The organism is Listeria valentina, assembly GCF_011800755.1.
Classification (GTDB): domain Bacteria; phylum Bacillota; class Bacilli; order Lactobacillales; family Listeriaceae; genus Listeria; species Listeria valentina.
The window spans coordinates 1-114818 of the sequence record NZ_JAATJW010000002.1; the positions used below are offsets into that span (position 1 = coordinate 1).

Consider the following 114818-nt stretch of genomic DNA (forward strand, 5'->3'; position numbering starts at 1 on the left):
CCATACAGTAGCATATTTCTCCTTAAAGTTATTTTTCTGATTTTAAATTAATTTTATCATTTTTGAAGGATTTAGACAAATTAAATTAGAAGAATTATTAATAATATTATCTTTAGAAATTAGCTTTTAGATTAATGATTGGTTCAAAGCGACTACTCAAAATAAAAAAACAACCGTGATCCCTCTGATTTCAAAGGTTTCACGGTTTCTTTATTATTCCCACTCCACAGTAGCAGGCGGCTTGCTCGTCACGTCATAAACAACGCGGTTGACGTTCTGCACTTCATTCACAATCCGCACAGAAATCTTCTCAAGTACATCCCACGGAATTCGCGCCCAGTCAGCTGTCATGCCGTCGATACTCGTCACCGCACGAATCACAATTGTGTGATCGTAAGTCCGACCGTCACCCATGACACCCACACTACGAATGTTCGGAAGTGCCGTAAAGTATTGCCAAATCTCGCGGTCAAGCCCAGCTTCTTTGATTTCTTCGCGTAAAATATAGTCCGAGTCCCGCACAATTTCCAGTTTTTCCTCTGTCACTTCGCCTAGCACACGTATTCCAAGTCCAGGACCTGGGAACGGTTGCCGCCAAACAATCGCATCTGGCATGCCAAGTTCAGTTCCAAGTGCACGTACCTCGTCTTTAAATAGCGTATTTAACGGTTCAATGAGTTTAAAACTCATGTCTTCTGGAAGTCCACCAACGTTATGGTGTGACTTGATCGTTTGCGCTGTCGCTGTTCCACTTTCGATGATGTCTGTATAAAGTGTTCCTTGTGCTAGGAACTCAACGCCATCAAGCTTCCCTGCTTCATCATCAAAGACATAAATAAATTCGTTTCCGATAATTTTACGTTTTTGTTCAGGATCAGAAACTCCTTTTAATTTCGATAAGAAGCGTTCCTTCGCATCTACTTTGATGATATTCATATTGAATTCACCTTGAAGAGTCTCCATAACTTGATCTGCTTCTCCTTTACGAAGCAAACCGTGATCGACAAAAATACATGTCAATTGATCGCCAATCGCTTTGTGGATCAAAACGCCAACAACAGAAGAGTCTACACCGCCTGAAAGCGCAAGTAGCACTTTTTTGTCGCCAACGGTTTCACGGATTTTGTCAATTTCAACTTCGATAAAGTTTTCCATCGACCAGTCCCCTTTGCAACCACAAATGTTAAGCGCAAAGTTTTTCAAAAGATCATTGCCGTATTCTGAATGGCGAACTTCTGGGTGGAACTGCACGCCGTACATTTTACGATTTTCATCTGCAATAGCTGCAATCGGGCAAGATTTACTCGTTCCAATGACTTCGAAATCCTTTGGTGCAGTTACAACAAGGTCTCCGTGACTCATCCAAACAGTTTGATCTGTCGGGATGCCTGCAAATAAATGGTTTGGAATTTCTAGATGAACGTTTGCTTTACCGTATTCGCGATCTTTCGCGGGTTCTACTTTTCCATCAAAATGAAGCGTCATCAACTGCATGCCATAGCAAATTCCAAGAATCGGAATCCCCATTTCAAACAGTCCTTCATCACAGCGGAATGCCCCTTCATCATATACGCTGTTTGGTCCGCCAGAGAAGATGATTCCCTTCGGATTTAGGGCCTTCATTTCTTCTACCGTAATTGTGTGAGGATGAAGTTCACTATAAACACCAAATTCACGAATGCGTCGTGTAATCAATTGGTTGTACTGGCTTCCAAAATCCAGAACGATAATTTTTTCTTGTTCGGCAAATTCTTTCATCGTTTTTTCCAAAACCACCTTATCTATAAAATTAAGCCGAATAAAATCGGCTCGCTCACTAACAAAGAAAAGGACAATCGCTTGCCCTTTTCAATCTTCTTTCATTTTAACGTCAAGTATCAAATCTTGCAACCCCGTTTGTGAATTTTCCTCGTCTTAAAGCCCTTTTCCACCTAAAAGATCCAGTTCTTTATTGCGCTCAACTTCACGAATTAACGGTGCTCCACGTTCAATCACTGCTTTTACGTCCGGGTTATCGAGCGAAGCATGATGGCGTCCTTCATCCGTCCACATTTCAACTACAAAAACAGTATCTTCATCTTGTTCAGAAGTTCCAACGATGTATTCAAGACAAGCTGGGATGTCTTCCATGACAGCTGCTCCTTCTAGCAAAATTTCGGCTAATTCCTTTTGCTGCCCTGCATGCGCATGGAATGTTGTAATTAATCCATAACCTACCTTCATTTCGTTTCCTCCTCCTATTTCCAAAAATCATCAAAAATCGTAATCGGCATGTGGCGTTTGTGCAGTGATTTCAAATACCAGCTTTCAATTTTGGCTGCTGCTTCACCCGAAACAGGCTTACCTTCTAAGTAATCATCAATTTCATCATAAGTTACACCAAGCGCCACTTCGTCAGGTAATGCCGGTTTATCCTCTTCCAAATCCGCAGTCGGTTTTTTCAAGTATAAATGCTCTGGACACCCTAATGCTTTAAGCAACATTTTTCCTTGGCGTTTATTTAAACGGAAAATCGGATTGATGTCCGTTCCTCCGTCGCCATATTTCGTATAAAAGCCCGTCACCGCTTCCGCCGAGTGATCCGTTCCAACCACCACACCTTGGTGCATTGCCGCAACTGAATACTGGGCTTTCATCCGTTCCCGCGCTTTTTCATTTCCCTTCGCAAAATCAGTTAGCAAAATACCAGCTTCTTTCAACGTTTGCGCGCTAGCGTCGACCGCAGCCTTAATATTAATCACAACCGTTTGATCAGGCGCAATAAATTCCAAGGCATCTTGCCGGTCCGCCTCATCTAACTGCTCGCCATAAGGAAGACTCACCGCAAGAAACTGGTAGTCCCCTCCCGTCTCTTCGCGAAGCTCAGAAATAGCGATTTGAGTCAGCTTACCAACTAAAGTGGAGTCTTGCCCACCTGAAATCCCCAAAACAAGGCTTCTCAAAAATGAATTTTTCTTCAAATAGTCTTTGAGCAACTCGACACTTTTCCGAATTTCTTCTTGAGGATCAATTTCAGCTTTGACCTTCATTTCTGCTAAAATTTGTTCTCTAATATCCATTCAATGGGCCTCCTATCCGTTTCACTTACAAAGGAAAATCAAGATCAACTGGCGAATGAAGCTGTACGCTTTTTCGCACTTTCTCGATATTTTTCATTTTATTCTTCCAACATTTGACACTTAAGTCAACTGGATACTGCTCTGGTCGAACAGTTCGTTTGTACTCACCCCAAAGAAGCGCAAGGTTTTTTTCTTTGTACGCTTTAATCTCTTCAAGTGACGGCAAGTCATACACGCGTTTCCCGCTTTCAAAAACCGGTATAAGCAGTTCTTTCGCTTGGAAATTTTTCACTGTTTTTGTGATATAAGTGTGCACTGGGTGGAACATCGTCAGCTCTTTCACGTCATCAAGCGATTCATCTGCCATCGCAATATAATCGCCTTCCGCTTTCGGACGCTTGCTTTCGGAAATAATCCGATAAACTCGTTTTTCCCCAGGCGTTGACACTTTTTCCGTGTTGCTTGAAAGTTTTATCGAGTCTTGCAAAACATCATTTTCATCCGCAATCGCCGCCATTTTATAGACTGCTCCAAGTGCTGGTTGATCGTAGGCTGTAATCAGCTTGGTTCCAACACCCCAAGAATCGATTTTTGCTTTTTGCGCTTTAAGCGACAAAATCGTATGCTCATCCAAATCACTTGAAGCAAAAATTTTCGCATCCGTAAACCCTGCTTCATCAAGCATTTGCCGTGCTTTCTTAGAAAGAAACGCCATATCTCCGCTATCTAGCCGAATCCCGATAAAATTGATTTCATCGCCAAGCTCTTGCGCTACTCGGATGGCATTCGGAACGCCCGATTTAAGCGTATCATAAGTATCCACTAAGAAAATAGAATTTTTGTGCGTCCTCGCATAGCTTTTAAACGCCTCATATTCATCCCGGTACGCCTGAACCATCGCATGCGCCATCGTTCCAGAAACCGGAATCCCAAAAATTTTGCCGGCACGCACGTTACTTGTCGAATCACAGCCGCCAATGTAAGCTGCACGCGTGCCCCAAATTGCCGCATCCATTTCCTGCGCACGACGCGTGCCGAACTCTGCTAAGCTATCATCATCCACTACAGAACGAATCCGAGCGGCCTTTGTTGCGATCAGCGTTTGGAAGTTCACAATATTTAATAGCGCCGTTTCGATCAACTGGGCTTCCGCAAGGTTCGCTTCCACTTGTATAATGGGTTCAGTTTTAAACACAAATTCCCCTTCGCGAGCTGAACGAATCGTTCCACTAAACTTAAAGTTTTTTAAGTAGTCTAAAAAGGGACCATCAAATCCCAGTTCATCATGCACATATTGAATATCGCTTTCTGTGAAACGTAAATTTTCAATGTACGAAACAATGCGCTCAAGCCCTGCAAAAACCACATAGCCAGAATTAAACGGCATTTCACGGAAGAAAACTTCAAAAATACTTCTTCGTTCATGAATTCCGTCATCAAAATAAGCTTTCATCATATTTAACTGATACAAATCAGTGTGTAAAGTTAAACTATCATCTTGATATAAGTTTGTCATGGTTTTTCTCCCATCCTTGTTCTAGCCTCATCTGGCTGAAATCACACTTACAAACATCATAGCATAATTTTTTACATCTGAAAATTTTCTTGCGCTCTGCCCAAAAAGCCAACTCAGCGCAAATCCTCTTTAATTTGTGTAGTCGAAATCCCGTCGGTTCTCGGTAAATAAACCACTTCACAGTAAGGCTTTAAAAAATCAAACTCGCCTTTCCAGTCATCGCCCATGACAAATACGTCCACATCATGAGTTTTAATGTCCGATACCTTTTGATCCCAGTTTTCTTCCGGAATCACTTCGTCCACATAACGAATCGCTTCTAAAATCAACTTGCGATGTGAGTAGCTGTGATAGGCTTCTTTATGTTTGATTCGGTTAAATGAATCGGTTGACAAGGCCACGATGAGATAATCGCCCATTTCTTTTGCACGTCGCAAAAGCTCGATATGCCCCCAGTGTAACAAATCAAATGTGCCGTAAGTAATCACCTTTTTCATGTTTCCACTCTCTTTCAAAGTTTTTTCTGGATAAAATCGACGAGATTTGCAGCGGAATGCCCTTTTGAATATTGATTCCAAGTTGTGCTGAAGCGCGCAATTTCCTCTAGATCCGCCTCATCATTTAGGATACCATGAGCAAGCGATTCTGTCGTGAGATAGGGCTTCCCAGGGATCAGTGCTGAAAACCCTGTAACAAGGCCGCGCTCCCGGTCGTATTGCTCAATATCTGGCGTGAAGAAATAAATAGGACGGCCAAGTAAAGCAAATTCAAATGGTGAGGAAGAATAATCCGTCACAAGCACATCTGAGCCTGCTAAGGCTTCGCGCATCGATTCGTTCTTGTGAAAAAGCTTCACGAACTCATCTTCCGGAATGTCTGCGTCCGCTTGGATCGAAGGATGGAGCTTCAGCAAGAGCACAAACTTGTCCGCAAGAAGAGCGCGCATTTTTTCAAGATCAAGCAAGAGCTGCGCCTGATTTAGCTCCTTATCCCGGAACGTCGGTGCGTACAAAATCGTTTTTTTGTGGTATTTCTCCTGATAACTAGCCCGAATCCGGTTGATTTCTTCTTGGTCAAAAAAGTAATCTGTACTTGGCACACCTGTTTTTAGTAACAGGTCCTCACTTTCAAGTAAAAAAGAGCGCTTGAAAATTTCTCCCATCGCATCAGAACCCACGACCACCTTGTGAAAACGAGCATAAACGGCTTTAAAACGATTTTGTTCACTTTTTGTACGTAAAGCTGTAGCCTTGTCTTCCCAAGCAAACTTCTTGAGTGCTCCGTTCGCATGCCAAATTTGAATACAGCACGCGTCCTTTTTAAAGTTTATTGCCGCAAGCTCAGGGAAATAATTATCCACGATCACCACTTTCGCCCGGCTCATATGATACAGTCGCTTGAAAACAGAAGCAAAAGTTAGCGGAATCGTTCGGACAAAATTGTAAGAAAGCTTCGATTCATCAACGCGCGGGTCATAAAAAACGATCGTCTCCGGGGAAACGCGCAAGTCAGCCATTTTTTTTAAAATTTGCTCGGGATTATCTTGAAAAGTTACGAGCATGACCACTTTAGTTTGCAACTTAAGCGGTCGAAAAATTGCGGCGATCCCACGCAAAATGAGCATGTAAATTTGTGCCAGAATTCGTTTCATTTCAGGTCCACTCCTCCTAATATGTAGCAAGAGGTGCCGCAATCCTGCGGCACCTCTCTTTTCAATCTTTGAAAGTTAAATATTCCACGCCATAACGGTTTTGCCCCATGGACTGCGCAAATCGGCTTCGAAAGCTTCAATTACATCTTGAATGCTTCTTACGTCATGCACTTCGCCAACGAGGTTGGAAAGGTATTCCACAGCACGTCGATTACTGCTTAGAAAATCAACAGTTGCTTGGAAATCCACTCGCCCGCTTCGGCTACTTCCATAAAGTGTTAACCCTTTTTCAAGCACCATACGCGTATCCACTTCAATTGGATACTCAGATACGCCGAGTAAGGAAATCGTTCCTTCTGGTTTGATCAAATCAATAATTTGATCCACTGCATACTGACTTCCCTTCCCACCAGCGCATTCAAACGCTTGATCAATCTCTAAATCTTCTGGAATCGCATCAATGCTATAAGCCGCATCTACAAACGAGAAGAAATCAAGTTTATAAGGTGTTTTCCCGAAAATATATACTTTTGCATCTGGGAACATATTTTTTAGTAGCAAACAAGTGATGAAACCAAGATTGCCATCACCCCAAACCCCAAACGAAGAACGATTGGCATCTGCGCGAGAATCAAAACGACGCACAGCATGAACAGCAACTGAAATCAGTTCAGAAAAAGCTGCCACGGTCATATCTAAATCTTCAGGTAAAGCAATCAGTCGGTCGCGACGCATGAACACATTGTCTTGCATCAAACCATCAAATCCACTTGAGCGAAACTTGCTGCTTCGCAAATAGTTTTCCGCGATCACAGGATCTTTTTCAAAAGGTGTATTCGGGATCATCACGACTTTTGTCCCGATTGGAAATTCTTTTTTGGCATCATAAACAACTTCGCCAACGCCTTCATGAATTAAAGCCATCGGTAGTTTCTTAGCTAAAATTTCTTTGCCGCGTGACCCCGTATAATAACGCTGGTCAGCTGCACAAATTGAGAGATACGTTGGGCGAACAACGACAGCATCTTCAGTCAGCGTTTCATCAATATTGGCAACTTCAAATTGTCTTTCCGAAACAAGCCGGTATACTTGATTAATCATGGCTAATCCGCTCCTGTATAATCGCATTGGCTACTTGCATATCATAAGGTGTAGTAATCTTAATGTTAAAAATTTCACCTTTCACGAGACTCACTTTTTCTCCGGCAAGCAGACAAATTTTGCAGGCATCCGTTAAAATTTGTTTTTGCTCATCAGAAAGAGCATGATAATGATCACTAAGACGCTTCATGTTAAAGCTTTGCGGCGTTTGCCCTTGGTACATTACGTCACGTACCGGAATATCTGTAATAAATTCATGGTTGGTCGATTCAACAATTGTATCCGTAGCTGTGATCACCGTATCCACTGCCCCGTATTCAAGTGCAGCATTAATATTTTCTTCGATAATTCGATGTGTTAGAAATGGACGAACGGCATCATGTGTAATTAAAACATCTTCTTCAGTTAACCCGTAGTTTTGTTCAACATGACGAATCCCACTCATAATCGTTTCATTGCGATCAGCTCCGCCTTCAATAACAATCACACGTTCATCTTGAATATACTTTTTCAAAACATCTTCGGTATGATTGATCCATTCTTTTGGCGAAGCCACAAGAATTTTATCGAAACGAGCATTTAAGATAAATTTCTCAACCGTATGAACGATAACAGGTTTGCCGTTTAGTGGCAGATACTGCTTGGGCATACTTACATTTCCCATTCGTGTACCTTTACCCCCAGCAAGAATTTCAGCATAGATCATTTTTTATAGTCTCCTTTATCTCTAAAGATTGAAAGCTAACATAACACATGTATTATAACACAAGAAAAGAAAAAGAAGGGAAAAACTCTTCTTTTTCTTAAGCAAGTCAGTCTGTCTTATTTTTGAGCGAAGTAAAGTTCATTACATTTACGTAGCGGCTTTTCTGAATTTGCACGAACCGCTTTATAAAGCGCATTGGTTGCTTGTCGGTAAAATCTCAAGTAATAGCTTCTTGAGTTAAAATGCAATTGACTAAATAAGAATGTCCCAAATTCCAAATAGAGTTTCATAAATTCAGAGTCCCCGTGGATTTTTTCATAATATTCAACAGGAATTTGTACAAAGTAATAGCCGAGTGAAACCAGTCCCGAAACGACTGTTTTTTCAAGTTGTTTGAGCTCTTGGAACAGTTTAGCTAAAATTTCGCGTGCAGCTGAAGAGTTTCCTTGTTCCACTTCTGTTTGAAAAGCAGGCCCTACTCGCGTATTGATTAAATAATTGAGAAAGTTGATTTCAAATTCTTGATTTAATAAAGGAATTTGACAGTTTTCTCGTTGACGCCTTACCCACTTAACGAATAATGCAGCTGTTTTATCTAAATCGAGCTCATCTGAATTTTTGACTTTTGGTTCCTTCCAAGTTTCAAGAATCCGTTCTTTAACGATAGAATCTGTCGATCGAAGTAGTTGATATATCAATACTTCAAATGGCAGATTTTCTTGTAGCATTGCTATTTTTTCAAGTAAAGCGGTTCTTCTAAACATTAAATAGCTGTAGTTTTCAGGCAAAACCAGAAACGGATCTTTTTCAATATATGTCGGAATACTAATTTTAATTTCATCGATAAATTGAAATCCATCCTTTTCAAGAAAAAGTTCTTTGTTTTCCTGTTTTTTCAAGAACTGCGTGTAAACGGGATTGGCAAGGAAATAAAAAATGTCTTGCGAAACAAACTCGGCTTGATACTTTTCAAAGAAACGCAACATTTGCTTTTCTGCTTTTTCATCTTTTACGGTTTGGAAAACAATAAAAGTAGCATCAAGTGGTGTAAGTAGTTCTGCGATATCTTTAGCCGTTAAATTTTGATCCGCTTCTATGGGTAAAAATTTCATTTTCCTTCCTCCTTACCCAGATACGTTTCAATGAATCGTTCTGTCGAATGTCCATCAACGCTATCCATAAATTTCGTTCGGAAAGCTGCGAGTTTATCGTAATCATACTCACCTGTTTTGATCGCATCAATGAGTGTTTCCGTCGTTTTATAAATCTTCCCTGGAATCATGTCTTCATAGCTAAAATAAAAGCCTCGTTCATCAAAGTAGCTTTCAACATCATAAGCAAAGAATAACATCGGCCGGTTCATAATGCTATATTCAAAAATTACGGAAGAATAGTCTGTGATTAAAATGTCACTAAGGAACATTAAATCATTCACGTCGCTTCCCCCGCCCATCATCAAAATAAAAGGATCCTCTTCGCTTAAATCCATGGAAATATTTTTAATCATCGGGTGAAATTTCAAAATCAAGACATATTCGTCTTGCAAAGCTTCTTTCATTTTTTTCAAATCAAGTACTACGCTGTAATTTTTCCGCTCATCTGGCCCTCCCCGGAAAGTAGGCGCATATAAAATTGCTTTTTTCTTGCGTAAGATCGGGTAATTTTTTCGGTAAACTTCATTCACATAGTTTTTATAATCTTGATCAAAAAATTTATCCGTCCGCGGGACACCGAGTGGCTTAATTTGTTCTGCTTTTTTATGGAAAGCTTCCGCATATTGTGGAATGATCGCTTTCGAGCTCACAAGTACATCCGAATAAGGTGAGTGCGCTTTGGATTCAAATTCTTCCGTATTTGAATCGCCAGACTCAAGTGCACTAAATCCGAATTTCTTAAAAGCACCCGTTGCATGCCAAGTCTGAATCACATGTGCTCGCTTACTAAACTTAAGCCCATAAATTTTATTATAGTAGTCATCCAAGCAAATCGTTTTTGCTCGTCCAAGTACATAATACATTTGTAAAACTTCAATCCAGCTTCTTTGCTTCCGCAAAAATACATAGATCCGTTCTTTGCGATCATTTAAAAACATATAATCATAAATCGATAATAAGTTTCCTTCTAAAACTGTACTACGTTCCGTTGCAAGCACCAAGAGGTCTTTCTTCGGCAAAAGATTAGCCACTTTAAAAAGAATTCTGCGTGCAAATCCGTTCACAAGACGTGGCGTTTTTAATTTAGTCCGAATAATAAAGACACGTGAAATTTTCTTTGCTTTTTTCCAGTTATTCTCTTCAATAATCGCAAGTGAAGCTCGACTATGAACTGGATAAGATTTCATAAAAGCTTGCTTGGATTCTTTTGTTTGGCGCTCATAAAGATGCGTAATCAAAGTTCGGTAAGCGTTTCTTGCAGATTTTTGGATGTAGTTTGCCCGCTCAATAACGCTATACCACAAGTAATACCGAAATGAAGGAATAACGTTCAAGAAATCGTCAGGTTTCGATTTAAACCAATTCAAAATCATTTCAAATCCATTTTTTTGAATCGTACCATCTTTACTTTCAACAATTGCTTTTAAAGAAGCCCAAAACTCAATATCCGAAACTCGCTTGTAATACGCAAGCGCCACTTCTTGCTCCGTATGGCTGCGAGCAATTTCTCGCTCCCCAAAATCAAACACATCAAAAACAGATTGTAAGATCCTCATTGGGTCTTTGTTTACTGATTGGGTAAGAGATTGTTCTTCCCCGTCTCGTAACCGGTAGTAATAAACCACTTTCTCCACAGTGAAGATTTTTTCAGCATTTAACAATGTGTGTAGCACAAAAGGTTGATCTTCCCCGTAACGAATGCTTTCAGGGAAAAACTCACCTTCAACAAGCTTATGATGGTACAGCTTGGCACAAGGACCAATCGAGTAAAACAATTCGGGGTTTTCCGTAATTGTTTTTTCACCTGGTTTCGCAATGTTATATCGTAAATGCGAAGGAATGAACCACTCTTTTTCAGAATTAAAGCGCTTCGTTGCTCCCGTTACAAGCTCTGCTTGATGTGAAATAGCTGCTTGATACATCAGTGAAAGAGCAAATTCAGGAATTAAATCGTCACTATCGACAAATAAAATGTATTCGCCTTCTGCGAGACGCAAGCCGTGATTTCTCGCCGCAGCAGGACCTGCATTTTCTTGCTCAATGAGTTTGAATTTCGGTTTATCTTTAGTAAAAGTCTTTACTATTTCGACAGTATCATCGCTTGATCCATCGTCAATTAGTAACACTTCATAGTCCGAAAAATCTTGTTCGTCGAGACTTTTTAGCGTATCATCAATAATTTCGGCAACATTATATAATGGCACAATGACGCTTACTTTGTACGCCTTTTTTTCTTCTAAAGAATTATTCATATTTTTAAATTCTCCTTACACGATTCCATATCAAATTTCATTTTAGCGATAAACACATGTGCTGTCAATGAAGTTGTGGGATAAAAGTCTACAGAACTCCCTTCTTTATTGCGCTTAAGGCAAATGATTTACTTGCTAATCTGATAGCCGTTCACGTATAATTAGGGAGAATATAAATGTTTCTATCGGAGGTTTTTAATTATGAAAGTCAAAAAAGCAGTCATCCCAGCAGCGGGACTGGGAACACGCTTTCTTCCTGCTACAAAAGCAATGCCAAAAGAAATCCTACCTATTGTAGATAAGCCAACCATCCAATTTATTGTAGAAGAAGCTATGGCTTCTGGCATTGAAGATATACTCATCGTAACAGGAAAAGGAAAACGAGCAATCGAAGACCACTTCGACTCTGTTCCTGAATTAGAAGCTAATTTAAAATCAAAAAACAAAATGGAACTCCTTCACCTTGTTGAAGAAACAACAAATATCAATCTACATTTTATTCGGCAATCTAAGCCGAAAGGTCTTGGCGATGCCATTCTTCAAGCTAAAGGGTTTGTCGGAAACGAGCCGTTCGTTGTCATGCTTGGCGACGATATCGTGCGTTCCAAAATTCCTTGTGCCAAACAATTGATTAATCAATACGAACGCACGCACAGCTCTGTAATCGGCGTTCAATCTGTTCCTCATGAAGAAACTTATCGCTACGGTATCATTGACCCAGCAGATAAAATGAGCGATCGCCTCTACAATGTAAAAGGTTTTGTTGAAAAGCCAGATCCAGAAAATGCACCATCTAACCTTGCAATTTTAGGCCGTTACTTATTAACACCACAAATTTTTGATTATCTTTCCACGCAAGAACCTGGTGCTGGTGGCGAAATTCAACTAACCGATGCCATTAATCGCTTAAATGAAATCCAACGCGTTTTCGCTTATGATTTTGAAGGAACACGCTATGATGTTGGTGACAAATATGGATTTATTGAAACAACTATGAAGTTTGCTCTTGAACATCCCGAAATTAAAAATGATGTTCGACACTTAATCGACGAACTTTATCAACAAATCCATCAAAATGACAAAAAAACAAAATAAAAAAAGGAACAAAGGTGATTTTTCTCCTTTGTTCCTTTTTCTTTTGATTAACCAATTAGGAGTTTTCTTCCATGACTTTTTCTTCAAACAAGTTTTCTTCAATTGTATATCTCGGACGTCCCTTCACTTCTTTAAAAATTTTACCCACATATTCACCAAGCACGCCGATAGCTAGCAATTGAATTCCTCCAACAACCCACAGCGAGATCATTAGCGATGTCCATCCTGATTCAACGTGTCCAACAAACTTTTGAATGAGCGCATAAATCCCAATTCCAACTCCGATACAGAACATGATGATGCCAAGTGAAAATAGCATTCGAATTGGCACAATACTAAAAGAAGTAATCCCATCAATCGCAAAAGAAATCATTTTCTTAAGCGGATATTTCGATTCGCCAGCAAATCGTTCATTGCGATCATAATATACTTTTGTTGAAGGAAAGCCAAGTAATGGCACAATGCCTCGAATAAACATGTTTTCTTCTTTATAATTTAAAAATTCTTTCAGCGCTCGCTTGCTTAGTAAACGAAAGTCCGCATGATTGGGAACAAGTTTCACACCAATTTTGTCCATAAAGCGATAAAATCCAAGTGCTGTATTTCGTTTAAAGAAGGTATCTGTATCTCTTTTCCCTCTTACGCCATACACGACATCATAGCCTTCATGAAATTTTTCAACAAATGGAATGATTGCATTCACATCATCTTGTAAATCAGCATCAATTGAAACCACACAATCTGATTTTTCATACGCAGTATTTAGTCCCGCTAAAAGCGCCCCTTGGTGACCAAAATTACGACTCAACTTTACACCTGATATATACGGGTTTTCGGCTGTTTTCTCATCAATTAGTTGCCACGTTCGGTCTTTGCTCCCGTCATCCACATAAACCACCTTGCTTTTTGGATCAATCAATTCTCGCTCAACTAGCGTTATTAATACTTTCGTTAACTGTTTCGTTGTTTCATTTAACACTTCTTCTTCATTGTAGCAAGGTACTACGATTGATAAAAACGGTTTTTCCATCTTAAAAAGCACTCCTCATTCTAAACAATACTTTATTAGCATAGCTTATTTTCACCAAGTGTTCAAATTTCAGACATAAATTATACAAAATTTCACCAGACGAGAATAAAATTACTATTAAAGAGACTCTTTTATAAGGATTGATTAGATAATTTCCCTTCCAAGCCAAATTGTATTTCAGTTTTAAGCGCTTATTTTTATAATGATAAAAAGTGCAAGAAAATGCCTAACATCATGATAATTGATGTTAGGCATTTTACTTATTTAACGTTTGTGAAAACTCGTTTGTCAAGCCAACCAATTGTTTTACCATCTAATTGGAATTGATAGTAGGTTGAGCGTGCTGTTTTCGCCTCACGAATAATTGTCACTTGCTTGTTTTGATAAACAGTCGCTTGATTAATCAGTTTTGTTCCAAGCGCTTTATAAGGCTCTGTCCAAGCAGCATTTCCAACTACATTTGTAACCGTTCCTGTTAAATGAACAGCTTTGTTATATTCGATATCATCATAAAGATCAAATGCACGTTGATCCATCCAACCGATCGTATTACCATTAATACTAAATTGGTAATACGTCCCACGATCAGTGACCGCTTTTTTTAGCAAACGCACTTGTTTATTTTGATAAACAGAAGCCGCATTTACACGGGTTGTCCCAACCACTTCATACGGTTTGCTCCAAGCAGCATGACCCGCGACAGTTGCCACTACTGCAGGGCGATTTACAGTAACTTCACTGTTAATCGTGCTGTAAAACTTAAATGCCTTTTTATCCAACCAACCAATTGTTTTACCATCGATTTGAACTTGGTAATAAGTGCCTCGAACCGTTTTGGCTTCGCGAAGTAACTTCACATCTTTCCCAGCATACGTAGAAGCACTTGTTACTAGTTTCGAACCAGTAGAGAAATAAGGTTCCGTCCAAAATGCATTTCCTGTTGGGTTGACAATTTTAGCATCTAAATTAACAGCTTTATTATATTGAACAGCATCATATAATTTAAATGCACGGGTATCTAGCCACCCAGTCGATTTGCCATTGACAGCAAAATGATAGTAAGTACCATGTTGTGTTTTACGTTTTTGATCAATCGTCACATCTTTGTTTTGATAATTCGACGCAGGTCCGATTTTTGTTAAACCTTGTAGTTTATAAGCGTTCGACCAAGCAGTGTGACCAGCAGTTTGACTAACTTGAGCTGATAAGTTTACCTTTTGATCACTAATAATGCTATCAAATTCGTAAACAGTAAATGCGCGCTTATCAAGCCAACCAACCACTTTATCATTGATGCTAAATTGATAATACGTCCCGTGAGCTGTTTTCGCTTCACGTTCAATTTTCACTTCTTTATTGGCATAACCATCTGCTCTTGCTACTTGCGTACGTCCATATACATTATACGGTTTTGTCCAGATCGTGTGTCCAGAAGTTGACGTGATCTTTGCTCTTGAAACAAAAGCTTTATTTGATGTTTCATTGTCATAGAAAGTAAGTGCCTTCCCATCGATCCATCCCACAGTGGTTCCATTTATTTTGAACTGATAATAAGTCCCACGCTTAGTAGTAGCTTTTCTCACAATTTGGATGTCTTTATTTTGATAGTTAGAAGCAGCACCAACAAGCGAAGTTCCTTTTACCTTATAAGGCTTCGTCCAAACCGCATTTCCACTTACATTTGTAACTTTAGCATAAGCCGAGTACGCCGATTCAGAAATAATCGAATCATACAATACATCATACTGATCAAGCTTATACGTTTCGACCAAGTTAATGAGTTTCGTAGCGTAGCCAGGGTCTGTCGCATAGCCAGCATTTTGAAGTTCTTGAGCAGCTACTTTATAGTTTGGCGCATCAAGTACTTTTTTGTACCTATTCTTATCCCATGAAACACCATTTACAAACAATAAGCTATGGTCATGAACCGATTGTTGCCAGTTCGCATATTTACGAAATTCAGCATTAATCGTAATCCATTTTCCATTGACATATTCAAGCGTTGGCATTAATACGTAGTTTCCATTATATCTGCCCTTCATTCCAAAAAGGTTATTCCCTTTTTTAGTCAGTTCAGATTTTCCCCAGCCTGATTCTAAAATCCCTTGCGCTAAGGTAATACTTGATAAGACACCGTACTTTTCTTGACTAGCTTGCGCAAGAGGTGCAAGCGTATTGATGAATGTCTGATTAGCATTTGTTGCCGCTATTGCAACATTTTCTTCTCCTAGAGGTGCGACAGCCGGAATCATTGTAAGACTGCTCGTCAAAATCAAGCCAGTCATGGCAATTTTCATTGCCTTTTTTTTCGTCATTTCTTTTAACCACTCCCTAATACTTGTGTTCTACTATTTATTGTATCAAATTGTACCAAGCGATTTTGTTACAATTCGGTGACATTGTAAAAATGAAACTTTCAGATTAGAACCATGCTAAATAACCTACATAAATAAAGAAACCGCCCTCCAAAAGAGCTAGTGATTTTTAATCATGCTTGTGAATATACTGCACAATTAGACGGTTTATGCTACAATAATGGCAGAGTTTTATTACATAGACTAACATTAAAAGCAAGGAGAATTTTTATGAAAATTTTAGCAAACAAAATTTATACCGATTCTGCTAAACAAGAGTGGACGATTTCTGTTCCTAAAGAAATCGTAATAGATGAATTTTTCGCCTTCTTTAAGAAAGAAAATGAAACCGAAGAAATCACTTATCCAGCTCTGAACTATAAACTTTTATTTCGCGAAGAAGAAAACCACTATCTTATCACCGTTCCGCATGAGCTAATCGCACAAAATTCGATCAGTGGAGCTACGACTTCTTGGCACTTTGGGGGAAAAGCAAAAGAACAGTTTGTTTCTATCCATACAGACGGGCCTTTGCAATTTAAGACCCTTCCACTACCCAAAGACTTGTACAATTACCGCTTTGAATTCCCAGAAGCCGTTCTTACACTCGTTGCTGAGCCCAAGAAATTTAGTGTTTCGCTAACAGACCTTGTGATGGATGAAGAAATGGCGAAATTCAAATTAAAAGTGGAGTCTGACTTTGAACTGAGCGAACTGGATGCAGAACTCATTTTTGCTCGTCGCGCTAACCCGCATCTTTATCTTTATTTTGAACAAGAGCAAGCCTTCCCGGTGACCGTTTCTTCAAAAGACGGGAAAATAGAATATTCGCTTCGCCTTGCTGACTTAGATACAGATTTTCTAGTGGACAATTCCAATAATATGGACGCCCTGCTTTGTTTTAAAAACGACTGGCATGTTTCAAAAAGAGAATTTGTCCAAGCTAGCCAAGCGCAGAAAAAGCAAATTGATAAGAAAATATTCTTAAAAGAAAAGCCATTTACTTCGCTAGATGCTTATGTAACGGGTTCTAATCGACTTTCTTTTTATTTCCGAAAAGAACTACAAAAAGAAGCACAGCTTGCCGAGTTTCAAGAAACGCCTGAAAGCTTTCAATTTCGCTTCTTTTTCAAGAATCACTTGGAAGCTCCTCGGCTCGTTTTCAAGCGGCGAAATAAGAAATTCCGCACTTCCGAGTATACGTTAAAAACCGAGTTTGCCATTAAGAAAAAATTTCAAAGTTATAGCCTAGATCTTTCTAAAGAACATCTTTATCCGCTTCAAACTTATCAACCAAACGAAGACTGGGATGCCTTTATTCGATCAGAAGGAATGCCTGATTTCCCATTATTCGTTCCGAATCAAGTCACATTAAAATCCGATTATCATTCGATTGATGGTGGAAAATACTTGGTGCTCCCGCAAAAAACAGCTTTGAATAACTTCAGCTTCCAGTTCCGCAAAGCTCCAAGCAAACTAGGAACTGCGAAAAAACTTGTTATATTGGGTTCCGTAAGTGAAGCTCCTTTCCGGACAGAGCCTTATTTCAACCCAGATGCGCATTCCTTTTTCGAAGTGGCTTTCGTCCAAAAAGATACTTCGTTCATCTCTCTTATGACCGAAAAATATCCGGCAAGAACCACGCTGTTTTCTTCCGCAGATTTTACTGGGATTGATCCAACTGATCGGGAGAATGCTGAACGAGATGCAGAAAAGAACTTCTTTTTAAAACTTCGCTTAGCTGAGCCTGATTACATTTTGCTAGATGCCTTCACGGATGTGACTCGCCCTGTTCTTTGGCTCAATCAGCATGCTGCACTTACGTATTCGAAAACAATCGAAGCAAGCCACTTAGCCGATAGAATCATGTTTGAGCGTTTGCTCACGCACGAAAATGCCGAAGCCTTTTTCGAAGAATGGCGAAAATATGCCAAGGAATTTCTAGAACAGTTAAAAGAATTTGTTCCAGAAGAGCGAATCATATTAAATAAAGGTGGAACCACACTGAATTATGTCGATGCAAATGGAAAAGTCGTTCCCTATAAGAATAAAATGGGGATTGAAATGAAACAATATTTCTGGGATCGCCTCAATAATTTTATTCTTTCAGTGATTCCAAATGCACGTGTGATTGATTTTGATGCTAAAAACTATACAGGTAGCAGTAAGAATCCACTTGGTCATTCTTACGCTACCTTTGAAGAAGCTTACTATAAAGACTTCCTCAAAGAAATGGTTTACCTATCTGAAACACCAAAACATTAAAAAAAGAATGGCCGCAAATTTGCGGCCATTCTTTTTTCGCTTAAAACAATCCAAGGAATGATTTTCCAAGTGAAATAAGCGTTCCAAATAGTCCCGTTCCAACGACCAGTCCAGCTAAAATGACTTTATCTAGCCCATTCAATTTGTACTTATCCAAATTTGGATTCGGGAAGCGTGATTTTGGCGGATTCTTCTGTTTCGCCTTTTTTTCTAGTTGATATTCTTTTTTAAAAGGTCTTGGTTGATTATTGAACCACTTAACAAACTCGTCGTATAAAACAGCCACTTCAGCAGACGGGCCTACTTCACGAACTTCTCCGTAGTGCATCCAAATAATCCGATCACACAAACTTTTCACTTGCCCGAGTGAGTGACTCACGAAAACGATCGTCTTCCCTCTTGCTTTAAATTCTTCAATTTTATCGACACACTTTTGGTAAAACGTTTGGTCCCCAACCGAGAGCGCTTCATCAATGACGAGAATATCTGGATCAATGTGCGCCGAAACGGCAAAACCTAAACGAGAACGCATCCCGCTAGAATAATTTTTCACGGGTTGATTGATAAAATCACCGATATCAGCAAAATCAATAATATCTGGAATTAGTCGTTCAATTTCACTATTTTTTAGTCCATGCATCAAGCATTTCAACCGAATGTTTTCAATTCCTGTTAGCGGCGCCTTAAAACCCACATTAATGGCAATAAGCGACGCTTCCCCGTTTACTTCTACTTCACCATCAGTAGCCGGAATAACACCAGAAATCAAATTGGAAATGGTGGATTTACCTGAACCATTGATTCCGATCAGTCCAACTGATTCTCCTTCATAAATTTTAAAGTTCACATCTTTTAGCGCCCAAAACGAATCAAATTGTTTTTTGGGTTGAAACAACGCTTTGATATGATCCGATTTATTTTGAAACAAATCAAATTGCTTGGAAACATGATTGAAAGCGATTTTTACTTTTTTACTCATCCGATACGTCTCCTTTTAAATAAAGTCTACAAATCTTTCACGGAATTTCATGTATAAGGTGGAACCGACAACCAAGAAGAAGCCAGTCAAACACCAGAAGTAAAGCGTATAAGATGGCATTTCAAAGAACCACTTGTTCATAAGGAACGAATCCCTAAAGCCATTTACGAGATACATGAATGGGTTAAGCTGCAAGAGATTTGCTGCCCAGCCCGGAAGAAGCGATGGAATATTCCAAACGATCCCCGTTAAGTAAAAGAGTACACGCATAACGCTTTGCAAAGCTAAATTGTAGTCACGGATTAGAATCGTAACCGTTGCATTGAAAAGTGAAAATGCGAATAAAAAGAAAATCATCGCGACAAAATAATAAATAAATTGGAACCAATAAATCGTAATTGGAGTTCCTTTTAACAAGAAAATGATTAGCATGATCACAAGCATAACTGCAAAACTCATTAAGTTGGACACAATCGTAATGCTTGGCAAAATGCTCATCGGAAAATTCATTTTAGAAACCATATTAATTTTATTAAAAATACTATTTGTTCCTTGAAGCACGACGCTATTGATAAAAAACCATGGTACAATCCCCGCAAGCATCCATTCAAGGAAGCTAACGTTTCCGGCAATCATCTGTGAACCACGGAACCCGTAGCCGAACACAAGAAAATAAATAGCAACTTGTATCAGTGGATTTAAAACTTCCCACAAAATCCCGAGATAGTGACTCTGGTAGCTTGCTCTGTCTTCATAACGTGCAATCCGGAACATCATAGGCGTATGTTTCACTTGTTCTTTTAAAACTTCAAACACTTGTTTCACAAAAACACTTCTTTCTGAGATTAGTCAAAACAAAGATCTTTAATTCATTGCTATAAGCATCTCTCCTTAACTGAACTTACCCGTTTCCGATGCTTTTGGTTTGTTAAATCACGTATGTCAATTCTTCCACTGCGTGCAAGTTACAAGATTTTGGGTAGTGCTTTTTACGAAAACACTACCCTATGTAAAGTTACCCTAAAAACATGATTTTGTAAAGCGTTATTCCAAACTTTCATTCAAAAAAACAGGCGCGAGGAACCCCTCGCACCTGCCTGTGTTACTCGCTTAAATTCGGCTAACTTCCATCAGTAGATCGCCAGATTCAATCGTATCTCCATCCGAAACGTAAATCGTGTTCACTTCCCCATCAAATGGTGCTTGAATCGTTGTTTCCATTTTCATTGCTTCTGTAATCAGAAGGGAATCACCTTTTTTCACGCGTTGGCCTTTTTTCGCCACTACTTGGATAACAGACCCAGTAAGTGTCGCACCCACGTGTTCTGGGTTCGTCGAGTCGATCTTACGTCTTGCGATCACCGTCGATTGAACGTTGAAGTCTTGGATATTAATCTCACGAGGCTGTCCATTTAATTCAAAGTAAATCACACGCGTTCCGTCTGCGATAGGTTCCCCGATAGAATTCAGCTTGATCAGTAAAATTTTTCCTTTCTCAAGCTCCACTTGAATCGTTTCCCCAAGTCGCATTCCTTTATAGAACGTTGGCGTATCAAGCACAGTCACGTCACCATATTTATTAATCATTTCTTGATAGTCAAGGAATACTTTGGGATAAAGAATGTACGCAAGAACGTCTTTCTCAGAAGGTTCATAGCCAATCTTCTCCTGTAATTCTTCCTTCACTGCCGCAAAATCAACAGGATCCATATTTGCTCCTGGACGATCGCTTAGCGGTTTTTGTCCTTTTAAAATAATTTTTTGCAGCTTCTCAGGGAATCCGCCATATGGCTGCCCGATTTCGCCTTTGAAGAATTCGATAACAGAATCAGGGAAATCAAGTGATTCGCCTTTTTCGTAAATCAAGTCTTCCGTCAAATCATTTTGGACCATGAAGAGTGCCATGTCACCTACTACTTTTGAAGAAGGTGTTACTTTGACAATATCTCCAAACATTCGGTTAACCGTCGTATACATTTGTTTGACTTCATCCCAGCGGTCACCAAGACCAACTGCTTTGGCTTGTTGCTGCAAGTTCGTATACTGTCCGCCCGGCATTTCATGAATATAAACTTCTGTTTGCGGCGAATTGAGCGCATTATCAAAGTCTTTATAGTACTTCCGAACATCTTCCCAGTAGTGGTTGATGATCTGCGAGTTATGCGCATCTAAATTCGTTTGACGTTTCCCATTTTCAAGACCATAGTAAAGCCCTGTCATACTTGGCTGACTCGTTGCCCCACTCATGGCACTGGATGCCACATCTACAATATCTACGCCCGCACTAACAGCAGCGGCATACGTATAAATGCCGTTTCCGCTCGTATCATGAGTATGCAAATGGATGGGCACATCTACCGTATCTTTCAGTTCATTAATCAAACGATAAGCTGCTTGTGGTTTCAGTAAGCCTGCCATATCCTTAATGCCTAGAATATGTGTTCCTTGCGCCACTAACTCTTTCGCCATGTCTTTATAGTAATCAATTGTATATTTTGTCCGAGTTTCATCGTCAATATCCCCTGTGTAACAAATTGCAGCTTCTACCATCTTGCCAGAATCACGAACAGCTTCAATCGAAACTTCCATGCCTTTAATCCAGTTCAAGCTGTCAAACACGCGGAACACATCAATCCCAGAATCCGCTGAAAGCTTCACAAATTCGCGAATCACATTATCCGGATAGTTTTTATAGCCAACCGCATTTGCCCCGCGAAGAAGCATCTGGAACATCACATTTGGAATTTGCTTCCGAAGCGTTTCAAGTCGAACCCATGGATCTTCATTCAAGAACCGATAAGCCACATCAAAAGTGGCCCCGCCCCACATTTCAAACGAAAACATGTTAGGTAGCAAATGCGCCATCGCATCGGCAATTCGGAAGATATCTTTGGAACGAACGCGCGTTGCAAGCAAGGACTGATGCGCATCCCGAAGTGTCGTATCTGTCAGTAGCACTTCATTTTGCTGTTTGACCCAATCGACCACACCAGCTGGTCCTTTTGCATCCAAAATTTGTTTCGTTCCATCTGGAATTGGCTCGTTATAAGGAATTTTTGGCACACGTGGTTCACCAGAAACAGGTTTTTCTTCTTGCTTAATGCCCGGGAAGCCATTTACAGTCACATTACTGATATAACGCAACGTTTTCGTTCCACGGTCACGTACATGTGGGAATTTGAAAAGTTCCGGTGTTGAATCAATAAAGGACGTATTATAATTTCCGCTAATAAAATCCGGATGACGTACTACATTTAATAAGAATGGTACGTTTGTTTTCACACCACGAATCCGGAATTCAATCAAGTTCCGAACCATTTTACGAACGGATTGTTCAAAAGTCATTCCCCATGTGGAAAGTTTTACAAGTAGCGAATCATAAAATGGCGTTACAACTGTTCCTTGGAAGCCATTCCCAGCGTCAAGACGCACGCCAAATCCACCTGTTGAACGATAAGTATTAATTCGCCCTGTATCCGGCATGAAATTGTTAAGCGGATCTTCAGTTGTAATCCGGCACTGAATCGCAGAACCATTAATCCTAATTTCTTCTTGTTTAGGAATTGCAACAAGTTGATCGTGCATGGAATAGCCATCCGCAATATAAAGCTGACTTTGCACAATATCAATTCCTGTGATCATTTCTGTAATTGTATGTTCCACTTGAACTCGTGGGTTTACTTCGATGAAATAGAAATCTTCTCCTTCAACTAGGAATTCGACTGTCCCGGCATTCAAGTAAGAAACATTTTTCATCAATTTAACGGCTGCATCACAAATTCTGCCGCGAAGTTCAGATGTAATAGCGTTACATGGTGCAACTTCCACTACTTTTTGATGACGACGTTGAACTGAGCAATCCCGTTCAAACAAGTGAACAATGTTCCCATGTGAATCCCCTAAAATTTGCACTTCAATATGCTTTGGATTCATCACGCATTTTTCCACATACACTTCATCATTTCCAAAAGCAGCTTTTGCTTCAGAAGACGCCCGATTAAAGGCTTCTTCTACATTTTCTTCTGCTTCGACAACGCGCATGCCACGTCCGCCACCACCAAGGGAAGCTTTAATCATTAGTGGGTACCCATTTTGTTTCCCAAATTGAATGACTTCTTCAATACCAGAAACAGGGCCGTCGCTCCCTGGAATAACTGGAATATCTGCTAAAAGTGCTTGTTCTTTGGCTTTAATCTTATCGCCAAACATATCTAAGTGTTTCGATTTTGGTCCAACAAAAATGATGCCTTCTTCTTCGCATCGTTTTGCAAATTCAATATTCTCCGAAAGAAAACCATATCCAGGATGAATCGCATCAACAGAAGCTTCTTTGGCAATCTCTATAATGTTTTCAATATCCAAATAAGCATCAATCGGTTTTTTTCCTTCCCCGACTAAATAAGCTTCATCCGCTTTATATCTGTGGAAAGCTGCAGTATCTTCTTGTGAGTAAATTGCTACTGTCTTGATTTTGAGTTCAGTGCAAGCACGCAAAACCCGAATGGCAATCTCACCACGGTTTGCAACAAGCACTTTTTTAATTTGATTCATACTTTTCCTCCTAACCAACACTCCGCCTTTTTAAGCGTATAAGCCAAAACACCCGAAAGAGTTTTCAGTGGCTTTGCTTTTTTAAATTTGCGTATCTTCTGCTTATTTCGTTCTCTCGAAAAACGCCAGCAATAGGATGTAAGATATACTCCTAATTATAGTATTAAAAGGTACTAAAAGTAAATTGTTTTCTTCTGACATTAGAAAATCCCTTCAAAAAACACATACATTCTAACCTATACACTTGTTAAACATTCGGAAAAAAAGAAAACACTTTTTCACTAAAAAAAGTGTTTTCTTTGGCTATTTCTGCTTGCCATATTTCCGCTTATAGTTAGAAAGCATCCCCACGTTAAGTACAATTCCCATCAAAATCGAAAGCACCATGAGAGATGAACCTCCGTAACTGATAAATGGAAGGGTAACCCCCGTAATCGGAATCGTCCCAGAAGCTCCACCTAAATTGATAAAAGCTTGGATTCCGATCAATCCAGCTGTCCCGTAGCAAATTAACGCGCCAAATGGGTTGTCTGTGCGAAGTCCAGTGACAATGGTTTTAAAGATAATGAAAAACAAACCGAGAAGCACAAACAATACGCCAAAAACGCCTAATTCTTCAGCGATCACCGCAATGATAAAATCGGTATGGGCTTCTGGTAGATAACCAAGCTTTTGAACACTTTGTCCGAGCCCTTGGCCAAAGAAGCCACCAGAACCGATCGCGTAGTAAGAGTTTACAAGTTGATGCCCAGTTGTCCCCTGGTCGCGAAACGGATTCATAAAACCAGTAAAACGACCAAGCCGTGTCGGGGAAATAATTTGTGACTGGATGTGATCTGGTAAAAGTAAGACGATGATCGTTAATACGACTAAAATACCAACACCCAGTCCAATTAATTTCAGCATGCTTTTAAGCCGCATTCCCGAACACAAAATTATACAACAACCTGTAAGGAAAATGATCATTGCCGTGCCAAGATCGGGCTGTATCGCAATTAAAAAGCAAACAAACGCTAGGAAAAAGACAGGTGGTAATACCCCTTTGTTAAAATCATCTATGTAACTTTGTTTTTTAGCATAGATTGCGGCCAAATAAATAATTACCGAGATTTTCACAAATTCACCTGGTTGAAGAGAAGCTGCTCCTAAGCGAAACCAACTTTGAGCGTTGTTCGCGGCATGTCCTACAAAAAAGATCATCAGTAAAAGAAAGACCGATCCAAACATCATAGGAATCAAAAACTTATTTTTTTGAAAAACATGATACGGAAAAAGAGCAAATCCAATAAAGAAAATCAGACTGATAATCAAATTTTTCACTTGACGCACATAATAAAAATCAGCCGGCAATTCATGACGATAAGCAAGTGACCAACTTGCACTATACACCATGACAAGACCGAACAAACAAAGTAAAATATAAACAACAATTAGTGAATAGTCATATGACTTTAAGATTCTTTTTAACATATCCCTCTTCCAATCCTAGCTGTTCCTGCAAAGCCTATTTTTTTCATTATAATGAAAAAAACGTCTCATGAAAAGCAATCTCCTCTAAATAAAGTATTTTGATAATAAAAAAGCGTCCGCAAAAAACGCAGACCCTTTTTTGGTTAATGTTTATTCATCGAGAGTTCATGTAAAGTTGATAACTCTTTTTCAAGCGTTGCTAAAAGTTTCTTGCCTTCTTCTGCTTCGAGCAATCCTAAACGAATGGCAAAATTAATTTCCCGTGACAAACCGTACATTTGCGTATCTAACACTTCTTCATACGCTGGGCACTGCGGCAATGTTAAATTATCCATCTGAACTTTAATCAGCTGTAATATCCGCTTGGCATCTTCTTTTAGTAACTCCACCGCCTGATCTCGATGATTCGTTTGATCCATCACAGATAACCCCCTGTCGTACGCGATAAACGCTTAATCTACTTTTTCTCTATCTAAAAGTATAGCATAAAAAAAACAGTCTGCAAATGCTTTCCATTCATAAATTCTTCCTTTTCCCCCTTTTTCAAAACATGTTATAATAAAGTTATCGAGGTGATAAGAATGAAAGCAACTTGTATTTTATGTGGAACTGTTAATGAACTAGATGATCGCGATTTCAAAACAAAGCGATTAAGAAATAAACCTATTCGGTTATATTTATGCCCAGAGTGTGATCATCGCATCGCCATAAAAACCATGGAACGTATCAATTCTGGAAAATTCCGATTCAATAAATCATTTACAAAACCTTTTAGCCAACTAAAACGCGAAGTTGAGGCTAAAGAAAAAGAAAATGCGGAATAAAAAAAGAAGCTTGAAACGAAGAAGCGGATGATAGGAAATGAATTTCCTTGTCGCTTTTTTCGTTCCAAGCTTTTTATTATTGAACTTTAAATACTGCGATTTCATCGTCGCCTTTTACAGCTTTATTATCCATTTTACTTGGATTTGGAACTGCTAGACGAGGATTTGATTTCAAGTCTTCAAATTTAGCTTCATCTAAAATATAAGTGACGAAACCTTCCGCTGTTTTTCCTGGTGAAAAGACATAAGGATCACTTGTGCTTCCTTTAATCTTGTATTTTGCAGGGACAAAATTGTCTAAACTTCCTCCAGTAACCGAAGTATTTCCAGCTAAACTAATTTGTTCAGGCTTATAAGTTAAATTCTGATTGGTTTGATTGAAAATCGAGAAATCAATCGTTACAACATAGCCACCTTTTTGAATAGAACTTTCAGGTGAATACTGGTTGATTTCTTTTGTTGGATTTTCTACTTTCTCTACCTTATATTGATTGACACGAATCGTAAGCGAACCAAAGTCTTTAATGAATGTTGGCGCGTAACTACCGTAAACTGTTGTTACCTTGCCTCCTGTGATAGGTTCTACATTCGAAACACTAAAAGCACTTTTTGAAATCTGAGGAGCAGCAATCGTTGGTTTTGCGGTAGTTTTGTTTTCGCTCTTAGATTCATTTGTGTTCGTTGATTCTTTAGATTTATTCGCATCATTTGTCACTTTTGTATCATTATTTTCAGACGAAGAATCATCGGCCTTTTCCTCATTAGATTTAGCCGTATTCGATTGTTCTTCATCACCTTTTTCTTTTGTCTTCTTATCCTTTTTCTCAGCTTTTTGTTCCTGTTTCTTCTCATCGTTTTTCTCTTTGTCAGCAGATTTATCGGAACCACAAGCTACAACAAAAAGGGCAACCATCAAAATCATAATGGCACTTAACCACTTTTTCATCGCACACACTCCTTCCTGATACTTTCACTATAACAGAAATCCCCCAACATTACAATTATGTTACAAACATTTCTTTTGAAAAACAAGCCAGAGAAAATTTACCTCTCTTAATTCTCCCCAGTCAGCTTGTTTTGTTATACATTAATATATCAAAAACTAGAATTTGTTACAAATAAAGACGACACGGCTTTCGAGCTGTATCGCCTTTATTTATCATTATTCTGCGCTTTTTTTACGTTTAGCTGCTTTTTCACGTTCATTTTTATTCAAAATCTTTTTACGTAAACGAACGTTTTCCGGTGTTATTTCACAGTACTCATCGTCATTCAAGAATTCAAGCGATTCTTCAAGGGATAAGTGACGTGGACGCTTGATCACATTCGTTTGGTCTTTCGTTGCCGAACGAACATTGGTCATTTGTTTTGCTTTTGTGATATTCACTGCAATATCATTTTCACGGCTGTTTTCCCCAACGATCATACCTTCATAGATTTCCGTTCCCGGTTCTACGAAAATCGTTCCACGATCTTCAACTTGCATAATTCCATAAGTGGTTGTCTTCCCTGTTTCCATCGAAACAAGCGCCCCGTTACGACGCCCACCAACACGACCTGTTTGCATTGGTTCATAATCAAGGAAAGTATGGTTAATAATTCCGTATCCACGTGTCATGGATAGAAAGTCCGTTGTATAACCAATCAAGCCACGAGCAGGAACTTTAAATTGGAGACGAACTTGGCCGTTCCCATCATTAATCATATTTTGCATTTCACCTTTACGTTGACTGATCGATTCAATAACAGCCCCCATAAATTCTTCAGGCGTATCAATTTGTACATCTTCGACAGGTTCTGATTTCACCCCGTCAACTTCACGAATAATAACTTCCGGTTTTGAAACTTGTAGTTCATAACCTTCACGACGCATCGTTTCAATCAAGATGGACAAGTGAAGTTCCCCGCGTCCAGAAACCGTCCAAGCATCTGGTGAACTCGTTGGTTCAACACGTAGTGACACGTCCGTTTGAAGTTCAGCCATCAAGCGTTCTTCAATTTTACGGCTTGTGACATGCTTTCCTTCGCGACCTGCAAAAGGACTGTTATTCGTTACAAATGTCATTTGAAGCGTTGGCTCATCGATCCGAAGGACAGGAAGTTTATCTTGATGATCGAATGGCGTTACTGTTTCCCCAACAAAGATATCTTCCATTCCAGAAAGAGCAACTAAATCCCCTGCTTTAGCTTCTTCAATTTCAACTCGTTTTAAGCCGAAGAAACCAAACATCTTCGTTACCCGGAATTGTTTCACTGACCCATCCAGTTTCATGAGTGCAACCGTTTGACCCACGTGCATCGTTCCACGGAAAATACGTCCAATCCCAATACGACCCACATAATCATTGTAATCAAGAAGAGATACTTGGAATTGTAGTGGCTCATCACTGTTATCAACAGGTGCTGGGATATGATCAATGATCGTATCTAGTAAAGGTTTCATTGTAGCTTCTTGACTTGCCGGATCAGAATCCATGCTTGACGTTCCATTAATCGCAGAAGCATAAATAACTGGGAATTCAAGCTGATCATCATTTGCTCCAAGCTCGATGAAAAGTTCCAAGACTTCATCTACTACTTCTTCTGGGCGAGCAAAGTCACGGTCAATTTTATTCACGACTACAATTGGTGTTAAATTTTGTTCAAGCGCTTTTTTTAATACAAAACGCGTTTGTGGCATTGTTCCTTCATAAGCATCCACAACAAGTAGAACCCCATCAACCATTTTCATGATTCGTTCTACTTCCCCACCAAAGTCGGCGTGCCCAGGTGTATCCATGATGTTGACGCGAATGCCTTCATAATCAATCGCTGTATTTTTTGCCAAAATAGTGATGCCACGTTCTCTTTCAATATCATTACTATCCATCGCACGCTCATCCACATGCTCATTCGAGCGGAATGTTCCGGATTGTTTTAGTAATTCATCCACAAGCGTTGTTTTACCATGGTCAACGTGCGCGATGATTGCAATATTACGAATATCTTCTCTTAATTTCACTTTCTAATTTCCTCCTAAAAATAGGCTTTCAGTCGTTTTCAAACGAAAAGCTGATCCTAAAACTTCTATTATGTCAAGACCAAAACTGCATTCTAGCCTAAATAAAGAGGAAAATAATGATTATTTTCCTCTTGCAGCCGATCGATCCGTTAAATTCAACTCACCTATTATAACACAAGTTTATGAAAGAAAACACACATTTGTTTTCAGAAAAGCAATTTTGTTCATTTCTGCAAATAAGAATTTCGAAGCTCCAAGTAAACTTTAGGTAGCGCAACGATTGACGTTCCCTTATGAAGCATATCAATTTCTTCACCTGAAAGTCTTGAAACAACGCAACCAAGTTCCTCAGCAATAATTTTGGAAGCTGCTACGTCCCATGGCGCAAGATTCGCTGCAAGATATGCCCCGACACGACCAGTTGCAACCGCCATAAATTCAAGTGACGCAGCCCCGTAAAGGCGCAAGCCGCGAGAAACTCGGATGGCCTCTTCTAATTTTGGATAGAGCTTCACCGCGCTTAAGTTTGCAATGAGAAGGCTATTTGCCACTCCGCGCTCTTGGCTCACCTTTTGGATTGGTTGTCCATTTAGTGTCGCTCCCCTTCCTTTTTCTCCTATATATAAATCGTCTTTTGCAACATCGTAAACGATCCCATATTCGCCGACGCCATCCAGATATAGCGCAACAGAAATCGCAAAATCGCGTTTTTGTTCGACAAAATTAAGCGTGCCATCAATCGGGTCGATAATCCAAATGGCTCCATCAAGTGACTCTACTTGATGTTCAGCTTTTTCTTCCCCAAAGATCCGGTGTGTTGGAAAATACTGTTTTACATAACGAGTAAAAAGACTTTCGATATATTGATCCACCTCGGTCACCAAATCATTTCGGTTGGATTTTGTTTCAATCTGCAACTTTTTTTCAAAAGAAGCTTCAATATATTGCTTCGCTTCTGTAAGAAAAAGTCCCATCATTTGCTTCGCTTGCTCGACCATTTCTTGCTTATCCACATGATTCAGCTCCCTCCATTTAGTATTCTTATTTTAGCACAGTACGTCTCTGCTTGTGAAGAAAGCCAGTTGTTTTGCTAAGCTAGTTGATCTTTTATATAATGAAAAGTGAGCCTGACTTCAAACTGGGAGGAATCAAAAATGACTGAAGCTTTTTCAAAAAAAGATTTTAAAGCAATGAAGCAACCTGGCCTTGACGCACGAATGGAAGCCATTCAAACAGAAATTCAACCCAAGTTCCAACAACTAGGGGAAACGTTAACTTCGTTTCTAAGTTTAGAACTCGGAAACGAGATGTTTCTACATATCGCAAAGCACGCCCGTCGTTCCGTAAATCCGCCGGAAAGCACGTGGCTAGCTATCGCAAATGATAAGCGCGGCTACAAAAAACACCCGCATTTCCAAGTGGGATTATTCGACGATCATGTTTTCGTCTGGCTCGCTTTTATTTATGAAAATAAAGAACGTCAAAAAATTGCCGAACGATTTTTAAAGCAAGAAAAATTGTTTAAAGAGTTATCCACAAACAATTTCAGCCTTTCAAAAGATCACACCGTTCCAGATTATTTCCCACTTCAACAAAAGCCACTCGAAGAAACGCTTGTCCGATTTCGGGATGTCAAAAAAGGGGAATTTCTTGTCGGTAAAGTTTATCAGGAAAACGATCCTATTTTGCAATCACTCGACAGTTTTTTACTCGAAGTAGAAACGGTTTTTGATCAACTCATTCCACTCTACAGACTTGCCTTAAAATAACCATGTACAAATAGTCCTAAAGCCGTTATAATGGTAGAGTTGAATGTGAAAGGGAGTGAATAATCTAATGAAGAAAATGAACCAAAAATCCAGTGAACCTGATCCGCATCGAAGTTTAAAGAAGCCGGTTCATTTTACCTTAGGTGACTCCCGAGGTGCAATGTGCCTGCTTAAATGAAAAGATTGAGGAGGTTTTAGCGATGCACCAAATTTTTAAATCAAATGCGGATGGGAAACTAGAAGAACTAGAAATGCCTGAACGCAATGCTTGGGTGAATATTGTTGCCCCAACATCAGAAGAAATTAATCAAATTGCAGAAGAATATCAAATTCCACTTGAATTCTTGGAAGACTCACTCGATAAAGATGAGAGTGCCCGGATTGAACGTGATGATGACACTGATTCTGTTTTGATCATTTGTGACTTTCCAGTTATAGATGAAGATGACATTCATTATGCTTCTTTTGAAACGGTTCCGCTAGGAATTATTTTGACGAAAGATTATTTTATTACAATTTGTACAATTGATAGTTCTATCATTCAATCTTTTGTTAAACGCCGAATCAAAGGATTTTATACGCATATGAAGACACGTTTTGCATTGCAGATTCTTTATTTGATTTCCACTCAATTCTTGCGTCACTTGAAACGCTTGAATCGTCAAACAGATGACATTGAAAAAGAACTGCATGAATCCATGAAAAATAAACAACTTTATGATCTCATGGGAATTGAAAAAAGTTTGGTTTATTTCGTCACTGCCTTAAAGTCAAACAAGGTTGTGCTAGATAAAATGATGCGTCAAAACATTGTCAAAATGTACGAGGAAGATCAAGATTTACTGGAAGATGTGATTATTGAAAATCGCCAAGGGATTGAAATGGCGGAAGTTCACTCCAACATCTTAAGCGGGATGATGGATGCCTATGCGTCGATTATTTCTAACAACATGAATATTGTCATGAAGTTTTTAACTTCTTTCACCATTATTTTAACGATTCCAACGATGGTATTTAGCTTTTACGGGATGAATGTTGATTTACCGTTTATGCACTTGCCACTCGCTTGGGTATTAACACTTGGAATTTCTTTTGGGATTGCTGGCACCCTCGCTTTTGTTTTTTGGCGCCGTAAATTCTTTTAAGAGCCAAATAAAAAAAGCTGTATGCACGATTTTTACGCGCACACAGCTTTTTTTATTTACCAAATTCTTCATTTAGAAGTGCCGTTAGTTCACTTGGCGTGATATGTTCATCGAAGATATGCTCGCCCACAATAACAGTTGGTACAAGCGTTACATTTGCTCGACCGGCTTCTTCAATAATCGCTTTTGTTGCTTCTTCGTTATTTTGTTCTTTTAAGCCTAGTTTTGTCTCCATATATTGAGCTACTTCTTCAAGCGGCAGATTTCCCCATTCATCTTGTGTTTCAAAAATTTTATCCATAGCAAGCCACGCTTCAAAAGGTGCCTCATAGTTTAAATAGCGATGTGTCACATTGCCACGTTGCAAGGATTCTTTTTCTTTATCAAAAGGTTTAATGATTAGCTCGATTTTACCATCTTCAATAAACCGTGATAGCACGTCACGCGATTCTTCATGCCATTTTTTACAGTAAGGGCAACGTAAATTGACAAATGACATCACCTTCACTTTTGCATTTTCACTTCTTGTGAGGTGAATTCCTACTTCTGGTTTGACTTCCGAAGCTTTGATTTGACTGATATCCATTTTAAATTCCTCCTCTTTTTCTTATGGTCGCATCTTGATTGTACTTGTTGTTGTGTTTTTCACGAGTTTCATAACTTGATAGGGCGAATAACCACTTACGGCTTCGAATTCCTTCCCGAGTTGTTTTTCTTCTCCTATAGAAGGAACAACTTGTTTGTAATCACGATAGCGCTTTTTTAACTCCTGTACGTCAATCCCCGACTCATATGCTTTTTCAATGGACTCGAAATAGCGAACGACGGTGACCATTTCTTCTTTTGTCCAGTCCATATTTAACGGATAGCTATAATTCATTTTTTTCATTCCTCTCGGAAAACTTCTAAATCGGTAGAGCTTAAAAAAACGAGTAGCCTTCCACATTTTTCTAAGGAAAACTTGCTGTTTCTAGCCCCCCATTCCTTATTTCTATAATAGCATGTTCCGGATTTTGTTTACAAAAAATGCGCTTCACGGCACAAAAAAACTTCAGCTTTCTTTAACTGAAGTCCCCCTTGTTATTAATAGCTATGCGCTTCTGCATGTCGTTCCATGTAATCCATTCTCGCAAAATGGAGACCGATGAAAAACAAAACGGGCATGAGATATTGCAAAATAAAGACGATGCTGTAACGTAAGAAAACACTTGCAATCGGTAGTGCGATGACTGGATTTGTAAACGGTGTGATGACGATCCGGACGACAGCACGCCAACCATCCGTTGAATGCATTTCATGAATAAAACCGACGCCAAAATTGATCAGTGTGAGCACGAATAAACCGCCTGCTAAGATCATCAAGATGATAAACAAAAAACGCGGCATATGAATTTGTCTCTCCATTTTTTAACACCTGGATTCTTATTAGATTTTATGAAATAAGTGCTTCTCCTTATCTGCACTTTCATTCTAGCAAAAAAATACGCTGTTTACAAACATGTAAACAGCGTATTTGACTTTAAATGTGGATTGGGCGGCCAAGCGCTAGCTCAGCTGCTTCCATTGTTAGTTCGCCAAGAGAAGGGTGCGCATGGATCGTAAGCGCAATATCTTCTGCTGTAACGCCTGTTTCAATGGCAAGTCCAATTTCAGAAATAATATCAGATGCGTTGATTCCAGCAACTTGAGCACCAAGTACTAGCCCATCTTCTTTACGTGTAACAAGACGAACGAATCCTTCTGGTGCATCAAGTGACAAGGCACGTCCATTTCCGCCAAGTGGGAATTTCGATGCTTTGACATCAATGCCTTTTTCTTTTGCTTCTTTTTCTGTCATACCTACAGATGCAAGTTCTGGATCACTAAATACGACAGCAGGAAGTACTGTATAATCGTTTTCAGCTTTTTCACCAGCGATTGCTTCTGCAGCTACTTTTGCTTCATAACTTGCTTTGTGCGCAAGCGGAACGCCTGGTACAATATCACCGATTGCAAACACATTTGGAATGTTTGTACGGCCTTGTTTGTCCACTTCAATTAAGCCACGTTCTGAAACTTTCACACCTAGTTGTTCAAGTCCAATTTCATCTGTATTCGGACGTCGACCTACTGTTACAAGCACATAATCCGCATCAATTGTATGCGTTTCACCGTTTGCTTCATAAGTTACTTTCACACCATCTTCTGTTTCTTCAGCCGATTTAGCAAGCGCTTTTGTAACTATTTCAACGTTTTTCTTCTTCAAGCTACGTTTAACAAGCGAAACCATATCTTTTTCGTAAGTCGGCAAAATTTCTGGACCGCCTTCCAAAATTGTCAATTCTGTACCGAGGTTGGCAAAAGCTCCACCTAGTTCTGTTCCAATATATCCGCCGCCAATTACGACTAATTTTTTAGGAACTTCTTGAAGCGCTAATGCACCTGTTGAATTCAAGACACGTTTGCCATATTTAAAGCCTGGAATTTCAATCGGACGAGATCCTGTTGCAATAATGACATTATTAAATGTATAAGTTTGCGCAGAATCTTCGTGAATAACGCGAAGTGAATGCTCATCCACAAAGAATGCTTCTCCGCTCACCATTTCCACTTTATTCTTTTTAAGAAGACCTTTAACGCCGGTTGTTAATTTGTTAACAACGCCGCCTTTCCATTCTTGAGCTTTTGTGAAATCAAGATCTACTTCTTTCGCTTTCACACCCATATGCTCAGAACCGCGAGCTTCTTCAAAGCGGTGACCAATGGTGATTAGTGCTTTTGAAGGAATACAGCCAACGTTTAGACAAACGCCGCCGTAATATTCTTTTTCAATAATCGTGACTTTTTGTCCAAGTTGTGCAGCGCGAATTGCAGCTACATAACCACCAGGGCCAGCACCGATAACTATTGTATCTCTTTCTTCTGGAAAATCTCCTACAACCATTATTTTACGCCTCCATTAGTAATAATTCTGGGTCGTTCAGTAAACGTTTGATATTGTTCATTGCTTTTTGAGCTGTTGCCCCGTCAACAACACGGTGGTCAAAGCTTAGAGAAAGCGCTAAGACTGGTGCTGCAACAATTTCGCCATCTTGAACAATCGCTTTTTCAGCAATACGACCTACTCCTAAGATAGCTACTTCCGGATAGTTGATAACTGGTGTGAACCATTGTCCACCAGCAGAACCAATGTTGGAAATTGTTGCTGAGCCATGTTTCATTTCATCAGCAGTTAGTTTCCCATCGCGTGCTTTTCCAGCTAATTCGTTGATTTCATCAGAGATAGCGAAAACTGACTTCATATCTGCGTGTTTCACAACAGGGACATATAAACCGTGATCTGTGTCAGCTGCAATTCCGATGTTGTAGTAATGTTTATAAATCAATTCTTCTGTCGCATCGTCCATCGTTGTATTGAGCACAGGGAACTCTTTCAAAGTAGCTACGAGCGCTTTTACAATGTATGGCAAGAAAGTAAGTTTAATTCCTTTTTCAAGCGCAACTTCTTTGAAACGTTTTCTGTGTGCCATTAGAGCTGAAACTTCGATTTCGTCCATTAGCGTAACGTGTGGCGCTGTGTGTTTCGAATTCGTCATTGCTTTTGCAATCGCACGACGAGTTGGTGTAAGTTTTTCGCGTGTTTCTGGGAACTCATCACCTGCAGCTGGAACTGGTTTTTTCGCTGCTTGCGGTGCTGCTTCTGCGGCTTTTGTTTGTTCACCTGCAGGAGCCGCTGCTTGCGCTGGTTGTTCTCCGTTTAGATAAGCATCAACATCTGCTTTTAAGATGCGGTTGTTTTTACCAGAACCCGCAACTTCGCGAATGTTTACGCCTTTTTCACGTGCATATTTACGAACAGATGGCATTGCAATCACAAGTCCATTTGGATCTTTTTGAGCGGATGGAACACCGTTTCCACCAGCTGGAGTAGTTGTAGCACTTGCTGCTTCTGGTGCCGCTTCTTTTGCTTCTGTAGCTGCAGGAGCCGCAGCACTACTGCTTTCAGCGCCTTCAAAATCTCCTTCAAAAGTGACAAGAACTTGTCCAACAGTTGCAACTGTTTCTTCGCCAACTAAAATATCTTTAACTGTTCCATCAACTGGAGATGTAATTTCTTCAACTGATTTATCGTTTTGAACTTCAAAAATAGCTTGATCTTCTTCTACTTGATCGCCTGGTTTGATAAACCATTTGACGATTTCGCCTTCATGAATACCTTCACCGATATCTGGAAGTTTAAATTCAAAGATTCCTTTGCCACCACTAGCTACTTTTGCTTCTGGCGCCGCTTCGGCAGGTGCTGCTGGTTCTTCAGCATCATTCTCATGACCTTCTACTCCGTCAAAAGTGACGAGGACTTGTCCAACAGTTGCTACTTCTCCTTCAGCTACTTTGATTTCTTTAATTGTACCTGAAACGGGTGAAGTAATTTCTTCAACCGATTTATCATTTTGAACTTCGAATAAAGACTCATCTTCTTCGATTTTATCGCCCGGTTTTACGAACCATTTGACGATTTCGCCTTCGTGGATACCTTCACCAATATCCGGTAATTTAAATGAATATGCCATTCTAATTAAGCCTCCTGTTTTAGTCGTTTATCCAAAAGTCAAAAGGCTCCAAGAAGCCTTTTGATCAATTCTTTCAATTAAAATGCTAGAACTTCTTTTACTCGTTCAATAATATCGTTATGGTTTGGTAGCCAAACAGTTTCCGCTTGTGAGAATGGGAAAATGCTGTCTGGAGCACTTACACGCATAACAGGTGCTTCAAGAGAAAGGATAGCACGATCATTGATTTCGGCAATGACATTGGCAGCTACTCCACCTTGTTTTTGTGCTTCTTGAACCATGACAACACGATTCGTTTTCTTAACAGAAGCGATGATTGTATCTGTATCAATTGGACTAATCGTACGAAGATCAATCACTTCCGCAGAAATGCCTTCTTTTTCAAGCGCTTCAGCAGCTTTGATAGATTCTTGAACCATTGCACCGTAAGAAATGATTGTCACATCTGTTCCTTCACGACGAACCGCAGCTTTTCCAATTTCAACTGTATATTCACCTTCTGGAACTTCTTCACGGAAAGAACGATAAAGTTTCATGTGTTCAAGGAATACAACTGGATCGTTATCGCGAATTGCCGAAATGAGTAATCCCTTTGCATCATAAGGAGTGGATGGAATAACCACTTTAAGACCTGGTGATTGTGCCATTAAGCCTTCCAAATTATCAGCGTGAAGTTCAGGCGTATGAACACCGCCACCAAATGGTGCACGAATTGTAATCGGTGCGTTTCTTGTTCCACCAGTACGGTAGCGCAAACGAGCCATTTGACCAGCTACGGAATCCATTACTTCAAAAACGAAGCCAAAGAATTGAATTTCTGGTACGGGACGGAAGCCTTCAAGCGCAAGTCCAATTGCCAAGCCGCCAATTCCTGATTCAGCAAGTGGTGTATCAAAAACACGATCTTCACCGAATTCATCTTGCAAACCTTCAGTTGCACGGAATACCCCACCGTTTTTACCTACGTCCTCTCCAAAAACCAAGACGTTTTCATCGTTTTTAAGTTCAACTGCAAGCGCATCTGTAATCGCTTGAATCATTGTTTTTTGCGCCATGATTATTTCGACTCCTTCGCTTCATAAATTGCCAATTGTTCTTTTACGTTGGCTGTTGGAACTTCATACATATTGTTAAGCAGATCTGTCACTTTTTGTTTAGGTGTTGCGTCTGCTTCTTTAATTGCTTGTTTGATTTCTTCTTTTGCACGATCAATCACTTCGTTTTCTTTTTCTTCATTCCATAAGCCTTTTCCTTCAAGGAAAGCACGGAAACGAACGATTGGATCTTTCAGTTCCCATTCCCCGTCAAGTTCTTTCGTACGGTAACGAGTTGGATCGTCTCCTGAAAGTGTATGCGGGCCATAACGGTAAGTCATTGTTTCAATTAAAGTAGGACCATCTCCGCTCACACCGCGTTCACGTGCAAATTTTGTTGCAGCGTAAACTGCAAGTGGATCCATTCCGTCTACTTGAATACCAACGATTCCTGCTGCTGCAGCTTTTTGAGCAAGTGTTGGAGCAGCTGTTTGTTTTTCACGAGGTGTTGAAATCGCAAATTGGTTATTTTGCACAACAAAAATGGCAGGTGCATGGAAAGCTCCAGCAAAGTTCACACCTTCATAGAAGTCCCCTTGTGATGAACCGCCATCACCTGTGTAAGTGATTGCTACTGCATCTTTTTTGTGTTTTTTAAGTCCTAGTGCTACGCCAGCTGTCTGTACAATTTGTGCCCCAATGATGATTTGAGGAGGAAGTACATGCAGATTTTCTGGTAGTTGGTTACCAACAAAATGTCCACGAGAGAACAAGAATGCTTTTGTTAGTGGCAAGCCATGCCAAATCATTTGTGGAACATCACGATAGCCAGGAAGAATATAATCTTCTTTTTGAAGCGCATATTGGCTTGCAAGTTGAGAAGCTTCTTGTCCAGCTGTTGGTGCATAGAAACCTAGACGGCCTTGACGATTTAACGAGATTGATCTTTGATCTAGAACACGAGTCCAAACCATACGTGTCATCAGTTCAACAAGTTGTTCGTCCGTCAAATCCGGCATTAAATCAGGATTCATCACTTCTCCTTTTTCATTTAGAATTTGAACCATTTCAAATTGCTTAGAAATCGCATCGAATTGCTTTTTCACATCAACTATTGCCTTCTTTGTTTTAGAAGCCATTACGTACATCGTCCTTTCGTTAGAAAAATTCGTAATTGGAAAATGAATGCGCCATCATTCACATTCCCAAAACACTCTTTTGCAAAACCTGATTATGCACTACAAAGATTTAGAATCCATAATAATTAATAGAAGAAATTTTCCCGATTGCATCACTCTGTGGTTAACCCCAAGGAATTCTCCTTCTATTGCGCTTGTTTATAAGGCTACAGTTAATTCCAGATTGTAGTTTTCCAAGAATACATCAAATACGATCTATTCACAAACTGAACAAACTCATCTATTTTCAAAAGAAAAATCAACTGTTTTATTTTTCATTCAAAACCTTAGTAACACACTAATCTTCTCTTTTAATTTACACTAGTATTTCATCGAAGTCAATATAATGAATCCGCTTTTTTTATCGCTTACAATCGCTGTGTTACTAAGATTATTCGTTTTTCGCAAACTGTACTAAAATTCTAGAATCAGCAAGTTATCTGTTATATAATATTAAAAACCCATTGTTATTACACCACATTATCTAAAAAGTAATACTCGCCAAGTTAGTTTGTGATTTCACAAACTAATGCTGACTAATCCAAATGATGAAAGCGAATATAGGATGTTCATATCTTGTAAATCGTTCGGATTTAACTAAAAAAGAAACTAGCTAGCGTGAAGCAATTCATTCCTTTTTTCAAAAACTTTTGTTACAATGAATAGAGAACAAAAAACAGGAGAGGCGAAAAAAATGATTTTAATGAAAGATATTGTTCGGGAAGGTCATCCTGCGCTTCGAGAAGTAGCAAAAGAATTGACTTTTCCTTTAACAGAAGAAGAAAAACAATTAGGGCGTGATATGCTCACCTTTTTAAAAAATAGTCAAGATGAAGAAATCGCTGAAAAATATGGTCTTCGTGGTGGAGTAGGGCTTGCGGCTCCTCAACTTGCTGTAACGAAACGAATAATTGCTGTTCATGTTCATGATGACAACGAAAAGCTTTATAGCTATGTTCTTTACAATCCAAAAATTAAAAGTTATTCCGTTCAAGATGCTTGTCTCGCTGGCGGCGAGGGCTGTCTATCTGTTGATCGTGAAGTCCCAGGTTATGTTGTACGCAGTGAACGCATTACAGTTGAAGCCTTTGACGAAGATGGGAATCCGATTAAACTACGGTTACGTGAATACCCCGCAATTGTTGTTCAGCACGAAATCGATCATTTGAATGGCATCATGTTTTATGACCACATCAACAAGAATAACCCTTCTTATCTGCCACCAGATGTCGATGTACTCGGTTAATTTATCCACAGATGCTCCCTTTTAATGAAAGTGGGCATTTTTTTTGAGTAAAGGAGGATCTAGATGGATCGCTATGATCGCCAAATGCGTGTCCGCCAAATTGGCACGGATGGCCAAAAAAAGATTATGCAAACGACTCTTTTAATTGTTGGCGTTGGCGCACTTGGAAGTTATGCGGCAGAACTTGCGACACGGATGGGATTTAAAAAGCTCATCTTGATTGATCGTGATTTCGTTGAATGGAGCAACTTGCAGCGGCAAACGCTTTTTACAGAGCAGGATGTTCAGGATAAACTTCCAAAGGCTTATGCGGCTAAAAAACATCTTGAAGCCATTAATCGGAACGTTCACATTGAAAGTATCGTTGATGATGCGAACCTTGAAACACTTTCCGGCTACGAAAGCGAAGTGGATGCCGTACTTGATTGCACAGATAACTTTGCGACGAGGCGCTTTTTAAATGCGTTTTGCCACGCGCATGATCTGCCATGGATCTATACGTCTTGCGCAGGAACATATGCCAGTGTTTTCCCTATTCGAAGCCAAGATTCCGCTTGCCTAACTTGTTTAATTGGCGAAGCACCACAAACAAATGAAGCTAGTTGCGATTTGATTGGCGTTCATGCACCGCTCATTCCGATCACAGCAGGCTTTCAAGTATCACTTCTCACACGTCTACTTTTGGATGAGAACTTTGAATATAATGTGTTTTATCAATTGGATAATTGGACGATGACGTTTCAATCATTGAAAGTTGCTAAACAACCGGATTGCCCTTCTTGTGGATCCCACTCTGATCTAGAAACAAATTTTTCGGAAAAACCTGTTGCACTTTGTGGGAGGGACACTGTTCAATTTTGTTTTCCAAGCCGTAAGCGTGCTGAGTTCACACAAATTACCAAGCGACTTCAGGCTGAAGAAATCGAATTTAGTCAAAATCCTTTTATTCTCACCTTCCGTTTTTCAGCATATACGTTTTCCGTTTTTAAAAATGGTCGTGTACTCATTCATGGGACAAGCGATTTGACCGAAGCTAAAAAAGCTTATCATCATTTTTTTAATTAAGGAGGGTTGTCATTTGCACGATTCAAATGTAACAAGTGTCGATTGCGCGGTCTTAACGATTAGCGATACCCGAACGCTTGAAACCGATACTAGTGGAGCGCTCATTGCCGAATTGTTAGAAGCAAATGGACATCACATTTCTGAGCGTCTTCTCGTGCCCGATGATGCTAACAAAATTCGTGCCGTTCTTAAAAACATCGAAGAAAAACAAATTTCTTGTTTGATTTCAACGGGCGGAACGGGGATTTCCAAACGTGATATAACTTTTGAGGCACTTTTTCAACAAATTGAGCAAGAAATTCCCGGTTTTGGCGAGTTATTTCGAATGATCAGCTATCAAGAAATCGGCTCTAAAGCAATGGCTTCACGCGCTTTTGCAGGTTTTACCGCGAAAGATAGCTTGTTTTTTGCTTTGCCCGGTTCGAAAAATGCGGTCCAGACGGGCATGCAAAACTTGATTTTACCTGAACTTCCTCATTTGATTGCCGAACGAAGAAAGCAAGCATAAAAAAACGCTTCAGAATTTTTTCTGAAGCGTTTTTATTTGAGAAGAGGATTAAACGATATTGGTTACGCCACCATCCATTACGAATTCTGCACCTGTTGAAAAAGCTGAATCATCAGAAGCCAAGAATAGAACCATTTTCGCAACTTCTTCGGGTTTCCCCATCCGTCCGAGTGGATAACTCTTATCCAATTCACGTTTCGTTAAATTAAGTGTTTCTGAAGCATAGTTTGCCATTTGCGTTGTGATGTATCCCGGATGAATCGAATTAATTCGAATACCTTTAGATGCGTATTCTGCCGCTGCATCTTTAGTCATTAAGCGAACGGCTCCTTTACTAGCTCCGTACATCAAGTGACCCGAACTCCCCTTTAGTCCAGCAATAGAAGAAGCATTAATGACAGATCCCGAGCCCGTTTTTTCGATTTCTGGAAGCACATGTTTAAGTCCCAAAAAGACACCTGTTACATTGATGCCCATCATTCGGTTCCAGTCATCCATCGTGATTTCCGGAATCGGTTTAATCACATAAATCCCCGCATTATTGAATAAAATATCAATTCGTCCAAAAGCCTCTTTCGTTTTCTTAACAACCGTTTCCCAGTCGGCTTCTTGACTGACATCTTGTTTGACAAAAAGCACTTCTTGGCTTTCTTTTTTCAGTTCATTTAATGCTTCTTCACCCGCTCTTTGATTAACATCCGTGAAAACAACTCTCGCCCCTTCTTTCAAAAAAAGCAACGCGGTTTGAAATCCTATTCCAGCTGCTCCCCCAGTAATAATCGCAACTTTGTCTTGTAATTTCATGACTTGATCTCTCCTTTGATATTTTTGAAAGCGCTTTACATTTTTAGTTTACGCCGGTAACATGGGGATGTCAAAGAATTAAAATTCATTCTTTATTCTGCTACACAAAAAAGCGAGAACTACGCTTCTATGAAACGCAGTTCTCGCTTTTAATCAACCGCCTATTTGACTCATACGACGCCAAGTCGGTTTATGTGATGTCGCTTCATCTTGTAGCTTAAGCGCCATTTCATGATTCTCAGGTTTATTATCGATCGATTGCTTCACAAGTCGAATCAATTCTTCAGGATCTTTTTGAATATAAGGACGAATGTTTAACTCTTCATCCCAGTATAGGCAAGCTTTAATGTACCCATCCGCCGTAAGTCTCAAGCGATTGCAATTATCGCAGAAATGAGAACTCACAGGGTGAATTAAACCGAAAGAACCTTTTGCTCCTTTTAAGCGGTAGTTTTCAGAAGGACCATTTCCTTTTATCGTATCAATCGGTTCGTATTCAAGCCCTTGTTCCTTGCATTTTTCAAAAATCGTTTCGAGTGATAAATATTTTTTCTTCCAACTGTTTCCAGCATGACCAATTGGCATGTATTCAATAAAACGAATATTGATATCTTTGTCTTTTGTAAACTCAAGAAAATCTAAAATTTCATCATCATTTTGTCCTTTGATTAAAACCACATTCAGTTTAATCGGGAATAAGCCAACTTCTTCTGCTTTTTTCAGCCCATCAATCACTTTTTGAAGTCTTCCCCCGCGCGTGATTTCACGGAAGCGATCTTCATGAAGGGAATCAAGACTTACATTGATTCGTGTGAGTCCTGCTTCCTTTAGTGCTTCTGCTTTTTTGGCAAGATACATCGCATTAGTCGTAACTGCGATATCTTCAATTTCTGGAATTGCCGAAATTCCCCGAATGATTTCAACAATATCTGTTCGAAGTAGCGGCTCACCGCCCGTTATTCGCACTTTTTTTATTCCAAACTGTACCATGACTTTCATAAAATCAATAATTTCATCTTTTTGCAGTACTTCATCATGAGGCAAAAATTTCAATCCCTCTTCTGGCATACAATAGACGCACCGCAAGTTACAACGGTCTGTAACGGAAATTCGAATATAATCGTGGACGCGTCCAAAACGGTCTGTTAATAGTTCCATTTTACAACCTCCTGCTATTTCGACGAATAATCGCCACTTTTTCCTCCTGATTTCTCAAGCAGACGTGCTTCTTTTAGTTCCATCCCTCGGTCCATTGCTTTACACATGTCATAAACAGTAAGTCCTGCGACAGTTGCGGCTGTTAATGCCTCCATCTCTACACCAGTTTTCCCAACCGTCACAACCGTTGCTGTTATCTGGAGAGTGTCTTTTCCATTATCTTGGAATGATAAATCGGCTTTTGTTGTCATAAGCGGATGACACATCGGAATCAGTTCACTTGTTTTTTTAGCAGCCATGATCCCAGCTACTTGCGCAACTGCTAAGACATCACCTTTTTTAATTTGCCCGGCTTTGATGCGCTTAAGTGTTTCTTCCTGCATCCAAACTTTTACTTCTGCTACCGCAACACGACGTGTCTCTTCTTTTTCTGTCACATCAACCATCTGCGCGTGGTTTTCTGCGTTAAAATGTGTCAGTTGATCCATTTCCTTTTTTCACTTCCTCATCCGCCGCTTACAGGTGGAATCACGGCAATTTCTTCAATCGTTTCCGGAAGACGATCTTCATCCTGTTTAAATTCCATGTTAACAGCCAACATACAATTCGGCAAATCTAACGCAATCTCAGGAAATTCACTGCTAATCAAGTCGCGTAGCTCTCCAACATACGTACAGCTCGCTAGACTTATTTCACGCTCTTCGCCAGTTTTTAAAGCCAGATGAGCAAAAAATTTAATTTTCATGACGACTCGAACCTCCCCATCTGATTTTATCTGTATCAAACTCTTCTTTCCAAATTGGAACATATTTTTTTAATTCTTCAATAATCATCCGCGAAGCTTCATAGCTTTCCGCTCGGTGTGCCGTAGAAACACCAATAAAAACGGCAATATCAGAAAGTTCTAGTTCTCCTAAGCGATGCACGACAACAACGCTTGCATCGTATTTTTCTTCCACACTTGTAGCAAGTCGTTCCATCTCTTTTAAAGCCATTTCCGCATAGGCAGTATAGCGAATTTTCTCGGTATGAACTTCGCCTGTCCATTCGCGAATGGTACCTGTAAATGTATTGATCGCTCCATATTTTGGATTAATCAGTTTTGCAAACAACGGCTCAATCTCAATTTTTTCTTCCGTTAGCGCAACGTATTTCATACTAAAAACTCCTCTATCAATGATTCAGCCAGCAGTTCACATTGCTCCTCTTCTGCTACAAACTGGATGTGTTTTTCGGCAAGTGGTTGAAACGAAACAAAAGCAAGCACTTCTTTCAAGCTTGCTTGAAGCTCCGCATATTCCTCTAAATTTTTCACAAACACAATTTTGGGAAAAGGTGCATCTTTAAAGCCTTCAATAAGGACTAGGTCTGTTTGCGGCAAGCGCTCTAAAGCTTCCTTTAAAGAAAGGCTCGCGTTACTAAGAAGGGCAAACTTACGATTCGACGTGAGCGCCACATGATCCGCCCCACTTTCGCGAAAGCTAAAACTGTCGGTTCCTGCATGATCCATCTCAAAATCATGAGCATCATGCTTTAATGCTGCCACCGTGAAACCTCTTCTTTTGGCTTGTTGAATGAGCTGATTCATAAAAGTGGTTTTCCCACTTTTTTTATAGCCTACGATTTGGAGGATAACAGCCATACACGAACCTCTTCTCCTTTTGCTTTTCCCACTTTGCCACGTGGAATCATAATCAAACAATCAGCAAATGGAAGGTTGCCAAGCGAACTAGACATGTCACTTCCGACAGGCTCTACTTGATACTCCCCATCCGAAAAATACACCTTGCCTCGCAAAAAGCGATCATAACCATTATTTTTCAAATAATCTTGAGCCATAATGCCTTTTACTTCCAAAATGCTTGATGGCTTCCCAGAAAATTTTCGAAGCGCCGGTTCTGCAAACAAGTGAAAACCTGTAAAGCAAGCGCCAGGATTCCCTGATAACGCGAGAAGTAGCGTTCCTTCAAATAGCATCGCCGTTGTTGGACTCCCAGGCCGCATTTGAATTTTATTAAATAATAGCTTCGCTTCGCGTTTTGCAATCTCAGCCATAAAATCAAAATCACCAACAGAAACGCCGCCTGTTGTTAAAATCAAATCCACTTCTCCCGCAATTTCTTCAAGGCGTGTTCGTGTCGCTTCATAATCATCCGAAAGTGCCTCGTGATACACGACTTCCGCTCCGTAATCTTCCGCAAGTGATACAAGAAGCGGCTCATTGCTATTATAAATCTTACCATCTGGTAAAGTGTCTCCAGCCGCAACGAGTTCTGAACCAGTCGAGAGAATGGCGACTTTAGGTTTCGGCCAAACTTTCACTTCTGTTACGCCAAAAGAAGCTAGCAAGCTAAGCGAACCAGCGTTTAGTTGATGGCCTTTTTCGAGTAACAAATCACCTGTTTGAAACTCCGTCCCGATTTCCGTAATGTTACTGTGTGGTTGCGAATTGATCAGTCGAATTTCTTCAGACCTCTCAGCCACTTGTGATTGTTCAAGCATAATAATTTTAGATGCACCTTCAGGAACTTTCGCCCCTGTCATAATCCGCACCGTTTCGCCTGGATTCAGACGTTTGTTGTAAGTCGCGCCACACGGAACCTCTGCCACAACTTGGAGCGTGATTGGAAAATCGTGATCGTCTTCCGCGCAAATCGCGAAGCCGTCATAGCCAGAACGACGAAAATAAGGCGACGGGAAAGGCGCATAAATGGACTCAGCCAAAACCATTCCTCTTGCAAGAAAAAGCGCAGCCGAAACAGGCTGTAAACGCTCCACATGCTCCGTGATCAATTGTCTTGCTTCGCTAAAAGGAATCGTTGCTCTTCTTTCTATCATATTTTCCTATCCCCTTTTCACAATCTGTAACCGTTTTTTTCATTACTATAATACCGTAATTCAAGAAAAATGAACAGCAAATCCCTTTTTTCTTAACTTTGGTTTGACAGTTCTCGCTTTATGGCGCCATAATAAAAGAAAAACAATTTTATGCTAACTTGGAGGATTTTTATGTTTACACCTGTCTGGCATTCAATCTTTATTGCTCTTTTATCAACGGCGATCGCATTTCTTGTGATGCTGCCGCTCAGTTACTATTTTGCAAAGCGAAATTCAAAATGGCAACTTCCCATCGAAACGCTGATTTTGCTACCGCTTGTTTTACCTCCGACGGTTGTTGGTTTACTCCTTTTAAGTCTTTTTGGGAAAAATAATGGCTTTGGCGCATTTTTATTCGACACTTTCCACTTTAGCTTTATTTTTTCATTGGCTGGTGCAATCGTCGCAACAACCATTATTATCTTACCGATTATGTATCAAGGCTTGAAAGCTGCGTTCCTCTCGATTGACCATGAACTTGTTTGGGCGGCCGAAACGCTTTCGGCCACTTCCGGTCAGATCTTCCGAAAGGTTATTTTGCCCAACTGTTGGCAACCCATTTTAGCTGGTATTTTACTGAGTTTTTGCCGAGCAATGGGCGAATTTGGAGCTACGCTGATGGTAGCAGGTTACATTGAAGGGAAAACGGATACGATCGCTTCAAGCATTTATTTTATGGTTCAGCAAGGCGATATGCGCACCGCTTTTTATTTAGGGCTATTTAATTTGCTCATCGGCGTCGCTGCTCTCTTTATTATTCACGTGCTTACCGTCCGCCAAAGCCAACTTATGAGGGGGATGTAAGATGAATTTGAAACTTGCCTTCACAAAACAAATGCCGTTTCACGATTTAAAAGTAGAGTATGAATTTAATGCGCAAATTACAGCTATTATGGGAGCAAGTGGGGTTGGCAAATCTACTTTGTTTCAATGTATCAGTGGATTAAAGCCGATTGACCAAGGAAAAATCGAGTTTGGTGAGCTCTTGTTTGAAGATACCTCTATTTCCTTGCGCCTCCCTGCTTCTGAGCGAAAAATTGGTTATTTATTTCAAAACCTGGCGCTTTTTCCTAATTTGAATGTTTATGAAAATATTGCTTTTGGTTTAAAAGTGAATAAAATAACACGAAAAAATAAAGAAGCGATTGAAAGACAAGTTCGTTACATCAGTGATTATTTGCAAATTTCTCATCTCCTCTATTCGTCCGTACAAAAACTTTCTGGTGGCGAGAAACAACGGGTCGCTATGGCACGAGCAATGATCGTAAATCCAAGGTTACTGCTACTGGATGAACCTTTTAATGGGCTCGATGAAGAAACCCGCTTTATTTGCATGGATCTCGTTCGGGAAATGGCGCGCGATTTTGATATTCCGGTTATTTTTGTCACGCATTATCGTTCTGAAGCGCAAATGCTCACAAATGAAATTCTTCGTTTAAAGGGTGGTCAACTTGAAAAAGAATAACCCATTAAAAGCGATTGTCCTTGCTGGTGGTAAATCAAGTCGTTTTGGAAGTGATAAAGCTTTTTATAAGCCCGAAGGAAGCTCGCTTTGTTTCATCGAGCAAACCATCCAAAAGCTTGAAAAATTCACTCACGAGATCTTTATTTCAGTCAATCAAGCTCAAATTCAGCAGATGGAAAAGCTTTTTCATTCCAAAAAGTCTGTCCAGCTGGTTCCTGACTTAAAAGAAGTGGTAGAATACGGACCGCTTGGAGGGCTATATAGCGTCAGTCAACAAGATGCAAACGATGCGGGGCAAAGTTATCTTATTTTGCCTGTTGATTTGCCGCACCTTACAGAAGAGGAGCTCAAAAAGCTTGCGCGCGCTCATAATGTGTACGCGGTGACCCCACAAAAGCAGCATTTTTTAGTGGCTCATCTGCCCTTTTTTAAAGCAGAAATTGAAGCGTCAGTTATACGCGGAGAACATCGTGTCAAGAATCTGTTGGATCGACTTAATAGCAATCCACTTTTGTTCCCTCCAGAAGCCGAGACTCGCTTTTTCAATCAAAATGCAAAATAAAGAGCAGTTGCCGAATCCGGCAACTGCTCTTTTTCAGTTCTGTGGTTTATTTTTCCATTTTAGCCAACCATAAGAATCTACGATTTGAAGAAAGCGAACCAAGCGTGCAAGGCTCATCTCGTCTTCATTTCCAAAAGCTTCATTAAAATCAACTTCTAATTCAGCCACATTTTTAATGCCATCGAGTCGCTTTAAAATAAACGCACCCTCAACATCTAAATTAATTTTTCGGAAAGCCGGTTGTTTAAAAAACCGAATCGCGATTTTTTCAATTGGATTTTTTCGTTCGATCACAAGAAAGCTATTTTCTCCCTCGTCTATGACCTGCAATTTTTCTTTCAGTACAGGAATTTGATCGATCAAATTGACTTTTTTTCGCGCCACACTTTTTCACCTCTTAGTTTGTTTTCTTGCGAGGAACTGTCGCGATATAAAGCAATGCACAGATGATGATAAAGACGATGAACGGTAGCCACTGGTTCTCAAGAAGAACATTCGCTGGAATAATATTTAAGTTAAGCGAAATGATAAAGGCGATTACAACGCCGAGAAGTGATTCACCGGCGATCAAACCAGAAGCAAATAGCGTTCCGCGTTCAATCCGTGTATTGCCTTCTTCTTTTTCTTTCTTGCGCTTAATAACGCCATTTACGATCATGCGAACGAATCCACCGAACATAACTGTTGCACTAATGTTAAGTGGCAAGTAAAGACCAACGGCAAACACAAGCGAATTAAGTCCCATAAATTCTACAACAACGGCAATTGACACGCCAATAAAGATTAAATCCCACGGCAAGTTTCCATTTAAGATTCCTTCCGCAAGAATCTTCATTAGCATCGCTTTCGGAGCTGGTAGTTCTGCTGAACCCATTCCATAAGCGTTATCAAGTAGCGTCAAGATATAACCCATTACAAGACCACTTGCTAAGACACCGATCATCATAGCAACTTGTTGTTTCCACGGGGTACCACCAACGAGATAACCTGTTTTAAGATCCTGGGAAATGTCTCCTGCAACGGCAAGTGCTGAACACACAATAGCCGCAACTGTTAAGGTTAACAAGATACCTTCATTGCCATGATAGCCGAAAGCTTTATAAACGAGTGCTACGATCAGAAGAGTTGCAATTGTCATTCCCGAAACAGGTGAAGACGAACTTCCGACAATCCCAACAATCCGAGATGCTACAGTTACAAACAAGAATCCAAAAATCCCGATTGCTAGTGCACCGATAATTCCAACGTTTGTGAATGGATCAAACGCAATAACAAGTAAAATAATTGCTGTACAAATCAATACCCATTTCATCGGAATATCACGGTCAGTTCGTTCAATTTCCATTAAATGATGTTTCTTATTTTTACTCATGCTTTGAACAGTGCTTCGAAGTGTTTGGAAAATCGCAGGCAATGTCTTAACAAGTGTAATTAATCCACCGGCTGCAACAGCTCCAGCACCAATATAGCGTATGTAATTATCCCAAATTGCCGCTACGTCTAAATTACGCAAAGCTTCAGTTGCCGGAAAAATAACTTGGGCACTTTCTCCACCAAAGAATGCAACCGTTGGAACGAGTACTAGTGACGCCATCAAACCGCCGGCCACCATTTGCCCAGCAATTTTAGGTCCAATAATAAATCCAACCCCTACTAATGCTGGATAAATTTGTGTTCCTACAAAAGCGTTTTGGAATTTAAAAACGCCCACTTGAATTTCACTTTTAAATAACTTAAATCCATCTGTTAATACTTTAACAAGTCCACCGGCTACAAAGCCAAGTGCAACAAGTTTCGCTTGCGATCCACCCGTTTCACCGGATTTCAGTACTTCCGCGCAAGCCGTTCCTTCTGGATAAGGCAAAGTTTCATGTTCATTTACAATCAACATCCGACGAAGCGGAACCATCATGAATACACCTAAGAATCCCCCAGTTAGAACGATGAAAATCAACATGATTTGATTGATTTCAACGCCAAGCAAGAATAAGGCAGGGATTGTAAACACAGCTCCCGCTCCTAATGCTTCCCCAGCTGTTGTCATCGTCTGTACGATGTTGTTTTCAAGAATTGAATCACGTTTAAATATACCTCTTAGAATCCCCATTGAAATAACGGCTGCTGGAACTGATGCCGAAACCGTTAAACCAACTTTCAATCCGAGATAAGCATTGGCCGCACCAAAAAGAATCGCTAAAATAATCCCCAGAACAATTGAAAAACCTGTGATTTCTGGAAGGGATTTTGATGCCGGTACATAAGGAACAAATGGTTTGTTTCCTTTTTGCTCACTCATTTGAACACCCCTTTTTCGTCATTAAACTTTTTTATTTAATTCCTTGCTTTACTGCATAAAAGCAACTGTTAATATCTTACACTCCTGCGCTTGATTTGACAAACCTTTTTCAAGAAATCGTGCAAAAAATGACAATTGACCCCACAGAAAAAGAATCGTTTTTTCACAATACAGGACTTTCAGATTATAAGAGTTGTTTTTGTTCCTAAAAGTTAGAATAATTTTACAACAAGCCGATTTGTTTCAAACCATTCAAAATTCCATCGTCGGATACAGAAGTTGTCACATAATCTGCAACAGCTTTTACTTCCGGACGTCCATTCCCCATTGCAACTCCGCAGCCCACTTCCTGAAGCATATCAATATCATTCAGCCCATCGCCAAATGCGTACGTATCTTCCATCGAAAAACCTAGTTTCTTAATCATATCGCGAATTCCTCGAGCCTTAGAGCCTTCACTTGGACAAACATCAACAGAGACATCGTGCCAGCGCATAAAACGATATTGCGGAAAGTTTTTACTATAAAAAGCATCGTACTCTTCTTCACAAAAAAGCAAGCACTGATAAATATTTCGTCCTTTATAATAGTTTGCATCTACTTTTGGATATTCTCGTTTGAGCGATTTCATTCCTTGAGAAACTCCATGATGATTTGGCAAGTTAACACGCATTGTATCACTTGCCGAGAAAACAATCGGATGATCATTTTCCGTTGCCACTGTGATCAAACGTTCCAGCGATTCTTGTGGAAGTGGATTTTTCAGTAACACTTCCCCTTCAAAAATCACATATTGCCCATTATAGCAAACGAGCGAATCAATATTTAGTTCTCGTCTAACATCATCTAGCATAAATGGGGCTCTCCCCGTTGCGATGGCTACGTAGACTCCCTTATCCTGCAGCGCTTTGATAGCTGTTTTTGTGGAAGCTGGGATTTCTTTGTTGTCATCGAAAAGCGTCCCATCCACATCAAAAAAGACAATTTTACTCATAATCTACTCCTTCACCCAATCAATTTATCCGCTTCCAGTATATCAAAAAACAGTTCAAAATGGTTGTAAAAGCATGAAAAAGAACTTTTTTTCAAAAATAAAAGCACTTTCCTGTAGCATTTATGCTTTTTTATGGTATATTAGAAAGCAAGGATATAGTTCGGATAAAGTAAGAAACCTACAACGAAACGGAAAAAATCAGATTTTAATGCAGTTTGCTTGTCAAAGAATTTGTGAAAATTCATGTTGAGCTACTCGCAATTAAAATCTTGCAAAAGAAAAGCGCGACACAAGTTTGAAAACTCGAGAACTGTGATTGTTTTCGTTTTGCCTTTTTCAGTTTTTCTGATGCTGTATAACTAAATATATCCGCGAAAATCGACTTAAAAGTTCGGATTAAGACTTGATTTCCTAACTTTTGAATATTTACTATTAAAGGAGAGAAAAAAATGATTTTTAAAGTATTTTATCAAGAAACAAGCACCGAAACACCGGTGCGTGAAAAAACACATTCACTTTATATCGAAGCAAATGATGAAGTTGAAGTGCGCCAAAATTTAAAAACTGAGCCTTTCCACATCGAACACATTGATGCGCTTAGTGAAAAGCATCTTGCTTATGAAGAAAGGCAACCAGACTTTAAGCTCTGGAAGAAATAAGTTTTATGAAATTCGTTAAAAATAATGAAACAGCTGTTTTCGCTTTGGGTGGACTTGGCGAAATCGGCAAAAATACGTATGGCGTACAATTTCAAGATGAAATCATTTTAATTGATGCTGGAATTAAATTTCCAGAAGACGAGCTTCTTGGAATCGATTATGTGATTCCAGATTATAGCTATCTCGTTAAAAACAAAGAAAAAATCAAAGGGTTATTTATCACCCATGGACACGAAGATCACATTGGTGGCGTACCTTACCTTCTTCGTGAGATCAATATTCCGATTTACGCAGGAAAGCTTGCAAGTGCGCTTATCCGCAACAAATTAGAAGAGCACGGCTTACTGCGCCAAACTAAAATCTATGAATTTGAAGAAGAGGACGTTTTTAAATTCCGAAAAACAAGCGTTTCTTTCTTTAGAACAACACACAGTATTCCAGATACTTATGGGATTGTTGTTAAAACCCCATCTGGAAATATTGTTCATACTGGTGATTTTAAGTTCGATTTTACACCAGTTGGCGAACCTGCTAATTTAACGAAAATGGCAGAAATTGGAAAAGAAGGCGTCCTTTGTCTGTTATCCGACAGTACAAATGCTGAAGTTCCAAATTTCACGATGAGTGAGCGTGTCGTTGGCGAAAGTATCAAGAACATCTTCCGTGACGTTCCTGGACGTATTATTTTCGCTACATTTGCATCGAACATTTATCGCCTTCAACAAGTTGTAGAATCTTCTATTGAAACGGGACGTAAAATCGCCGTATTTGGTAGAAGTATGGAGTCAGCTATTACGATTGGTCAAGAACTCGGCTATATTAAAGCTCCAAAAAACACATTTGTTGAAGCCAATCAAATTAATCGTATTCCTGCGAATGAATTAACGATTCTTTGTACTGGGAGTCAAGGTGAACCGATGGCCGCGCTATCACGAATTGCGAATGGCACGCACAGACAAATTCAAATTCAACCTGGCGATACCGTTGTCTTTTCATCATCCCCTATTCCAGGAAATACGATCAGTGTAAACCGGACCATTAACTTGCTTTACCAAGCTGGCGCTGAAGTTATTCATGGGAAAGTTAACAATATCCATACTTCAGGACACGGCGGCCAACAAGAGCAAAAACTAATGCTTCGATTGATGAAACCCAAATTCTTCATGCCAATCCATGGTGAATACCGGATGCAGAAGATTCATGCTGAACTAGCTGATGAATGTGATGTTCCATTAGAAAACAGCTTTATTTGTGGGAACGGAGATGTGCTTGCTTTAACAAGTGATGCTGCACATGTTGCTGGTAAAATCCAAGCTGCAAGCATCTATATTGATGGTAGCGGTATTGGGGATATCGGAAATATTGTTTTACGTGATCGTCGGATTCTCTCGGAAGAAGGACTTGTTACAGTTGTTGTTTCGGTTGATATGGATAAAGCTAAAGTGATGGCTGGCCCTGATATTATTTCACGTGGATTTATCTATATGCGTGAATCAGGCAATTTAATTGGTGAAGCACAGAACTTACTAAAACGTCAGTTAGAAAAACTGATGAAGGGCAAGAATCCGCAACGTTCGGAAATAAAAAATGAAATCACTGATACGCTTCAACCGTTTTTATATGAAAAAACGAAGCGTCGTCCAATGATTTTACCTATTATTATGGAAGTATAAAAAGCTTCATGTCAGCTTAACTGCTGGCACGAAGCTTTTTTGTTTATTCATCATTACTCGCCGTTATCCAGTGAAAAACAAATGAAAAAATGACATAAATTTGTCAATTTTATAGGGATAACTCTCGGAAAAACAACGACAAAAAAAGCCGACCACTCTTGTTGGTTCGACTCAAATTGACTGTTAGAATAAAATGGCAAATCGATTCATTGAATTTTTTCTTGCAACCGTTCAATATCAACATCAGATCCAATCACGATCAAAATATCACCATCTTGCAAAATAGCTGTGGCTTCTGGTGTGATGATCATTTCTTGGTCACGCTTTATTCCTACAATATTGACACCATATTCATTTCGAAAATCAAGTTCTTGTAAGCTTTTATTAAAGAATCTTGGATCTGATACCGAAATCTCAACTAAACTGTATTCATCCGATAGCTCTAAATAATCTAGCATGTTCTTTGAAACGATGTAATGAGCGATTCTTCGTCCCATATCTCGCTCTGGATGCACCACGCGGTCGGCTCCGATTTTATCCAATAACTTAGCATGCTTATCATTAGTTGCTTTCGCCGTTACTAGCTTAACGCCCATTTCTTTTAAAATTAGGGTCGTGAGAATGCTCGACTGGATATCTTCACCAATCGCCACGATTACGTGCTCAAAATTTCGAATGCCTAGTTGACGTAAAGCATTTTCATCCGTCGAATTGGCTATAACGGCATGAGTTGCAACTGACATATATTCATTGACACGTTCTTCATCTGAATCAATCGCAAGTACTTCCATGCCCTGCTCAACAAGCGAGCGACAGATGCTCCCGCCAAATCGTCCTAACCCGATAACCGCAAATCCTTCCTTCATTTGAATTCTCTCCTCTCTTACTTATCGTCTTCTTTCACTAGATTATGTTTAAACGCATAAATGGCCGCTTGAGTTCGATCTTGTACATCTAGTTTGGAGAGAATATTACTTACGTGTGTTTTCACAGTTTTAAGTGTGATAAACAACTCATCGGCTATTTCTTGATTGGATTTTCCTTCTGCAATTAAAAGTAGAATTTCTTGTTCGCGGTTAGTTAGGTCATCATGCAAGTTCCTTTCTGGTTTTGCAGTTAGGCGTTGCATCATTTTCCCTGTTACTTCCGGTTCAAACACCGAATCACCGCCATATGTAGCACGAATCGCATCGGCAATTTCACCAGCTGTCGATGTTTTTAACATGTAACTACTTGCTCCTGCTTCCAGTGCAGGATATACTTTTTCATCATCAATAAAACTTGTCACGATAATAATTTTGGCTTCTTTCCAGTTTAGAAGGATTTCTTTTGTTGCTTCAATCCCGTCCATCTCATCCATGACAAGATCCATTAAAATAATATCTGGACGCAACTCAAGAGCCATCTCTACGCCTTCCCGACCGTTTTCTGCTTCGCCCACAACTTCCATATCATCTTGAACCGATAAATAGGCAGATACACCAATCCGCACCATCTCATGATCATCTACAAGTAATACCTTTATCATTCTTCGTCCACTTCCTTTTCAGCCACTAAAGGGATTTTAATTTCAACACTTGTTCCTTTATTTGGAAAACTGATAATCTTAATCGTTCCACCAAATTCTTGTACGCGTTCTCGCATGTTTTGCAGGCCATAAGAGCCTTGCGGAACGGCATTCATATCAAAACCAACACCATCATCAACCACTTTCAAAACAGCCATATTGTCGATTTCAACAAAACGAACTTCGAGAAGATCCGCTTTCGAATGCCGAAGTGTATTAGATAATAGTTCTTGTACAATTCGAAACAAATGATCTTCGATACCTTTTTGAAGCTGAAGATTCTCAATTTGCCACTCTACTTTAATTGGCAATTTTGTCGTCAATTCTTTTAGAAGTTGTTCCATTCCTTTTTTGAGCGACTTCCCTTCTAGTTGGGTAGGTCGCAAGTGCAAGAGAAGAGCACGCATTTCGGATTGGGATTCATTTACGATAGATTCCACCATCCGAAGCTGTTTTTTCAAGACAGGTGAATCATCTTTTGCTACTTGCTCGTTTAAAGCCGATAAAAGCATCATCGCGGCAAACAATTGCTGACTAACGGAATCGTGTAGTTCTCGTGCGATTCTGTGTCGTTCTTCTGAAAGGATTGCTTCTTTTGTTTCACCGCTAATTTCAGCTTTTTCATTCGCAATTTTTTGGGTAAGTAGTGTCTGCGATTTCATTTTATCACGTAATCGGTCAATTTGCTTGTAGACTTGTGCAACTTCTACTAAATTTTCTTCTTCTTGAAATTTTTTCTCAAGATCTCCTTGTTCAAGTAAACGAATTTCAAAATCGATGCCTTCAAACTTCTGTTTAATCAAATAGCCAGAAACTGCTCCAATCATTAATCCTGCCAAAATAGAAGTAAGTGGTACAAAAATAACAAACGGTAAATACAAAATTTTGACGCCGATTAGAAATTCATACCACGTCAAATCGCTGACAAAGAAATAAATTAAACTTCCGATCATGGAGGTAGCAAAGATGAGTGAAGAGCAAAGAATCATTTGTGTTCGTGTATAGTTCATAGACGAATCACCTCTAAATCTCCAAGTACAACAGAAGTTACGATTTTCACTTTACGTGCAGCTGTTTCATAGTTGTCTGAATAGAGTTTAATCGAATCATTTTGAATCGATGTGCTTTTCTTATCATACTGTAATTTACCAAAAATAGCAGAGTGCTCAAGGCAAATTCCTAAGTCGAATGGGACAAGTAAGCGAATTTTCCCTGAAATACTGCGAATCATAATCACGCTCTCGCCTGTCGGTAAAACAGTATTCCCAAGGTCAATGATCGTATCACCAATCCCAGTTTGGATATTGATATCTTCCCATTCATAAACCACATCAAGCACACGCTGGTTGCCAAACCACTGATTTTTAATGAAATGATTGACACGATCTATTTTTCCTGGCTCTTTTGTTTCCACCATTAAAAGTTCAGGTGCACGTTTGCGGTTGATATAATGAAAAATCGCAAAAATACCAAAAATAACAACCCCGAATTTGAAAGATGTCGTTAAAAGCACAGCTAGTAAAATGAAAACAGCGGCTAAAAATAAACGATTGCGCTGCTGCTTTTTAGAAACGCCAGCTTTTCTTGATGTGTATAAAAAGATAATGCCGAGCGCAAAGATCACAAGAAGCTGCCATCTAAACAGCATTTCGAGTCCGATGCCTAAAGCAACGATCACAATAAATAAAAAAAGAACAGAGCTCTCGATTTTTTTCATAGCGACACCTCCTTTTTTTAAGTTTGAATCTTTTTCTATTATAAAAAGAAGTCCAATAAGGGGCAAACCGCTGTAGGTGTACCCCTCACTAAGACTTTAGTCTGAATCTTCTTCCGTTAACTTGGTGATAAGCCCCGCTTGTTGTGTGACTTTCCCTGCTTTCATTAGCGTTCCAAGTGCACGTTTAAATTGTGCTTTACTAATTCCAAACTTACCTCGAATGGCTTCTGGATTCGACTTATCGCCAAATCCCATTTCGCCACCAACGCTTCGCAAATAAGTTAAAATCATTTCTGCATCGTCACTAAGCACTTCATGAACGCGTCCACGAAGAGAAAGATTGAGCGATCCATCAGGTTTAACAGCGATGACGCGTGCTTTCACATATTCGCCTAGTCTTGGCTCAGAAGTTCGCTCACTTTCATGGATGAACCCAATATAGCCATTATCTGTATACACAAATGAACCCACTTTTAACAGCTTATATACAGTTCCCGATACATTTTGATTAAACATATCTTGCTTAGCAGTATAGGCAATGGTTTTGTATTCTGTTTCAGACCCCAAAACACCCCAAATTCGATTCTTCTCATCAACACGCAAAGCAAGCATCAAACGGTCTCCTTTTTTCGGCCAAAGATGCGATAAAGCAGGCATATCATCCATTGAAACAACGATATCTTTTTCGATTCCAATATCCATGAAAACGCCTAAGTCTTTTCGGACTTCCGTAACCGTTCCAAATCCGTAATGCCCCACTTGAACCTTTGGAATCGTCGTTGTCGCCGTTAACTCGTGGTCGTAGTCCACATAAAGAAAAACCAAAATTTCTTCGCCAATCGTTAAATCGAGTCGATTACTATTTCCTTTTTTCATTCGAACAGTAGCTCCGTCTTTTTCAAGCAAGAAGCCATCTTCCATGATTTCTTTCACGCTCATGGTTACACTTTTTCCAATTAGATTATCCACGAATCTGGTCCACCTCGTTTTTCTTCTTTGCTTCATTATACCTTATCCAATGCGAGATAGCTATATGCGTTTCAGCTCTGGATCACCTTTTGGATGCGTGCAATTCGTTCAGGATCAAGAGGACTTGCAAAGCTTCCTGCCATTCTTGCTCCGCTACCAACGTGATAAGCTTGATTTGAGAGGGCTTCATGCAAATCGTGAATATTTTGATCCGTCACGCCACTCCCCACTAAAATTTGAAGCGAATCCGAGTTTTTTTCACTATCCGCTATCCAGTTTTTTAACAAGGGAATCGAATCTACTGCGCTCTTTGTGCCACCTGATGTCAAGACTTGGTCAATCTTCTTGCCATAAGTTTTTAACGTTCGATAAGCTTCTTCTAAGTCATTTGTCGCTTCAATCGCCCGGTGGAATGTAAAACGCAGGTCTCCCTTCCATTCAAGCACTTTTTCGAGCAAGTTTGTGTCGATTTTCCCGGCTTCTGTTACTGCGCCAAACACGATTCCTGTTGCGCCTAATTTTTTCACCACTTCAATGTCGGTTTGAATCGCCCGCACATCGCTTTCGTTATATATAAAAGAATGGCTATGTGGGCGAATCATTACCATCGTCGGCAAGCTTGTTGCACCGATAATTTCTTTTAACACGCCATAGCTTGGGGTTAGTCCGCCTTCGCTAATCGCCGAAACCACTTCGAGTCGATTTGCTCCGTATTTTTCAGCTAATTTAGCATCTACTGCATTTTCTACAATCACTTCTAACATTTTGCTTCACTCCAATCTTTTTCATTATCTAGAAAAACTAAACAAAATTCAAGCTTCAATTGTAAAAAAAACGACAAGTGATACGCCCCATTCAACATGGAGCCATTCACTTGCCGTTTTATTTGTTTATTATTTACCAGTAATATCGCGCATCTTATCAGCTACAAACTCAACGTCTGCTCCGACAATAATTTGCACGTTTTCTTTGTTAATTTTCACAACGCCACGTGCACCTGATTTTTTCAGTGCAGCTTCATTCATCAAGTCAGCATCTTTCACTTGCAGGCGAAGTCGTGTTGTACAGTTATCTACTTTTACAAGGTTGTCTTCCCCGCCAAGTCCACCAAGGTAGCCGCGTGCCATTTGTTCGTATTTATCGACTTTTCCATTTGGAAGGTCTGCTTCTGTTGCTCCAAGTGAAGCCGCAGATTCTTGTACTTCAGCGTTCGGCATTTCCATGGCTAGGCTTTCTTCTGTTTCATCTTCACGACCTGGTGTTTTCAAGTTGAATTTTTTGATGATGAAGTAGAACAGAATGAAGTAAATGAATGCAAAGACAAGTCCGATTGGAATTAGCTGCCACGCATTGTGCCCTTTTGTAAAGTTAAGGACAAAGTCAATCGCTCCGGCACTAAAGGTAAAGCCGAGTTTAATGCCAAGTAAGTTGGTTACAAACATTGATACACCCATTAAAACTGCATGAATCGCATATAAGAATGGTGCAATAAACATGAATGTAAATTCAATTGGTTCTGTGATTCCTGTTAGGAAAGCTGTTACCGCAAGCGATAGCATCATTCCGCCAACTTCTGCGCGGTTTTTCTTCTTAGCTGCTAGATACATTGCAAAGGCAGCTCCAGGAAGACCAAACATCATGACTGGGAAGAAACCAACTTGGAATGTTCCCGCTGTTGGATCTCCTGCGAAGAAGCGGTTGATATCTCCGTGAACCATTTGTCCAGCAGCATCCACAAAGTCGCCGTATCCAAACCATAGATACGTATTCAGTACGTGGTGCAAACCTGTTGGAATGAGCGCACGGTTTAAAATCCCGTAAATAGCAGAGCCGAATGCACCTGCACTTGTAATCCAGCCGTTAAGTGCGTCTAAACCATTTTGAATGGTTGGCCAAGCAGCTCCAAAAATGATCACAAGTAGTAAAGTCAATACTGCATTGATAATAATAGCTAAGTGTTTTCCATCTAAAAATTCTTGATTCCCAAAGATTTTTTTATCGTACATATAGTTATAAAGGATTGGTGCTGTAAGTCCAGCAATGAAACCAGCAAAAACGCCCATGTTGATGCTTGTATTTACACCGATAACTCCAAAGTTTAAAATGAAAAAGACAATCGCGCCGTTTAAGCCAGCTGCCCCACTGTTGTCTTTTGAAAGACCAATCGAAATCCCGATTGCAAATAGTAATGATAAGAATGTAAATAGTGCTGCTCCACCTGAATGGATAAATGGTACATTAAAAACGTCGTCCGCCCCAAGACGGTTTAAAAGGCCAGCTGCCGGAAGTACGGCAATTGGTAGCATGAGGGCTTTCCCAATTTTTTGTAATCCACCTAACATGTTATTTCCTCCATTTCTCTTTCCAATTCCCTAGAAAATTGCTGCTACAAAAGTGCCGATAAACAAAGCTACAACCGATGTAACGATCGGAACAAAACGACGACCACCAAAGAATGCTAACCATTCTGGGAGACGAATATTGTAGAACTTGTTATAAAGAACACCTGCTGCAATCCCCATGTAAATCCCACTTAGGAAATTGAAATTAGCAGAAAACTCTGTAGGAGAAAAGACTCCGTTTTTTGGAAAATTCAGAGAAACAATAACAGCTGCATAAACGAGCCATCCAACTGCTCCAGCGAGTGCAGAGGCCCCACTATGATCTTTTGCCATTCCAATTGCAATCCCCATGGATACAATCAGTGGAAACATAAGAATGAGTCCTTGATAAATGGAATCAATAGCTTTCATCCCTGTTGCTGCATTTGCAAGCCAGAAAATCCCAATGATTACAAGCGTGATGACCGGATAAACCGCACCGATTGCAAATCGTTTTAATACGTCCATAACCTTAAAATGCCTCCTAAAAAATTTATTTTTCCCAAAAGCTCCTCAATCTTTCAATATGAAGGGCAATATATCCTAATTCCGCTTCTGGAAGTAGCAACTTATAGTCATTTTTTAATAAGTCCGCCACTTTCTTCGCAGTATTAAAACTAAATTCAAACTTGTTCTTGATCATTGTGAGCATTTCGTCATCCATCGTGTGGAGCTCTTTTTTCTCCACGCGATTTAACACAAAACGCAGATGCGTAATCAGTCGTTCATAAGCAATATCCTGACCAGAAAGCATGATCTCGAGTTCAGTTGTGATCACTTCAATCATGCTTGAAATGATCGATGCTTGCCTCACACTTTCATGGATATCGCCCGCACCAATTTTTGCCGTATGGATATGAAGGGCAATGTAAGCCGCTTCATCAATTGGCATATCGAGCCCAAACCGGTCTTTGATATGATTGATCGCCCAAAGACCGATTTTAAATTCTGGCTCGTAAAGCACTTTAATTTCATTTAACAAACGATTTTGAAGGATAATGCCTTCTTTTAATCGTTCAATCGAGAAAGCTAAATGATCTGTTAGCGAGATGTGAATATGCTCACTAAGTTTAAAGGGAAGCGTAGCCTCTGCATAGGAAATGATTTCCTCGGATACGGCGAAATATTCTTCGTTGATGCGTTTTAGAAGCTCTTGAAAATGTTCAGATTCATCTTGCATCACAAACATTTTTTCAATTTTATTAGCCACTACCACATCATTTCTTTTTTTTATTAAATGCAATACCAGCTCCAATAGCAATTTTTTCTTCATTGCCATCTTGTAACACGACTGCATTATTATTCAAGATCCGAATAATTTTCATCTAACTTCCCTCTTTTGCTTTCAAGTAAATGCGTCTTATTTTTATTTAAGTGTCGTCACGAAGACTTCCGTTTCGCCAGCGACTGTTTCTGTTACTTGTTTCCAGTCAAAGTCGAATTTGTCTTCTGGACTATTTGTTACAACCATTGGAATGATCGTGCTTGTTGCGTTTTCTTCAATGTAAGCAAGATCCGCTTTAATAAGTGGCTCACCTTTTTTTACTTTCGCCCCCAATTTTGTGAGGACTTCAAAACCTTCTCCTTTTAATGCCACAGTTTCAAGACCGATGTGGACAAGGATTTCTTCACCTAAAGCTGTGCGGATCCCAAAAGCATGTTTTGTTTCTGCAAGTTGAATGATTTCACCGTCAACAGGTGCTACAATAGTTCCATCAGTTGGTTTGATGGCAATACCTTCTCCCATCATTTTTCCGCTAAAAACAGGATCTGGAACTTCTTCAAGCGGAACAAAGCTCCCTGTCGCGTGCGCGTAAATGGTTTCATCTTTTTCTTTTTTGAACATTTTTTTAAACATACGTATTCCTCCTCAAAGCTACTTCTCACAAGTGACACAAATAATAAAAAAGGCACGGAAAGTATGGAACGGGACACTGATGTCTGTTCAAACCTTCCATGCCTGTTCGTAACAGTAACATGAAAACGATATTATTAATTGCAACGCTTATTTTACCTTTTTTCTTTTTAAAAAGCAAGTATTTTTTGCAAGAAACGGAGATGTTGTCTTTTAAAACTTATTTTTCGTCTACATTTCGGTTGTCTCGCTAGAAAGGCTTTGTTAGAATTAAGAAGGAACATTTCATTAGAAAGAAAGGTTGGATGAAATGGAAAAGGATACAACAAAGGATGTGACAGAAAGCGTGAATTACTTTACCAAATGGTTTAAATCAATTGACTGGGATGCGGTGATTTCGAAAGTCATCAGCGTTGGCCTCGAGATTCTCGTTTTAATCATCCTCTACTTTATTTTAAAATATGCAGGCTCTAAAATTATCAAAAGCTTTTTCAAAAAGTATCGGCGTAATCCTGCTGTTTCAAACAACCGGGCTGATACACTTGAAGGATTGATTTTAAATTTTTATGGCTATGTCTTGTTTTTCGTCTTTGCCATTTTGATTTTGCAAAACTTCATCAACGTAACCGCGATTATTGCTGGCGCCGGGGTAGCAAGTTTAGCGATTGCTTTTGGAGCTCAAGGTCTTGTAAGTGACGTTGTAACAGGCTTTTTCATTCTACTTGAGCGTCAACTTGATGTCGGCGATAGCATTACGCTCGACACGGTCAATGGCTACGTCGAAAATTTAGGTCTTCGCACCACACAAGTTCGTGATTTTGATGGCACACTGCACTTTATTCCAAACCGTCAAATTATGATCGTAAGCAACCATTCCCGTGGTAACATGCGCGTTCTTGTCGATGTCGCGATTAGCCCAAAAGCTGATACGGAAAAAGCCATTCAAATTATCGAACAAATTTGTGAAGCAGAAAAAAACAACAACAAAAATATTGTCGAAATGCCGACTGTGCTTGGCGTTGAAAGTTCGGACGGGACAAATCAAGTCATTCGGATCGTCGGAACAGCTGTAAACGGGGAACAATTTGGCGTTCAACGTGATTTGCTGAAAAAAATACGTGAAGCGCTCCTTCAAGCAGAAATTGATCTGCCGATTGCGACTCCGATCGTCAAAACTGCACAAGCTTAAAAAAAGGGTTTTCCAAAATGAATTTGGAAAACCGTTTTTTTATTTGTTTGATCCTTTTAGCTTAGCAAGTGAATCCGTTACTTTTAGTGTTGCGCGAACAGCTTTTCGATTCAGCGTTCCTTGGTAGTGCTTAATCTCCGCTTGTTGTTTTTGAAGCCGCGCATTTGCTTGCGTCAGTTTCTGTTCGGATTCACTTAGCCTAGTTTCTAAGTTTTGTTTGGTTTTTTGTTCATTCGTTAAATGATTTTTGGTTTGATTTAATTGAGCCGTCAATTGTTTGATTTGATAGTCGCGTCTGTGATTTTCGTAATCCACTTTGACTTGATGCCTTTCTTTAAGCAACTTAGATGCTGTTTGAATTCGCTTATATAAAGCGTCTCCTGTTAAAGCCGTGATCGGATCGGCACTTTCTGGAAATGTCAAAGCTTCGATTTCTGCATCAAGTGGCGCTTCTTTTCGGTCTCTATCTTCTGTATAGATATGTGGCACTTCATTGGCATCTAAGAAGTCAACGAAACGATCAAAGTTTTGCTTTTGTACCGTTTCAGCGGACTTTAAGTCTACTTGACCAAGCAGTTCATCGAGCGTTTGGATATTCGCCAGTTTTTCAGTCGTGACGTGTGGCAATCTGTGATAGGCAGCGAGTTCGCGCATTCGCGCATCTTGAACAAAGGAAATATTAGGCGTGCCAACGATGGTTGGGATCACATTTCCGTGTAAGCGTGGGCCAATGCTGAATGCCGCTTGGCGCATGAAGTCATACCAACTTGGCATGCTCGTAAAATACTTTACGCGACCTTCATTATAATAGCGATCTAAAATCGAAACGGGATAGCTTGGTCGGTCGCTAACGATATCTGGTCCGCCCGCAAACATCAAATGGAATTCATCTAAATGTTGCGGAATGAAATAGTAATTCGGATGTTTTGAAATGACTTCTTGATTTAAAAATTGTAAAGCCGTCTCGCTTGATACAGGAGAAGCATTGATTGCAACCAATGAATCTTTTTGTAAATTTAAATCGCGAATTTCAAGCGTTGATCCGAAGGTATAGAGCGACGGACAGCCGATTACTTCATAATCCACTTGTTCTTTAAAACCAAGTTGCTTCAAATAGTCAGCAGTGATCTGGCCGCGCAAGCCCAATTTGGCTGACTTTTCTAGCACAGCAGCTACAAATACTTTAACGTCTTCATCGAACGAAAATCCTTGTTCAAGCTTCGGTTCATAGTCTGCCCGAAGTCCGACGCCCGTTACGATGACCGGAATTTTGAGTCGCTTGATTAACGCTGTGTAGTTCCGTAATTGCGGTCTGAAATCTTCGCGAAAAGCATCCGCGAGCGGGATAATGTAAGCATCATATTCTTCATTATAACGTGCTGCTCGGTTTGGATCCGAAGAAAGTCCATCCGGAACGAGTTCAGTCCCCTCCTGAAACAGCGTTCGGTAAATACTATACTGATAAGCTAAATTCCCATTGTTAAAGCCTGTTCGATCTCTTAAGTACATATCTTCTGCGGTAAACACATCGGTTGGCCGCATTCCTGAACGAATCAGAATTTTTTTCATGTTTTTTTGTCACGTCCCCATGCATTCGTTAAGTTCCATTTTTCCCAAAATAAAAAGTATCACTAGCATTATATCAAAAAACTAGTAATACTTTTAGTTATTTTATGAAATTTATTTTCCAAATGCAGTCGGGTCTTTTTTCCATTCCCGCAAAGTCGCCATATCAGCTTCCGTTACATAGCCTTCATCTCGCGCAACTTCAATTAGAGTTTCATAATCGGTTAAAGTTTCCAGTTTCACGCCCGCTTCTTCAAAACGAGTTCGTCCTTCCTCTAAACCGTAAGTGAAGATGGCGACAATGCCAAGTACGTCACAACCTGCTTCTTTCAAGGCATCCACTGCTTTTAATGAACTTCCGCCTGTTGAAATGAGGTCTTCAATAACGACAACTTTTTGTCCTGCTTGAATTGGCCCTTCAATTTGATTGCCTTTGCCATGTTTTTTAGCTTCTCCGCGCACATAAACCATTGGCAAATTCAATAAGTCGCTCACCCAAGCTGCGTGCGGGATACCTGCAGTGGCAGTTCCAGCTATAACTTCACAATCTGGAAAATCCTGCTTGATCTTTTCAGCTAAGTTTGAAGCGATCATTTTGCGGATTTTCGGAAAGCCAAGAGTTAAGCGATTATCGCAATAAATCGGTGACAGAATGCCAGATGCCCATATAAAAGGATCGTTTGGCTGCAAGAATACGGCTTTAATTTTAAGTAATTGTTCGGCAGTTTGTTTTGCTATCAACTTTCCCACTCCTTTAATACGCGCTCGTAAGCGGCTTTTGGATTTTCTGCGCGTGTAATCGGGCGACCTACAACGATCGCACTTGCGTGAAGATTTCTTGCTTCTTTTGGTGTCACAACGCGTTTTTGATCATCTTTCGAATCAGATGCTAAACGAATCCCCGGAGTGACACACAAAAAAGCATCACTCGTTTGTTCTTTAATACGTTTTGCTTCAAAGGACGAGCAAACCACTCCGTCTAGTCCCGCTTCTTCTGCAAGTTTGCTATAGTGCAAGACTGAATCTTCTAGTGAAACAGGAATGAGCTGCTCTTGTTGCATTTCTTGCTCGCTAGTACTGGTTAGTTGTGTGACTGCAATTAACTTAGGACGCGACTTCCCGGCTGGTGTCCCTTCTTTTAGTCCACTCAAAGCATCTATCATCATTTGCTTTCCACCTGCTGCGTGGACGTTCACAAGGTCAACACCAAGCTTTGCCAGTGAACGCATCGCACTTTTTACAGTGTTGGGAATATCATGAAGCTTCAAGTCGAGAAAGATAAAGTGACCCGCTTCTTTTAATTTCAAAACAAATTCTGGTCCTTCTGAAAAAAAGAGTTCCATCCCGATTTTAAGAGCGAGAGACTCCTTTCCAAAAGACTTTAGGAACGCTTCGGCTTCACTTGCATTTGGAAAATCCAAAGCGATAATCGGCTTATCTATCATGATTCTTTCGCTCCTTTTTCAGGTCAGTTAATTTTTCAATTCCGAGTTCGTCCATTCGTTTTGGCAGCGCATCGATTAACTTTGGACAAATAAATGGATCCGTAAAGTTAAGCGTTCCGACTGCGACTGCATCCGCACCAGCCATCAAAAATTCCAAAACATCATCGACCGTTTGCACGCCACCCATTCCAATGATTGGCAAGGTAGAAACGCTTCGCACTTGATGAATCATACGAATCGAAACAGGTTTAATAGCAGGACCCGATAAACCGCCTGTTTGATTCGCGATGATGGGCTTGCGTGTTTTTAAATCGATCCGCATGCCAAGCAGCGTATTGATCATCGTAAATCCATCCGCACCTGCCGCTTCAATCGCTTGCGCAATCGCCACAATATCGGTGACGTTTGGGCTCAGCTTCACATAGACGGGCACTTTGGCAACTTGTTTGACCGCTTTTGTTAAGCGGTGCGCCACATCTGGATCGGTTCCAAAAGTAATGCCTCCTTCTTTGACATTGGGACAAGAAATGTTGAGTTCAATTGCTTTTACAACTGGGCTGTCACCGATTCTGGCACATACTTCGACGTAATCTTCTTCCGTTTTTCCCGCGACATTGGCGATAATAGGCGTGTCAAATTTTTCAAGAAACGGGAGTTCGGCTTCCATAATGCGATGAAGTCCAGGATTTTGCAGCCCGATGGCGTTTAGCATCCCACTTGGTGTTTCCGCAATTCTTGGCGTTGGATTGCCAAGCCTTGGTTCTGGCGTACAAGCCTTAATCATGATGGCTCCAAGTTCATTTAAATCAAATAGTTCCGCGTACTCACGCCCAAAACCGAAGCAGCCCGATGCGGGCATGATGGGATTTTTAAGGTGGAGTCCGGGTAGTTCGACTGCTAATCGGTTCATAATCTCACCTCATCCGCCCGGAAAACCGGACCATCTGTACAAATTTTGAACTGCTGTTTAGTTTCATCTTCTGCTGAACAAACGCAAGCATAGCAAGCACCAATTCCACAAGCCATGCGCTCCTCTAGCGAAAGAAAGGTTTTCGTTTCTGGAAAGGCGGCTTTAACTGCTTTAAGCATCGCAAGTGGGCCGCAACTATAGATGCGAGCTGGTTGTTTGGCGAGTCGCTTTGTCACGTCCGTTACAAAGCCTTTCGTACCGTAGGAACCATCAACTGTGCTGATATAAACTTCGCCGAGTGCCCCCATTCTTGTTTCAAGAAAAATATCTTTTTTGGATTCAAAACCATTGATGAAAATGGGCTTCGCACCGATTTTTGCAAGCTCTTTTCCCAGCTGATACAGCGGCGGAACGCCAATTCCCCCTCCAATGAGAAGCACTTCTTCACCGGCAAGGGATTCAAGTGGAAAACCGTGTCCAAGAGGTCCAATCACGTCGGCGAACTCTCCTGCTTGAAGCTCGGACATGGCTTTTGTGCCATCTCCGAGCGCCCGGTAAATCAGTGTACAAAGTTTTTTTTCTTTTTCGTAAGAAGCAATGCTGATCGGTCGCCGTAAAAGCAAGTCGCTTCGGTTAGAGCGAACCATCAAAAACTGACCTGGCGTCATCTCAGCAACAGCGTCACCTTCAAGCACGAGTTCAAAAACCTGATCCGCAATTTCTTTTTGACTGATTACACGCATTTTTTCTAGCTTCATTTCAAAACCACCGTTTCCTGCTTATTTTAAACAGATTCTATCGCTTCAATCTCGAACGAACGCGATTCAAGGACACGCAAGATCGCTTCAGCTGTATCAAGCGAGGTACAAACTGCTACCCCATTTTCGACCGATTCCCGCCGAATTTGGAAGCCATCGCGTTCCTTCCGTTTCCCGCTTGTCATCGTGTTTACAACGAGCGTGATTTGTCCATTGCGGATATAGTCGATCAATGTTTCGTGATTTTCCCCAATTTTTTTCACGGCTTGAACGGGAATTTCTGCATCTTCGAGCGATTTTGCTGTTCCAGACGTCGCCATAATCGTAAAGCCGATTTTATTAAAGCGCTCCGCAAGTTTGATTGCTTCTTCTTTGTCGCGGTCTGCTACAGTGAGGAGAACCGTCCCGTAATCTGGCATTTTAGTACCACTTGCGACAAAGCCTTTATAGAGTGCCTTTTCAAGCGTCGCGTCTTTCCCCATCACTTCTCCGGTTGACTTCATTTCTGGGCCGAGTGACGTGTCAACGCTGCGCAACTTAGCGAATGAAAAGACCGGCACTTTGACGAAAATCTCGGATTTTTCTTTGGCCAAACCTGCGTCATATCCAAGTTCTTGAAGTGTCTGACCAAGAATCACTTTGGTTGCCACATTGGCCATTGGAATGTCTGTGATTTTGCTCAAGAATGGCGCTGTCCGACTTGAACGCGGATTGACTTCAATCACAAAGACTTCTTCACCACTAATGATGTACTGAATGTTGAGCATCCCGATGATGCCAAGTCCTTTAGCAAGCCTTGTCGTATAATCGGCAATCGTTTTTTTCACTGCCTCACTTAGACTTTGCGCTGGGTAAACGGCGATCGAATCCCCTGAATGGACGCCCGCCCGTTCAATGTGTTCCATGATGCCGGGGATGAGCACTTCTTTGCCGTCACAAATGGCATCGACTTCGACTTCTTGCCCTTGAAGATAGCGGTCCACAAGAACAGGATGTTTCGGATTGACTTTCACGGCGTGATCCATATAGTACCGCAAGCCTTCTTCCGATTCGACAATTTCCATGGCACGACCGCCAAGAACGTAAGATGGACGCACAAGGACGGGATAGCCAATTTCCGTTGCGACTTGGATGGCGCCATCTACAGAGGTTGCGGTTTTTCCGGCCGGTTGTGGAATTTTTAGTTCGAATAAGGCTTTTTCAAATTCATCACGATTTTCCGCGCGGTCAATGTCTTTTAGGCTTGTTCCAAGGATTTTAACGCCGCGCGCTTCGAGGCCTTCTGCAAGGTTAATCGCAGTTTGTCCACCAAATTGGACGATGACACCGCGTGGCTGTTCGAGTTCAATCACATGCATGACATCTTCCAGCGTGAGCGGTTCAAAGTATAGTTTATCGGAAATCGAGAAATCCGTTGAAACGGTTTCTGGATTATTATTGATGATGATGGCTTCATAACCGGCTTGCTGGATTGCCCACACGGAGTGAACGGTCGCATAGTCGAATTCAACGCCTTGTCCAATCCGGATGGGTCCTGAGCCGAGCACGATGACACTTTCTTTTTCTGAGCGCAGCGATTCATTTTCTTCTTCATAGCTGCTGTAGAAGTAAGGTGTGCTAGATTCAAACTCGGCGGCACAAGTATCCACCATTTTGAAGACCGGCCAAATTCCTTCTTGCTTACGTTTTTGATAGATGTCGTCTTCGTTTTTTTCTAAAAGACGGGCAAGAAAGGCGTCGGAAAAGCCGAGGCGCTTCGCTTCATAAAGTGTGCTAGCCTCACCTCTTTGTTCTTGGAATAAGCTTTCCATCTTGATGATTTTTTCGAAGCTATGCAAGAAAAAGAGGTCAATTTTTGTTTTTTCATGTAAGCTTTCGACACTTTCTCCCTTCCGTAAGGCTGCTGCTAGGAAAAATAAGCGGTCATCCTCAGGGAAGCGGATTTTGCGGTCGCGCACTTCGTCTGTTGCTTGTTCCGCTTCTTCAAGGTACAAATGGTCACAGCCGATTTCAAGTGAGCGAACGGCTTTTAAGAGTGCTTCCTCCCAGTTTCGTCCAATCGCCATCACTTCTCCGGTCGCTTTCATTTGAGTACCAAGGCGCCGGTCTCCAGACTCGAATTTATCGAATGGGAAGCGAGGGATTTTTGCAACGACGTAATCGAGTGCGGGTTCAAAGTGTGCATACGTTGTCCCAGTGACGGGATTTTTGATTTCATCTAGCGTAAGTCCCACTGCAATTTTCGCTGCTAGTTTCGCAATCGGATACCCCGTTGCTTTAGAAGCAAGCGCCGAGCTTCTACTCACCCGTGGATTCACTTCGATTACGTAATAATCATAACTGTTCGGATCGAGTGCGAGCTGGACGTTACAGCCGCCTTCAATTTCGAGTGCGCGAATGATTCGAAGCGAGACGTCACGCAGCATTTGATATTCTCTATCTGAAAGAGTTTGGCTTGGTGCGACAACGATCGAATCGCCTGTATGGACTCCGACTGGGTCGATATTTTCCATGTTGCAGACCACCATCGCATTATCATTTGCATCACGCATCACTTCATATTCGATTTCTTTAAAGCCTGCGATGCTTCGTTCAAGTAAACACTGTGTCACGGGGCTAAGTTTTAAGCCACTAGCGACAATTTCTTCGAGTTCTGCCTCGTTATGACAAATCCCGCCGCCAGAGCCGCCAAGTGTATAGGCAGGGCGAACAATTACGGGGTAACCGATTTCCGCTACAAATTGATGCGCTTCTTCAAGCGAATGGATAATTTCACTTTCTGGTACTGGTTCTGCGAGTTCATTCATTAAATTACGAAATTCTTCGCGATCTTCCGCTTTTTGAATGGCTCTTAGATCCGTTCCAAGGACTTCAACATTCATTTCTTCTAAAATCCCTGCTCGCGCTAGTTCCATCGCCATGTTGAGTCCCGTTTGACCGCCTAGCGTTGGTAAAATAGCGGAAGGTCGTTCTTTTCGAATGATCCGTGAAACAAAATCGAGCGTGATGGGTTCGATGTAAACTTTATCTGCCATTTCTGCATCAGTCATAATCGTTGCTGGGTTCGAGTTGACAAGAACAACGCGGTATCCTTCTTCTTTTAAACTTAAGCAAGCTTGCGTGCCAGCATAGTCAAATTCTGCGGCTTGACCAATCACGATTGGTCCCGATCCGATAACAAGAATTGTTTCAATATCTGTTCTTTTAGGCATGATCCACCCGTCCTTCCCGTTCTAAATCCATCATTTCCATAAATTGATCAAATAAGTAGTTCACATCACTTGGTCCCGGATTTGCTTCTGGATGATACTGCACGGTATAAGCCGGGAATTCAGCATGCGCGAGTCCTTCGATCGTCCCATCATTTAATTCGACATGCGTCACGACAAGATCGCTATTTTGAACTGAGTCAGCGCTCACTGAATAGCCATGATTTTGCGCAGTAAAGTCGACACGTCCGCTTGTAAGTTCTTTCACTGGATGGTTTGCTCCGCGGTGTCCAAATTTCATTTTGAAGGTATCTGCTCCGTTAGCAAGTGCGAAGAGTTGATGCCCCAAGCAGATGCCAAAAAGCGGAACGATGCCTTGGATACCTTTCACCATTTCGATGGCTTCTGGCACGTCTTTCGGGTCTCCAGGTCCGTTTGAAAGCATGACGCCATCTGGATGAAGATTCAAGATCTCTGCAGCACTTGTGTTGTAAGGAACAACGGTAACGTGACAGTTACGTTTATTGAGTTCTTTTAAGATGGAGCCTTTAACTCCGAAATCAACGAGCACAACGCGTTTTCCTTCACCCGGGCTGATAAAGGGTTTCGAAGAGGAAACTTCGGCTACTTGATTCGTGCTTAATCGAACGGAACGCAAATGGTGAAGCAAGTTTTCTTTATTTGTCTCGTTTTCGTAAGGAGCAAGAAGACCTTTAAGCGTCCCTTCTTGTCGAATCATCTTTGTTAATTTGCGGGTATCAATTCCTGATATCCCAGGCACATCTTTTTCTTTTAAGAATTCATCGAGCGTCATTTGTTCGCGCCAATTGGAGGGATTTTCTGCCGCTTCTCGAACGATTACGCCTTTTACGACCGGTTGAATGGATTCAAAATCATCTCGGTTAATCCCGTAGTTTCCGACAAGCGGATACGTAAAGGTAATCATTTGTCCGTAGTAAGAGGGGTCCGTGATGGTTTCCTGGTAACCGGTCATCCCTGTATTAAAGACCACTTCTCCGATGGTTTCTTTGTCCGCTCCGATAGCATCGCCGATGAAGTGTGTCCCATCTTCGAGTAGTAAAATTCGTTTTTTCATTTAACTTCCCCCTTATAAACGACTTTTCCTTCAAATAGTGTGAGTACTGGATAGCCTACACATTTGACGCCTGTAAATGGCGTGTTTTTTCCTTTGGATGCAAATTGACTAGGATCAATGGCTTGTTCGGTTTTCAGATCAAGCACGGTTAAATCGGCTGCATCACCTATTTTTAATTCTCCGAATGGTAACTTGAACGCTTTTGCTGGCTTGATCGTCATCCAGTCAACTAGTTGTTTTAGCGTCCACTTGCCTTTTTTCACAAAGTGCGTATAAAGAAGCGGAAAAGCCGTTTCTAATCCAACAATGCCAAACGCTGCTTCTTGCATAGGAACGTCTTTTTCTGCGACTGCGTGAGGCGCGTGATCGGTAGCGATGAAATCAATCGTTCCGTCTTCGAGGCCTTCAATCAAAGCGTCTTGGTCGGTCTTGCTTCGTAGCGGTGGATTCATTTTCCAGTTCCCGATATTGCCCGGAATATCTTCCTCATTTAGTAGTAAGTGATGCGGTGAAACTTCTGCTGTAACGCGAATTCCTGCTCGTTTCGCATCACGCACGACGCGAACGGATTCTTTCGTAGAGATGTGGCAAACGTGATAATGACAGTTGGCCGCCTCTGCTAGGAGTACATCGCGCGCAATTTGGACGGATTCTGCGATATTTGGAATTCCTTTTAAGCCTTCACTTTTTGCAAAAGAACCGTCATGAACGACACCGCCATAAACTAGAGAGTTATCTTCACAGTGGGCAACGACTGCCATATCTAGTTTAGCCGCTTCAAGCATAGCTTCATACATGGTTCCCGCTAGCTGAACGCCAACCCCATCATCTGTAAATGCAAAAGCTCCTGCTTCTTTTAAGCCTCGAAAATCGACCAGTTCTTCTGTTCCAAGTGCTTTCGTAATCGAGGCATAAGGGAGAACTCGCACCCTTGCCTTTTCTTGAATCCGCTCAACAAGTTCGGCCATGATTTCTGGGGAGTCCGGAACTGGTTTCGTATTTGGCATCGCGCAAATCGTTGTATAGCCTCCTTTTGCAGCTGCCTTAGTTCCCGTTTCAATCGTTTCTTTATGTTCGCCACCTGGCTCACGCAAATGAACATGTACATCAATAAACCCGGGCGTAATAAGTCTTCCAGCGGCATCGAAATAGTCCACATCTGACTTATCAATATTTGCAGCAATTTTGACGATTTTCCCATCTTCTACTAAAATGTCTTGCTGAATTTGCTCACCAGTTTCGGTTAAAATTTGTCCGTTTTTAATTAAATACATGTTTTCCCGCTCCTTTTTGATTGCCGTTTAATACGGTTTCTAGAATGGCCATTCTTACAAAAACACCATTTGTCATTTGTTCTACAATCCGCGATTGCTTCGATTCCACAAGCGAATCCACGATTTCCACATCTCGATTGACTGGACTTGGGTGCATGATAATCGCTTCAGGTTTAAGCTTCGCTGCGCGTTTTTCGGTTAAGCCAAAGCGTTCATGATAGTCTTCTTTTTGAAAACCCGAAGCTCCGTTTTGATGTCGTTCGTGCTGAACTCGGAGGAGCATCATCACATCTACTTGTTCAGCTGCTTCATCCATGGTTAAATAAGTGCCAAACGCGAGCGCTTCTTCATCAAACCATTCTTTTGGTCCTGCAAAAAAAATTTCTGCACCGAGTCGTTTGAGCACTTTCATGTTGGAATTTGCTACGCGGCTGTGCAAAATATCTCCTGCGATGGCTACTTTTAAGCCTTTAAAGCTTCCAAACTGTTCCTTGATCGTAAACAAGTCTAGTAAACACTGGCTAGGGTGCTCGCCACAACCGTCTCCCCCGCTAATAATTGCGATCTCTAATTTGTTTAACTCGTCGTAGAATTTTTCATCGGGATGCCTTACAACAGCCGCTTCAACACCAAGTGCTTGCATCGTGAGAAGCGTATCATAAAGGGTCTCGCCTTTTGTCACACTGGATTCACTCGCTTCAAAGCTTAAGACTTCCAAGCCTAATTTTCGTTCGGCAACTTCGAAGCTGTAGTGTGTTCTTGTACTTGGTTCAAAAAACATATTGACGACAAAGTGACCAGCACTAATAGCTGCTTCTTCTCCGTTTTTAAAGGCAGCGGCACGTGTAAGAAGGTTTTCGATTTCTAAAAGTGACAATTCCTCCATTGATACTAAACGTTTCATTTGGCATCCCAGCTTTCTACAGAATTTTATTTTAGTTAGTAAAACGCCTCTTTTAGAGGGTCTAAAAGAGGCCTTATGAGTCACTCCGCGTTCTTTTTCTCAGGAATAATCAAGTTGAGAATGATCCCAACGACTGCTGCCATCGCCATTCCAGTGATTTTCACTGAATTGATTTGAACGAAGAAGCCGCCGATTCCGATAACAAGAACAACGGATGTAATAATTAAGTTACGATTGATGTTTAAATCAATTTTATTGTCGATCATCATTCGAAGCCCGCTTGATGCGATAACTCCGAAGAGTAAGAAGGAAATTCCGCCAAGCACTGCTTGTGGCACGGAAGTAATGACTGCATTGATGTAGCCGATAAAGCCGAACAAAATCGCAAATACTGCGGCACCGCCGATTACGAACACGCTGTAGACACGTGTAATCGCAAGCACGCCGATGTTTTCCCCATAAGTTGTAACTGGGGGACCACCTACAAGAGAAGCGATAATCGATGCGGTTCCGTCTCCAAGTAGTGAGCGGTGTAAGCCCGGATCTTTAAAGAAGTTACGATTGGTTATTTTATTTAAAACGAGTTGGTGCCCCATGTGCTCAGCCATTGTGACAAAAGCAAGTGGCGCCATACTGATAATGACAGTTAAAGTCACAACTGGATCAGCATCTAGAAACGGAATCGTGAAGTCTGGAATTTGGAACAAACTCGCTTGTTTAACGAGCGTGAAATCAACAAGTCCGAACGGGATACTCGCAATGTAACCAACGAAAAAGCCGAAAAGAATCGGAACAAGTCCAAGAAATCCTTTGAAAAAGATCATCGCGATAATGGCTGCTGCAAGTGTGATTAATGCGACCGCGACTGAGCGAAAACTATAGTCTGCCATGTTTGCACTTGTTCCCATCGCCATGTTAGCTGCACTTGGCGCTAAGCTAAGCCCGATAACCATGATCACTGGGCCTACTACGACTGGTGGTAAGACTTTTTGGATCCAGTCAACGCCTGCGTAATAAACAATCAAAGAAACAATGGCGTAAACGACCCCAACCGAGAAAGTTCCGACCATAACGGAGCCTGGTGAATGTTCTTCCATGATGAACATCGTAAGCGGCTGAATAAAGGCAAACGATGAGCCTAAATAAGCAGGAATCTTCCCACGCGTGATGAGTAAGTAAGCAAGGGTTCCAAGTCCGCTTGAAACAAGTGCCACCCCTGGGCTCATCCCTGTTACGCTTGGTACAAAAATCGTGGAGCCAAACATCGTGAAAAGATGTTGAATGCTTAAAATAATCCAGCGATGTAAAGCCGGTTTTTCATGAATATCTAGTACTGGTTTTGCAGCTGTGTTTTGCTGTTCTGTCATTATAAATTCTCCCCTCTACAAAAAAACTCTTCGCAATGATTTGCGAAGAGTTTATAAATCCCCCAAAGAAAAGTAAGCTAAGCTTTCTTTGAAAAACGGATGCACTCTTCGCTAGCCTCTCTGGACTGCAATTAAAAAGTGTTGTTATACAATTTTTATGGTTTTAAGATAAAGACAGCATCTTCTGTTCCGTCGACTTCTTCCAAGTGGACTTCGATGCGTTCCCCTTTGGAAGTAGGGACGTTTTTGCCGACAAAATCTGCTCGTATCGGTAACTCCCGATGTCCGCGGTCAGCTAGAACTGCCAAACTGATTTGGTCTGGTCTGCCAATATCCATCAGCGCGTCCATTGCGGCACGCACTGTTCTGCCAGTGTAAAGTACATCGTCAACCAGCACAACACGTTTTCCTTCAAGTGAAAAAGGAATTTCTGAACCATTTACGGATGGCTCTTTTGTTGTTTCATTTTTGAAGCTCAGATCATCTCGGTAAAGTGCGATGTCAACACTTCCAATTGGTACGTCTGTCCCTTCAATTGAATCAATCCGATCTTTAATTCGTTTCGCTAGGTAAATCCCACGAGTCTTAATTCCGATGATCGCTAAATTCTGAACGCCCTTATTTCGTTCAAGAATTTCATAGCTCACTCGCGTAAGTGCTCGCGTAATCGCTGCTCCGTCCATCACAACAACTTGATTAGTCATCAGGAACCTCCTCTTAGATACAAAAAACCTTTGCCACAGCGGCAAAGGATATAGACGTATCTCACGAATTAAAATGGAGAACATTCTCCAAAATGAGCGTATACCTTTTCAGCCTCTCTGGACTACATTTAAAGGATCTTTTCAATTGAATTAAGCTTACCTGAAAATGAAGTGGCTGTCAATCCTTTTCCGTCATTTTTTTCGAAAGCGAGTCTTTTAGATGCTCTAAAAGGGGGCAAGTTCTGTTTCATCTTCAAAATACGGAATTCCAAGCTCTTTCTGCCATTTTCTTGCAAGAGTCGTTTTTCCACTTACAACAGAACCAATCATCCAGATTTTCATGATTTTCCCCTTCCTTCATTGCTAAATTCAGTGCATCGTGTTATCATCCAGATATTGTTTTAGAAAAGGAGGAATGGCTGATGTCGAAATCGACTGCCAAAAAAAGGCGTGAGAAACAGGTTCGCGAAGGATTCCTTAATCCAGAAATAAAGCGCAGTCCCTACGCGTCACTTGATTTACGAACGCGCGCAACGAAAACTAAAAAAGATGCTTTGTACCAAATGAAGCATAAAAACCATTCTTTTAATGAGGAAAAGAATGGTTTTTTATTTGGTTTTATTTTTCGCGTAGCTGCTTTAAGGCCGCCTCAAAGTTTTCCGGTAGCGGGGCTTTAAAATGCAAAGCCTCCCCCGTTCTTGGGTGAAGGAAGCCTAATTCGCTTGCGTGCAGAAACTGTCCGTTTCCTGCAAGTGTATTTTTAGGTCCATATTTCGGGTCGCCTGCAAGCGGATGTCCGATATACTTCATGTGAACCCGAATTTGGTGCGTCCGCCCCGTGTCGAGCTCACACTTCACAAGGGTGTAATCGCCAAAGCGTTCGAGCACTTCAAAATGAGTGCGTGCTTCCTTTCCGTCTGCTACAACAGCCATTTTCTTGCGGTCTTCTTTTGCTCGACCAATTGGCGCTTCAATCGTTCCTTTTTGGTGTTTGATATCACCGTGAACGAGCGCAAGATAAATCCGGTCACTCGTTTTGGCTTTTAATTGTTCAGAAAGTGATTCATGCGCCGCGTCATTTTTCGCAACCATCAACAAGCCAGACGTATCTTTATCAATCCGGTGCACGATGCCGGGACGGATAACGCCATTAATTCCCGAAAGGTCTGTACAGTGGTAAAGTAGTGCATTGACAAGCGTTCCCGTGCTGTGACCAGCTGACGGGTGCACAACCATGCCTTGCGGTTTATTCACAACGAGCACGTCCGCATCTTCATAGTAAATATCAAGCGGAATATTTTCGGGCGTAACTGAAAGTTCTTCTGGCTCCTCGATTTCATAGCTCAGCTCGTCGCCCGTTTTCACCTTGTAATTTGCTTTCGTTTTTTCGCCATTCACAAGAACCGCTTGTTTTTTTATCAACATTTGAACGAGCGAACGGCTTTCGCCTGTCAAAGTTGAAAGTGCCTTGTCCAAGCGTTCCCCGTTTAAATTTTCTTCAACTTGCACGTTTTTTTTAGTCATTCGATTTACCCTTTCGTTTTCCGGTCATCTAAAACAATATAAATCAGCATCAAAACAACACCAATGGAAAGGGCTGCATCTGCTAAATTGAAAATTGGAAAATGATAATTTCCCCAAACAGTTGAAACAAAATCCACCACTTCTTTATGCAGAATTCGGTCGATAAAATTCCCCAGTGCTCCGCCTAAAATAAGTGCTAAACTAATGGAAAAAAGCGGCTTACCTTTTGCATATTTTGCCATAATATAAATGATCGCAACAGAGACTACAATGGTAATAATATAAAACAACCACATTTTGCCTTCTAAAATGCTCCATGCGGCACCATTGTTCCGGTAACTGAGCCAATATAAAAATCCTGGTATCACTGTGATTTTTTCGCCAATTTCCATCTGCGAAATCACGACCCACTTTGTTGCTTGGTCTAAAACAAGAACAAGAAGTGTGATCAAATAATAATACATAAATGTGTCCCTCTTTTCAAAAGAAAGGCTGCTCCGCTTGATTCGGGCAGCCTTTCAAGTAGTGTTATATCCATTGTATGATAAACTGCAGTAAAAATAAAGCTGCAATCACATACAAGATGCGTGATACTTTTTCTTTGCGCTTCACAAACGCATTTAAAATAGGATAAGCGATGAAGCCGACCGCAATTCCATCTGCAATGCTATACGTAAACGGAATGAAAACAACGATTAAAAGCGAGGCAAAAATATCGGCTTCGTTTTCAAACTTCATTTCGCGGACTTCTTGCACCATTGACATGCCGATCACGATCAAAATCGGTGCAACTGCGCTTCCCGGGATGATCGCCAGAAATGGCATCAAGAAAAAAGCAGATAAAAATAACAATCCCGTTGTAACAGATGCCAGTCCTGTTTTTGCGCCACTAGCAGACATCGATCCGCTTTCAAGCGCAGACACTGTCGGGCTTGTCCCACAAATTCCGGAAAGGAAAACCATGACAGAACTTGTCTGAAGCACCTTTCCCAGTCGTTCTTCGTGCCCGAGTTGACGGGTTTGACCAAATGTCAGGCCTACCGTCTCAAACACAACGACCATCGTGAGTGAAAATACACCGCTCCAAAACGCTACATCCGCAATCCCGCTAAAATCCATTTGCATGAAAACTTTTTTCAACGGTTCAAAGCTTAGCGAAACAGCGCCTGTAAACTTGCCACTAACGCCAAATAAATAGCCGATCCCTGTTCCGAGCAATAAACTTATTAAAAACGCACCAGGAACTTTGCGGATAACAAGAATCATCGTCACAAGAAGCGTAACAAGCGTCGCGAGGACAAACTTGTCATTTAGTGCCCCAAGTTCCAAGATAGCGTGCGATCCGCGGACAATGACTTTTCCTTTTTCAAGTCCAAGAAAAATAAGAAATAGCCCGAGTCCAACTGTGATCGCTTGCTTTAAAATGAGCGGAATCGCCTCATTCAGCATCCGAGCAAGCGGCGTAAAGGCGAGTAGGATAAATAGCACACCAGACACGCAGACAACGGCCAAAGCTTGTTCAAACGACAAGCCAGCACCTTGAACGAGACTATAAGTGAAAAGCGCATTGATCCCCATGCCGGGCATTAAAATCAGTGGCAAATTTGCCCAAAAACCCATTAAAAGACAGCCAAGCGCAGAAACCAAAATGGTCGCAAGCGCCACGCCTTCATAGTTCATGCCAGCTTCCTTTAAAATGGAGCTATTAACAGCGATAATGTAAACGACTGTAAAAAAGCCGATGACGCCTGCCAAAAGCTCTTGCTTGATCGAAGCTTTTTCTTCCGTCAGTCCAAAAATTCGATCGAGTTGTTTCTTCATGAATAACCTCTATATGAAATTGTCCCTCTCCCAACCCACAAGGATACGCCTTGTCACGGCTTCCCATTATAGCAGAAAAATAGTGAAAAGTAAATTGCCCCAAACTCGTCTTTCTATGCTATAATTCTTGCGTTAGGAGGGAAATTCATGCAACAAGCAAGCAGTTATTTCGAGAAATGGAAGCAATTTTTTATCATCTTTTTTCCCATTGTTATCACGCAGTTAGCTCTTTTTTCCATGACTTTCTTCGATACAACCATGAGCGGGCATTATTCAAGTACAGCGCTTGCCGGCGTTGCGATCGGAAGCTCGCTTTGGTCGCCTATTAACGCGAGTTTGACGGGATTTCTCATGGCGATTACACCGATCATTTCGCAACTGATTGGCGCTAACCAAGATAAAAAAGTAAAAGCGACCGTACATAACGGAATTTATGTGGCCTTAACGATTGCGGTCATTTTGATACTCGTCAATCTCTTTTTAGTTCCACTTCTTTTAACGCATATGCACTTAAATGCAGAGGTTGCAGCAACGGCAAGGCATTTTTTAACCGGGATTTCAATCGGTCTTCCAGCCTTTTTTCTGTCAGCTGTATTGCGTTCTTTTATTGATTCTCTTGGTTTGACGCGCGTTAGTATGGTGATCACGCTCACCACTGTCCCCGTGAACATTTTACTAAATTATCTTCTTATCTTTGGGAATTTTGGATTCCCCGAACTTGGAGGCGCTGGGAGTGGTTATGCAACAGGCATCACCTATTGGCTTGTTTTAATCGTATCGATTCTACTCATTGAAACGCACCGAAAAATTCGTCACTTTCAAATTTTCAGCAAGCCAGCCGCTGCTTCCTTCCAAAAAATCAAAGAAATCCTTACGATCGGTATTCCGAACGGGCTAACGATTTTATTTGAAACCGGGATTTTTTCTGCCGTCACGATTTTGATGAGTCGCTTCGGAACGGACATTATCGCGGCTCATCAGTCAGCAAATAGTGTCAGTACACTCCTCTATGCTTTCCCGCTTAGCATTGCAAGTTCGCTCACGATTCTTGTAGGTTTTGAAACGGGCGCAAGGCGTATTGAAGGAGCCAAAACTTACCGGCATATTGGGATGATCACGGCAATTTCCATTGGCACATTAAATGGAACTTTGCTCTTCTTTTTCAGGGAACAAGTGGCAGGTTTTTATTCGAATGAGCATGATTTGATTCTCTTAATTACGCATTTTCTCCTTTATGCCATTTTGTTCCAGTTCGCCGATGCAGTCCTCTCGCCTGTACTTGGCGCACTTCGTGGCTATAAAGATGTGGCGATCACGTCCATTGTCGCGTTTATCTCGTACTGGATCGTCGGGCTTCCTGTTGGAATTTTCTTATCTTATAGTGCACTCGGAGCTTACGGATTTTGGATTGGTCTAAGTACGGGACTTTTCTCTGCCGCTTTTATTCTCTCTATCCGTGTTCGCTATACCGAGAAAAAACTGCGTGTTTCTTAAAAAATCCCTTTGGACTAGTGTCCAAAGGGATTTTTTTATTTCACCATTTCTTTTGCAGCATTTAGTTGTGGATCATTTTCTTTCAGCTGCTTACGAATTTGTTCAATCAATTTATCCGTTGTTTTTCCGGTCATTACACCAGTTGGTTCCAGTCCATTTGCACTTTGGAAACGCTGAACCGCATAAGCCGTTTCACTATCGTACAGTCCGTCCACTTTCCCAACATTATAGTCGAGCGCTCGAAGGAGTTTTTCAACAACTTTGACTTGATCGCCAAAATCGCCTTCCTTCAGTTTAGCATCACTCGAAGGGACCGTTAGAGTGGCATAATCTGGCATGCTGATCACTTTATCTGGAGTAAGACCTTTCTTATTGATCCAAGTTCCATCAGGTGTTAGCCATTTAGCAACCGTTAGTTTAAGCGTTGAACCATCATCAAGCGTTTGTGCCGTTTGAACAGTTCCCTTACCAAACGATTTCGTTCCAACAAGCTTGACATTTCCGGATTCGCTAGCTGCTGCCGCTAAAATTTCAGAGGCGCTAGCACTCCCATCATCAATGAGCATCGTCGTTGGCACTTTCACTTTGTAATCATCATTCACCGAACTATCGGCTGTAGCTGCTGACTTGTCTCCATTTCGTTCTTCTTCTTGGACGATCACTTTGCCGTCTGGAACAAACATGTTAGAAATCGAGATCGCTTGGTCAAGTAAACCACCTGGATTTCCACGCAAGTCCACGACAAGTCCTTTCATGCCATTTTTATCCAGCTCTTTCAGGGCTTTCAGGAATTCTTCGCCAGTTTTTTCTGAGAAGGTACTGATAGTCACATGCGCAATTTTATCACTGCCCATTTCTTTATAGACCGTCTCAACTGGGATTTCAGCACGAGTTAATTTAAATTCCATCGGTTTTTCTACACCATCACGTTCAACGGTGAGTGTAACCGTCGTCCCTTTTTCACCGCGGATTTTTTTAATCGCTTGGCTCGTCGTCTGTCCTTTAATCGACTTGCCATCGACTTCTGTGATCCGGTCACGTGGCTTCATTCCAGCTTTTTCAGCTGGCGAATTTTTAATTGGCGAAACGACAATAATGTGTCCATCTTCTTCACCAATTTCAGCCCCGATTCCTTCAAAGCTTGAACTGATCGTGTCATCAAATTCTTCGGATTCTTTTTTCGTCATGAAAGCAGAGTAAGGATCATCAAGTGAAGCGATCATTCCACTAATGGCCCCTTCCGCTAAATTCGCCGAGTCTGTCTTCTTATAATAATTTTTCTTGATAGCATCATAAGCATTATAAAGTTTTGTAAATTCCTTCCGTTCTGGAATGGAAACTTTTACTTGTTTATCATCACCAAGTGACATCACAATCGTCGTGACAAGAGCCGTCACAAACACAAAGCCAAAAAGAAGCATGATGAACGGAAATAAGCGCATTCGGACGTATTTGCTATTTACTTGTTTCTTGCCCGTCTCTTCTTTTTCTTTGTCTTGTTGTTCCTCACCATTTTGTGGGTTTTGATCCATCCACATTCACCACTTTCTATCTAGGTCCAAAGATCATTTAAAATCACTTTAACTCTATCATTTTAACAGTTTTTGGAGCCGAATGGTATCCTTTTTCATGAGAATTCAATGAGAATCTTCAAACCGGCTCCAGCTATCCTTTCGTAATTTGCCGAACGAGTGCCATAAGCTCGTCCGCACGCACACACTTTTCTCCTTGTTCTACCGACTCAAAATTTCGCATTTCCTCTTCCAAAACGGCAAATCCGACTTTTTTAAGAGCCTCACGTGCTGCAGCAAGTTGTGTCAAAATTTCCTTTGCAGGACGCTCCGTTTCGATCATCTGCGCTAAACCGCGAACCTGTCCCTCGGCTCGCCGCAAGCGATTGACGAGTGCTTTTTTCTCACTTGCATCCATTTTTCCAACTCCTCACAAGAACCCGCAGTATTCACTAAAAAACTGTCTTTTCTCTCGAAAAGACAGTCCTAGTTATGCTTTTTCGGCTTTTTTCAACTTGTCATCTAAAAGCTTCACATGTTCAAAAAATTCTTCGAGCGTCCAATTATTTTTATAAATAATCGTAGCTGCTTCTTTCCCGACATAACGGAAATGCCAAGCTTCATATTCATACTTCGTAATCTTTTCTTTTCCAGCTGGATAGCGCAAAATAAAGCCGTACTTATGGGCATTTTCCTTTGCCCAAGTGCCTTCCGCTGTTTCACCAAATGCAGCTGATAATGCCAAGTCCGCACTTTTCGACGACATGTCCATTGCAAGCCCCGTTTGGTGTTCACTCGTCCCAGGAACCGCAACCGCCTCGCCAGCTTTTTCCTTCCCTTTCGCACTTACCTCAGCTTCGTAAACTTCTTCTTGTCGACTGTAGGAGCGATAACCTGAAACCGCGTAAAGCTCGTATCCAGCATCCTTTGCTCCCTTAAACATTGCTTCGAGTGCATCCCCTGCTGCTTTTCTCATTTTCGCTTTTTCAATGTCTGCATTTCCAAAAGAAAATTCCACATTAGGACGAACGAGATCGCTCGGGATATACGTTGACTGCATCAAATAATCTTTATTCGCTAAAATAAGTAAATTAGCTTCGTTTTCAATGTACGCTGTGCCGTCTCGTTCTACAAGCTTATTTTGCTTAGAAATAAACGGATAGAGCGGGTCTTTCTTTAATTTAGCTACTTCAACTTCACTAGTAGTCGATTTTTGCGATTCATTCGAATTTGCTTGATGACTTCCATCATCTTGCACTGTTTGAACCACTGAAAGCGCAATGGCAAATGCAATTGAAATTATCTTCTTCATCTTCAAACCTCATGCCTTTCCATTTTGAAAACTTATAATGCTGCTTCAAGTGCCACTTCTATCATATCACCAAAAGTGGTTTGTCGCTCAAGCGCTGTTGTTTCTTCCCCTGTTAAAATGTGATCGCTAACTGTCAGAATAGCAAGCGCATGCCGCCCGTATTTTTGAGCAAGCATATAAAGCGCCGCTGCTTCCATTTCAACACCGAGCACACCATAATTTGCCAGCTGCTTTTTATCCAGTTCATCATTATAAAAACGATCCGAAGAAAAAACATTCCCAACTTTTAGCGAAAGCCCCTTTCTCGTTCCCGCCTCATGCGCTTTTTTTAGCAAATCGAAGTCGGCCACTGGGGCGAAATCAACACCTGGAAAGGTATTTTGATTGATCTTTGAATCCGTTGAAGCCGCTTGAGCAATCACAACATCACGCACTTTTACATCTTTTTGTAGCGCGCCCATCGTCCCCACACGAATTAAATTTTTCACATCATAGCTTTGAATAAGTTCATTCACATAAATCGAAATCGAAGGAATTCCCATCCCCGTTCCCATAACAGAAACACGCTTCCCTTTATAGGTTCCCGTATAGCCAAGCATGCCGCGAACCTCGTTAAATAAAACGGGCGCTTCAAAAAAAGTTTCAGCAATATATTTAGCCCGAAGCGGATCCCCTGGAAGTAAAATTGTTTCAGCAATTTCTCCAGGTCCTGCTGCAATATGTACACTCATGAAATCAAATCCCTCCATTATTTTAACGATTTTTTTCTTCGCTTAGTAAATATTCATCATATAATTCATCAAATAACGCCATTCCATTCAAATATGACGCATTTAGTTCTAAATAGTCACTCAGTACATGATAACTTTTCGCTTGTTTTGGAAAACTATGATCTTTATAGGCTGCATTAGCAAATTGCGTTTTAGGATCGCGTTTTTCCGGATCACGATACGTCATTAAAAAATGATAAAAAGTCCGTCCCATAATTCTCCTCCAACTTGTTTTTCCTGTTCTTACTATAGAGGATTTTTTAAAAAACGTAAAGCCATGCTTTATAACGCGTTTAAAATTTCTTCACAGAGTTCGTGAGTGGAAAGCGCATCTTGTTCTGCAATCGGCAATTTCTGACCATTTTTCACCGCTTCTAAAAATGCATTTACGATCTGGATAAAGCCACGTTTATAAAGCGTCTTTTCCCAATCTGGGAACCGTTCCAAACGTTTTACAATCCCAGTTCCAACTTCAAGCTCTTGCAAATTCGATACTGTATATTTACCGGTACTTGTGAGTACTTCTACTTTTTCTTCACTCACACCGCTATTTCGGTTCATAATCGCCGTTGCCACTTTTTCATTCCCACTAAATTGTACCGTTAAGCTTTCTAACAATCCCTCACGAAAAACAGGGAAAATTTGAAAAGCCTCTACCTTCCCACCTAGTAAGAAACGAACCGTATCCACTACATGAATAAAATCGTCATAAATAAAAGTACGTGGTTCGCTCATACTATCCGCTCTATTTTTCTGCATCAAGATCATGTTGACATTTTCAAGCTGTTTTAGCTCTTGATAATAGGGAGCAAAACGACGGTTAAAACCAGTCATGAGAGGAACCTGCAAGCGTTCTGCAAGTGCGGTGAGCTCCCGAGTTTCCTCAATTTGATCAGAAATTGGCTTATCCACATAGACCGCAATTCCAGCTTCAATAACGGATTTTACCATCTCCGCATGGCTTTGTGTTGAACTATGTATAAAAACTGCTTGAACACCTGCTTCAATCACAGACTCAATCGAAGCATGCGTTTCTTTAAAACGATATTTCTTTTTTAGATGTTCCAGTTTCTCAGGATTCCGCGTGTAAAGATGGACCTCAATCTCTTCCATTTCTGCAAAAACCGGTAAATAAGCTTTTTGGGCAATACCACCAAGACCAACAATAGCTACTTTCATTTTAAATTTCCTCCTTCAAAAAGGCTCTTCGGACATATCCAAAGAGCCTATCCATTTTTATGAAAAGAGTACACGATACTTGCCGTATCCTTCTGTTTCAAGATCTTCTGCTGGAATAAATCGAAGTGCTGCTGAATTGATGCAATAACGAAGCCCGCCTTTGTCACTTGGTCCATCTGGAAAAACATGGCCAAGATGGGAATCAGCATTTTTAGAACGCACTTCCGTTCGCCGCATGCCATGGCTATCATCAAATTTTTCTAGAATCTCAGCCTCATCAATCGGCTTTGTGAAACTAGGCCAACCACACCCAGCATCATATTGATCCGCGGAAGAAAAAAGTGGCTTTCCAGAAACAACATCCACATAAATCCCTGGCTTCGCATTATCAAAATATTTATTTTGAAATGGCGTTTCTGTCGCGTTTTCTTGCGTCACCTTGTATTCCAAATCTGAAAGTTCTTGTAAACGTTCTGCTTTTGTTTTTTGATCCATTGTCCTCATCCTTCCCAGTGATTTTGGATAAATTGATCTCTTCCAGAACCGCGACGATAGCCTTCATAATGCATTTTTTCTTTTTTATAAAAATCTTGATGATAATCTTCTGCTGGATAAAAAGTGCTCGCAGGAACCACTTCCGTCACGATTGGCTTTTTAAAACGGCCACTCGCATCCAAATCTTTGACCGCTTGTTCAGCGATTTGTTTTTGTTCTTCATTATGATAGAAAATTGCTGGTCGGTAAGAACTACCACGATCTACAAATTGTCCATTTGGATCGGTCGGATCCGTTTGCTCGAAGTAAACTTGAACTAATTTTTCGTACGGAAACACTTTAGGATCGAATGTGATTTCCACCGCTTCCGCGTGGCCTGTATTTCCACGGCAAACTTCTTCATAAGTTGGATTTTCTGTTGTTCCTCCCGTGTAGCCGGAAACCACTTTCAAAATACCAGGCTGCGTGTCAAATGGCTTTACCATACACCAAAAACAGCCTCCTGCAAAAGTTGCTTTTTCTAATTTTTTATCAGTCATTTACGTCACCCCTGTCTCCGTTTAATTAACGGGTACTAAAAGTGTAAACGAAATGTCGTCTTTCTTCAAATTAAGTGCATCGGCACGGACTTTGGTGTCACCTTTTAGCTTCAATTTATTTAAATCTAGATAAATTTCTTGCTTTTTGGGAATGACCGTAACCCACTTTGGAAATTTATAGGTTTTATTCACAAAACTCATCACATAAGAAACCGGAAGCGGTAAAGCGCCAACCGCCATGTCTTTTAATTTCAAAACGACATCGCCATTTTTCTTAACCGATGGAGAAAATATTAATTTCATTTGAATCGGCTCATCAAAAATCTTAGCTTCTGCCTTAAAAATCACATTGTTCGCTACATAGACATCATAACCAATATCTTCATCGTCACTAAAATCATCAATATAGGTTTGAATCAGCTTATTTAAATCTGCTTTTGAAGTACTCGTTGAAAATTCCACATTTTTGTGGTTGCTTTTAATTGCAGGCGTTGGTTCTTCTGTTGGATTAAGCACGAAAATAGATAGATAAATCCAACCAAAAAAGCCTGCAATTATCAAGAACAATGCTAGACAAACCCATTTCCAAAAATTAATTTTCCGTTTTAATTCTTGTTTTTCACCACTTCTTGTTTGTTGTTCCGCCAAACGAATTCACCTTACTCTTTCTTTTTAGGAATCTTTCCCGCATCTAGCTCTTTTATAATCGTTTCATCAAGCTTATGCGCGATTTTTTCATACCCTGTATGATTCGGATGGAAATAATCGTCCGAAAGAAGCGGATTAGGTTTATCTCGATTTTTTGTATCGCGATTTTCAATCAGCTGTGCAATCGGAACAAAGTAAGCATTTTTTTGCTCGTTAATAAAGGCTCGTGAACTCTCATTCCAGTTCGAGATCACTTCATCAAACTGCTTGATTTGACTAAAGTAAGTCGTATATGGATTATAAATCCCCACGAGGAATATCGGAGCATTCGGGTTATTTTTTCGAATTAATGTGAAGACTTCCGTCAAATTTTTTTGGAAGTTTTTCTGTGCTTTCGTAAAATCAGAAACTTTGACATCCAGTAGTTTCGATTGAAGAACTTTCATCACATCGTTTCCACCGATTGTAATCGTAATAACATTTGCTTTTTGGACGGCTTTTTGAAATTCAGGTTCTGTTTTCAAGCGTTTTAACAGCTGGTCACTTCTATTTCCAGAAACACCGTAGTTGGTCGTTGCGACACTTCTTACTTCTTGGTGCTTAGCAAGTGATTTGTCTAAAATGCCAACATAGCCGCCAGCTTTTTTTTCATCACCGTCACCTTCTGTGAGCGAGTCCCCCATTGCAACAAGTGAAATCGGCGTTTTTTCTTCTTCTTTTTTTTGATCCAGATAGTCTTTTAACCATAACCCACCAAAAATGATAGCTAGAAGAATCAGAACGGCAACTAGTAAAACAAGTAATCTTTTTTTCTTCATCTTTCTGTATCCTCACTTTATTCCGTGTAGTACATAACAGCAAAAGCGCCGTTACCAGCATGTGTCGCTACAACAGGATCGGCATCGAAAATCGGGATCGAGGACATGCCAAGCAATTTTTTGGCGGCTTCTTGAAAAGCCTCGGCCATTTGTAAGCCATTTGCTTGTTCGACGTCCAGTGCCACAATTTTTCTTTTCTCAGCTCCAACAAGTTCGAGCAAGTAGTTCAAAATTTTCTTGTTACTTCTTACTTTCGCCGTTTCTTCCAGTTGTCCTTCTTTTAATTCCGCAATCAATTTAATATTTAATAAGCTTCCTAGAAGACCTTGAACGCGTCCAACTCGTCCGCCTTTAATCAAGTTTTCAAGTGTAACAACAACGATATAAAGCTTCGTTTTCGAGCGAATTTCTTCCATACGTTGTTTGATTTCAGTCATAGAGTGACTACCAGATTGTGCCATTTTTGCTGCTTCAAGCACTTGAAAAGCTTGACCACGTGCAATAAAATTCGTATCAACGACTTCCACTGTTCCTGTCGTCATTTCAGCTGCTTGCCTTGCTGTATTCACAGTTCCACTCAATTTTTCAGTTAAATGAATCGAAAGCACTTCATAACCTTCCGCAATATACTTTTCATACAGCTCGGCAAATCGTCCAAGTGGTGGTTGTGAGGATTTTGGTAATTGTTTCGAGTCACGCATCAGCTCCATAAAAGTTTCAGGTGTTAGCTCATTTAAGGGATCATATGTCTTTCCGTCTACTTCTACAGAAAGCGGAAGTACTTCGATTCCAAACTTTTCTGCTTCTTCTTTTGAAAGACAAGCCGTTGAATCCGTAATAATTTTAATTTTTTTAGTCATTTGGTCACATCCAATTTATTTGATACCCTCTATTATAACAGTTTCGCCGCTAGAAAGATAAGAAATTTCTTTCCTTTCTTTTCCTTTTAGCGTATCATGAAAGTAACTTTAACGAATCAGGTGATAAAATGAATCCAAGTGTTTACCGCTTCAAAGAAGAACTTGCAAATTCGATCACGCATGGGATTGGCTTTTTACTGAGTATCCCAGCGTTTATTTTTTTAATTCTTTACAGCGTTTCTAAAAATGATCCTTTGTACTTAACGAGCTTTTTAATTTATGGAATTTCGCTCATGCTCCTTTATTTATGTTCAACGCTTCTTCACAGTTTTAAGCCCTCAAAAGTACGCCGTTTTTTTAACATCCTAGACCATGCCTCGATATATTTACTAATCGCTGGCTCTTACACCCCTTTTGCGCTCATCACTTTAAAAGGCCCGCTTGGCTGGACGCTTTTCGGTGTCATTTGGGGAATCGCAATTTTGGGCATTCTTTACAAAATCTTTTTCCTAGAAAAGTGGCGGATTTTATCTACTATCGTCTACGTGATCATGGGCTGGCTAGTACTCCTTGGCATTAAGCCACTCTACGCAGGACTTAGTCCATCCGGGTTTTTCCTACTCCTTACAGGAGGAATCATGTTTACGATCGGTGCTTTGCTTTACAGTTTTCCGAAAATCCCCTACATGCACGCCATTTGGCACTTATTCGTCATCATGGGGACAACCTTCATGTATTTCTGCATTTTATTTTATGTTTAACAAAAGCCAGGATTCTTTCCTGGCTTTTTTTGTATAGACCAATTCAACTTTCCTCTTTAATCCCCTTCATCCCAACAACCATACCATTTTTAATAGTATGACACATTTAAGACTTGATTTTAAATGTGTCATACTATATAATTTCCGTGTAACCTATTTCCATGAAGGAAGTGATTCTTATTCAACTTTCAGAACGTCAACATGCGATTATGGCGTTTGTAAAAAAGAATGAGCCAGCCACTGGGGATCAAATTGCGCGCTTCTTGAAACTAACGCGTGCAACGATTCGTTCTGATCTTGCTGTTTTGACTATGACTGGCATTTTGGATGCACGTCCCAAAGTCGGCTACTTTTACTCTGGACTAGAAAAAAATCCCGGTTTGTTCGAAGACATTCGCAATTTAAAAGTCAGCGATGTGATGACCCATCCGATTCTTGTTCCGAAAGAAATGAGTGTCTATGATGCGGTTGTTCAGCTATTTTTGGAAGACTCTGGTAGTCTCTATGTCGCAGAAAAAACACGTCTCATCGGACTTGTGAGCCGTAAAGATTTGCTTAAAAGTACGATTGCTGGTTCAAACACGAAAGAAACGCCGATTGCAACCATTATGAGTCGGATGCCTAATTTATTAACGGTTAAAAAAACAGACGCTATCTTGGATGCTGCCCTTTCGATTGTGAGGCATCAAGTGGATTCACTTCCTGTTGTTGATGCAGAGGATCAAATTATCGGCAAGCTATCCAAATCGAGTATTGTAGAACTTTTTGTCACCACTTTAAAAGATGAAATTTAGCAGGAGGGAAATTATGAAGCAACCTGTTGTCATTTATGTAATTTCTGATGCGATTGGAGAAACGGCTCAGCATACCATTCGAGCCGTCACCGCTCAGTTTGATTTTAACGAACAACCGGATATCCGGCGGCACGCTTTTATTCGTGATGAAGCGGCTTTACTTGAAACTTTAGAAGAAGCGAAAATAGCAGATGGGATTGTCGTTCAAACTCTCGTTAATTCTAAACTTGCTCACTACGCCAAATCTTATTGTGAGCAAGAAAAGATCGCCAATATTGATTTACTTACCCATCTGACGGAAGCTATCGAAATGAAAACGGGACTCCATTCGAAAGAAGATCCGGGAAATATGCGCCGACTTGATAACGCTTACTTTGACCGGATTGCTGCTATCGAATTTGCGGTCAAATATGATGATTGCAAAGATCCACGTGGCTTACTTGAAGCGGATATCGTTCTTGTCGGGGTTTCAAGAACTAGCAAGACGCCACTCAGTAGCTATTTAGCCAATCAAAATTTAAAAGTCGCAAACGTCCCTCTTGTCCCCGAAATCCCTTTGCCTGAAGAATTATTTAAAATCCCTTCAAACAGGATTATCGGGCTCACTACAACACCAGAAAAATTAGAACGGATTCGTCGCGTTCGGCTCCGGTCTATGGGGCTTGATGAAATGAGTAACTATTCAAGCGACCGCCGCATTCTTGAGGAATTAGAGTATGGCTATGAGACGTTTAAAAAGTTGAAATGCCGTGTTATTCACGTGGAAGATAAGGCCATTGAGGAAACTGCTGCTCTTGTGCAAGAAATGATTCAAGTGAATTAAAAATCTATTTTTTGAGGTGAAGACAGTGAGAAAATTTGTTTACCAATTTAGTGAAGGATCAAAAGACATGAAAGTACTTTTAGGAGGAAAAGGAGCCAACTTAGCTGAAATGACCAATATCGGCTTGCCTGTCCCTCCAGGATTCACAATTGGAACGGATGCTTGTAAAGATTATAACGAAAATGATCAAACGCTATCTGAAGAAATTTTTGAAGAAGTCTTAACTCACTTAAAATGGCTTGAAGAAAAAACAGGCAAGCAATTTGGGTCAAATGAAAATCCACTTCTCGTCTCTGTCCGCTCCGGGGCACCTGTTTCAATGCCTGGGATGATGGATACGATTTTAAATCTTGGTTTAAATGACAAGGCGGTTCAAGGAATAATTCATCAAACTAAGGATGCTCGTTCATCACTTGACTCCTACCGCCGTTTTATCCAAATGTTCGGGGATGTTGTAAGAGGAATTCCTTCTTATAAATTTGAAGAAGCCCTATCGCTTATTAAAAAGCAAAAAGGCTACGCACAAGATACTGAACTGACACCGGATGATCTTGAAAAACTTATTACCACTTACCAGGAACTCTATCTCGAACATGGATCCGAGCCTTTCCCGCAAGACCCGCTTACGCAACTTCGGCTTGCGGTTCAATCGGTTTTTGATTCCTGGATGAACCCGCGTGCTGTCGTTTACCGTCGGCTGAATGATATTGATCCTAACTTTGGAACCGCTGTCAATATCCAAGCTATGGTATTCGGCAACACCGGAAATAAAAGTGGCACAGGGATTGCTTTTACGCGGAACCCGTCTACTGGTGAAAAAGCTGTCTTCGGCGAATTTCTGATCAACGCCCAAGGTGAGGACGTCGTTGCGGGGATAAGAACACCGGAGGATATTTCCAAGCTTAAAAGCCATTTGCCTGATGCTTATCATGAGCTGATGGACACCTGTGAGCTTCTTGAAAACCATTACTTAGACATGCAGGACATTGAATTTACGATTGAAAAAGAAAAACTTTTTGTCTTGCAAACTCGAAATGGGAAACGGACGGCTCAGGCTTCGGTTCAAGTCGCGATAGATCTTGTCCATGAAGGAAAGATCAGTCGTGATGAGGCGATTAAACGCATTGATACTAAACAAATCGATCAACTGCTCCACCCCACTTTCGAGAAAAAAGCGCTTGAAAAAGGAGAAGTACTTGCAACTGGGCTTCCTGCAAGTCCTGGTGCAGCATCTGGAAAAGTTTACTTTGACGCGAGTGAAGCTGTGGCAGCGGCTGATTTGGGGCAAAAGGTAATTCTCGTCCGGAATGAAACCTCTCCTGAGGACATCGAAGGGATGGCAAAAAGTGAAGCGATTCTGACAGCACATGGTGGCATGACATCGCACGCAGCTGTTGTTGCTCGCGGAATGGGAAAATGTTGTGTTGCCGGCTGCTCAGAAATCGACATCAACGAAAAAGGAAAAACTATTGTGACGAATTCAGGCATCACGCTACGTGAAGGTGATGCGATTTCACTGGATGGATCAACTGGAAAGGTTTATCTGGGCGAAATTCTTTTGACAGAAGCGGAAATCGGTGGCCACTTTGATGAACTCATGGAATGGGTGAACGAAGTGAAGCAACTTGATATTCGTGTTAATGCAGACACACCGAATGACTTGTTAACTGCGATTCATTTCGGGGCGGAAGGCATTGGTCTTTGTCGCACGGAGCATATGTTTTTCCATGAGGAACGCATTGCTTATGTGCGCCAAATGATCGTGGCTGAAAGCTTGGAAGAAAGAAAACGTGCACTCGCACATTTGAAAGAAATGCAGAAGGAAGACTTTATTCAACTTTTCCGCATCGCAAAAGGAAGACCTGTTAATATCAGGCTCCTTGACCCACCTCTCCATGAATTTTTGCCAAAAGCTGAAAAAGATTTGGAAAGGCTCGCACAGGACACAGGTAAAACACTTGCGGAAATTAAAAAACGCGTGAACGAGCTTGCAGAATCCAATCCTATGCTTGGTCACCGTGGTTGCCGCCTAGCTGTAACGTATCCAGAAATCTATAAGATGCAAGCTGAAGCGATTATGGAAAGTGCAGTTCAAATTCATGACGAAGGGCAAAAAGTCTTTCCTGAAATCATGATTCCACTTGTTTCTTCTAAAGAGGAGTTAGCTTTTGTGAAGCAAGAAATCAAAGAGTCAGTTCAAGCAATTTTTGATCGTGAGCGCGTTCTTCTTCCATATGACATTGGTACGATGATTGAAATTCCGCGAGCTTGTGTAACAGCTGATGAAATTGCCAAGGAGGCACAGTTCTTTAGCTTTGGTACCAATGATTTGACTCAGCTCACCTATGGTTTCTCGCGTGATGATGCTGGAAAATTCTTACCGAGTTACAGTGAACGGGGTATCTTAGAAACAGATCCGTTCCAAACGCTTGATACGGCTGGTGTGGGGGCACTGGTCGAGATGGCCGTTTCTCGGGGAAGAATGACCAATCCCAATATGAAAATGGGGGTTTGCGGCGAACATGGTGGGGATCCGCGCTCGATTCACTTCTTCCATAAACTGGGATTGAGGTATGTTTCTTGCTCCCCATTCCGGGTTCCAATTGCTCGCCTTGCTGCGGCACAAGTTGTTTTGGAAGAGCGAGAACAGCTACAAAAAGTCTAATCGGATTCAAAAAACGTTCATGCGCAATTTAAGCGCATGAACGTTTTTTATGACTTCATTTCTACTTCAAAAGCTATTTTCTGTGCCGCTAAAATTTCCAATAAAGCATCCTCAAGAAGAGGCCGCTCGGTGTTTCTAACAATATTGATCCTTAGTTCTCCATCAAAACTAATGATCCCGATATTATAAGGTGTTTTAGAACGCGGACTTAAAATAAAATCAAAGTGTTCAATATAACGATTCATTTCTTCTGGAGTCTTCACCACACCTAAGTTAGAAAGTGTTAAACAAGTAGTTTTTTCGCTAGCCGAAAAAAAGAATTTCATCAAGTAACGCTTAATAAATAACGGAATACGCTTAATGATTGAATTTTGTTCTAAACGAACATTCTGAGTGATTCTTGCACGCAGTCGGTCTTCAGATAGTGCTTCTTTCAATTGTTGCTCAATCGAAGATGCAATATTTGCCAAACTAAACTCCTCTTTTCTGGGATCAATTTCTGGTTTGGCGTAAAGAACAAAATTACGTAGTGTTGAGCTTGGAAAGAAATTTCGCAAATCAATTGGTAAAAAAAGTCTAATGGGGCGTTTTTTCTGTGTTTTATCTGCTTTTTGAATGACAAGTATGGCTTTGGAAACAAAAGTAGCCACTAAAACAGTCAAGCTCACCCCGAGTTTCTTGGCCGGTTTTTTTAACTCATCGACAGTTAGTTTGATGGTTGTAAGACACAAAGTTTCGCCCGACTTTCCATGAATTTGATAAATTTTCTCTTTATTTTCTGTTTGCTTGTTTTGAAATTTTGCATCAGCTAGTTCAAGATAATGATCGCTCATTTCTGCCGCTTTTGGGGGTTCAGTGCGATCAAGGACGCCATTCATTGCTGGTATTTGGATCCTATATTTCAGCGTTAAGTATTCTGCGAGAAGAGACTTTAAGAAAATTTCTCCGCCTTTTCCATCAGTCAACGCATGGAAAAGTTCGACGTGAATCGCTTTTGGGGCATATAGCACACGAAAAGCACACTTCTCAAGCTCCTTATCTGACATATAGCCTAAAAGAACGCTTTGATCTGGCACAATTTGGGGCGGAGACGCAACCGCCGATTGATAATACCAAAAAGGTCCCTTATGAATACATGCTGCTACTGAAGGAAAACGTTTAACAGTAGTGTTTAAAGCTTGTTGTAAAATTTGAGGGTCAACAGTATCTTTTAAGGTGACGGATAAGCGAAACAAATTAATCCACTTTTTGTTTTTGGAAGCCAAGTGGATAATAGAAGTATTATCAAGTTTCATATAGTTTTGCAGCTGTTTCTGATTAAATCGCAACAATTAGTGTCACCCTTCTAGTCTATTCTATTTATAGTGCTTCATTAAATTTAATTTCATAGCAAAATACTAATTTTCGGTAATAATCTTTTTCGACAAAATCAGTTGGCTTGATTTTAGTCGCCGGTCCTTGAAAATATTCTAGGTCGGCGAATTCTAAGATTTTATAAACAAATTGTGAGCAAAACATGATATTGGGTCGAAGGGATACTTTCGTTACAAGTCCAACAAGATTATAGGCGCTCCCCTTCTCATTAATTTCCTTGACTTTATCAATAATTCGTTGCTTTTTTTCTTTAGTGACTTCCAGTTTATAAACAATGACAGAAGCATCACTCTTTTTGTTAAACGAGGTGATTTTTTCTTGATTAAGGCCAGGCAGTGTAACATTTTCTCCCCCATTGTAGCTAATAATCGTTTTTAAATCCCGATCAAAACTTAAGGAAACGTGATTATAAGCTTTATTAGTAAAAAGTGAAATAACTTCACTCGCTGGACTGCCTGTACTAGAAATTACAAGATAAAGATGTTCATCATTTAAAGATTTGGCACATTCTTCAAAATAAGCTTCTGTTAAAGTATTTTTACTAAGATATTTAGTATAGCTATGTCTTGGGATATCTTTTAATATTTCATTCAAATTATCTCTAGACAAAGAGTTTTTGCTTTTTTGCCATTTCGTTTTATAATCTGCGCCCATCAAATAAATTTCTCTTAACATTTCAAAACTGATGGATGTCGCTTCCTTAATTGAAAATTCACGTTGTAACGTGTACAAATAATGGAAATATCCAATCAAAAATGGTACAAAAATCAGCAGTATAGCTGCCAATTTTTTTATAGTGAATAGCACCCAGCTATCTCCACCTGAAAAAACATAGGTCACAGTCAGTACTTGTTGTAAAGTCAAGATAATCAAATATAAAAGTGATAGGACGAATTTTGTTCGAATTTTACTTTTTGAAAACCATAAATAAGTGAGTAAAACTGCAGCTGCAATCGAATAAATCACAGCAAAAGGCGCTAAGTTTTGTGTTGTAATCAAAAAAACAAAGACTAGAAATAATAAATAAGGTGTCCATCGAATGTAGATTTTTTTTACGTGCAACTTTGTTGTTCTCCTTCCCGCTGAAAAATCAGTTTCATTTGCTGATTTTCTTACTGAAACTAAGTTTTATAACTTACTATACCATAAAAAAGTAAATTTTATTGCACTTTTTTATCCAATTCTTTTTTAGACGCTTTTTTTGTTTTTCTTCTTTCAAATCAAAAGATTGACTTTTAGTTTGAAGCCCTGTATTCTTATATCTGATAAATCTTATCGGATTAATAAGTTTAAAAGGGGGAGTAAGCTTGAATACTGCTTTTGTCATACTAAATTTAGTTGTTGCACTTTTTATCATTGGTCTTTTCATTTGGATGCAAAAACGCCATGTTTCTTTCTCGAAACGCGTTCTTCTAGCTCTTGCAGTTGGGATTATCGCAGGGTTCATTTTACAATGGATTTACGGGATGGGAAGTAGCGTTACGAAGGAAACGACGGACTGGCTCGGTATTGTTGGCGGCGGTTACGTTAAACTTTTACAAATGATTGCTATACCACTTATTTTCATTTCGATTATCGCAGCTTTTACGCGACTCGAATTAAAGACGAATATCGCAAAAATTGGGATTTGGATTATTGGAACCTTGCTTGTCACAGCAGCGATTGCGGCCGTAGTGGGCATCGGAGCCGCTCTTCTTTTCCATTTAAATGCCGATCATATTTCGCAAGGCTCCATTGAGCTTTCTCGCGCGAAAGAACTTCAAGGTAGCTTAAAAGAAATGAGTGACGCGACACTACCAAGTCGCATTTTAGAGTTGTTCCCTACTAACCCGTTCCTTGACCTCACAGGAGCAAGGGCAACCTCAACAATTGCCGTTGTTATCTTCTCGGTTATTATCGGCATTGCTTTCCTTGGTGTAGAACGAAAGCAACCTAAGGAAGCGGCACTTTTTGCTCGTGGCGTTGATACGATTTATGCGATTGTGCTTCGAATCGTTCGGTTGATTCTTCGTCTTACACCTTATGGCGTGTTTGCGATTATGACAAATACCGTAGCAACGAGTGATGCGACAGCCATTTTGAAACTTGGAAACTTTGTCTTAGCTTCTTATGCGGCTCTTATTACAATGTTTATCATTCATCTTTTGATCGTTTCCTTTACTGGAATCAGCCCGCTCATTTATCTGAAAAAGACATTCCCTGTTCTTACATTTGCCTTTACATCGAGAACTAGTGCCGGAGCTCTTCCTATGAACATTGAAGCCCAAAGAAGCCTCGGAGTCCCAAATGGAATCGCCAATTTTGCTGCTTCATTTGGCCTTTCGATCGGTCAAAATGGATGTGCCGGAATTTATCCAGCGATGCTTGCGATTATGATTGCGCCAACAGTTGGCATTGATCCAACTTCCATTAGCTTTATTTTAACCGTTGTTGCCGTTGTGATGGTTAGTTCCTTTGGTGTTGCCGGAGTTGGCGGAGGCGCAACTTTTGCGGCAATTATCGTTCTCTCCACATTAAACCTCCCTGTTGGTTTGGCCGGTGTATTGATTTCGATTGAACCACTAATCGACATGGGACGTACGGCTCTTAACGTCAGCGATAGCATGGTTTCAGGTATCGTAACAAGCAAGGCAACGAAAAACCTCGAAAAAGAGCCTGAAGCAAAAGAAATGACAGCTTAAATAAAAAGAGAAAGTGTCACTCAGGCACTTTCTCTTTTTGTATTGTTTGAAATTCCACATAAAAATCACGCTTAATCTCTAAAAAATAGCGTAAATCATTCATAAACTGAAATAAAACAGCTCGATTTTCAAACTCTTCACGAGAAACGGGAAGTTCACTTTTGCGAAAATCGTGCACCATCTTGGTTACACCCATTACGAGCTCCTCAGCTGGATTGTCTTCACTCAATTCTAGCGCCGTTTTCTCGGTTAAGCGAGATAAGATCTGGCTTGGTTCGCTAACTCCTTGAAAGGCCGCCGAATGTCGCTTCATCTGCGTCAAAACGCGGAACTGAATCAGCCGCATATCGACATATTTTAGAAAATAAGGCGAGCTTTTTAAAAATGAATTTTCCATATTGCGCACCGCATTTTCTTCCAAATTTTGCAGTAACTGCTTGAGTTCATCAAACCTGTGATCAAATTCTAAATAAGGCTCTTCTCCTCTCAGCCGCTGCGCCATAGAAAACAAAATTTGGCGCATTAAAAGCTCCACTTTTTTCTGATCCGCGCGGATTCCCCTGTCAAGCTTCGGCATATATAAGTTCAATAAAATCGCAATCCCAGCACCGACAATCATAAGTGCCATTTCATTTACAAACCAGTGGAGCGCAAGCGATTTTTCCACTAAAATATGTGTGACAAGAACAGAACTCACGACGATGCCATCTGTGACTTTCAGTCGCACGGCAAGTGGAATGAAAAGAAGTAAATACAAGCCAAAGCTGATGGCGTTATAGCCAAAAATCAAGAATAAAATGGCGGAAATGGATAGTGCTAAAACCGTTGAATAGACACGCTGAATCGCGAGCAAAAGTGAGCTTTTTTTGGTATTTTGTATGCTTAACACGGTGATCACGCCTGCTGAAACCGCGTAGTCTAACTTTAAAAATTCGGCAATAAGAATAGCAAGTGTTGCTCCAAACGCGGTTTTGAGCGTTCGCATCCCTAATTTCACAAGGCTTTCCCCTCCTTTTTCACATGAAAAATCTTGAAGACGAGGCTCCAAGATTAATCGTTCGTTTATTCATCGCGTGCTTCTTGACGGCGCCGTTTTTTGATGAAAAGAACAAAAAGCACAACTACACTAATGCCAATTCCCCAGTAAATAACCGTGCTAAAGGAATCAATGGCAGCAGCGGCTTTTCCGAATGATTCGCCGAGAAAAGCTCCAAGACCAATTAAAATTGTATTCCAAATTAAGCTGCCGAGCGTTGTGAGTATGAGGAAACTTCGAAAAGGCATGCGCGCCATCCCCGCTGGAATAGAAATCAAGCTCCGAATCAGTGGAATCATCCGACAGAAAAATACAGCTCGTCCTCCGTATCGCGCGAAAAAGGTATCAGCTTTATCAATATCCGCTTCTTTTAAGCGTAAAATTTTCCCATATTTGGCTACGATTCGTTTAATCCGTTCTTTCCCAAAATAAAGTGAAATCGAATAAAGTAAAACCGCTCCAAGCACAGAACCAAAAGTAGCCGCAACGATCACAAGAAAAAGATTCATTTGTGTAATCGTCGTCATGAAGCCACCAAATGTCAAAATCAGTTCAGATGGAATCGGTGGAAATAAATTTTCAAGCGTAATCAAAACAAAAACGCCAAAATAGCCAAGTTCATTCATGACACTTGTTATCCAAGCTTCCATGGATTCACTCCTTCAAAAATCAAGTACTTACTTTATTTTTATCATACCGTAAATAAATCCAGTCCGCAAGTCATAACTAGAAAAAACTTTCTCGCTTTGCTACACACGCAAGGCGAGAAAGTTTTTACATCAAAAAGGAAGGACAAGTTTTGGGTAGTCGGCAAAAAATGTGTGTAATTTTGCTTCTAGTATTTCTAACGTTCCCTCTTGGTCTAACTCCATATTAAGCGGCATTACAGGTTCATGGAGGCTCATTCTTAAAAGCAGCCATCCTGAACCAAATTCATTTGAAAGATTGACACGAACCCCTTCGTAGTTTACTGGAACGATTTCCAAGCCAGCCGTTTCTTGAACAAATTGTCGAAAAGCAGTTAATACATCTTCCCCGTATGCTTTAAAATCATCAGCTTTGATTTGAATTCGAAATTCATGACTTAAAGCAGGAACGACCAATTTTTCCGTCAAATCACTTAAATCGCGGTTTTTTTGCTTGAGCTTAGCATATTTCACGAGAATTTTAGCGACAAGATACGCGCCATCATCGAGAAAATAATTTTCTTTTAACGCTGCGTGCCCGCTCACTTCAATGGCAAGCTCTGAATTTTCGCCAGCTTCATTGAGACGAATTGCTTCATTAATCACATTGCGGTAACCCCGTTTAAAGCGGTGTTGCTTCCCGCCAAGATCCTGAATGAATGCTTCCAAGTGATTCGAAGTCGTTGAATCCGTCACAATCGTTGACCCTGGATGCGTTTCTAAAATGATAGCAGAAATCACAGCAATAAGAGCGTTGCGGTTGAGGTTATCGCCGAACTTATCAACAATTGCCGCCCGGTCCACATCCGTATCAAAAATAATCCCGAGATCCGCTTTATTCTCCAGAACAGCCGCGCGCAGACTTGCCATCGCTTCATCGTTATCTGGATTCGGGATATGATTTGGAAAATGTCCATCTGGGTCAAGGAATTGGCTGCCTGTCGTATCTGCACCAAGTGGCTCCAGTACTTTGCTCGCAAAGAATCCCCCGGCGCCATTTCCGGCATCGACGACAATACGACTTCCAGCAAGCGGCCTCTCCCCGTTTCCTGCTTGGTCGCGAATTTTTGCGACTAGATCAGCCGCGTATGTATCCATCAAATCAATTTTCTTCACTGATCCCGCCTGAGTTTGCGGAATATTACTTTCACCGTTTTCTAAGATGAACTGAATATCTTCTTTTTCCGCGCCGCCCGCTTTCGTAAACAGCTTGATGCCATTGTAAAAATAAGGCAAGTGACTCGCCGTAATCATGATGCCTGCATCCGCCTGAAAGCTTTCATACTGAGTCGCCATGAAAAGCGCTGGCGTTGTTGCAAGACCTGCGTCTAAAATCGTGACTCCACCTGTTTTTAAAACCGCCACTAACTGAGCTTTGATTCGCGCCGCAGAAAGCCTGCTGTCGTGCCCAATCGCGACTACTAACTTCTCATCATTAGCCGTTTTTGTCTGTTGCAAGAAACGAAGGATGCCACGTGCAATCTTCCCGAGCGCCTCATCGGTCAGTGTCATTTGATGCTCCTCAGTTTCTAAGCCAATTCCGCGAATATCTGATCCATTTTGCAAAGCCGAAAGTTCTGCTTCCATCCTAACCGCTCCTTTTCCATTTTTTAAGCATCCGCTTTTTTCTTTCCAACAATAATCCGGTGATCGAGTGTCATTTGGTTAGTGCCACTATCCAAAAAAGCAGTTTTTCTTTCCTCTGAAATTTGGAATCCAAGTGGCGTCATTGTGAGCAAATCCGCTTGTTCTTCTTTTTGAAGCGTCTTTTGCTTTGTGATGCGCTTTTCATATACCACATCAAAATGCTCATAAAATCGATTAGCAACCGCTTCGTTCGAATAAGTTTGCCGCTCATCTTGATAAAAAAACTGCCGCAATTCCTGTAAATAATTGGCTTCTGGAATCACTTTGATCAAAATTCCTTGAGCGGCTAACAAACGACTGAATTCATCGTAACTTGCCGGCGAAAGAATGTTCAAAATCACATCCACACTGCCCGTTTGAAGCGGACAATTCGCAAGGTCAGCCACCGCCCAAGTAATTCCAGAAAAATCACGTGCCGCTTGGCGAATCCCTTCTTTAGCGAGATCAAATCCAAAAGCAAAATGAACCGTTTCTTGAAGCTGTTTGGTTAAAAAAGCAAGGTGACTCCCTTCGCCAGAACCCGCATCGAAAAGCACGAGCTCACTTTTTTGAAGCACTTCAATCTGTGCTAAAACCTCTGCCATCGTTTCCTCGAAAAAGCCAGTCTGAATCAAGCGTTTTCGCGCTTCAAAAAGAGTTTGATCGTATTTTGTTGCCTTAAGCGCATGCCGAGCTAAAAACAAATAGCCCGGCTTTGCCAAATCAAAGCTATGATTTTCTTTACAAACCAAACTTCTTGGCACTTGAAACTGGAGGTCAGTTTCGCAAATCGGACAGCGCATTAGAGCCACTGACGCTTCGATTAGCTCGCTACTTTGTTCAAGTTTAGATTTCATTAAAGCCGCTCCTTAGTCGTCCACTCGTTCATACGTATAAAAAGCAAATGGATAGCGATTTTTTTCATCTTCTTGCCCCTCGATTCGACTAACTTCACGGAACTTCGACCAGTCTAATTCTGGAAAAGCGGTGTCCGCTTCAAAGCTTGCGCCAATTTTCGTCACAAAAAGGCGCGACACTTGATCGTGGAATAACCGGTAAATTTCAGCGCCACCACAAACAAAAACATCTTCTGTTTCTGCAAGCTTTAACACATCCGCCTTGTCATGAACCACTTCCGCGTCAGGAAGTTGCAAGTCAGGATCACGTGAAAGCACGATATTTCTGCGGTTAGGGAGTGCGCGTCCAAAAGATTCATAGGTTTTTCGTCCAACAACGATCGTATGTCCAGTAGTTTGTTTTTTGAAATAAGCAAGATCTGCAGGTAAGTGCCACGGCATGGTATTGTCTTTTCCAATATTCCCCGCTTCATCTTGTGCCCAAATAAATGTAATCATTCGTTATTCCTCCTTATACTGAAATAGGTGCTTTAATGCCAGGATGCGGATCATAACCTTCTAATGAAATATCTGCCACATCGAAATCAAAAATAGAAGCAGGTTTGTCTGATAAAACAAGTTTCGGTAACGGACGCGTTTCGCGAGAAAGTTGGGTACGGACTTGTTCAAAGTGATTGTTATAGAGATGAGCATCTCCCATCGTATGCACAAATTCACCAACTTCAAGTCCCGTTTCACGAGCAATTAAATGCGTCAAAAGCGCGTAGCTTGCAATGTTAAAGGGCACCCCAAGGAAGATATCCGCGCTTCGTTGATACAATTGACAAGAAAGTTTGCCATCTGCAACAAAAAATTGGAACAGTGTGTGGCAAGGCGGAAGCGCCATCGACGGTATATCTTCCGGATTCCAAGCAGAAACAATTAACCTACGAGAATTGGGATTCGTCTTGATCATTTCAATCACATTAGCAAGTTGGTCAATCGTTTCGCCAGTTGACGTTTTCCATTCACGCCACTGCTTCCCGTAGATATTTCCAAGTTCGCCATATTTATTAGCAAACGCTTCATCTGCAAGAATTTTTGCTTTGAACGTTTCCATTTCTGCTTGATAAACTTCATTAAAGGCGGGATCGCGATTTGCACGCAATCCAAAATCCGTCATATCGGGTCCATGATAATCAGGCGACTTCACATATCGTTCAAACGCCCATTCATTCCAAATGTTATTCTTGTGTTCAAGCAAGTAACGAATATTGGTATCCCCATGCAAGAACCACAATAATTCACTAACAACGAGTCGAAAAGCAACTCGCTTCGTTGTTAAAATCGGAAACCCTTCCGCTAAATCAAAACGCATTTGGTAGCCAAAAACACTCTTCGTTCCTGTTCCCGTCCGGTCTCCTTTTTCCGTTCCGTTTTCCATTACAAATTTTGCCAAGTCCAGATATTGCTTCATCCCTCAACACTCCTTAATCTACAAATTGCGCCAAATATTCCCAGCGTTCCATAAGCTCTGCTAGTTCCGCTTCTTTTTCCGTGATTTCCGCGCTAATTTCAGCCGCTTTTCCAAAGTCTGCCCCTGTTTGTTCCAGTTTTTCATGAAGCGCTTGAACGAGTTCTTCTTGTCGAGTAATTGCATCTTCAATACCTTCCCACTCAAGTTTTTCTTTATACGTCAGCTTCACTTTTTCCTTCGTTTCTTGCTTTTGAGCGGGTGCCGCGGCTTTTTTAACGACCGGTTTCGAAACTTCTTCCTGTTCCGCTAAAAAGGTGCTGTAATCGCCAAAATAAGTGTCAATCACACCATTTCCTTTAAAGACCAACAACTTTCGAGCCATTTTATCAAGAAAATAGCGATCGTGACTTACGGTGATCACCGTCCCCGGGAAGCTTTCCAAATAGTCCTCGAGCACCGTTAACGTCTCCGTATCGAGATCATTAGTTGGCTCATCAAGTAAAAGCACATTCGGGCGGGTCATTAAAATCTTAAGCAAAAACAGTCTTCGCTTTTCACCGCCAGACAAGGCGCTAATTTTCTTGCCATGTGTCTCTGGTTTAAACAAAAACCGTTCAAGCATTGCGCTTACGCTCAGTTTCTCGCCTGCACTCGTTTCGACTTCATTTCCAATTTCCTGCAAATACGTAATGATTCGTGCATCTTCATCAAGTTCTAAATTATGTTGCGTGTAGTAGCCGATGCGAACGGTTTGTCCGACAGTAATCGTCCCACTATCCGGCTTCGTTTCGCCTGCAAACAAATTTAACAGCGTCGATTTTCCGGTTCCATTTTGCCCTGTAATGCCAAGGCGCTCACCTGGTTGGACGATTAAGTTAAAATCGCGCAAAATTATTTTATCTGAAAATGCTTTTTCAACATGTTCGAGAATAAAAACATCTTTCCCTAGCCGACTTGTATTAAAATCGAGCTCTAGCGTATCCGTGTCGTTCTTAGTTTCGACAATCTCTTTAAGTTCTTCAAAACGATCTTTCCGTGCTTTTTGTTTAGTTGAACGCGCCTTAGCGCCGCGTCTCATCCAAGCAAGCTCCCGCCGGTACAAGTTTTGGTTTTTTTCAACTTCACGAGCGGCATTTTCCAGTCGAATGGCTTTAGCTTCCATAAAACTTTCATAGTTGCCCACATAGCGATAAAGGTCTCCATTATCTAATTCCACAATGTGATTTGTCACTTGATCTAGGAAATAGCGATCATGGGTAACGAGCAAAATAGCGCCTTTGAAACGGTTCAGATAGTTTTCAAGCCAACGAATAGACAAATAATCCAGATGGTTCGTCGGTTCATCTAAAATGAACAAGTCCGGGGTTTCAATCAAAACTTGAGCAAGCCCAACACGCTTTTTTTGTCCGCCTGAAAGCTCTTTAATCGTTTGCCCCAGATTTTTAATCCCCAATTTTTCTAGGATCGTTTTCGCTTCCGTGTTCATATCCCAAGCATGGAAAGCATCCATTTCAGCTTGTGCAGCTTGCAATTTTTCATGCCAAAGCGAATTTTCTGGATCGCGCTCTAATTCGAGCAAAACCGCTTCATAATGTCGGTTCGCCTGCAAATTGCGCGATTCGCCTTGGAAAACCGCTTCTAAAACCGTAGAATCAGCAGGAAGAACCGGATCTTGTTTCAAAAAGCCAATCGTATAATCCTTCGGTACGATTCGTTCCCCTGTATCGCTTGATTCTTCTCCAGAAATCACCTTTAAAAAAGTCGACTTGCCAGTACCGTTGATACCAATCAAGCCGATTCGTTCGCCTTCTGTAATCGTTAAATCTACATTTTGAAACAGCACTTTCTCGCCATAAGTTTTTGTAACTTGCATCAATTGCAATTGTTTCATTCGTTTATCATCCTTATCTTTAATCTCTTCCATTTTAGCCGAATTATCCAGTTATCGCAATTCCCAATTCTTATTTTTACACCCCTTTTTAAGCAAAATAAAAAAACTTCCTGCTCAAACAGAAAAGTTTTGTCTTGAATCTTATAAATGAAAACTGTCACCAATTCGAAAAAATTAAAAAGCCGAGCAAAGCGTTCCCGCCTTTACTCGGCTTCTTTCCATTTAAAATAATCCTTGTGCGTTTCCGAATTCGTCCACATCCATATTAAGAGCTGCTGGTTTTTTCGGAAGCCCAGGCATCGTCATCACGTCACCTGTAAGCGCCACGATGAAGCCTGCGCCCAATTTTGGAATAAATTCGCGAATATGAATCGTAAAGTCTGTTGGCCGTCCTAGCTTAGCTGGGTCGTCCGAAAGCGAATATTGCGTTTTCGCCATACAAATTGGGTAGCGGTCCCATCCGTATTTCTTGAATTCAGTGATTTGTTTTTGTGCTTTTGGTGAGAGCTCAACGCCGCTTCCGCCGTAAATTTGCGTTACGATCGTTTCCAGTTTTTCCTCGATCGAGCTCGCATCATCATAAAGGCGTTTATAAGAAGCTTCGCCTTTTTCTACTTCGCCAATGACTTTTTCCGCAAGATCGAGTCCACCTTCGCCGCCTTTTTCCCAAACTTCTGTAAGCGAGAACGGAATGTTTGCCTCGTCGCAAAGCGCTTCAAGTGCCTTCACTTCCGCCTCAGTGTCCGTAATAAATTTGTTGATCGCTACAACAAACGGAATGCCAAATTTTTGCACAGATTCTGTGTGTTTCTTAAGGTTCGCAAAGCCTGCTTTTAACGCTTCTACGTTTTCCGTGCTAAGTTCCGTTTTTGCTACGCCACCATGCATTTTAAGCGCCCGAATCGTTGCTACAATGACAACACAATCTGGAGATTTCCCAAGTGCCGGGACTTTGATATCCAGGAATTTTTCTGCACCAAGATCCGCACCAAATCCTGCTTCTGTCACTACATAATCCCCTAATTTTAGGGCTGTACTTGTCGCTTGAATACTATTACAGCCATGTGCAATATTAGCAAATGGACCGCCGTGAACAAGCGCCGGTGTATGTTCTAGTGTTTGTACCAAGTTTGGTTTAAGGGCATCTTTTAAAAGCAAAGTAAGTGCACCTTGATAGCCCAGTTCGCCAACTGTGATCGGTTCGCGCGCATAGTTATAACCAACCACAATTTCACTTAAGCGGTGTTTCAAATCTTCTAGATCTGTAGCTAAACAAATGATCGCCATAATTTCAGAAGCCACCGTGATGTCGAAACCATCTTCACGCGGAATTCCTTGGATAGGGCCACCAAGACCTACCACAACTTTCCGAAGAGCTCGGTCATTTAAATCCACTACTCGTTTCCAAACGATTCGACGTTGGTCGATCTTCAAATCATTGCCTTGTTGCATATGGTTATCAATAAAAGCCGATAGCGCATTGTTAGCTGTTGTAATCGCGTGGAAATCACCAGTAAAATGCAAATTAATATCTTCCATCGGAACAACTTGTGCATAGCCGCCGCCTGTAGCTCCACCTTTAATCCCCATTGTTGGTCCAAGCGAAGGTTCCCGTAAAGCAATCACTGTTTTTTTGCCTTGGCGTTTTAGTGCATCACCAAGCCCCACTGTAACAGTCGATTTCCCTTCACCAGCCGGAGTTGGATTGATAGCGGTTACAAGTACGAGTTTTCCGTTTTCCTGATCTTTTAGAGAATGAATCGTTTCATAAGTAAGTTTTGCTTTTTTCTTTCCATAGAGTTCCAGTGCATCTTCATTCAAACCAATACTTTCTGCAATTTGTGTAATTGGATCTACTTTTGCAGCGAGTGCAATCTCGATGTCGGATTTTACTTCTTTCGCCATTCCTATTCCCCTCCATATGTAGCTTCAATTTGATATATAGTACAAAGCCTGCAAATGTAAACACTTTCTTTTTTATGCACCGAAAAACTCGGCCAACAGGAAACCTGCTGTACGTAAAAAGATTGCGCTTTGTTTGGCTTACTTTGCAAAGCTGTGTGCCCAAAATTATTCATCGTCGTCTTCTGAATCTTCACTTTGACTCTTGTGAAGTTTTTCAAGACAATCTGGATGTTCTTTGAAAAATTGTAGCAAATCCCCTATCCGGTCAATTGAATTCCAGCTAAGGTGATGCTCAATTCCTTCCACATCTTCATAAACATGCTCTTCTCGCACTCCAATTGTTCTTAAGAACTCTTCCAAAAGAGCATGTCGCTCTAGCAGGCGTTTCCCTGCTTTGTTGCCCTTCGGCGTTAAAACAAGACCGCGGTATTTTTCATAAACGAGGTATTCATCTTTGTCTAGTTTTTGAACCATTTTTGTGACGGAAGAGGGGTGCACCAAAAGTTCATCTGCAATATCTGATACTCTTGCGTAACCTTTGTTCAAAATAAGAGAATAAATCTTCTCTATGTAGTCTTCCATACTTGGTGTTGGCATAACACTTACCCTCCAACCTTATTTCTTTCACATTCAAATTGTACTATATTCGCGTGCTTTTCACAAAGCTTTTACACTTCATTCCCTCTTTTCACCTTTCACAACTAGGAGAAAATCCTTTTTTTCTAGTGATTGTATCCAGAAATTTAGTTCTTTTTTACCTGTTACCTCTGTAAATTTTCCAAAAAACTAAAAAGAAAACCTTTACAAGTCGGAACATTATATAATTTTCTCGCAATTCACTTGACTTTCTTAGGTATATTGTTATATATTAGTATTATCGTATGAGACATTCTTGTATGACAGAAAGGCCTTTTATAAGGGGTCGGGATTTAGGAGGATTCAATTCAATGCAAAATGGGAAAGTAAAATGGTTCAATAACGAAAAAGGGTACGGTTTTATCGAAACTGACGGCGGCGAGGATATCTTCGTACACTTCACGGCTATCCAAGGCGAAGGCTACAAAACGCTTGAAGAGGGTCAAGAAGTTTCTTTTGAAGTTGTTGAAGGAAATCGTGGACCGCAAGCTGCAAACGTCGAAAAGCTGTAAGAAAACTGCATCTAAATGTCGAGCTGGCTATTTGCCAGCTTTTTTATTTGTGCTATGCTAGTTAAAAAAGAAGCGGAGGAACAAAATGGATGTTTTTGTAGACGGTGCTAGTTCAGGAAGCCCGGGGTTGAGCGGTGCCGGCATTGTACTTGTTTCGGATAATCTTCATGAGCAAAAGGCCATTTTCCTAGGCACGATGACAAACCATGAAGCGGAGTTTTTAGCAGCCAAGCGCGGGCTTGAACTGGCTTTGACGTTTAATCCCACACTTATCCGCCTTTATTCAGATTCAAAAATCGTCGTATCGAGTATCGAAAAACAATATGCCAAAAATCCGCTTTTCAAGGCACATCTGGATGAAATCTTAAAACTAATCGAACAAATTCCGTTATTTTTTGTCAACTACCGCCACGTCAGCCAAAATAAAAAAGCGGATGAACTGGCGAGACAAGCTATCCAAAATGCCAAAAAAGGAAAAACGCCGAAGTGAGCGAGCGCGCACATTCGGCGTTTTTTCTAGAAAAAATCTCTTTCTAATGTTCGAAGCCCGTAAGTATGAATAATATCCCCAGCAATACTTGCAGCATCACGGTAAAGCATCCGGTCATAATCAAGCTCAAGCGGCACATCAGTGTGAATGCGCGCTAGTTTCCGACTGAGTGCAAGCATTTCTTGATCTTCTAAGATTTTTTTCTGTTGTCCGGGTTTCAGCGCTTCAATATTTTCAAGCACTCCTTCAATCGATTCAAATTCTTGAATTAGTTTTAAGGCCGTTTTTTCGCCGATTCCACGCACGCCAGGGTAACCATCCGAAGTGTCCCCCATCAGCGCTTTCACGTCAATAAATTGATGTGGCGTCACACCCATTTCTGCAAAAAAAGTTGCTTCATCATAACGCTTATAATTGCCATAACCTTTTTGCATGATCCAAACATCGTTTTGGACATCAATCAATTGAAGCAAATCTTTATCCCCGCTTAAAACTGTGGTTCTTAAGTCTGGTGTTAGTTTTGCTGTAATCGTCCCGATACAGTCATCAGCTTCAAAACCAGCTACACCAAGGTTCATAAAACCAAAGGCTGCCGCTACTTCTTTTGCCAAATCAAATTGCGGAATCATTTCTTCAGGCGGGGCTTTTCTTCCAGCTTTATAGCCATCAAACAATTCATTTCGAAACGTTTTGCTCCCCATATCCCAACAAATGATGGTATGCGTCGGGTTATTTTGCCTAACCGCCGCAAAAATATGGCGCATCATCCCTTGAACACCATTTGTTGGTATTCCTTTTTCATTGTACATAAACTGGTTTGTGACAGCCGTCGCGTAAAAAGCACGAAATAATAACGCCATGCCATCAATCACAAGCAAGTTTGGTTGTTTATTTTCCATGAACGTTTCCCCTCTGTTTCCATTTCTTTGTCTTCATTTTACCATAAAAAGGAGCAATTCTCTTTCAAACACATTTACTTATTTTTGAACTAGTACTTTCCAGTTTTAACAAAAAATCTCAATCCATTTAAATTGGATTGAGACTTTGGGATTGTTTTATTTTACCAGCTTGCTTTTTTCACGCCGGGGATTTGTCCTTTATGGGCAAGTTCTCGGAAGCGAATCCGACTCATGCCAAATTTACGCATGTAAGCATGTGGACGACCTGTTAATTCACAGCGATTGTGCAGTCTTGTTGGAGAAGAATCCCGCGGCAAGCGACGAAGTTCATCGTAACGCCCAGCTGCTTTTAATTCGCTACGAAGTGCATGATAGTGTTCGACCATTGCTTTTTGTTTTTCGTATTTCGCTACTTTAGATTTTTTAGCCATAGCAATCTCCTTTCTTGGTTTAGAATAAATCGAAATGATTACGTTTTAAATTTTACGCTTTTTATTTTATTTGTCAAGTTCTCTGTTTGTAGAACAAACGCCTTTTCTCATATGCTATACTTTTTACAATAATCCAATATTTGTGTCTCTTCAAATATCTGCTTTGCAAAATCATTCTATTTAATCTCCATAACATATCATCTTGCTTTCTTCCAAATTAATTTAGAATCATTGACATCAGCTGTTATTGTTAGTAAACCATCCTTAAATTCAGCAAACCTTTTTTGAGTTTCTCCTAGCCAAGTTGGGTTCATACTCACTGACATCGTATGCTGAACTGTTACGGTATTGGTTTTTTCGTCAAAATCCGTAATTTTGTAAGCACCAGCATAAGCTAAATATCCATGGGCAGCTTCCGCCATTTCTTTTTCAGTTCCAGTATGCAAATCACCACTTTTATAAGACGGTCTCCCTTGTTTCATCATTTGTGCGGAGACATAACCATCTGGCGTATACATTAAAAATCCCGTTGGACGTTGACCTAGTGGATCACTTTTTTCTCCATTTACTTGATACTCATAGTCAACAAGTTCCCAAGTTCCAATCAAATACTCTGTTAATTTCATTTTAAGACCTCCTGAATTTTTCGCTTATCATATTGCTTTTTGCTAAGAACTATTTCATCATATGTGACACAATCATGGCGTATCTAAAGAAAAGCTCGCTTGTTACTCTTGATCTTGTGCAACTAACTTTGACTGGTGGTTGTTCATCACCTTTACATCCTTCTTAGTTTCAGATTAGTAGAAAGTCATTACACTTTGCTTCTCCGTGCTTTTTTCCAAAATAATGGTCCTATATCTATTATAACATCTTTGAATTTCTAATGAAAATTTATTAAGTAAGCAGAAATCTACAAAAAATAAAAAGGTGAATTAGGAAATTAGAAAATCAAAATATTTATTTGGATAGATCTCATCCTTTAAAGAGTAATGCCACCATTCTTGTTTCAATGATTCAAATCCGAATTTTTCCATTATACCTTTTAGTAGCATTCGGTTTTTTTGCGCCTCAGCTGATACGACTTTAGAATAATGATGAGATGAAACATCCATAAAATCAAATTCTGTCCCCATAGGTAGAAGACGATTTGTTTTTAATTGATAAAGTGTTAAGTCGACTGCTATTCCTTTGCTATGACTAGATTTCGAAGCAATGTATCCCCTTGAAACCATTTCAGTTTTACTCATATTCGGATAATACCTAGACTTATCTCCATCTATTTCACTATCTAATGCCCATTCTAAAAAGTTGTCCACAGCTCGCTGCGTGCGGTAACCATCCCAGATAAGTAGACCATAACCAAGCGACTGTGCTTCTGTGTGAACTTGGAGCAGCTTCTTTGCCAAAACTGTTGTGACAATGATTCGATTAGTTTCATAGCCATTTACTGGTTTTCCAATGAAATTATCCCACGTTGAATATTTACAATCCCAGCGAATGCCCTGAATGAACTCATCTAAGTACACAAATCCTTTTTGCATTTTTATCATCCTTCCAGCGCTAAATGAATGCATTTTTCAATTAAGTTTGAATAAGTAATACCAGCTACTTTCATCATTCGAGGAAATCGACTGTAAGAAGTCAAACCTGGTAGTGTATTCACTTCGTTTAAAATAATTGTGCCATCGTCTTTTAAAAACATATCTACCCTAGATAACCCGCGACAACCTAATGCTTTATAGATGTTTTTAGCTGTTTGCTGAATCTCTTCTTGTGTTTTCTTTGGTAGATTTGCTGGGACACAGAATGAAGAGTTCTCAGATCCCTTTTCTGGATTTTTTTCCTGATGAATGCGGAAAAATCCATCAGACAATACTATCTCGTCAACTTCTCCGATAGTTAGCTTGTCACCATTCCCCAAAATAGCACAACCAATTTCCATCCCCGTTATCGCCTCTTCCACTAGTACTTTTTCATCAAATTTTTTTGCGTTTTCGATTGCCGCTAACAGAGCATTGCTAGTTTCCACTTTGGTGATACCAAAGGAAGAACCTGAACGCGCCGGTTTAACAAAGCAAGGAAGAAATTGTTTTCATTTCTTTAAATCAACATCCTCTTCATCATGTATGATGAAATATTTAGGAACATTAAATCCAGCTCCTATCAAAATAAGATAGGTTAATGCTTTATCCATACAGCTGACCGAACTCTCAATATCGCATCCAACATAAGGAATACCAGATAGATTCAGTAACCCTTGGATAGTTCCATCTTCCCCCGTTTTTCCATGTAACGCGGAGAATACTACATCTATCTGAATAATATGATATCCATCTTCTTTAAAGACTATTAACCCTTGTGTGTCTTTATCTGGTGACAATACTGCTAAATCACAAGAGGCATTTGCCCATCCATTTTGGGGACCATCGCATAGACGCCAGTTCCCTTCTTTTGTAATCCCTACATATATTGGCGAAAATTTCTGTTTATCAATATGGTCGGCAATTTCTTTTGCAGATTTTATAGACACCTCATGCTCTTCTGACGCCCCTCCAAATAATATAAGAACTGTTAATTTATCTTTCAAATCTATTTCTCCTTTCAAATTCTAAATAACTCAAACACGTATTATCCACAAGATCTTCCAATGTTTTATCAGTATAATATGCAATATGTGGCGTAAGGATAACGTTAGGGAACGATTTAATTATATCCAATATTTTTGAACCCTTTTTCTCACATGAGTTTTTGTGAAAAAGAGCTTCCTCATCTTCAATCACATCCAGTGCAGCTCCTCCCAAATTACCATCTTGTAATGCAGTTATCATTGCTTGAGTATCTACGATAGCTCCACGAGAAGTATTTATTAAAATTGCACCAGCTTTCATTTTTCTAAATTCTTTTTCCCCAATCAGATGATAAGTATCTGAGTTGAGTGGAACATGAAGCGTAATAACATCAGATTCCTTTAGTAGTTGATCGAATGTAACTTTTTTTTCTGTCCACTTTTTATGATCGAAAATTAACTGAGCACTTCCAAAACCTTCAAGTCTTTTTATTACTTCCTTTCCAATTCGACCATTACCAATTACACCAACATTAAGACTAGATAGTGCTTTTCCCCTTTGGTGAGGTAGGTTAAAATTGTTATTTTTCGTGTTATGAAAGATCTCACTCATGTTTCTTACCATCATTAATAAGAGCGCCAATGTAAAATCGGCAATACTTTCTGGTGAGTAAAAAATGCTTTCTACCTGTATACCAACGTGCTCAGCATAAGCTATATCAATATGATTTGTTCCTAGACTTCGTGTTGAAACATGCTTGACCCCTAACTCTTTCTGCATGTATCCTAATAAAGTAGACACCTTTTTTGATATACTAGTAAATAAATAGACACAAATGTCGAAAGGACTTTT

110 protein-coding genes and 2 pseudogenes are annotated in these 114818 nt (G+C 40.6%); 23 read left to right on the forward strand and 89 right to left on the reverse strand.

Annotated features, from left to right (window positions below; genetic code table 11):
• Window positions 1–213: 213 nt before the first annotated feature.
• The 10 genes from guaA to HCK02_RS00645 all read right to left on the reverse strand — a co-directional run bounded on the left by guaA (window position 214) and on the right by HCK02_RS00645 (window position 11439).
• Window positions 214–1770, reverse strand: coding sequence for a glutamine-hydrolyzing GMP synthase (guaA, locus tag HCK02_RS00600; protein WP_167628108.1), 1557 nt, complete (start codon window positions 1768–1770; stop codon window positions 214–216).
• Window positions 1771–1914: 144 nt separating this feature from the next.
• Window positions 1915–2223, reverse strand: a complete 309-nt coding sequence (locus HCK02_RS00605) for a putative quinol monooxygenase (protein ID WP_167628110.1) — start codon at window positions 2221–2223, stop codon at window positions 1915–1917.
• A 14-nt stretch (window positions 2224–2237) separates the two neighbouring features.
• Window positions 2238–3059 carry an ammonia-dependent NAD(+) synthetase gene (gene nadE / locus HCK02_RS00610; RefSeq protein WP_167628112.1) on the reverse strand — a complete coding sequence of 274 codons (822 nt, stop codon included), beginning with the start codon at window positions 3057–3059 and terminating at the stop codon, window positions 2238–2240.
• Window positions 3060–3084: 25 nt separating this feature from the next.
• Window positions 3085–4575 (reverse strand): nicotinate phosphoribosyltransferase, encoded by a 1491-nt coding sequence (locus HCK02_RS00615; protein ID WP_167628113.1) that lies wholly within the window; start codon window positions 4573–4575, stop codon window positions 3085–3087.
• A 113-nt stretch (window positions 4576–4688) separates the two neighbouring features.
• A complete protein-coding gene (gene tagD, locus HCK02_RS00620) occupies window positions 4689–5072 on the reverse strand; it encodes a glycerol-3-phosphate cytidylyltransferase (protein WP_167628114.1) in 384 nt (127 codons plus the stop codon).
• A 14-nt stretch (window positions 5073–5086) separates the two neighbouring features.
• Window positions 5087–6226, reverse strand: a complete 1140-nt coding sequence (locus HCK02_RS00625; protein WP_167628115.1) for a CDP-glycerol glycerophosphotransferase family protein — start codon at window positions 6224–6226, stop codon at window positions 5087–5089.
• Window positions 6227–6301: 75 nt separating this feature from the next.
• Window positions 6302–7327, reverse strand: a complete 1026-nt coding sequence (locus HCK02_RS00630) for a ribitol-5-phosphate dehydrogenase (RefSeq protein WP_167628116.1) — start codon at window positions 7325–7327, stop codon at window positions 6302–6304.
• On the reverse strand, window positions 7320–8033 hold the full coding sequence (locus HCK02_RS00635) for an IspD/TarI family cytidylyltransferase (protein ID WP_167628117.1): 714 nt from the start codon (window positions 8031–8033) through the stop codon (window positions 7320–7322). The genes HCK02_RS00630 and HCK02_RS00635 overlap by 8 nt, the downstream gene beginning before the upstream one ends.
• 116 nt (window positions 8034–8149) lie before the next feature.
• On the reverse strand, window positions 8150–9145 hold the full coding sequence (locus tag HCK02_RS00640; RefSeq protein ID WP_167628119.1) for a hypothetical protein: 996 nt from the start codon (window positions 9143–9145) through the stop codon (window positions 8150–8152).
• Window positions 9142–11439 carry a bifunctional glycosyltransferase/CDP-glycerol:glycerophosphate glycerophosphotransferase gene (locus HCK02_RS00645; RefSeq protein WP_167628121.1) on the reverse strand — a complete coding sequence of 766 codons (2298 nt, stop codon included), beginning with the start codon at window positions 11437–11439 and terminating at the stop codon, window positions 9142–9144. The genes HCK02_RS00640 and HCK02_RS00645 overlap by 4 nt, the downstream gene beginning before the upstream one ends.
• A 201-nt stretch (window positions 11440–11640) precedes the next feature.
• Between HCK02_RS00645 and galU the strand changes: the two genes are divergently transcribed.
• Window positions 11641–12534: a UTP--glucose-1-phosphate uridylyltransferase GalU gene (gene galU / locus HCK02_RS00650; RefSeq protein ID WP_167628123.1), complete on the forward strand. Its 894-nt coding sequence runs from the start codon at window positions 11641–11643 to the stop codon at window positions 12532–12534.
• Between the two features lie 55 nt (window positions 12535–12589).
• On the opposite strand, the gene HCK02_RS00655 is transcribed toward galU, so the two are convergent.
• Both HCK02_RS00655 and HCK02_RS00660 read right to left on the reverse strand, forming a co-directional pair.
• Entirely contained in the window at window positions 12590–13564 is a 975-nt protein-coding gene (locus HCK02_RS00655; RefSeq protein WP_167628125.1) for a glycosyltransferase family 2 protein, read from the reverse strand.
• Window positions 13565–13824: 260 nt separating this feature from the next.
• A complete protein-coding gene (locus HCK02_RS00660) occupies window positions 13825–15879 on the reverse strand; it encodes a GW domain-containing glycosaminoglycan-binding protein (RefSeq protein ID WP_167628127.1) in 2055 nt (684 codons plus the stop codon).
• A gap of 270 nt (window positions 15880–16149) precedes the next feature.
• Here HCK02_RS00660 and HCK02_RS00665 point away from each other — a divergent pair, with 270 nt between their 5' ends.
• Complete coding sequence (locus tag HCK02_RS00665; protein ID WP_167628129.1) at window positions 16150–18183, forward strand: DUF6270 domain-containing protein; 2034 nt, start codon at window positions 16150–16152, stop codon at window positions 18181–18183.
• A gap of 40 nt (window positions 18184–18223) precedes the next feature.
• Here the strand turns inward: HCK02_RS00665 and HCK02_RS00670 are convergent, their stop codons facing one another.
• The 5 genes from HCK02_RS00670 to HCK02_RS00690 form a co-directional block, all read right to left on the reverse strand.
• Window positions 18224–19162 (reverse strand): ABC transporter ATP-binding protein, encoded by a 939-nt coding sequence (locus tag HCK02_RS00670; protein ID WP_167628131.1) that lies wholly within the window; start codon window positions 19160–19162, stop codon window positions 18224–18226.
• A gap of 15 nt (window positions 19163–19177) precedes the next feature.
• A complete protein-coding gene (locus HCK02_RS00675) occupies window positions 19178–19987 on the reverse strand; it encodes an ABC transporter permease (protein WP_115752204.1) in 810 nt (269 codons plus the stop codon).
• A gap of 285 nt (window positions 19988–20272) precedes the next feature.
• On the reverse strand, window positions 20273–23713 hold the full coding sequence (pyc, locus tag HCK02_RS00680) for a pyruvate carboxylase (RefSeq protein ID WP_167628133.1): 3441 nt from the start codon (window positions 23711–23713) through the stop codon (window positions 20273–20275).
• A 303-nt stretch (window positions 23714–24016) separates the two neighbouring features.
• The gene (locus tag HCK02_RS00685) at window positions 24017–25183 is read right to left on the reverse strand and encodes an FtsW/RodA/SpoVE family cell cycle protein (protein WP_167628135.1); all 1167 of its coding nucleotides are present in this window, start codon (window positions 25181–25183) and stop codon (window positions 24017–24019) included.
• Between the two features lie 143 nt (window positions 25184–25326).
• On the reverse strand, window positions 25327–25602 hold the full coding sequence (locus HCK02_RS00690; RefSeq protein ID WP_167628137.1) for an Fpa/YlaN family protein: 276 nt from the start codon (window positions 25600–25602) through the stop codon (window positions 25327–25329).
• Between the two features lie 162 nt (window positions 25603–25764).
• On the opposite strand from HCK02_RS00690, the gene HCK02_RS00695 reads away from it, so the two are divergent.
• Window positions 25765–26007: a YlaI family protein gene (locus tag HCK02_RS00695; RefSeq protein WP_167628139.1), complete on the forward strand. Its 243-nt coding sequence runs from the start codon at window positions 25765–25767 to the stop codon at window positions 26005–26007.
• Between the two features lie 76 nt (window positions 26008–26083).
• On the opposite strand, the gene HCK02_RS00700 is transcribed toward HCK02_RS00695, so the two are convergent.
• The 3 genes from HCK02_RS00700 to HCK02_RS00710 form a co-directional block, all read right to left on the reverse strand.
• Window positions 26084–26953, reverse strand: a complete 870-nt coding sequence (locus HCK02_RS00700; RefSeq protein WP_167628141.1) for a DUF5068 domain-containing protein — start codon at window positions 26951–26953, stop codon at window positions 26084–26086.
• Between the two features lie 216 nt (window positions 26954–27169).
• Window positions 27170–29008 (reverse strand): translational GTPase TypA, encoded by a 1839-nt coding sequence (gene typA, locus HCK02_RS00705; protein WP_167628143.1) that lies wholly within the window; start codon window positions 29006–29008, stop codon window positions 27170–27172.
• 224 nt (window positions 29009–29232) lie between these two features.
• Entirely contained in the window at window positions 29233–30006 is a 774-nt protein-coding gene (locus HCK02_RS00710; RefSeq protein WP_167628304.1) for an inositol monophosphatase family protein, read from the reverse strand.
• A 156-nt stretch (window positions 30007–30162) separates the two neighbouring features.
• On the opposite strand from HCK02_RS00710, the gene HCK02_RS00715 reads away from it, so the two are divergent.
• Window positions 30163–30777, forward strand: coding sequence for a YktB family protein (locus HCK02_RS00715; protein ID WP_167628145.1), 615 nt, complete (start codon window positions 30163–30165; stop codon window positions 30775–30777).
• Window positions 30778–30977: 200 nt separating this feature from the next.
• Complete coding sequence (locus HCK02_RS00720) at window positions 30978–31922, forward strand: magnesium transporter CorA family protein (RefSeq protein ID WP_167628148.1); 945 nt, start codon at window positions 30978–30980, stop codon at window positions 31920–31922.
• Window positions 31923–31974: 52 nt separating this feature from the next.
• On the opposite strand, the gene HCK02_RS00725 is transcribed toward HCK02_RS00720, so the two are convergent.
• The 7 genes from HCK02_RS00725 to pdhA form a co-directional block, all read right to left on the reverse strand.
• On the reverse strand, window positions 31975–32508 hold the full coding sequence (locus tag HCK02_RS00725; RefSeq protein WP_167628150.1) for a DsbA family protein: 534 nt from the start codon (window positions 32506–32508) through the stop codon (window positions 31975–31977).
• A gap of 21 nt (window positions 32509–32529) precedes the next feature.
• Window positions 32530–32802 (reverse strand): UPF0223 family protein, encoded by a 273-nt coding sequence (locus HCK02_RS00730; RefSeq protein ID WP_167628152.1) that lies wholly within the window; start codon window positions 32800–32802, stop codon window positions 32530–32532.
• A gap of 203 nt (window positions 32803–33005) precedes the next feature.
• Window positions 33006–33326 (reverse strand): hypothetical protein, encoded by a 321-nt coding sequence (locus tag HCK02_RS00735; protein WP_167628154.1) that lies wholly within the window; start codon window positions 33324–33326, stop codon window positions 33006–33008.
• Between the two features lie 115 nt (window positions 33327–33441).
• Complete coding sequence (lpdA, locus tag HCK02_RS00740) at window positions 33442–34845, reverse strand: dihydrolipoyl dehydrogenase (RefSeq protein ID WP_167628156.1); 1404 nt, start codon at window positions 34843–34845, stop codon at window positions 33442–33444.
• Between the two features lie 4 nt (window positions 34846–34849).
• Window positions 34850–36472 (reverse strand): dihydrolipoyllysine-residue acetyltransferase, encoded by a 1623-nt coding sequence (locus HCK02_RS00745; RefSeq protein WP_167628158.1) that lies wholly within the window; start codon window positions 36470–36472, stop codon window positions 34850–34852.
• Window positions 36473–36549: 77 nt separating this feature from the next.
• A complete protein-coding gene (locus tag HCK02_RS00750) occupies window positions 36550–37527 on the reverse strand; it encodes an alpha-ketoacid dehydrogenase subunit beta (RefSeq protein WP_167628160.1) in 978 nt (325 codons plus the stop codon).
• A 2-nt stretch (window positions 37528–37529) separates the two neighbouring features.
• The gene (pdhA, locus tag HCK02_RS00755; protein ID WP_167628162.1) at window positions 37530–38645 is read right to left on the reverse strand and encodes a pyruvate dehydrogenase (acetyl-transferring) E1 component subunit alpha; all 1116 of its coding nucleotides are present in this window, start codon (window positions 38643–38645) and stop codon (window positions 37530–37532) included.
• A 733-nt stretch (window positions 38646–39378) separates the two neighbouring features.
• On the opposite strand from pdhA, the gene def reads away from it, so the two are divergent.
• The 3 genes from def (at window position 39379) to HCK02_RS00770 (ending at window position 41503) form a co-directional block, all read left to right on the forward strand.
• Window positions 39379–39930, forward strand: a complete 552-nt coding sequence (gene def, locus HCK02_RS00760) for a peptide deformylase (RefSeq protein WP_167628164.1) — start codon at window positions 39379–39381, stop codon at window positions 39928–39930.
• A gap of 63 nt (window positions 39931–39993) precedes the next feature.
• The gene (locus HCK02_RS00765) at window positions 39994–40995 is read left to right on the forward strand and encodes a ThiF family adenylyltransferase (RefSeq protein ID WP_167628166.1); all 1002 of its coding nucleotides are present in this window, start codon (window positions 39994–39996) and stop codon (window positions 40993–40995) included.
• Between the two features lie 13 nt (window positions 40996–41008).
• Entirely contained in the window at window positions 41009–41503 is a 495-nt protein-coding gene (locus HCK02_RS00770) for a MogA/MoaB family molybdenum cofactor biosynthesis protein (RefSeq protein ID WP_167628168.1), read from the forward strand.
• Window positions 41504–41551: 48 nt separating this feature from the next.
• Here the strand turns inward: HCK02_RS00770 and HCK02_RS00775 are convergent, their stop codons facing one another.
• The 7 genes from HCK02_RS00775 to HCK02_RS00805 form a co-directional block, all read right to left on the reverse strand.
• Window positions 41552–42307 carry an SDR family NAD(P)-dependent oxidoreductase gene (locus tag HCK02_RS00775; RefSeq protein WP_167628170.1) on the reverse strand — a complete coding sequence of 252 codons (756 nt, stop codon included), beginning with the start codon at window positions 42305–42307 and terminating at the stop codon, window positions 41552–41554.
• 153 nt (window positions 42308–42460) lie between these two features.
• Window positions 42461–43465 carry a GTP 3',8-cyclase MoaA gene (moaA, locus tag HCK02_RS00780; RefSeq protein WP_167628172.1) on the reverse strand — a complete coding sequence of 335 codons (1005 nt, stop codon included), beginning with the start codon at window positions 43463–43465 and terminating at the stop codon, window positions 42461–42463.
• Window positions 43466–43479: 14 nt separating this feature from the next.
• The gene (gene moaC, locus HCK02_RS00785) at window positions 43480–43953 is read right to left on the reverse strand and encodes a cyclic pyranopterin monophosphate synthase MoaC (protein ID WP_167628174.1); all 474 of its coding nucleotides are present in this window, start codon (window positions 43951–43953) and stop codon (window positions 43480–43482) included.
• A gap of 17 nt (window positions 43954–43970) precedes the next feature.
• On the reverse strand, window positions 43971–44210 hold the full coding sequence (gene moaD / locus HCK02_RS00790) for a molybdopterin converting factor subunit 1 (protein WP_246215501.1): 240 nt from the start codon (window positions 44208–44210) through the stop codon (window positions 43971–43973).
• On the reverse strand, window positions 44200–44622 hold the full coding sequence (locus tag HCK02_RS00795) for a molybdenum cofactor biosynthesis protein MoaE (protein WP_167628178.1): 423 nt from the start codon (window positions 44620–44622) through the stop codon (window positions 44200–44202). Before HCK02_RS00795 ends, moaD begins: the two co-directional genes overlap by 11 nt.
• A complete protein-coding gene (mobB, locus tag HCK02_RS00800) occupies window positions 44619–45107 on the reverse strand; it encodes a molybdopterin-guanine dinucleotide biosynthesis protein B (RefSeq protein WP_167628180.1) in 489 nt (162 codons plus the stop codon). The genes HCK02_RS00795 and mobB overlap by 4 nt, the downstream gene beginning before the upstream one ends.
• Window positions 45083–46303 carry a molybdopterin molybdotransferase MoeA gene (locus HCK02_RS00805; protein ID WP_167628182.1) on the reverse strand — a complete coding sequence of 407 codons (1221 nt, stop codon included), beginning with the start codon at window positions 46301–46303 and terminating at the stop codon, window positions 45083–45085. Before HCK02_RS00805 ends, mobB begins: the two co-directional genes overlap by 25 nt.
• 171 nt (window positions 46304–46474) lie before the next feature.
• Here HCK02_RS00805 and HCK02_RS00810 point away from each other — a divergent pair, with 171 nt between their 5' ends.
• From HCK02_RS00810 to HCK02_RS00820, 3 genes are read left to right on the forward strand one after another with little or no spacing between them, the layout of a single operon-like run.
• A complete protein-coding gene (locus tag HCK02_RS00810) occupies window positions 46475–47146 on the forward strand; it encodes a molybdate ABC transporter permease subunit (RefSeq protein ID WP_167628184.1) in 672 nt (223 codons plus the stop codon).
• Between the two features lies 1 nt (window position 47147).
• Window positions 47148–47807 carry an ATP-binding cassette domain-containing protein gene (locus HCK02_RS00815; protein ID WP_167628186.1) on the forward strand — a complete coding sequence of 220 codons (660 nt, stop codon included), beginning with the start codon at window positions 47148–47150 and terminating at the stop codon, window positions 47805–47807.
• Complete coding sequence (locus tag HCK02_RS00820; protein ID WP_167628188.1) at window positions 47794–48369, forward strand: molybdenum cofactor guanylyltransferase; 576 nt, start codon at window positions 47794–47796, stop codon at window positions 48367–48369. The genes HCK02_RS00815 and HCK02_RS00820 overlap by 14 nt, the downstream gene beginning before the upstream one ends.
• A gap of 33 nt (window positions 48370–48402) precedes the next feature.
• On the opposite strand, the gene HCK02_RS00825 is transcribed toward HCK02_RS00820, so the two are convergent.
• The 3 genes from HCK02_RS00825 to HCK02_RS00835 form a co-directional block, all read right to left on the reverse strand.
• Complete coding sequence (locus tag HCK02_RS00825) at window positions 48403–48753, reverse strand: hypothetical protein (protein WP_167628190.1); 351 nt, start codon at window positions 48751–48753, stop codon at window positions 48403–48405.
• A 13-nt stretch (window positions 48754–48766) separates the two neighbouring features.
• Complete coding sequence (locus tag HCK02_RS00830; protein ID WP_167628192.1) at window positions 48767–50665, reverse strand: OPT family oligopeptide transporter; 1899 nt, start codon at window positions 50663–50665, stop codon at window positions 48767–48769.
• Between the two features lie 223 nt (window positions 50666–50888).
• Window positions 50889–51659, reverse strand: a complete 771-nt coding sequence (locus HCK02_RS00835) for a Cof-type HAD-IIB family hydrolase (protein WP_167628194.1) — start codon at window positions 51657–51659, stop codon at window positions 50889–50891.
• A gap of 449 nt (window positions 51660–52108) precedes the next feature.
• Here HCK02_RS00835 and HCK02_RS00840 point away from each other — a divergent pair, with 449 nt between their 5' ends.
• Both HCK02_RS00840 and rnjA read left to right on the forward strand, forming a co-directional pair.
• A complete protein-coding gene (locus HCK02_RS00840; RefSeq protein WP_115752172.1) occupies window positions 52109–52318 on the forward strand; it encodes a DNA-dependent RNA polymerase subunit epsilon in 210 nt (69 codons plus the stop codon).
• Between the two features lie 5 nt (window positions 52319–52323).
• The gene (gene rnjA, locus HCK02_RS00845) at window positions 52324–53991 is read left to right on the forward strand and encodes a ribonuclease J1 (RefSeq protein WP_167628196.1); all 1668 of its coding nucleotides are present in this window, start codon (window positions 52324–52326) and stop codon (window positions 53989–53991) included.
• Window positions 53992–54197: 206 nt separating this feature from the next.
• Here rnjA and HCK02_RS00850 read toward each other — a convergent pair whose 3' ends face one another.
• The 10 genes and pseudogenes from HCK02_RS00850 to HCK02_RS00895 form a co-directional block, all read right to left on the reverse strand.
• Complete coding sequence (locus HCK02_RS00850; RefSeq protein ID WP_115752170.1) at window positions 54198–54857, reverse strand: potassium channel family protein; 660 nt, start codon at window positions 54855–54857, stop codon at window positions 54198–54200.
• Window positions 54858–54874: 17 nt separating this feature from the next.
• A complete protein-coding gene (locus HCK02_RS00855; protein WP_167628198.1) occupies window positions 54875–55519 on the reverse strand; it encodes a response regulator in 645 nt (214 codons plus the stop codon).
• Complete coding sequence (locus tag HCK02_RS00860; RefSeq protein WP_167628200.1) at window positions 55516–56568, reverse strand: sensor histidine kinase; 1053 nt, start codon at window positions 56566–56568, stop codon at window positions 55516–55518. The genes HCK02_RS00855 and HCK02_RS00860 overlap by 4 nt, the downstream gene beginning before the upstream one ends.
• Window positions 56565–57275, reverse strand: a complete 711-nt coding sequence (gene liaF / locus HCK02_RS00865; protein ID WP_167628202.1) for a cell wall-active antibiotics response protein LiaF — start codon at window positions 57273–57275, stop codon at window positions 56565–56567. The genes HCK02_RS00860 and liaF overlap by 4 nt, the downstream gene beginning before the upstream one ends.
• 96 nt (window positions 57276–57371) lie before the next feature.
• On the reverse strand, window positions 57372–58244 hold the full coding sequence (locus HCK02_RS00870) for a CvfB family protein (RefSeq protein ID WP_167628204.1): 873 nt from the start codon (window positions 58242–58244) through the stop codon (window positions 57372–57374).
• A gap of 71 nt (window positions 58245–58315) precedes the next feature.
• A complete protein-coding gene (locus HCK02_RS00875) occupies window positions 58316–59008 on the reverse strand; it encodes a copper homeostasis protein CutC (RefSeq protein ID WP_167628205.1) in 693 nt (230 codons plus the stop codon).
• A gap of 129 nt (window positions 59009–59137) precedes the next feature.
• Entirely contained in the window at window positions 59138–60586 is a 1449-nt protein-coding gene (locus tag HCK02_RS00880) for a PTS transporter subunit EIIC (protein WP_167628206.1), read from the reverse strand.
• 30 nt (window positions 60587–60616) lie between these two features.
• A complete protein-coding gene (locus tag HCK02_RS00885) occupies window positions 60617–61093 on the reverse strand; it encodes a PTS transporter subunit EIIC (RefSeq protein WP_167628208.1) in 477 nt (158 codons plus the stop codon).
• Window positions 61094–61118: 25 nt separating this feature from the next.
• A pseudogene (locus HCK02_RS00890) lies at window positions 61119–61950 on the reverse strand (PRD domain-containing protein).
• A 41-nt stretch (window positions 61951–61991) separates the two neighbouring features.
• Complete coding sequence (locus HCK02_RS00895) at window positions 61992–62483, reverse strand: PTS sugar transporter subunit IIA (RefSeq protein WP_167628209.1); 492 nt, start codon at window positions 62481–62483, stop codon at window positions 61992–61994.
• A gap of 307 nt (window positions 62484–62790) precedes the next feature.
• On the opposite strand from HCK02_RS00895, the gene HCK02_RS00900 reads away from it, so the two are divergent.
• A complete protein-coding gene (locus HCK02_RS00900) occupies window positions 62791–63669 on the forward strand; it encodes a mechanosensitive ion channel family protein (protein WP_208970420.1) in 879 nt (292 codons plus the stop codon).
• Window positions 63670–63708: 39 nt separating this feature from the next.
• On the opposite strand, the gene HCK02_RS00905 is transcribed toward HCK02_RS00900, so the two are convergent.
• From HCK02_RS00905 to pyrR, 11 genes are all read right to left on the reverse strand, one after another.
• Window positions 63709–65238: a polysaccharide pyruvyl transferase family protein gene (locus HCK02_RS00905; protein WP_167628211.1), complete on the reverse strand. Its 1530-nt coding sequence runs from the start codon at window positions 65236–65238 to the stop codon at window positions 63709–63711.
• A gap of 111 nt (window positions 65239–65349) precedes the next feature.
• Complete coding sequence (gene pyrE / locus HCK02_RS00910; RefSeq protein WP_167628213.1) at window positions 65350–65976, reverse strand: orotate phosphoribosyltransferase; 627 nt, start codon at window positions 65974–65976, stop codon at window positions 65350–65352.
• Window positions 65973–66677 carry an orotidine-5'-phosphate decarboxylase gene (gene pyrF, locus HCK02_RS00915; RefSeq protein ID WP_281348862.1) on the reverse strand — a complete coding sequence of 235 codons (705 nt, stop codon included), beginning with the start codon at window positions 66675–66677 and terminating at the stop codon, window positions 65973–65975. The genes pyrE and pyrF overlap by 4 nt, the downstream gene beginning before the upstream one ends.
• Window positions 66670–67590, reverse strand: coding sequence for a dihydroorotate dehydrogenase (locus HCK02_RS00920; protein ID WP_167628217.1), 921 nt, complete (start codon window positions 67588–67590; stop codon window positions 66670–66672). Before HCK02_RS00920 ends, pyrF begins: the two co-directional genes overlap by 8 nt.
• Window positions 67587–68348 (reverse strand): dihydroorotate dehydrogenase electron transfer subunit, encoded by a 762-nt coding sequence (locus HCK02_RS00925; protein ID WP_167628219.1) that lies wholly within the window; start codon window positions 68346–68348, stop codon window positions 67587–67589. Before HCK02_RS00925 ends, HCK02_RS00920 begins: the two co-directional genes overlap by 4 nt.
• Before the next feature lie 26 nt (window positions 68349–68374).
• Window positions 68375–71560 (reverse strand): carbamoyl-phosphate synthase large subunit, encoded by a 3186-nt coding sequence (carB, locus tag HCK02_RS00930; protein ID WP_167628221.1) that lies wholly within the window; start codon window positions 71558–71560, stop codon window positions 68375–68377.
• The gene (locus HCK02_RS00935) at window positions 71553–72653 is read right to left on the reverse strand and encodes a carbamoyl phosphate synthase small subunit (protein WP_167628223.1); all 1101 of its coding nucleotides are present in this window, start codon (window positions 72651–72653) and stop codon (window positions 71553–71555) included. Before HCK02_RS00935 ends, carB begins: the two co-directional genes overlap by 8 nt.
• Window positions 72650–73927 (reverse strand): dihydroorotase, encoded by a 1278-nt coding sequence (locus HCK02_RS00940; RefSeq protein WP_167628225.1) that lies wholly within the window; start codon window positions 73925–73927, stop codon window positions 72650–72652. The genes HCK02_RS00935 and HCK02_RS00940 overlap by 4 nt, the downstream gene beginning before the upstream one ends.
• The gene (locus HCK02_RS00945; RefSeq protein ID WP_167628227.1) at window positions 73914–74831 is read right to left on the reverse strand and encodes an aspartate carbamoyltransferase catalytic subunit; all 918 of its coding nucleotides are present in this window, start codon (window positions 74829–74831) and stop codon (window positions 73914–73916) included. Before HCK02_RS00945 ends, HCK02_RS00940 begins: the two co-directional genes overlap by 14 nt.
• 80 nt (window positions 74832–74911) lie before the next feature.
• Window positions 74912–76198: a solute carrier family 23 protein gene (locus tag HCK02_RS00950; RefSeq protein WP_167628229.1), complete on the reverse strand. Its 1287-nt coding sequence runs from the start codon at window positions 76196–76198 to the stop codon at window positions 74912–74914.
• A 155-nt stretch (window positions 76199–76353) separates the two neighbouring features.
• Complete coding sequence (gene pyrR, locus HCK02_RS00955) at window positions 76354–76902, reverse strand: bifunctional pyr operon transcriptional regulator/uracil phosphoribosyltransferase PyrR (protein ID WP_167628231.1); 549 nt, start codon at window positions 76900–76902, stop codon at window positions 76354–76356.
• A 422-nt stretch (window positions 76903–77324) separates the two neighbouring features.
• Here pyrR and HCK02_RS00960 point away from each other — a divergent pair, with 422 nt between their 5' ends.
• Complete coding sequence (locus HCK02_RS00960) at window positions 77325–77579, forward strand: hypothetical protein (RefSeq protein ID WP_167628232.1); 255 nt, start codon at window positions 77325–77327, stop codon at window positions 77577–77579.
• Here HCK02_RS00960 and HCK02_RS00965 read toward each other — a convergent pair.
• The 3 genes from HCK02_RS00965 to HCK02_RS00975 form a co-directional block, all read right to left on the reverse strand.
• Window positions 77521–78426, reverse strand: a complete 906-nt coding sequence (locus HCK02_RS00965; RefSeq protein WP_167628234.1) for an RluA family pseudouridine synthase — start codon at window positions 78424–78426, stop codon at window positions 77521–77523. The two genes, HCK02_RS00960 and HCK02_RS00965, sit on opposite strands and share 59 nt — an antisense overlap.
• A 5-nt stretch (window positions 78427–78431) precedes the next feature.
• Window positions 78432–78890 carry a signal peptidase II gene (gene lspA, locus HCK02_RS00970; protein ID WP_167628236.1) on the reverse strand — a complete coding sequence of 153 codons (459 nt, stop codon included), beginning with the start codon at window positions 78888–78890 and terminating at the stop codon, window positions 78432–78434.
• A gap of 64 nt (window positions 78891–78954) precedes the next feature.
• The gene (locus tag HCK02_RS00975) at window positions 78955–80247 is read right to left on the reverse strand and encodes an NCS2 family permease (RefSeq protein ID WP_167628238.1); all 1293 of its coding nucleotides are present in this window, start codon (window positions 80245–80247) and stop codon (window positions 78955–78957) included.
• A 147-nt stretch (window positions 80248–80394) separates the two neighbouring features.
• On the opposite strand from HCK02_RS00975, the gene HCK02_RS00980 reads away from it, so the two are divergent.
• Window positions 80395–81741 (forward strand): MATE family efflux transporter, encoded by a 1347-nt coding sequence (locus HCK02_RS00980; RefSeq protein WP_167628240.1) that lies wholly within the window; start codon window positions 80395–80397, stop codon window positions 81739–81741.
• Between the two features lie 35 nt (window positions 81742–81776).
• Here HCK02_RS00980 and HCK02_RS00985 read toward each other — a convergent pair whose 3' ends face one another.
• The 11 genes from HCK02_RS00985 to HCK02_RS01035 all read right to left on the reverse strand — a co-directional run bounded on the left by HCK02_RS00985 (window position 81777) and on the right by HCK02_RS01035 (window position 89873).
• Window positions 81777–83273 (reverse strand): lmo1851 family serine protease, encoded by a 1497-nt coding sequence (locus tag HCK02_RS00985; protein ID WP_167628242.1) that lies wholly within the window; start codon window positions 83271–83273, stop codon window positions 81777–81779.
• Window positions 83274–83406: 133 nt separating this feature from the next.
• Window positions 83407–83670: a metal-sensitive transcriptional regulator gene (locus tag HCK02_RS00990; RefSeq protein WP_167628243.1), complete on the reverse strand. Its 264-nt coding sequence runs from the start codon at window positions 83668–83670 to the stop codon at window positions 83407–83409.
• A gap of 72 nt (window positions 83671–83742) precedes the next feature.
• Window positions 83743–84564 (reverse strand): M15 family metallopeptidase, encoded by an 822-nt coding sequence (locus HCK02_RS00995; RefSeq protein ID WP_167628244.1) that lies wholly within the window; start codon window positions 84562–84564, stop codon window positions 83743–83745.
• Between the two features lie 32 nt (window positions 84565–84596).
• Window positions 84597–85295 carry a purine-nucleoside phosphorylase gene (deoD, locus tag HCK02_RS01000; RefSeq protein ID WP_167628245.1) on the reverse strand — a complete coding sequence of 233 codons (699 nt, stop codon included), beginning with the start codon at window positions 85293–85295 and terminating at the stop codon, window positions 84597–84599.
• A gap of 22 nt (window positions 85296–85317) precedes the next feature.
• Entirely contained in the window at window positions 85318–85548 is a 231-nt protein-coding gene (locus tag HCK02_RS01005; RefSeq protein WP_167628247.1) for a YozE family protein, read from the reverse strand.
• A gap of 68 nt (window positions 85549–85616) precedes the next feature.
• Entirely contained in the window at window positions 85617–86513 is an 897-nt protein-coding gene (locus HCK02_RS01010; protein WP_167628249.1) for a Gfo/Idh/MocA family protein, read from the reverse strand.
• Window positions 86514–86570: 57 nt separating this feature from the next.
• Window positions 86571–87008, reverse strand: coding sequence for a peptide-methionine (R)-S-oxide reductase MsrB (gene msrB / locus HCK02_RS01015; protein WP_167628251.1), 438 nt, complete (start codon window positions 87006–87008; stop codon window positions 86571–86573).
• A 5-nt stretch (window positions 87009–87013) separates the two neighbouring features.
• A complete protein-coding gene (gene msrA, locus HCK02_RS01020; RefSeq protein WP_167628253.1) occupies window positions 87014–87547 on the reverse strand; it encodes a peptide-methionine (S)-S-oxide reductase MsrA in 534 nt (177 codons plus the stop codon).
• 21 nt (window positions 87548–87568) lie between these two features.
• A complete protein-coding gene (locus HCK02_RS01025) occupies window positions 87569–88195 on the reverse strand; it encodes a YpmS family protein (protein WP_167628255.1) in 627 nt (208 codons plus the stop codon).
• Window positions 88196–88206: 11 nt separating this feature from the next.
• Window positions 88207–89013, reverse strand: a complete 807-nt coding sequence (locus HCK02_RS01030; protein ID WP_167628257.1) for an SGNH/GDSL hydrolase family protein — start codon at window positions 89011–89013, stop codon at window positions 88207–88209.
• Window positions 89014–89030: 17 nt separating this feature from the next.
• Window positions 89031–89873, reverse strand: a complete 843-nt coding sequence (locus HCK02_RS01035) for a DegV family protein (protein ID WP_167628259.1) — start codon at window positions 89871–89873, stop codon at window positions 89031–89033.
• 128 nt (window positions 89874–90001) lie between these two features.
• On the opposite strand from HCK02_RS01035, the gene trhA reads away from it, so the two are divergent.
• The 4 genes from trhA to ppdK all read left to right on the forward strand — a co-directional run bounded on the left by trhA (window position 90002) and on the right by ppdK (window position 94916).
• Complete coding sequence (trhA, locus tag HCK02_RS01040) at window positions 90002–90634, forward strand: PAQR family membrane homeostasis protein TrhA (RefSeq protein ID WP_167628261.1); 633 nt, start codon at window positions 90002–90004, stop codon at window positions 90632–90634.
• Window positions 90635–90804: 170 nt separating this feature from the next.
• Window positions 90805–91428, forward strand: coding sequence for a transcriptional regulator CcpN (gene ccpN / locus HCK02_RS01045; protein ID WP_167628308.1), 624 nt, complete (start codon window positions 90805–90807; stop codon window positions 91426–91428).
• A 13-nt stretch (window positions 91429–91441) separates the two neighbouring features.
• Complete coding sequence (locus HCK02_RS01050) at window positions 91442–92251, forward strand: pyruvate, water dikinase regulatory protein (protein WP_167628263.1); 810 nt, start codon at window positions 91442–91444, stop codon at window positions 92249–92251.
• Between the two features lie 25 nt (window positions 92252–92276).
• Window positions 92277–94916 (forward strand): pyruvate, phosphate dikinase, encoded by a 2640-nt coding sequence (ppdK, locus tag HCK02_RS01055; protein WP_167628265.1) that lies wholly within the window; start codon window positions 92277–92279, stop codon window positions 94914–94916.
• 47 nt (window positions 94917–94963) lie between these two features.
• Here the strand turns inward: ppdK and HCK02_RS01060 are convergent, their stop codons facing one another.
• Both HCK02_RS01060 and HCK02_RS01065 read right to left on the reverse strand, forming a co-directional pair.
• Window positions 94964–96247: a hypothetical protein gene (locus tag HCK02_RS01060; RefSeq protein WP_208970421.1), complete on the reverse strand. Its 1284-nt coding sequence runs from the start codon at window positions 96245–96247 to the stop codon at window positions 94964–94966.
• A 28-nt stretch (window positions 96248–96275) separates the two neighbouring features.
• Entirely contained in the window at window positions 96276–97289 is a 1014-nt protein-coding gene (locus tag HCK02_RS01065) for a hypothetical protein (RefSeq protein WP_246215503.1), read from the reverse strand.
• A gap of 308 nt (window positions 97290–97597) precedes the next feature.
• On the opposite strand from HCK02_RS01065, the gene HCK02_RS01070 reads away from it, so the two are divergent.
• Entirely contained in the window at window positions 97598–98971 is a 1374-nt protein-coding gene (locus HCK02_RS01070; protein WP_167628271.1) for an L-cystine transporter, read from the forward strand.
• Between the two features lie 16 nt (window positions 98972–98987).
• Here the strand turns inward: HCK02_RS01070 and HCK02_RS01075 are convergent, their stop codons facing one another.
• The 9 genes from HCK02_RS01075 to mntR form a co-directional block, all read right to left on the reverse strand.
• The gene (locus HCK02_RS01075) at window positions 98988–99968 is read right to left on the reverse strand and encodes an aromatic acid exporter family protein (protein ID WP_167628273.1); all 981 of its coding nucleotides are present in this window, start codon (window positions 99966–99968) and stop codon (window positions 98988–98990) included.
• Between the two features lie 65 nt (window positions 99969–100033).
• Window positions 100034–100657 (reverse strand): DedA family protein, encoded by a 624-nt coding sequence (locus HCK02_RS01080; RefSeq protein WP_167628275.1) that lies wholly within the window; start codon window positions 100655–100657, stop codon window positions 100034–100036.
• 129 nt (window positions 100658–100786) lie between these two features.
• The gene (locus tag HCK02_RS01085) at window positions 100787–102280 is read right to left on the reverse strand and encodes a phosphohexomutase domain-containing protein (RefSeq protein WP_167628277.1); all 1494 of its coding nucleotides are present in this window, start codon (window positions 102278–102280) and stop codon (window positions 100787–100789) included.
• Between the two features lie 23 nt (window positions 102281–102303).
• A complete protein-coding gene (locus HCK02_RS01090; protein ID WP_167628279.1) occupies window positions 102304–103176 on the reverse strand; it encodes a putative RNA methyltransferase in 873 nt (290 codons plus the stop codon).
• 12 nt (window positions 103177–103188) lie between these two features.
• Window positions 103189–103674 (reverse strand): dihydrofolate reductase, encoded by a 486-nt coding sequence (locus HCK02_RS01095; RefSeq protein WP_167628281.1) that lies wholly within the window; start codon window positions 103672–103674, stop codon window positions 103189–103191.
• Window positions 103675–103687: 13 nt separating this feature from the next.
• Window positions 103688–104632 (reverse strand): thymidylate synthase, encoded by a 945-nt coding sequence (locus HCK02_RS01100; RefSeq protein ID WP_167628283.1) that lies wholly within the window; start codon window positions 104630–104632, stop codon window positions 103688–103690.
• A gap of 13 nt (window positions 104633–104645) precedes the next feature.
• Window positions 104646–106523 carry an ABC-F family ATP-binding cassette domain-containing protein gene (locus HCK02_RS01105; protein ID WP_167628285.1) on the reverse strand — a complete coding sequence of 626 codons (1878 nt, stop codon included), beginning with the start codon at window positions 106521–106523 and terminating at the stop codon, window positions 104646–104648.
• Window positions 106524–106745: 222 nt separating this feature from the next.
• Window positions 106746–108428 carry a formate--tetrahydrofolate ligase gene (locus HCK02_RS01110; protein WP_167628287.1) on the reverse strand — a complete coding sequence of 561 codons (1683 nt, stop codon included), beginning with the start codon at window positions 108426–108428 and terminating at the stop codon, window positions 106746–106748.
• Between the two features lie 165 nt (window positions 108429–108593).
• The gene (gene mntR, locus HCK02_RS01115) at window positions 108594–109025 is read right to left on the reverse strand and encodes a transcriptional regulator MntR (protein WP_167628289.1); all 432 of its coding nucleotides are present in this window, start codon (window positions 109023–109025) and stop codon (window positions 108594–108596) included.
• A gap of 350 nt (window positions 109026–109375) precedes the next feature.
• Between mntR and cspD the strand changes: the two genes are divergently transcribed.
• Window positions 109376–109576, forward strand: coding sequence for a cold-shock protein CspD (gene cspD, locus HCK02_RS01120; protein ID WP_036071751.1), 201 nt, complete (start codon window positions 109376–109378; stop codon window positions 109574–109576).
• Between the two features lie 85 nt (window positions 109577–109661).
• Window positions 109662–110066 (forward strand): ribonuclease HI family protein, encoded by a 405-nt coding sequence (locus HCK02_RS01125; RefSeq protein WP_167628291.1) that lies wholly within the window; start codon window positions 109662–109664, stop codon window positions 110064–110066.
• A 26-nt stretch (window positions 110067–110092) separates the two neighbouring features.
• Here the strand turns inward: HCK02_RS01125 and HCK02_RS01130 are convergent, their stop codons facing one another.
• The 6 genes and pseudogenes from HCK02_RS01130 to HCK02_RS01155 all read right to left on the reverse strand — a co-directional run.
• Window positions 110093–110965 (reverse strand): 5'-3' exonuclease, encoded by an 873-nt coding sequence (locus HCK02_RS01130; RefSeq protein WP_167628293.1) that lies wholly within the window; start codon window positions 110963–110965, stop codon window positions 110093–110095.
• Window positions 110966–111126: 161 nt separating this feature from the next.
• A complete protein-coding gene (gene rpsN, locus HCK02_RS01135; RefSeq protein ID WP_167628296.1) occupies window positions 111127–111396 on the reverse strand; it encodes a 30S ribosomal protein S14 in 270 nt (89 codons plus the stop codon).
• Window positions 111397–111593: 197 nt separating this feature from the next.
• Window positions 111594–112022, reverse strand: a complete 429-nt coding sequence (locus HCK02_RS01140; RefSeq protein WP_167628298.1) for a lipocalin-like domain-containing protein — start codon at window positions 112020–112022, stop codon at window positions 111594–111596.
• Between the two features lie 309 nt (window positions 112023–112331).
• The gene (locus HCK02_RS01145) at window positions 112332–112940 is read right to left on the reverse strand and encodes a M15 family metallopeptidase (protein ID WP_167628300.1); all 609 of its coding nucleotides are present in this window, start codon (window positions 112938–112940) and stop codon (window positions 112332–112334) included.
• 5 nt (window positions 112941–112945) lie between these two features.
• Window positions 112946–113986, reverse strand: a pseudogene (locus HCK02_RS01150) (D-alanine--D-alanine ligase family protein).
• Window positions 113976–114818, reverse strand: an 843-nt coding sequence (locus HCK02_RS01155) for an NAD(P)-dependent oxidoreductase (protein WP_208970422.1), incomplete at its 5' end; no start/stop codon positions are given. The pseudogene HCK02_RS01150 and the gene HCK02_RS01155, both read right to left, overlap by 11 nt.

What these genes read in the sequence shown, in the direction of transcription:
- trhA (WP_167628261.1), top strand. Translation starts at nt 90,002, where the DNA reads ATGAATCCAAGTGTTTACCGCTTCAAAGAAGAACTTGCAAATTCGATC.
- msrA (WP_167628253.1), bottom strand. Translation starts at nt 87,547, where the DNA reads ATGACTGATAAAAAATTAGAAAAAGCAACTTTTGCAGGAGGCTGTTTT.
- HCK02_RS00980 (WP_167628240.1), top strand. Translation starts at nt 80,395, where the DNA reads ATGCAACAAGCAAGCAGTTATTTCGAGAAATGGAAGCAATTTTTTATC.
- HCK02_RS00775 (WP_167628170.1), bottom strand. Translation starts at nt 42,307, where the DNA reads ATGAAATTACAAGACAAAGTTGCGATTATTACTGGGGGAGCAGCTGGA.
- HCK02_RS01095 (WP_167628281.1), bottom strand. Translation starts at nt 103,674, where the DNA reads ATGATTACATTTATTTGGGCACAAGATGAAGCGGGGAATATTGGAAAA.
- HCK02_RS00805 (WP_167628182.1), bottom strand. Translation starts at nt 46,303, where the DNA reads ATGATAGAAAGAAGAGCAACGATTCCTTTTAGCGAAGCAAGACAATTG.
- tagD (WP_167628114.1), bottom strand. Translation starts at nt 5,072, where the DNA reads ATGAAAAAGGTGATTACTTACGGCACATTTGATTTGTTACACTGGGGG.
- HCK02_RS00730 (WP_167628152.1), bottom strand. Translation starts at nt 32,802, where the DNA reads ATGAATTATAGCTATCCGTTAAATATGGACTGGACAAAAGAAGAAATG.
- HCK02_RS00905 (WP_167628211.1), bottom strand. Translation starts at nt 65,238, where the DNA reads ATGAAAAAAATTCTGATTCGTTCAGGAATGCGGCCAACCGATGTGTTT.
- HCK02_RS01030 (WP_167628257.1), bottom strand. Translation starts at nt 89,013, where the DNA reads ATGAAGAAAAAAAGATTACTTGTTTTACTAGTTGCCGTTCTGATTCTT.
- HCK02_RS00875 (WP_167628205.1), bottom strand. Translation starts at nt 59,008, where the DNA reads ATGTTAGAAGTGATTGTAGAAAATGCAGTAGATGCTAAATTAGCTGAA.
- HCK02_RS01140 (WP_167628298.1), bottom strand. Translation starts at nt 112,022, where the DNA reads ATGAAATTAACAGAGTATTTGATTGGAACTTGGGAACTTGTTGACTAT.
- HCK02_RS00655 (WP_167628125.1), bottom strand. Translation starts at nt 13,564, where the DNA reads ATGGAAAAACCGTTTTTATCAATCGTAGTACCTTGCTACAATGAAGAA.
- HCK02_RS01010 (WP_167628249.1), bottom strand. Translation starts at nt 86,513, where the DNA reads ATGAAAGTAGCTATTGTTGGTCTTGGTGGTATTGCCCAAAAAGCTTAT.
- HCK02_RS00985 (WP_167628242.1), bottom strand. Translation starts at nt 83,273, where the DNA reads ATGGATCAAAACCCACAAAATGGTGAGGAACAACAAGACAAAGAAAAA.
- HCK02_RS00665 (WP_167628129.1), top strand. Translation starts at nt 16,150, where the DNA reads ATGAAAATTTTAGCAAACAAAATTTATACCGATTCTGCTAAACAAGAG.
- HCK02_RS00835 (WP_167628194.1), bottom strand. Translation starts at nt 51,659, where the DNA reads ATGAGTAAAATTGTCTTTTTTGATGTGGATGGGACGCTTTTCGATGAC.
- HCK02_RS01005 (WP_167628247.1), bottom strand. Translation starts at nt 85,548, where the DNA reads ATGGGACGGACTTTTTATCATTTTTTAATGACGTATCGTGATCCGGAA.
- HCK02_RS00990 (WP_167628243.1), bottom strand. Translation starts at nt 83,670, where the DNA reads ATGGATGCAAGTGAGAAAAAAGCACTCGTCAATCGCTTGCGGCGAGCC.
- HCK02_RS00935 (WP_167628223.1), bottom strand. Translation starts at nt 72,653, where the DNA reads ATGAAAAAACGAATTTTACTACTCGAAGATGGGACACACTTCATCGGC.
- HCK02_RS00695 (WP_167628139.1), top strand. Translation starts at nt 25,765, where the DNA reads ATGAAAGCAACTTGTATTTTATGTGGAACTGTTAATGAACTAGATGAT.
- HCK02_RS00855 (WP_167628198.1), bottom strand. Translation starts at nt 55,519, where the DNA reads ATGATAAAGGTATTACTTGTAGATGATCATGAGATGGTGCGGATTGGT.
- HCK02_RS01105 (WP_167628285.1), bottom strand. Translation starts at nt 106,523, where the DNA reads ATGAAACAATTGCAATTGATGCAAGTTACAAAAACTTATGGCGAGAAA.
- HCK02_RS01050 (WP_167628263.1), top strand. Translation starts at nt 91,442, where the DNA reads ATGAAGCAACCTGTTGTCATTTATGTAATTTCTGATGCGATTGGAGAA.
- HCK02_RS01100 (WP_167628283.1), bottom strand. Translation starts at nt 104,632, where the DNA reads ATGAAGCAATATCTGGACTTGGCAAAATTTGTAATGGAAAACGGAACG.
- HCK02_RS00605 (WP_167628110.1), bottom strand. Translation starts at nt 2,223, where the DNA reads ATGAAGGTAGGTTATGGATTAATTACAACATTCCATGCGCATGCAGGG.
- HCK02_RS00765 (WP_167628166.1), top strand. Translation starts at nt 39,994, where the DNA reads ATGGATCGCTATGATCGCCAAATGCGTGTCCGCCAAATTGGCACGGAT.
- HCK02_RS00720 (WP_167628148.1), top strand. Translation starts at nt 30,978, where the DNA reads ATGCACCAAATTTTTAAATCAAATGCGGATGGGAAACTAGAAGAACTA.
- HCK02_RS00850 (WP_115752170.1), bottom strand. Translation starts at nt 54,857, where the DNA reads ATGAAGGAAGGATTTGCGGTTATCGGGTTAGGACGATTTGGCGGGAGC.
- HCK02_RS00840 (WP_115752172.1), top strand. Translation starts at nt 52,109, where the DNA reads ATGATTTTTAAAGTATTTTATCAAGAAACAAGCACCGAAACACCGGTG.
- HCK02_RS00670 (WP_167628131.1), bottom strand. Translation starts at nt 19,162, where the DNA reads ATGAGTAAAAAAGTAAAAATCGCTTTCAATCATGTTTCCAAGCAATTT.
- HCK02_RS00750 (WP_167628160.1), bottom strand. Translation starts at nt 37,527, where the DNA reads ATGGCGCAAAAAACAATGATTCAAGCGATTACAGATGCGCTTGCAGTT.
- moaA (WP_167628172.1), bottom strand. Translation starts at nt 43,465, where the DNA reads ATGGAACTATTAACAGACCGTTTTGGACGCGTCCACGATTATATTCGA.
- def (WP_167628164.1), top strand. Translation starts at nt 39,379, where the DNA reads ATGATTTTAATGAAAGATATTGTTCGGGAAGGTCATCCTGCGCTTCGA.
- HCK02_RS00635 (WP_167628117.1), bottom strand. Translation starts at nt 8,033, where the DNA reads ATGATCTATGCTGAAATTCTTGCTGGGGGTAAAGGTACACGAATGGGA.
- moaC (WP_167628174.1), bottom strand. Translation starts at nt 43,953, where the DNA reads ATGGATCAACTGACACATTTTAACGCAGAAAACCACGCGCAGATGGTT.
- pyrR (WP_167628231.1), bottom strand. Translation starts at nt 76,902, where the DNA reads ATGACTAATCAAGTTGTTGTGATGGACGGAGCAGCGATTACGCGAGCA.
- HCK02_RS00685 (WP_167628135.1), bottom strand. Translation starts at nt 25,183, where the DNA reads ATGTTAAAAAGAATCTTAAAGTCATATGACTATTCACTAATTGTTGTT.
- galU (WP_167628123.1), top strand. Translation starts at nt 11,641, where the DNA reads ATGAAAGTCAAAAAAGCAGTCATCCCAGCAGCGGGACTGGGAACACGC.
- HCK02_RS00860 (WP_167628200.1), bottom strand. Translation starts at nt 56,568, where the DNA reads ATGAACTATACACGAACACAAATGATTCTTTGCTCTTCACTCATCTTT.
- HCK02_RS00715 (WP_167628145.1), top strand. Translation starts at nt 30,163, where the DNA reads ATGACTGAAGCTTTTTCAAAAAAAGATTTTAAAGCAATGAAGCAACCT.
- HCK02_RS00615 (WP_167628113.1), bottom strand. Translation starts at nt 4,575, where the DNA reads ATGACAAACTTATATCAAGATGATAGTTTAACTTTACACACTGATTTG.
- mobB (WP_167628180.1), bottom strand. Translation starts at nt 45,107, where the DNA reads ATGGCTGTTATCCTCCAAATCGTAGGCTATAAAAAAAGTGGGAAAACC.
- HCK02_RS00995 (WP_167628244.1), bottom strand. Translation starts at nt 84,564, where the DNA reads ATGAAGAAGATAATTTCAATTGCATTTGCCATTGCGCTTTCAGTGGTT.
- pdhA (WP_167628162.1), bottom strand. Translation starts at nt 38,645, where the DNA reads ATGGCTTCTAAAACAAAGAAGGCAATAGTTGATGTGAAAAAGCAATTC.
- lpdA (WP_167628156.1), bottom strand. Translation starts at nt 34,845, where the DNA reads ATGGTTGTAGGAGATTTTCCAGAAGAAAGAGATACAATAGTTATCGGT.
- carB (WP_167628221.1), bottom strand. Translation starts at nt 71,560, where the DNA reads ATGCCTAAAAGAACAGATATTGAAACAATTCTTGTTATCGGATCGGGA.
- HCK02_RS00625 (WP_167628115.1), bottom strand. Translation starts at nt 6,226, where the DNA reads ATGAAACGAATTCTGGCACAAATTTACATGCTCATTTTGCGTGGGATC.
- HCK02_RS01130 (WP_167628293.1), bottom strand. Translation starts at nt 110,965, where the DNA reads ATGGAAAATAAACAACCAAACTTGCTTGTGATTGATGGCATGGCGTTA.
- HCK02_RS00900 (WP_208970420.1), top strand. Translation starts at nt 62,791, where the DNA reads ATGGAAAAGGATACAACAAAGGATGTGACAGAAAGCGTGAATTACTTT.
- HCK02_RS00950 (WP_167628229.1), bottom strand. Translation starts at nt 76,198, where the DNA reads ATGACAGAACAGCAAAACACAGCTGCAAAACCAGTACTAGATATTCAT.
- lspA (WP_167628236.1), bottom strand. Translation starts at nt 78,890, where the DNA reads ATGTATTATTATTTGATCACACTTCTTGTTCTTGTTTTAGACCAAGCA.
- HCK02_RS00710 (WP_167628304.1), bottom strand. Translation starts at nt 30,006, where the DNA reads ATGGTCGAGCAAGCGAAGCAAATGATGGGACTTTTTCTTACAGAAGCG.
- mntR (WP_167628289.1), bottom strand. Translation starts at nt 109,025, where the DNA reads ATGCCAACACCAAGTATGGAAGACTACATAGAGAAGATTTATTCTCTT.
- HCK02_RS00700 (WP_167628141.1), bottom strand. Translation starts at nt 26,953, where the DNA reads ATGAAAAAGTGGTTAAGTGCCATTATGATTTTGATGGTTGCCCTTTTT.
- HCK02_RS00660 (WP_167628127.1), bottom strand. Translation starts at nt 15,879, where the DNA reads ATGACGAAAAAAAAGGCAATGAAAATTGCCATGACTGGCTTGATTTTG.
- HCK02_RS00940 (WP_167628225.1), bottom strand. Translation starts at nt 73,927, where the DNA reads ATGTATTTAATTAAAAACGGACAAATTTTAACCGAAACTGGTGAGCAA.
- HCK02_RS01035 (WP_167628259.1), bottom strand. Translation starts at nt 89,873, where the DNA reads ATGACTAAAAAAATTAAAATTATTACGGATTCAACGGCTTGTCTTTCA.
- HCK02_RS01090 (WP_167628279.1), bottom strand. Translation starts at nt 103,176, where the DNA reads ATGAAATCTAAACTTGAACAAAGTAGCGAGCTAATCGAAGCGTCAGTG.
- HCK02_RS00735 (WP_167628154.1), bottom strand. Translation starts at nt 33,326, where the DNA reads ATGGAGAGACAAATTCATATGCCGCGTTTTTTGTTTATCATCTTGATG.
- HCK02_RS01085 (WP_167628277.1), bottom strand. Translation starts at nt 102,280, where the DNA reads ATGGAAGCAGAACTTTCGGCTTTGCAAAATGGATCAGATATTCGCGGA.
- pyc (WP_167628133.1), bottom strand. Translation starts at nt 23,713, where the DNA reads ATGAATCAAATTAAAAAAGTGCTTGTTGCAAACCGTGGTGAGATTGCC.
- HCK02_RS00630 (WP_167628116.1), bottom strand. Translation starts at nt 7,327, where the DNA reads ATGATTAATCAAGTATACCGGCTTGTTTCGGAAAGACAATTTGAAGTT.
- deoD (WP_167628245.1), bottom strand. Translation starts at nt 85,295, where the DNA reads ATGAGTGTACATATTGCAGCAGGACCTGGAGAAATTGCTGAAACAATT.
- HCK02_RS00745 (WP_167628158.1), bottom strand. Translation starts at nt 36,472, where the DNA reads ATGGCATATTCATTTAAATTACCGGATATTGGTGAAGGTATCCACGAA.
- HCK02_RS00640 (WP_167628119.1), bottom strand. Translation starts at nt 9,145, where the DNA reads ATGAAATTTTTACCCATAGAAGCGGATCAAAATTTAACGGCTAAAGAT.
- HCK02_RS01145 (WP_167628300.1), bottom strand. Translation starts at nt 112,940, where the DNA reads ATGCAAAAAGGATTTGTGTACTTAGATGAGTTCATTCAGGGCATTCGC.
- HCK02_RS01110 (WP_167628287.1), bottom strand. Translation starts at nt 108,428, where the DNA reads ATGGCGAAAGAAGTAAAATCCGACATCGAGATTGCACTCGCTGCAAAA.
- HCK02_RS00895 (WP_167628209.1), bottom strand. Translation starts at nt 62,483, where the DNA reads ATGTTTAAAAAAATGTTCAAAAAAGAAAAAGATGAAACCATTTACGCG.
- HCK02_RS00945 (WP_167628227.1), bottom strand. Translation starts at nt 74,831, where the DNA reads ATGAAACGTTTAGTATCAATGGAGGAATTGTCACTTTTAGAAATCGAA.
- rpsN (WP_167628296.1), bottom strand. Translation starts at nt 111,396, where the DNA reads ATGGCTAAAAAATCTAAAGTAGCGAAATACGAAAAACAAAAAGCAATG.
- HCK02_RS00880 (WP_167628206.1), bottom strand. Translation starts at nt 60,586, where the DNA reads ATGTTAGGTGGATTACAAAAAATTGGGAAAGCCCTCATGCTACCAATT.
- HCK02_RS00920 (WP_167628217.1), bottom strand. Translation starts at nt 67,590, where the DNA reads ATGAACCGATTAGCAGTCGAACTACCCGGACTCCACCTTAAAAATCCC.
- HCK02_RS00690 (WP_167628137.1), bottom strand. Translation starts at nt 25,602, where the DNA reads ATGGATCAAACGAATCATCGAGATCAGGCGGTGGAGTTACTAAAAGAA.
- HCK02_RS01125 (WP_167628291.1), top strand. Translation starts at nt 109,662, where the DNA reads ATGGATGTTTTTGTAGACGGTGCTAGTTCAGGAAGCCCGGGGTTGAGC.
- HCK02_RS01080 (WP_167628275.1), bottom strand. Translation starts at nt 100,657, where the DNA reads ATGGAAGCTTGGATAACAAGTGTCATGAATGAACTTGGCTATTTTGGC.
- HCK02_RS00885 (WP_167628208.1), bottom strand. Translation starts at nt 61,093, where the DNA reads ATGGACGTATTAAAACGATTTGCAATCGGTGCGGTTTATCCGGTCATC.
- HCK02_RS00925 (WP_167628219.1), bottom strand. Translation starts at nt 68,348, where the DNA reads ATGAAGCTAGAAAAAATGCGTGTAATCAGTCAAAAAGAAATTGCGGAT.
- HCK02_RS00975 (WP_167628238.1), bottom strand. Translation starts at nt 80,247, where the DNA reads ATGAAGAAACAACTCGATCGAATTTTTGGACTGACGGAAGAAAAAGCT.
- HCK02_RS00960 (WP_167628232.1), top strand. Translation starts at nt 77,325, where the DNA reads ATGTCGAAATCGACTGCCAAAAAAAGGCGTGAGAAACAGGTTCGCGAA.
- HCK02_RS00725 (WP_167628150.1), bottom strand. Translation starts at nt 32,508, where the DNA reads ATGGATATCAGTCAAATCAAAGCTTCGGAAGTCAAACCAGAAGTAGGA.
- HCK02_RS00830 (WP_167628192.1), bottom strand. Translation starts at nt 50,665, where the DNA reads ATGAGTGAGCAAAAAGGAAACAAACCATTTGTTCCTTATGTACCGGCA.
- rnjA (WP_167628196.1), top strand. Translation starts at nt 52,324, where the DNA reads ATGAAATTCGTTAAAAATAATGAAACAGCTGTTTTCGCTTTGGGTGGA.
- liaF (WP_167628202.1), bottom strand. Translation starts at nt 57,275, where the DNA reads ATGAAAAAAATCGAGAGCTCTGTTCTTTTTTTATTTATTGTGATCGTT.
- msrB (WP_167628251.1), bottom strand. Translation starts at nt 87,008, where the DNA reads ATGGATCAAAAAACAAAAGCAGAACGTTTACAAGAACTTTCAGATTTG.
- HCK02_RS00645 (WP_167628121.1), bottom strand. Translation starts at nt 11,439, where the DNA reads ATGAATAATTCTTTAGAAGAAAAAAAGGCGTACAAAGTAAGCGTCATT.
- nadE (WP_167628112.1), bottom strand. Translation starts at nt 3,059, where the DNA reads ATGGATATTAGAGAACAAATTTTAGCAGAAATGAAGGTCAAAGCTGAA.
- HCK02_RS00815 (WP_167628186.1), top strand. Translation starts at nt 47,148, where the DNA reads ATGAATTTGAAACTTGCCTTCACAAAACAAATGCCGTTTCACGATTTA.
- moaD (WP_246215501.1), bottom strand. Translation starts at nt 44,210, where the DNA reads ATGAAAATTAAATTTTTTGCTCATCTGGCTTTAAAAACTGGCGAAGAG.
- HCK02_RS00810 (WP_167628184.1), top strand. Translation starts at nt 46,475, where the DNA reads ATGTTTACACCTGTCTGGCATTCAATCTTTATTGCTCTTTTATCAACG.
- HCK02_RS00795 (WP_167628178.1), bottom strand. Translation starts at nt 44,622, where the DNA reads ATGAAATACGTTGCGCTAACGGAAGAAAAAATTGAGATTGAGCCGTTG.
- HCK02_RS00965 (WP_167628234.1), bottom strand. Translation starts at nt 78,426, where the DNA reads ATGACTAAAAAAAACGTGCAAGTTGAAGAAAATTTAAACGGGGAACGC.
- cspD (WP_036071751.1), top strand. Translation starts at nt 109,376, where the DNA reads ATGCAAAATGGGAAAGTAAAATGGTTCAATAACGAAAAAGGGTACGGT.